Raw genomic sequence first — 115,343 nt, forward strand, 5'->3', positions numbered from 1 at the left:
TGGTTAAAACAGGTTGATTGGAGTGAAAGGTGCGAGACTCCTGTGGGATTAGCGGGACAGGTGAGATCCCGCAGGGCGCAGCCTGAGGATGCTCACCACCCGCCCCACGGAAAGCGAGCATCCCTTCACTGCAATCACCCTACGCCTTTAAAAATAACAAAGTTTACGAAAACAGCCTTTTCTAAAAAGAGAGGAGTTTATAGATGAATGATTACTTTTTAACCTATCCGTATCCATCCAAGCGAGTATGTTCTATTGCAAAAAAAGGCATGGTTGCGACAAGTCAGCCTCTTGCCGCACAAGCTGGAATGGAAATATTAAAAATGGGAGGCAATGCTGTTGATGCAGCGATTGCAACTGCAGCTTGTTTAACAGTGGTAGAACCTTCTTCGAACGGAATTGGCGGCGATGCATTTGCCCTTGTATGGATGAATAACTCTCTTTATGGTTTAAATGCAAGTGGTACTGCTCCAATGGAAACAACCGTTGATTATGTAAAATCAGAAGGCTATGATTCCATTCCTGAAAGAGGATTTATTCCTGTAACCGTTCCAGGTGCTCCTAGTGCATGGGCAGCTCTTTCTAAGCGATTTGGAAAGCTAAGTTTAAAAGAAGTGCTAAAGCCAGCGATTAACTATGCTAGAGAAGGATTTCCTCTTTCGCCAACTGGAGGAAGAAACTGGCGAAATGGAGTAAATAAATTAAAGGAAATGCTAAAAGGCGAAGAATATGGAGCATTTTTCGATACATTTGCTCCAAATGGGAAAATTCCGAAAATTGGGGAGATATGGAAGTCTGAAAATTTTGCAACCACTTTAGAAAGTATTGCCGAGACGAATGCAGAATCTTTTTATAGAGGAGAACTTGCTGATAAAATTGATGCATTTTCTAAAAAATATGGCGGGAAAATTCGAAAAGAAGATTTAGCGAATTTTTATCCAGAATGGGTTACACCGATTTCTACTCATTATAAAGGCTATGATATTTGGGAAATCCCTCCTAATGGTCAAGGGATTGTCGTATTAATGGCTTTAAATATGTTAAAAGCATATAAGTTTCATGAAAAAGAGCAAATCCATACATATCATACACAGTTAGAAGCAATGAAATTAGCTTTCACTGATGGAAAAGCGTTTGTTACAGAAGCAGAAGATATGCGAGTGAAAGTGGATGAGCTTTTATCAGAAGAATATGCGAATGAGCGGAAAAAGCTAATTACAGATATAGCAAGGCCTCCAAAAGCTGGAAAACCGGAGCATAGTGGAACAGTCTATATGGCAACAGCTGATGAGGAAGGCAATATGGTTTCCTTTATCCAAAGTAATTATCGTGATTTTGGATCAGGCTTAGTTGTGCCGGAAACAGGAATTCTTCTGCAGAATAGAGGGCATAATTTCTCTCTTGATCCAGAACATGTTAATTGTTTAAAACCAGGAAAAAGAACCTATCATACAATTATTCCTGGATTTATCACAAAAGGGAACACACCGATTGGACCTTTTGGTGTTATTGGAGCATTTATGCAGCCACAAGGACAAGTGCAAGTACTAATGAACATGATTGAATTTGGCTTAAATCCGCAAGCTGCCATTGATGCACCTCGCTGGCAATGGTTTGGAGATAATCGAATTATGCTTGAAACAAATGTCCCTCGCCATATTATAGAAGGATTAGGAAGAAAAGGACATGAAATAAGCATGTCTATTGATTCAAATGAATTTGGCAGAGCTCAGATTATTTGGCGAGATCCAGATACAGGAGTTTATTATGGAGGCACAGAATCGCGGACAGATGGCAGTGTAGCTGTTTGGTAACATTATTTTTTATATAAAAAAGGGAGATGCCATTTTGCGAGCATCTCCCTTTTTTTAGCTATTTTCCTGTTTTTCTATTAATGTGATTTGTTTTTTTGCAGGCCAAAAGGCTTTTTTTCCTAATATTGCTGTAATGCTTGGTACCAAAAACGGCCGGACTACAAATGTATCAAGCAAAACGCCAATAGCTGTAATTGTTCCAAAATGGACGAGTATTTGAATAGGCAATGTTGTTAATACCATAAAGGTTGCTGCTAAAATAATCCCTGCGGACGTAATAACACTGCCTGATTCTGAAACTCCTTCTTTAATGGCTTGAAGCAAAGGCACTTCTTTGCTCTTTTTCCAAATGCTTGAGATCATAAAAATATTGTAATCTTCTCCTAAGGCAACAATAAATACAAACGCGTAAAGGGGAATTAGCCCTTGTATCGCATCTACATGAAAGAAATAATGTAGAATTGCCCATCCTATTCCAAGTGCACTAAAGTAAGATAAAAGCACAGTAGCAATTAAATAGACAGTAGCTGTGATAGAGCGCAGGTAAATAAATAGTAAAACAGCAATCATACTAATTACAACAGGAATAATAATACCAGCATCGTCTGTAGTTATATTTTTTGTATCGAGCTGTTCCGCGGTGATGCCGCCAATCCAAACTTTTTCCTTGCTGTTTTGTATACCGCTATCTTCTAAAGACTTCACAACTGCTTTTTCTAACAATGGCAGTTCTTCCATTGCCTTATTAGAATATGGATTTGTATTTAACTCTACTGTATATTTTTGAAGATTTTTATCATTCTTCGCTGGCTCACTATCTGAAACAGTAGAAACAAAAGCGAGTTGTTCTAGTTCTTCTTTTACATTTATTTCTTCTCCATCTGTCTGTATAATAACTTGAACAGGTGCAAGTTCTCCTGCTGTAAAATGTTCTTCAATTAATGTGAAGCCTTCACGAGAAGGCATATCTTTTGGAAAAGATGATAACGTATCATAGGTATATTCTATTTTGGTAGAATATAGTGCGAATACGGATAAAAATAACAAGGTAACAATAGTCACTTTCCAAGGGTGTTTCGTCACTAATGTTCCAATAAAGTTTCCGAATCTCTTGTTCGTTTTTTTGGTTTTTTTATTTCGTTTTTGCTGCATCTCTTCTGTGCGTGGAATAAACGGATAAAAAGAAATTCTTCCTAGTATGCTTAGTAGTGCTGGAACAAGAGTCAGGCTTGCAATCATCATAATCAGAATAGCGATACTAAAAGGAACTGCAAACCGCTGAATGGAACCATATTTGGCTAACAATAAAACGAAAAGAGAAACAACAACTGTCAAACCGCTCATCGCGATTGCTCCAGAAGCACGAGATAGAGACTTTTGCATAGCAATACGGCTATCTGATTCAATGGTCAATAAAGAACGATACTTCGCAATTAAAAATAGACAGTAGTCTGTGCCGGCTCCGAATAAAAGGACCGTCATAATGGAGATGCCTTGGGAATCAAATACAATCCAATCAGCTTTGCCTAAAGCACCAAGAATGGGACTGATTACACCATATGCGATTGCTACTCCAATCAATGGAATAAGTGCAAGAATAGGAGAACGATAGATAACAAGCAAACAAATTAAAACAATGGCAACTGTTGCAAACAATAAGGAAAGATCTCCTTGACTAAATAATGCTGTTGCATCAATGGATATGCCAACAGGACCTGTTATACGTGCATGAAGAACATCGTCTTTATTTAAATTTGTATCAAACGGATCGGAAGAAAAAATATCTTTGCTTGCTTTTTTTAGTTCCTGGATGCCTGTTTCTAATTCAGCTGTTTCTGTTTGTTTATCAAAAAGGACTGGAAAGACAAATGAAGTTCCATCTTTTGAAATATTTTTTAATAAAGCTTGGGTAGGCAGCTGATGGATAGGCATAATACTTTGTTGGTGAGCAACAGGATTTTTGGAAATTTCTGCTGCTAATTGCTGAAAGTTTGCTAAATCTTTTTCTGTTATGCCATCTTTTCTATAAAAAGTAATTAATGCTGGTGTACCTTGCTCATTTGGAAACTCTTTTTCAGCAATTTTTGCAGCTTCTTGTGAAGGAGCATCTGCTGATAGGTTTTTCGCCATTTCATTTTTTTGCTCACTTGCTTGCGGTAAAAAAATGCTTAAAAGAGCAACAAGGCAAATCCAGCTAACGATGGTTATCCATCTCCCTTTGGCACTTGCTACAAAGGTGAAATAATTAGAAATGATTTTTTTCATGTTTTATTCTCCTTATTATTATTATTATTTATCACGCATTAACGGGCTTTTGACCCCTACCTCAAGATGAGAAGAGAAAACGAGAAACCTAGTGGGTAGAAACTTGCCCGTAAAAGCCGGATTCGTTCAACTAACAATCAGTGAAGGCTGAAGAAAACCGCCACTGATTGAAGTTTCACTTTATCCCATATTAATTGGGAAGGAAAGCACCTATTTAAGTGAAACATACGTTAACCATTTCTTTCAGCTTATCAAATGATAAGCTGAAAGAAAAAGGATTGCACGCCATGTAAATAAAAATGGGATGACATGCAATGATTCTATTAGAATGATTAATAAAACTTACTTAATGCCGGATAAAAAGATATGTACAATTAAGCGAGCTTTATTATTTATATAGATTTGTTGTTCTAAGACAGACATCTTTTTTAAATAATCAGGTTGAATAGCTGATTTTATAATACTTAATAGAAGAAGAGAAATTTCATGACTTGTTGTATGAATTTTTTCCAAGGCAGCAATTTCACCTTTAGCTATAGCCTCATCCAGCATATTAATAATAGGAAGAAGAAATCCTTTTTTCCATTTTTCTTCTATGTTTTTTTGAATTTCTAAAGGCATTTCATGCTGAAGATCGTGAAACATTTGCATCAAGTCCACTTGATAATTCTGCATAAAATAACAGGTAACCCCATATAACCGTTCCTTAATTTCTGTATGTTTTTTCTTAATAGCAAAAAGAGCAGCTTCTATTTGATCAATGGCATCAATCAGGACTTCTATATATATTTCTTGTTTATTTTTAAAATGATGATAGAGAGCAGGTTGAGTGATGCCGCAAGTTTGCGCTATTTTTCTCGTGCTGACGGCTCTATAGCCCAGTTCCATAAATAAGGAATAAGCGACTTGGATAATAAGTTTAGGCGTATCAAGTTCTGGAGATTGTTTTCCTGATAATGAATCCATTAATAGTATGCTTCCTTTCTTACGTGTGCTTATCACTTGATAAGTATAAGGGGATTAGGAAAAAAAAGCAATTGTGACTGAATTGTGAAAAAGTTTGTGAATAGTTGAACAATTTTATTTGAAACTATTGATGGTTGTTATAAAACAGTTTATTATAAGGGTGTAAAGAAAAACAAAGATAAATTTGGATTTTAAGTAAAAATTATCCAATATTCTTTAGCTATCACTTGATTGAAATTCATCTATTTTATCATTCGAGATTTATAAAAGGATGTGGTCATTCTAGATAATCAAAATTAGCTGCTGAATAAGTAGTTTTTCTTTAAAGTAATTTTGTGAAAGATTTCACAAAAAAGTTTTGGAAAAAGATTCTCTAATAAAGTGGAGGGATTTAAAGATGTCTGTTGTAGAAAAGGATGTAAAAGCAAAAAAAGATGTGAATGCAATAATTGATGAAATAGCTGCTAAAGGAAAAAAAGCTTTGGAAGAGTTTTATGATTTAAATCAAGAACAAGTTGATAATATTGTTAAAGAAATGGCGTTAGCCGGTTTAAATAAGCATATGTACTTAGCAAAGCTTGCTGTTGAAGAAACAGGAAGAGGCGTTTATGAAGATAAGATTATCAAAAATATCTTCTCTACGGAGTATATCTACCATAATGTTAAATATGACCGTACAGTTGGTGTTATAAATGATGATGAGGTAAACGGCATTGTAGAAATAGCTGATCCAGTGGGGGTTATTGCAGGTGTTACACCGGTTACAAATCCAACATCAACAACGATGTTCAAAGCAATTATTGCCATTAAAACAAGAAATCCAATTGTATTTGCATTTCATCCATCTGCACAAAAATGCAGCAGTGAAGCAGCAAGGATTTTGCGAGATGCAGCAATCAAAGCTGGAGCACCTGAAAATTGCATTCAGTGGGTAGAACAGCCATCTATTGAAACAACACAAGCCTTGATGAACCATCCTGGAATTGCTTTAATTCTAGCTACTGGCGGTCCTGGAATGGTAAAATCCGCTTACAGCTGCGGCAAGCCAGCGCTTGGTGTGGGAGCAGGAAATGTTCCTTGCTATATTGAAAAAACGGCGAAATTAAAAAGAGCAGTAAACGATCTAATTCTTTCTAAAACATTTGATAATGGAATGATTTGTGCATCTGAACAAGCAGTTATCATCGATAAAGAAATTTATGATGAAGTGAAAGATCAACTTCAGCGCAATAATTGCTATTTCTTAAATGAAGAAGAGAAAAAGAAAGTTGAAAGTCTGGTAATCAATGAAAATACTTGTGCAGTAAATCCGAATATTGTAGGGAAATCAGCATATTTTATTGCAAATTTGGCAGGAGTAAAAGTTCCAGAGGATACAAAAATCTTAATAGCAGAATTAGAAGGGGTTGGACCGCAATATCCACTTTCTAGAGAAAAATTAAGTCCAGTACTTGCCTGCTATAAAGTACATTCAACAGAAGAAGGAATTAAATGTGCAGAAGAAATGCTTGAGTTTGGCGGATTAGGACACTCTGCTGTTATTCATTCTGAAAATGAAGAGGTAACAAAAGAATTTGCCCTGCGAATGAAAGCATGCCGCATCATTAATAATGCTCCGTCTTCTCAAGGGGCAATTGGCGATATTTATAATGCGTTTATGCCATCCTTAACACTTGGCTGTGGATCATATGGAAGAAACTCTGTATCTACAAATGTTACAGACATACATTTATTGAATGTAAAAAAACTGGCTAAAAGGAATAATAATATGCAATGGTTTAAAGTACCACCAAAAATTTATTTCGAAAAAAATTCTGTGCAATATTTACAAAAAATGAAAGATATTTCTCGTGTATTCATCGTAACAGATCCATATATGGTGCAATTTGGGTATGTGGATAAATTATTATACCATTTAAGAAAAAGAGAAAACTTAGTTCAAGTAGAAGTATTCTCTGATGTAGAGCCGGATCCATCATTAGATACAGTTGTTAAAGGAACAGAAATGATGGCTAAGTTCAAACCAGACTGCATCATTGCACTTGGCGGCGGTTCTCCAATGGATGCTGCAAAAGGCATGTGGCTGTTCTATGAGCATCCAGATGAAGATTTCTTCGGATTAAAACAAAAATTCCTAGATATAAGAAAAAGAGTCTATAAATATCCTAGCTTAGGGGGCAATGCAAAATTTGTTGCTATTCCAACTACTTCTGGAACAGGATCTGAAGTGACTTCATTTGCAGTTATTACAGATAAAGAACAAAATGTAAAATACCCATTAGCTGATTATGAATTAACGCCAGATGTAGCGATTATTGATCCGCAGTTTGTTATGACAGTTCCACCAGTAGTTACAGCTGATACTGGTATGGATGTATTGACACATGCGGTGGAAGCATATGTATCCAATATGGCCAATGACTATACAGATGCACTTGCAGTAAAAGCAGTTCAGTTAATATTTGAATATTTGCCAAGAGCGTATAGAAATGGTGCAATAGATGAGGAAGCGCGTGAAAAAGTGCATAATGCTTCTACGATTGCAGGGATGGCATTTGCAAATGCATTTTTAGGCATTAATCATAGTTTAGCACATAAATTGGGAGCAGAATTCCATATTGCTCATGGGCGCTCCAATGCAATATTAATGCCTCATGTTATTCGCTATAATGCAGAAAAACCAAAAAAATTCACTGCATTCCCGAAATACGAATATTTTAAAGCAGATGAACGTTATGCTGAATTGGCAAGAATTTTAGGATTGCCTGCAAATACAGTGGAACAAGGGGTAGAAAGCTTTATCCGTGCTGTCATTCGTCTTGGCAAAGAATTAAATATTCCGATGAGCATTGAAGCAAATGGCGTAAATGCAAAAGATTTTGAAGCAAAAGTAGATTACTTGGCAGACCGTGCATTTGAAGATCAATGTACGACAGCAAATCCTAAATTGCCATTGGTTTCTGAACTGGCAGATATTTATCGCAAAGCATTTAAAGGCGTATAAATAGAAGTATATGGTTAACGTTAGTTACTCTTACTGCTTTACACGCATTAACGGGTTTTTGACCCCCACTGATTGAAGTTTCACATTATCTGGCATTAACGGGCAGTAGAACCCCCACCTCAAGATGGTGAGAAGAAACGAGAAATCTAGGTGGGGAATAACTGCCCGTAAAGGCCCGATTGGTTCAACTAACAATCACTGAGGGATGGAGAACCCCCCAAGAATTGAAGTTTCACTTTATTTGGTTTGAAGCGAATAAAGCAGTATGTTGATATTGCTATACATGAAAAAAAACGAGGAATGATATCCTCGTTTTTTTTGTATATATTCTATTAGGCTGAACCAGATATTTTGATTGGGGAAGCCAGTCGTAAATCGAGATATTCATTTTCTACTCGGACTATTGGCAGATGGGGATCATTTTGATGAATAAAGATAATTTCAGCAATTTTATTGTTTGTTAATTTCACTTTTTTAAATAGTTGTTTATTCATGATAAATTGAGCAAAAGGAATAACAATGGCGGGGTTTAAAATATTGCTTTGCGCGCTATTAATTAACTCATTTATCACTTCGTAATATGATTTCTTTTGTGTATAACTATTTGTACACATGCTATTAAATGTATCTGCAATCGTAATAATTTGTATAAGAATAGGAATATCTTTTTCTGTACGTTTATTCGGATAACCTTTTCCATTGATTGTTTCATGATGTAATAGAGCGGTTCTTGACACTAAAATATCTAACTGAGTGATGGAAAACAGCAAGCTTTTTCCAATAAAAGTATGTTGTTGAATTTCTTTATATTCGGTTTGAGTTAAACGTTCTTCTTTTTGCAGAATGTCAGGATTGACTGCTAACATGCCAACGTCATGGAATAAGCCCATTTGTCCTAGTAAATGACATTCTTTTTTTGAAAGTCCGAGTATCTTGCCAATGATTGCTGAAATAATTCCGACATTGATGCTATGCTGATAAATATAATTGGAGGAATCAATATCTTGATGGATGATATCTAAGATAGAAAGATCCTTTAAAGATAATTCTAGTACTTGAGCAAAATGGGCCAGTAATTCTTCTATTCCATCTTCCTTTTTTTGTAGTATGTTACAGAATACCTCTTTTACTTCCATTAATAAAGAGGTATATGATTTATTAATGGAAACTGGGCTTTTTTTTATTAATGAAACAGCAAAAGCGGGTTCGACATGATGTTTTTGTAGTAGTTCAATATGAGTAGCGTTTATTTTTATGCCCTTTTTAAGTAATAAAAGATCGTCTATGGAATTGGAAAAAATATCTTCTGTTAACTCATTTCCAATGATATCTAGTAAAATATTTTTATCTCCCATATAAACGTCTCCCTAATAAAGAATTTTTTTGAAAATAAAAACAAATGTTTATAGTGAATTTTACCTTATAAAGATAAATGATAAAACCTACTATATTACTAGTAGACATCGGTCATTTATCCTAATTTTACAAGGGGGAATGATTAGCAGACAGAGTAACTTCTGATGAATGAAGCTGCTCTTTAGTTTGTTTTAGTCTATATGATGGAAGCATATTAAAAGCTTTTTTTGCAGCGGCTAAATAATGGTGAGAATCATCCTCTTATATATGCTGGCCTATACTAGATATCTGACTTGTTAGAAAAAAAATACAACTATATAATAGAGTAAAAAACTGTCTAAAAGAAATATTCGGTAATTTAATGGAGGAAAACAGGCTTAAATCCTATGTTATTTAGGGGCTTTGTTAAAAAAAATTAATAAAAAGAAACATAGCATACAGCAGGATAAATACATATTTGCATCGGAATCTTCTTTGATAACTTCCTTTTTTTACTGAATGCTAAAAAAAGAAGGTGCTTTCTGCTTGTCAAATGTGCAGTAGTTTATCTAGGGGGAGAATTTATGATAGAGTGTAGAAAAGATTTATATACATATTTAAAAAATCATATTAATGATATGACGGAGGATTGGCTAAAAACAATAGAAAATAGTCCCTCAACTTATTATACTTCGAATACTTCTACTGCAGCTTTCGCAAAATTAAAAGAAAGTCATCGCATTTTAATTGAAAATGTTTTAACGGTATTTATAGAAGAAAAAGATATGTATACACAAAATTTAAACGATTGGGCTGTAGTCATTGCTGAAAAAAGATCAAAGGATTTAGTGCCGATTCTAGAGTCTATTCAGCAATTAAATCAGGTTAAATTAATATTGATTTCTTATATTCGAAATTTTGCTGAAAGTAATCCTAACAAATTAACAGTGCCGATTGTATTCAACTGGATTGGTTTAACAAATTTTGCATTTGAATTATTTACTAATATTTTTATTGAACACTATGATAAGTTTAAGCAGCAGCAATTGTCTGTTCAACAAGAAATAATTAATGATCTGAGCAACCCCGTTATACCAATCTCTGAGGGCATCGGTGTAATGCCATTAATCGGTATACTTGATATGCAAAGAACACATTTTATTATAGAGACAACTTTAGAGCAATGTTCAGAGAAAAAGATTAATCATTTATTTATTGATTTATCAGGAGTGCCTATTATTGATATGGTGGTGGCAAATCAGCTTTATCAGGTTATTTATACATTAAAATTAATTGGTGTTAAAGCTCATTTTTCAGGTATAAGACCGAAAGTTGCTCAAACTGCTATTCAATTAGGAATAGATTTTAGCAAAGTTTCAACTTTTAATAATTTGGCAAGTGCTTTATCTTCATTAGGATTGCCGTCGTTAAAATAATGATAACGTAACAAAGAGGTGTGTCTTTTGTGATTAAATATTTATCGGCCCTTTTTTTTCCTGGACTTTTAGTTTTATTATTTACAAGAGTGACATACAATCGGGTAATTGCCCTCATTTTAACAGTAGCTTTGATTGCCGCTTCTGTTTATAAAGGGTATACAGATTCTTTTTTGCTAATTGTGATAGATTCCTTTTCTTTGACTGTTGGTTTTTGGTATAGCAAGTGGCTAAAGGATCGCCGAGAGTCCCGCATATAACTTTGTTAGCGAAATGTGCTCTAGTTAACCCGCAAGTGACCCATTGTTTGGAAACTATTTGGGAGTTCTACATTAATTGAATAAGATTTAACAGTAAGAATAACTGATAAGGATAGCAGACTATCTATTTTGTAAAAGAAGGAGCTGTAATTCGAATCTTTGTTATTCTTTTTCTTTTATTTAGGCTATTTTCTAAAAGATGGTTGTTTTTCGGCTCATTTTTATGAGTAAATCCATGGATAAAACAGGTGGATTGGAGGGAAAGGTGCGAGACTCCTGTGGAATTAGCGGGACAGGTGAGATCCCGCATACGCAGCCTGAGGATGCTCACCGCCCGCCCCACGGAAAGCGAGCATCCCTTCACTGCAATCAACCGACTCCTTTAAAAGCAATAAAGTTTACGAAAATAGCTTCTTTAAAACAAAAAAACGAATGTTCGTTCGTATTTTTCTGGTTTGAAATAGCGTGTTTGTGGTAGAATGTTAATATATTGAGAAAAAATAGAAGATCAATTTTTACATATAGTATAGAAAAGAAATGATCAAAAAGTGCAGCCAGCCAAACATCGGAAATGAGTTCCTTATAAAAATGGCTTATTTAAAAAAGTAGTTAATTGTTATTTTACGTAATAAAAAGGAAATAATCCTGCTTGTACAAGGATTAATTGGGAGGATTTTAGGTGAATCAGGAGTTTGATTTAGTTTCTAAGTATACCCCTCAAGGTGATCAACCAGCGGCTATAAAAGAATTGGTCGAGGGGATAAAATCAGGAAAAAAAATACAGACATTGCTGGGAGCAACAGGTACAGGGAAAACTTTTACAGTGAGTAATGTGATTAAAGAAGTGAAAAAGCCAACTTTAATTATCGCACATAATAAAACGCTGGCTGGACAGTTATACAGCGAATTTAAAGATTTTTTTCCAAATAATGCTGTTGAATATTTTGTTAGTTATTATGACTACTATCAACCAGAGGCATATGTCCCACAAACAGATACATTTATTGAAAAAGATGCAAGTATCAATGATGAAATCGATAAATTAAGGCATTCGGCTACTTCTTCTCTTTTTGAACGAGAAGACGTTATTATTGTGGCAAGTGTATCCTGCATTTACGGATTAGGATCACCAGAAGAATATAGGGAAATGGTTGTTTCTCTTAGAAAGGGTATGGAAATAGAGAGAAATCAGCTTCTTCGCAAGTTGGTGGACATTCAATATAACCGCAACGATATCGATTTTAAAAGGGGAACTTTTCGAGTTAGAGGAGATGTTGTGGAGATTTTTCCAGCTTCACGTGATGAGCATTGCGTACGGATTGAGTTTTTTGGTGATGAAATTGACCGAATTAGAGAAGTGGATGCTTTAACTGGGGAAATCCTCGGAGAAAGAAATCATATTGCCATTTTTCCAGCTTCCCACTTCGTTACAAGAGAAGAAAAAATGCGATTGGCAATTGAAAATATTGAAGAAGAACTAGAAGAACAATTAGAAAAGTTAAGAGAAGATAATAAATTATTAGAAGCACAGAGATTAGAACAGCGTTGCCGCTATGATCTAGAAATGATGCGGGAAATGGGATTTTGCTCCGGTATTGAAAACTATTCTAGACATTTAACATTACGTCCGTCAGGTTCTACACCATATACGCTATTAGATTATTTTCCAGAAGATTTTCTTATCGTAATTGATGAATCACATGTTACCCTTCCACAAATTAGAGGAATGTACAACGGGGACCAAGCAAGGAAAAATGTATTAGTAGAACATGGATTCCGTTTGCCTTCCGCTTTAGATAATCGTCCACTGACTTTTAATGAATTTGAAAAACATATCAATAAAATGATCTGTGTATCTGCAACGCCTGGACCTTATGAATTAGAGCATACACCTGAAATGGTAGAGCAGATTATTCGTCCAACAGGCCTGCTTGATCCAACTATTGATATTCGACCAATTGAGGGGCAAATAGACGACTTGATTGGAGAGATTCAGGAAAGAACGAAACGGAATGAAAGAGTTCTTATTACTACGTTGACGAAGAAAATGTCAGAGGATTTAACCGATTATTTAAAGGAGATTGGGATAAAGGTTCAATATTTGCATTCAGAAATAAAAACATTAGAGCGTATTGAAATTATTAGAGAATTGCGTATGGGAAAATACGATGTGCTTGTCGGCATCAATTTATTACGAGAAGGATTGGATATTCCAGAGGTTGCCTTAGTAACTATTCTAGATGCGGATAAAGAGGGATTCTTACGGTCTGATCGGTCTCTTATCCAAACTATTGGACGGGCTGCAAGGAATGAAAACGGACATGTAATTATGTACGCAGATAAAATAACAAAATCTATGGAGCTCGCTATATCAGAAACAAAACGGCGGAGACAAATACAGGAAGAATACAATCAAAAACATGGCATTATCCCACAAACGATTCAAAAAGAAATTAGAGAAACTATTCGCGCTACAAAAGCAGCTGAGTCTCCTGAAGAATATCAAACTTCTGTAAAATTAGAGAAGCTAACGAAAAAAGAAAAAGAATCAATGATAGTGCAAATGGAGGCAGAGATGAAAGAAGCAGCAAAAGCGCTGAATTTCGAAAGAGCTGCAGAGCTGCGTGATTTACTTTTAGAATTAAAAGCAGAGGGATGAAAATATGGCAAAAGATAAAATAATAGTGAAAGGTGCAAGAGCACATAATCTAAAAAATATTGATATTACAATTCCAAGAGATAAGTTGGTCGTTATAACTGGTTTATCTGGTTCAGGAAAATCGTCCCTAGCTTTTGATACTATTTATGCAGAAGGCCAAAGAAGATATGTGGAATCATTATCTGCATATGCTCGTCAGTTTTTAGGGCAAATGGATAAGCCGGATGTTGATTCTATTGAAGGGCTTTCTCCGGCCATTTCTATTGACCAAAAAACAACAAGCAGAAATCCACGATCAACAGTTGGAACTGTAACTGAGATTTACGATTATTTGCGTCTCTTGTTTGCACGAGTTGGCAGACCGACATGTCCAGACCACGGAATAGAAATCAGTTCTCAAACGATTGAACAAATGGTAGATCGAATTTTGGAATATCCCGAAAAAACTCGACTGCAAATTTTGGCACCTATTATTTCAGGAAGAAAAGGCACCCATATAAAAGTGCTCGAGGATATAAAAAAACAAGGATATGTTCGGGTCCGTATTGATGGAGACATGTTTGAAATTGGGGAAGAAATTTCCTTAGAAAAGAATAAAAAGCATAATATCGAAGTAGTTATAGATAGGCTTGTTGTAAAAGAGGGGATTGCTGCAAGGCTGGCTGATTCTTTAGAATCTGCTTTGCGATTTGGGGAAGGAAAAGTGATTATTGATGTGATCGGACAGGAAGAGCTTCTGTTTAGCGAGCATCATGCCTGTCCAATTTGCGGCTTTTCTATAGGAGAATTAGAGCCAAGATTATTTTCCTTTAACAGTCCTTTTGGGGCATGTCCTGATTGTGATGGATTAGGAACCAAACTGGAAGTAGATATTGATTTAGTTATTCCCAATCCTCATTTAACCTTAAAAGAAAATGCGATTGCGCCATGGGAATCAATCAGTTCACAATATTACCCACAATTATTGGAAAGTGTGTGCAATCATTATGGAATTGATATGAATATTCCTGTTAAAGAGTTGCCAAAAAATCTTTTGGATAAAATTCTATATGGATCTGGAAAAGAAAAAATACATTTTCGTTATGAAAATGATTTTGGACTGTTGAGGGAGAATGATATTCAATTTGAGGGCGTCTTAAAAAATGTAGAAAGACGCTATAAAGAAACAAGCTCAGATTATATTCGGGAACAAATGGAAAAATATATGGCCACTCAGCATTGTCCAACATGTAAGGGATATCGCTTAAAACGAGAAGCGCTAGCAGTACTTGTAAATGGATTGCATATTGGAAAAATAACCGAAAAATCAATTGTAGAAGTGAATGATTTATTTAAGAGCCTTACTTTAACAGAAAAAGAACAGCAAATTGCTAATCTTATTCTAAAAGAAATAACAGAGCGAATAGGCTTTTTAATAAATGTTGGCTTGGATTATCTAACATTAAGCAGAGCGGCAGGAACTCTTTCCGGCGGTGAAGCGCAAAGAATCAGATTAGCGACGCAAATTGGTTCTCGTTTAACAGGTGTTTTGTACATATTAGACGAGCCTTCTATTGGATTACATCAGAGGGATAATGATAAATTAATTGAAACATTAAAACATATGAGAGATATTGGCAATACTCTGATTGTGGTCGAACATGATGAAGATACAATGATGGAAGCAGACTATCTAATTGATGTTGGTCCAGGAGCAGGAGTTCATGGGGGACAGATTATTTCGACAGGAACGCCGAAACAAGTGATGCGAGATAAAAAGTCGATAACAGGGCAATATTTATCTGGAAAAAAATTCATTCCTCTTCCTTTAGAAAGAAAACAAAGTGATGGCAGATTTATAGAAATCATTGGTGCAAACGAAAATAATCTAAAAAATGTTGATGTAGAGCTTCCATTAGGTTTATTTATAGCTGTAACTGGTGTCTCTGGATCTGGAAAGAGTACGTTAATTAATGAAATTCTTCATAAATCTTTAGCCCAACGGTTAAATCGTGCAAAAGCAAAACCGGGAGAGCATAAAGAAATTAAAGGCATTGAATATTTGGAAAAAGTCATTGATATCGATCAGTCTCCGATAGGGAGAACTCCAAGATCCAATCCTGCAACATACACGGGCGTTTTTGATGATATTCGTGATGTATTTGCGACAACAAATGAAGCAAAAGTGCGAGGTTATAAAAAGGGCAGATTCAGCTTTAATGTGAAAGGCGGAAGATGTGAGGCATGCAGAGGAGATGGCATTATAAAAATTGAAATGCACTTTCTTCCGGATGTTTATGTTCCATGTGAAGTTTGCCATGGGAAACGATATAATAGGGAAACACTAGAAGTTCAATATAAAGGCAAAAATATTTCCGATGTATTAGAAATGACAGTGGAAGATGGGGTATCTTTTTTCGAAAATATACCGAAAATCCATCGTAAGCTGCAAACAATTGTAGATGTTGGATTAGGATATATAAAACTTGGCCAACCTGCAACTACTCTTTCTGGTGGAGAAGCGCAGAGGGTAAAGCTTGCTTCTGAATTACATCGCCGGTCCACAGGAAAATCTTTTTATATTTTAGATGAACCAACAACAGGCCTTCATGTTGATGACATATCCAGGCTTTTAATTGTATTGCAGCGTCTGGTGGAAAATGGCGATACCGTATTAGTAATTGAACATAATTTAGATGTGATAAAAGCAGCAGATTATATTATTGATTTAGGTCCTGAAGGCGGAGATAAAGGTGGGACAATATTAGGATTTGGTACACCTGAAGAAATAGCCGAATTAGAAGGGTCCTACACGGGCAAATATTTAAAGCCTATTTTAGAGCGAGACCGACTTCGAATGCAGCAGCAAATAGAGGAGCTGGAAAAGGTATAAATGACAACTGCAAAACATTTTATTCGAGCTGGTAACTAGAGAGTGGATGATTTTTAAGAAATGCATTTATGCATTTCTTTTTTTTAAAAACTAATTCTTAAAGAAGGAAGGAAAACATAAACTAAATACGAAGCATGTTGACTGATGGCCATCAGGATAAACATTCTCTTCATAGAGATTTGCATTTGGAATGAAACTTTGTTAGAACTGATTCGTATGTAAAGAAAGAAAAAAAGCAGCCTGCAAAAAAATATCTTTTCTCACAAGTACTTTTGCTTTTGCCAATTTTCTTTCTGGTTATGATGATAATAAATACTATGAAAAATATACTGATTATAGGATGTATTAGTTTGATTATTTGTTTGCATGCAGATGTTTTTAGTTGAGACTTTATAAAAGAAAGATAGTTGTTGATAGAAAGGCAAGTGGCATGTTTCGTCAGTTTTTTTATGAACAGAACGGGGGCTAAACAAAATGGCAGATGAGAAAAAAAGAATTTTAAAGTTAGTAGAGAGCGGGAAATTATCAGTTGATGAAGCAATTGCTTTAATGGAAATGGCGGATAATGAGGAAAGCAAAAAAGAAAAAGATATATGGCAAGGGGATTTTGAAGAATCTAAATTCCAAGAAAAGAAAAAAGAAACGGCTTCTTCTTTTAATTTTCAAACTGCAAAGGGAAAAATTTTTGACTTTGTTGACTCGACTATTAAAAAAGTAAAAGAAGTAGATTTAGATTTAAATTTCGGTCATTATGAAGAAGTTTTTCATATCTTTCAATATACAGATATTATTCCAGAAACGATCGATATTGATATTCCCAATGGAGATGTGGAGCTTATTCCTTGGGAAAACCAAGAAATCCGCATAGAATGTAAGGCAAAAGTTTATCGTGTTGATTCATTAGAAGATGCAAAACGGGTATTCTTAAAAGAAGTAGATGTGACTGCAGATAAAGAAAGACTAGAAGTAAAAGTGCATCATAAATGGATGAAGCTGCAAACAACTATCTATGTACCAACAGAAGAATATAAAGTAACTAAGATACGCCTTTTTAATGGCCCGATAAAAAGCAATAATCTCCATTCCGATCAGATATATGCAAAAACAGCAAATGGAAAAATTCATTTAACAGCCATTCAATCAAAAAAACTGGAAGTAGATGCAGCAAATGGAAGTATAGAGGTGGAAAAAAGCAGTGCAACTGCTATGGATGCAGAAACGATTAATGGAGCTGTACATGTAGATGGCTATTTTGAAAGAGTAGATTTGCAATCATTTAATGGAGATATAATCTGCACCAACCATTCGGAGGATTGTGAATATATCGAATTAAAAGGAACTACAGGAAATATGGATGTAAATGTTATGGAAAATCTGGCGATAAATGGGAATTTGAAAACGAATTTTGGTGGATTTAATGTAGAGTTAGAGGGTATACAAATAATAGAAGAAAAAAAGGATGTGCTTCAAAAAACACTGCAATTTCAATCGATTCAATCGAAGGAAAAGCGCACGTCCATTGATGCAAATACAAAAACCGGAACAATCAAAATAAAAAAAATTGGGAATCAAGAGGTAAGTTAGAAGGAGAGAATAAAAGATGAAAGAAATAAAACGATCAAAAGGCAATAGAAAACTAGCAGGGGTGATAGGGGGATTAGCAGAAAGATTTAATATAAATGCTAATCTGTTGCGGGTGATTTTTATTATTGGAATCATTTCAACTGGATTTTTTCCATTAGCAATCATATACCTTTTGTTAGTATATATATTGCCAAATGAGGTGTAAGACAAATGCGTTGGATTGTAAGTATTGTTATAAACGCTATATTTTTTATTGCATTAGCTGGTCTATTTCGTGATTCCTTTTATTTATCAGGGATAGGTGCTGCACTAGGTGCAAGCATTATCCTATCCTTGTTAAATGTAATTGTTAAGCCAATATTAGTACTATTGACATTGCCTGTAACAATACTTTCTTTAGGTTTATTTTTATTTATCATTAATGCTGTTACATTATCCCTAACTGCTCAATTAATGGGAGATAGTTTTGAAATTTCTAGTTTTGGAATGAGTATATTTTTTAGTATTCTCTTATCTTTATTTAATCTTATTATTCAAAATACAATATTGGGAAGAAAAAAAGCATAGTTGTCTGTTTATCACTTATTTTTATACATAATAGGGAATAAAGGGGTATCCAATAAGTCAATTTGGCTATTGGATGCCTTTTTTATATTCAAGAATGCTGATATATCAATGGTCTAGACTTTAAAATTGGGTTGATTTCTCAAAGTTTTTAAAAAGTGAGAGAAAAAAAGGTGTAGCAGCCTGAATACACTTCGCTTAACAGAAAGCGAAGTATATTCAGGCTGCGTTTTTAAGAGCAACAATCTATACGAAAACAGCCTGCAATTTTAATGAATCAGTTCTTTGAAAAAAGCTCACTTTTCGTTTTGTTTTCATGAATGAGGTTTTATCTAAGAAACTTATCTAGGTTTAGGTTATTTTCGACATGGAATCTAGCATAAATTTAGCGAATAATGCTAAAATAAAGTGAATGTTTAAAGAAACTAAAAAATGGTGTATGGTGATAAACAGCAATGAACCTTTTGAAGGAGGAGCTCCAGTGGCGAAAGTATTGATAAAAGAAGTGATGAAAGAATTTGATTTAGAATTAATAAGTGGTGAAGAAGGAATAAATAGACCAATTACGGTAAGTGATATATCCCGTCCTGGTTTAGAAATGGCTGGTTACTTTGATTATTATCCAGCAGAACGTATTCAATTATTAGGGAAAACAGAATTAACATTTGCAAATAAACTAAGTGATGAAGAAAAAATATTTAGGCTAGGAAGGCTTTGCAGTGATATTACTCCAGGAATTATTATCACAAGAAATAAAGAAGTGCCTGCAGAATTAATAGAAGCTTCGGAACAAAATTCTGTGCCAATTATGCGCTCTAAACAAAAAACATCATTATTTTCTAGCCGTTTGACTAATTTTCTAGAAAAAAAACTTGCTCCGACAACAGCTGTTCATGGAGTGCTTGTTGATATATATGGTGTTGGAGTATTAATTACAGGGAAAAGTGGAGTAGGGAAAAGTGAAACAGCGTTAGAGTTAGTAAAGCGTGGACATCGTTTAGTAGCAGATGATTGTGTAGAAATCCGCCAAGAAGATGAAAATACAATCGTTGGAAGTTCACCAGAGCTGATAGAGCATTTATTAGAGATTCGTGGACTAGGCATTATTAATGTAATGACATTATTTGGGGCAGGTGCTGTCAGAAGCTATAAAAAAATATCCATGGTAATGTCTTTAGAACTTTGGGAGCAAAATAAACAATATGATCGTTTAGGTTTAGATGAAGAAAAAATGAAAATTATCGATACCGATGTTACTAAAATAACCATTCCAGTTCGACCAGGACGAAATTTAGCCGTTATTATTGAAGTAGCTGCTATGAATTTCCGTTTAAAAAGAATGGGTGTAAATGCAGCAGAGCAATTTACAAGTAAGTTGGCCAATGTTATTTCGGATGATAATGGCAAATAGTTAAAGTTTATAAACTTTTACAGGTAAAGGGATGAGAGACAATTAAAGGAGGAAAGAAATTGGGAGAAATTCAACCAATAGATCCTATTGCTTTTTCTTTAGGTGGACTTGATGTCAGATGGTATGGAATTATTATTGGAACAGGATTAGTTTTAGCTCTTATATTAGCTATTAGAGAAGGAAATAGAAGAGGTTTGAACAATGATGACTTTCCTGATTTAATGCTTTGGGCTATTCCTATCGCAATTATCTCTGCAAGAATTTATTATGTGATTTTTGAATGGGAGTATTATAGCAATCATCTAAGCGATATTCCGAAAATATGGCATGGAGGCATAGCCATACATGGAGCGTTGATTGGATCTGTTATTACTACCTACATATTTACGAAGAAAAAAAATATTTCCTTTTGGAAGATGGCAGATATAGCTGCACCAAGCATTATACTGGGACAAGCAATAGGCCGATGGGGAAACTTTATGAATCAGGAAGCACATGGTAGAGAAGTGAGCCGAGCTTTTCTGGAAAATTTGCATTTGCCTGAGTTTATTATTAATCAAATGTATATTGACGGTGTTTATTATCATCCAACCTTTTTATATGAGTCCCTCTGGAATCTATTAGGATTTGTTTTATTGTTGTTGCTTCGTAAAGTAAACTTGCGATCTGGGGAAATCTTTTTATCTTATGTTGCCTGGTATTCTATTGGAAGATTTTTTATTGAGGGAATGAGAACAGACAGCCTAATGATTGGGGATTTAAGAATGGCGCAATTAATATCTCTCGGATTGATAGTATTTGCTGTGATTGCCATTTTTTATAGAAGAAAAACAAGCCTTGCCAATAAGCGCTACTTAGACTAACCATTGCATATATAAATGGATAGAAGGGAAAGTAAAATTTTGAGTAAAAAAATAAATGCAATATTATTTGATTTAGATGGAACCCTTATTAATACAAATGAATTAATTATTTCTTCTTTTTTACATACATTAGAGCAATACTATCCAACCCAATATAAAAGAGAAGATGTATTGCCATTTATGGGACCTTCCCTTAAGGAAACATTTGAATCCCTAGATGCAGAAAAAGCGGAAGAAATGATTAAAGTATATCGGGAATATAATTTAGCCAATCATGACAACATCGTAACAATATTTGATGGTGTGTATGAGACAGTTAAAGAATTAAAGAATCGTGGATTTAAACTCGCTATCGTAACAACAAAGTTATCAGATGTAGTAGCGATGGGATTAAAACTAACTAGATTAGATGAATTTTTTGAAGTAATTGTTGCAATGGATCATGTGAAAGCAGCTAAACCGGATCCAGAGCCAGTTCTTTTAGCATTAAAAAAACTGCAGGCTAAACCAGAAGAAGCAATGATGATTGGCGATAACCATCATGATATTTTGGCAGGAAAAAATGCTGGAACGATGACAGCAGGAGTTGCTTGGTCATTAAAAGGAAAGCAGCATCTAGCGGAATATAAGCCAGATTATATTTTTGATACTATGGAGGAGTTGCTTTCTATTAAAGAAGTGAAAGCAGAATGAGAAAAACAACACGTTATCCTGTAAGTGGAGCGAACTCGCTGTGGCATGTTTATAAAACAGTTCCTTTTATAAAAGTAATAAAAAATTTCATCATTATTCAATTAGCAAGATATACTCCTTTTCTTGCATGTAAAAATTGGATGTATCGAACTTTTTTGCGAATGAATATTGGAGAGCAGACATCATTCGCTTTAATGGTGATGCTTGACATTATGTATCCTGAAAAAATAAAAGTAGGGAAAAATACCATTATTGGATACAATACAACAATTCTCACCCATGAATATTTAATAGATGAATATAGAATCGGAGATATTGAAATTGGTGATGAGGTAATGATTGGAGCAAACTCTACTATTTTGCCTGGAGTAACAATTGGTGATGGAGCAATCGTTTCTGCAGGTACACTTGTTCATCAAGATGTGCCTGTTGGAAGTTTTGTCGGCGGAAATCCCATGCAGATCATTTATACAGCGGAAGAAATGAAAGAACGTAATAAAAATAATGCCGTTTATATTGTAGAATAATCAAAAGAAGCGACTGCTATTGAAAACTTATTCCAAAAAACACCATGTTACATCCCCTAGAAACTTTTGTAATGGAATGAGATTTCCTTTAAGCAGTCGTCTTTTTTTAACTTTATTTTTGCATTCTTCTGATATTAACTAATAGCATGGAAAAAATAAAAAAGAAACAAATGTGACTAATTTTTTCTTTAATTAACTGAATGTTTAAATAGTATGCTCCGTTTTTTAAGTTCAGAATTGTATAAAAATGAAAGGGGATTTTGTATTTTTTTCTTGACCTCTTGTTAGAGGAGGAGTAAACTACAAATAACTCTTTAATTTGTTAGTATATTAGCGAACTAAAGTATTCGGAATATTCGACAAGAGGTGTAATGATGAGCAGCTTATTTATGTTTGAAAAGCCATTAGGCATGAGAGATACATTACCAGAAACGTATGAAACAAAAAATAAAATAAAAAGAAAAATGGAAAAAGACATAAAAAAATGGGGATATCAATTTATTGAAACACCTACATTAGAATATTATGAAACAGTTGGTAGTGCTTCTGCGATTTTGGATCAACAGTTATTTAAATTATTGGACCAACAAGGACATACACTTGTGCTTCGACCTGATATGACAGCACCAATTGCCCGTGTTGCTGCATCTAAATTATTAACGGAACAATTGCCGCTGCGATTAGCTTATAATGCTTCTGTATTTCGTGCACAGCAAAGAGAAGGTGGACGCCCGGCGGAATTTGAGCAAATTGGTGTGGAGTATATTGGGGATAAAACAATTAGTGCAGACGGTGAAGGAATTGCCTTGATGATTTCTTCTTTAAAAGAAGCAGGATTAGAAAACTTTCAATTATCGATCGGACATATTGGATTTGTGCAGACTTTCTTTTTGCAAATATTGGGCACAAAGGACAGAGCAGATGCTTTAACTAAATATTTATATGAAAAAAATTATGTTGGTTATCGTCAGCATGTAGATAAATTGTCTTTATCTAGTATTGATAAACAGAGATTGCATCAATTTTTAAAATTAAGAGGCGGAGAAGAAGTAATTAATTTTGCCTATGATTTAATTGAAGATAATAAAGGAAAAAGTGCCATAGATGAATTAAAACAATTGTGGGAAATTCTTGTGGATTATGAAGAAGCAGGAAGAGTGAAACTGGACTTAACATTAGTCAGTCATATGAGCTATTACACTGGCATTTTATATGAAGTATATGCAGAGGGAGTAGGTTTTCCAATCGGCAGTGGAGGAAGATACGACCTTTTGCTTGAAAAATTCGGCAAATCAACCGGGGCAACAGGTTTTGCTATCCGTATGGATCATTTGTTGGAAGCCCTGGGCGAAATAGAACAAACAAAAGATATTCACTGTATTTTATTTAGTGGAGATCGCAGAAAAGAAGCTTTTGAGCTGGCAAAGGAAAAAAGAGCAGCGGGCATTAAAGTGATTACACAGGATATTAATGGAGTTGGCAATGTCGACGCATGTACCAAACAATATAATGAAATATCATTATTAGTAGGAAAAGCAGGAATGGAGGTTGTGAAATGAGTGATGTATTGACAATTGCCATGCCAAAAGGAAGAATCTTTGAAGAAGCAGCAAACCTATTGCGTGAAGCAGGATTTAAATTGCCTCCAGAGTTTGATGATTCTAGAAAGCTGATTATTGATGTAGAAGAAGAGAATTTTCGGTTTATCTTGGCAAAGCCAATGGATGTGCCGACCTATGTGGAACATGGAGTAGCTGATTTAGGAATAGCTGGAAAAGATGTGATGTTAGAAGAAGAGCGGGATGTTTATGAACTTTTAGATTTAAAAATTAGTGCATGCTATCTTGCTGTAGCAGGATTGCCTAATACAAAACTAAATGAAATTGCGCCTCGGGTTGCAACAAAATATCCAAAGGTTGCAGCAGCATATTTTAGGGAGCAAGGTTCACAAGTAGAAATTATTAAACTGAACGGGTCGATTGAACTTGCGCCAATAATTGGCCTATCAGATAGAATTGTTGATATTGTTTCAACAGGTAAAACGCTTGTAGAAAATGGGTTAATCGAATATGAACGAATTGTGGATATTACATCACGCCTAATCGTCAATCCAGCGAGTTACCGAATGAAAGATGAACGAATCAGCGACTTAGTGGAACGGCTAAATCATGTTGTTAAAGGCAATGCATTAACAAGATAACACCTACATGGAACGAAAGGAGGACTTATCATGAAGATTGTCTATGGCGGAGATAATATTACTATCAAACGTTCTGTAGATTCAGGGACAGAAGAACAGAGAAATATTGTTAAAGAGATTATTGAAAATGTACGGGTAAATGGAGATAGTGCATTACAGGAGTATACGCAAAAATTTGATCGTACAGAGATTAAAAATTTTTTTGTAACGGAACAAGAAATCGAAGAAGCATATAGCGATATAGAGCAAGACATGGTAGAAATTATTAAAGAAGCAGCAGAAAATATTCGCAGTTATCATAAAAATCAGCTAAAGTCATCCTGGATGGTAACAAAAGAAAATGGATCCATTCTTGGCCAAAAGGTAACGCCATTAGATTCTGTAGGGGTGTATGTGCCAGGTGGAACAGCAGCATACCCTTCATCGGTTCTAATGAATGTTATGCCAGCACATGTTGCTGGTGTTAAAAGAATTGTTATGGTGTCCCCTCCAGGAGAAAACGGGAAAATCCCAAGTGCTGTTTTAGTTGCTGCACATATTGCAGGAGTGAAAGAAATATATAAAGTCGGTGGAGCACAAGGAGTTGCTGCATTGGCATATGGCACAAAAACCATTGCACCTGTGGATAAAATCGTGGGACCAGGCAATATTTATGTTGCACTTGCTAAACGAGAAGTATTTGGCGATGTAGATATTGATATGATTGCAGGACCGAGTGAAATTGCCATTTTAGCAGATGATACAGCAAAAGCAAAAGAAGTAGCAGCTGATTTATTATCACAAGCAGAACATGATATAAGAGCAAGTGCTGTTTTAGTTACTACATCAGAAAATCTTGCTGTTGCTGTTGCAAAAGAGGTAGAACAGCAGCTAAGCAATTTGCCCCGTAAGGAAATTGCTCAAAAGTCTATTGAGGATTTTGGTTTAATCCTTGTTAAGGAAACAATGGAAGAAGCTGTTGAAACGATCAATGAATTAGCACCAGAGCATTTAGAAATTATAACAGAAGATGCTTTTGAACGAATTGGCGCCATTCGCCATGCAGGTGCAATCTTTGTAGGGCGTTATAGTTCAGAACCAGTTGGAGATTATTTTGCAGGGACTAATCATGTTCTTCCGACAAATGGAACAGCGAGGTTCTCAAGCCCATTAAATGTCGAAGATTTTCAAAAAAAATCAAGTGTTATTTATTATAGCAAAAATGCTTTTTTTGAAAATGCAGAGAAAATTGCTGCTTTTGCACGATTAGAAGGCTTAGAAGCACATGCAAGAGCGATTGAGTCAAGATATAAATAATATATATGTTTATTGTAATAGATTAGTAGATGTTTTTGGAGGGATTAGGATGGGAAGAACAGCAGCCATAAACAGAAAAACAGGTGAAACAAATATTCAGCTATCATTTAATATTGACGGAGAAGGCATTTCGGAAATTGATACTGGAGTACCATTTATGAATCATATGCTCGATCTTTTTACAAAACATGGCCAATTTAATTTAACGGTACAGGCAAATGGTGATATTGAAGTAGATGATCATCATACAACAGAGGATATTGGAATTTGCCTTGGTCAAGCCTTGCAGAATGCTGTCGGCGATAAAAAAGGCATTAAAAGATATGGAAACAGTTTTGTGCCAATGGACGAAACATTAGCGCAAGTAGTAGTGGATTTGAGCAATCGTCCTCATTTAGAATTTCGTGCAGAATTCCCAAGCCAAAAGGTAGGAACTTTTGATACAGAGTTAGTGCATGAGTTTTTATGGAAGTTTGCATTAGAAGCAAGAATGAATTTGCATGTTATTTTGCATTATGGAAGCAATACTCATCATATGATTGAAGCAATCTTCAAAGCAATGGCAAGAGCTCTTGATGAAGCAACAACCATTGACCCAAGAATCAAAGGGGTACCTTCTACGAAAGGAATGCTGTAATATGCTAGGCATTATTGATTATGGAATGGGGAATTTATTTAGCGTCAGCAAGGCGCTTGAGCGATTAGATGTTCCTTATTTTATTTCAGATGACAAAGAAGAATTAATGGAAGCTGATGCACTAATTCTTCCAGGAGTGGGTGCATTTAAAGATGCGATGAGCTGTTTAAATGATACAGGATTATCTGCGATGATTTGTTCCTATGTAGAAAGTGGACGCCCTCTTTTAGGCATTTGCCTTGGCATGCAGCTTCTATTTGAAGAAAGCGAAGAACATGGTCTTACAAAAGGATTGAGTTTGCTTCCAGGAAGAGTCGTTCGTTTTTCAGGAAAAACGGCTAATGGAGAAGCGTATAAGGTTCCGCATATGGGATGGAATTTATTATCTTTTCAGAAAAACGGTTTGTTAACAGAAAACTTGCAGGATGACTATGCTTATTTTGTTCACTCTTATTATGCACAAACAGAGGAAGACGTGATAATTGCAAAAAGCATCTATGATAAAGAAGTACCTGCTGTTGTTGGAAAAGACAATGTGTATGGCATGCAATTCCATCCTGAAAAAAGCAGTAAGCTAGGAATGCAATTATTAAATAACTTTACACAGCTGATAAAGAAAGGATGAAATAAATGAGCTTCACAGTATATCCTGCAATTGATATGCGCGGTGGGAAATGTGTACGCCTGCTGCAAGGGGACTATGATAAAGAAACAGTCTATGGAGATTCTCCTTTTGAAATGGCAAAAAATTTCGCTGAGCAAGGCAGCAAATGGATACATATGGTAGACCTTGATGGAGCAAAAGATGGAAAAAGAGTAAATGACTCCTTTGTTATTGATGCGGCTCAAAAATTAGGCGTTAATGTGCAAATTGGTGGAGGCATACGTACAGAAGAGGACATCGTGCATTATTTAGATAAAGGAATAACACGAGTAATCATCGGAAGCATTGCTGTGTCTAATCCGGAATTTGCTATTGAAATGATTCGTAAATATGGCTCAAAAATAGCAGTAGGCATCGATGCAAAAAATGGCTTTGTGGCTACACATGGATGGATTACTACATCAGAGGCACGGGCAGTTGATTTAGGAAAAAGATTTGCTGATGCAGGAGCGGAAACTTTTATTTTTACAGATATAGCAACAGATGGGATGCTTAGCGGGCCAAATCTTCAAGCGGTAAAAGAAATGGCAATAGAAACAGGGAAAGAAGTAATTGCTTCAGGTGGCGTCAGTCAATTAGAAGATCTAGTGGCATTAAAGGAATTAAGCAATGCGGGCGTTCGTGGCGTCATTGTTGGGAAAGCATTGTATGAAGGGCGATTTTCTGTACAAGAAGCATTAGAGGTGAGTAGTTCATGTTAACGAAAAGGATTATTCCATGTTTAGATGTAAAGGATGGCCGTGTTGTTAAGGGAGTGCAGTTTGTTCAATTAAGAGATGCTGGAGATCCAGTAGAGCTGGCAAGATTTTATGATGAACAAGGTGCAGATGAACTCGTATTTTTAGATATTTCCGCATCCCATGAGGGCAGAAAAACAATGGTAGATGTAGTGAAAGAAGTTGCATCAGAACTAGCCATTCCTTTTACAGTTGGCGGTGGCATCAATACCTTAGACGATATGAAAAAAACTCTTCGTGCTGGTGCTGACAAAGTGTCTTTAAATACTGCAGCAGTAACAAATCCGAATCTAATTGCTGAAGGCGCAAATTTTTTTGGTTCTCAGTGTATTGTAGTTGCGATTGATGCCAAATTTGATCAGGAGATAAATACTTGGCGCGTTTTCACACATGGAGGAAGAAAAGCGACAGACAGGGATGTTATTTCTTGGGCGAAAGAAGCGGTAACACTTGGTGCAGGGGAGATTCTTTTAACAAGCATGGACTCAGATGGCGAAAAAAAAGGGTTTGATTTAGCTTTAACAAAAGCGGTAAGTGAGGCAGTTACTGTACCTGTTATTGCATCTGGTGGTGCAGGAAATGCAGAACATTTTGCAGATGTTTTTTTCGAAGAGGGAAAAGCAGATGCTGCACTTGCTGCATCGATCTTTCATTATAAAGAAACATCAGTACATGAGGTAAAGGAATATTTGAAAGAAAGAGGAGTGCTTGTTAGATGAATATGGAAGAATTAGCATTTGACGATAAAGGACTTATCCCAGCAATCGTTCAAGATGCTGCTACAAAAGAAGTATTAACTTTAGCATATATGAATAAAGAATCGTTAGGAAAATCAATAGAAACGGGAGAAACTTGGTTTTTTAGCAGATCAAGACAAGAACTGTGGCATAAGGGAGCTACTAGCGGCAACACGCAGAAAATTGTAGACATAAAATTTGACTGTGATTCAGATGCTTTAGTTGTATTAGTAAATCCTAAGGGAGCAGCTTGTCATAATGGCACAACGAGCTGCTTTGTAGAAAGTTTTTATCAAAATCGTGATGCAGGAGGCGGAGATTTTGATTCCGCTCCGTACAAAATTTTATATAATCTTGAACAAGTGATTAAAGAACGGGAAGCTAATCGTCCAGAAGGTGCTTATACAACCTATTTATTTGAAAAAGGGGTAGATAAAATCCTTAAAAAGGTTGGGGAAGAAGCATCCGAAGTAATTATTGCAGCGAAAAATCGCGATGCCGAAGAATTAAAATGGGAAGCAGCTGACCTATTATATCATTTGCTTGTATTATTAAGAGAGCAAGATTTGCCTTTTGCGGAAATTTTAACGGTATTGGAAAAACGTCACCAAGAAAAAGGATAAGGGATATGGAGAGTCTACCTGAAGTTGTTGCAGCTTTTTAGGGGACTCTTTTTTTGGGAGTTTCGTTTGAGTAACAGCAATATCTTTTAAGAGAATGTTGAAATCAACACAAAACTTCCAACAATGCTTCTTCTCTGAATGCTTTATCATATGGTATACTACATTAGTTATCGTTAATTATAGGTTATGTTCTAAGAGGGACTTTCATTAATATTGGAGGATTTTATGCATAAAAACTCAAAAATTTTACAACCGATGGGTAAAATTATTACATTTAATCCTACAGGCGAATATTATTTTTCAAAAGGCATTAAAGCATATCATCGAAGAGATTATTATAAATCATTAAAGTATCTGCAAAGAGCGCAAGCGTTAGAGCCAGGAGAACCAATGATTCTATGCCAGCTTGCTATTGTTTATGCAGATACTGGAGAATACAAAAAATCAAATGAGCTTCTTCATCTTATTATTGAAGAGTTGGATGAAGAGATGGTGGAATGTTATTATTTCCTTGCAAATAATTATGCGCATTTAGGATTTTTTAAGGATGCATACTATCATGCAAATCTTTATTTGAAATTAGATCCAGATGGGGAGTTTGTGGAGGATACAGAAGATCTCCTAGAAGTATTGACACTTGAGTCAGATAATTTGCATGAGGAAGATGCATATGAAGAGGAAGATTTAATAACTAGACAGGAAGAAGCAAGAGAATTGCTTGAAACAGGACATTTTCCTAAAGCTGTTGAGGTATTAAATAAGGTAATAGGCGATTATCCAGAGTATTGGTCAGCTTATAACAATCTTGCATTAGCATATTTTTATCTTGGAGATGTAAAAAAAGCAAATAGTATCTTGGATGAAGTACTAGAAAAAAACATGGGGAACTTGCATGCACTATGCAATAAGTTAGTATTTGCTTTTTATGAAGATGAAAAGGAAAATGTACAGCAATTAACGGAAATGCTAAAAAAAATCAATCCGATGTCCGTTGATCATCAATATAAGCTTGGGACAACATTTGCATTAGTAGGAGAATATACTCCAGCTTTCTTTTGGCTGCGGAAACTTTATAAACAGGGGTTTTCAGGAGATGCTTCTTTCCATTATTGGTTAGCCTATGCGGCTTTTTTTACAGGAAGAGAGAATTTTGCTACATCCATTTGGGAGAAAGTGTTGCAAGAAAATCCTGAGAAAAAAGGGCATGAACCATGGAATAAAATGACAAATAATGTTGTTGGATTTGAAGATCATGTAGATTCTATTCGCAAAAGATTAGAAAGCGATCATTTGGAAGAGCGATTATTTGCATGGTTTTTAACAAGCGTTTCTTCTTATAAAGACGAAATAATTTCCTCTATCAAAATGCCAGAATATCTTGGTCTATCGCCGCTGGAAGAACAATATTATTCTTACATTAAAACGGGTCTTCAAATGAAAGAGCCGACACTTATGCATGCACATAATACAGCATTATTGATGTATAAAAAACATCACCCAATTGGAACTTCTGAGGCAGGGTTATATTTAATGTGGTTTTCTGTTTTTATTGGATTGCACAAAGACGGAATTTCTATGAAAAATAATCTGGCTTTTGCTGCTGCCATGGAATATATATGGCATAAGTACAGAAATGAAAAAATTTCACAACAAGAAGCAGCAGCTTATTACGATCTTTCTACTTCCACACTGCAAAAATACGTTAAATTAGTAACAGATTATTTAGGATAAGCAAATAGTATCCATTATTCATTTAACAGGTTCTGCAGTGAGCAGATTTTTGGACTATTAGCAGTTTGTTTTATAGGATAGTAATAGATGGTCATACTTATAGTAGAAATAGCACATACTTTATTATGGCATTAGAAGGTATTTTTCTTATAGGAAAAATATAATGTTAACGTACTAAACATACTATAGATGATATAAAGGAAAAAATACTTGATAAAATATATGGACATTTATGTTCATAAACATTGGTAATTTTGAATGAGAAAAAGCCTTTGCTTTAGCTGAAAGGCTTATAACTATAGATTTCATAATACAGAACCGACATGTTTTATCAAAAAACTATTTAACAAAGCCTATTAAAAAGGAGGAGAATAGGATGACAGATGAAAAAATTTATGATGTTATAATTATTGGTGCAGGTCCTGCAGGAATGACAGCAGCAGTTTACACTTCACGCGCTAATTTATCGACACTTATGATTGAAAGAGGCATACCTGGAGGACAAATGGCAAACACAGAGGATGTTGAAAACTTCCCAGGTTTTGAAAGCATCCTAGGTCCAGATTTATCGAATAAGATGTTTAATCATGCGAAGAAATTTGGAGCAGAATATGCATATGGCGATATTAAAGAAGTTGTGGATGGAAAAGAATATAAAACAGTAAAAGCAGGTTCTAAAGAATATAAGGCAAGAGCTGTTATTCTATCAACAGGAGCAGAATATAAAAAAGTAGGCGTACCAGGTGAAAAAGAACTTGGCGGCCGTGGAGTATCTTACTGTGCTGTTTGTGATGGAGCATTCTTTAAAAATAAACGCCTATTTGTCATTGGTGGAGGAGACTCAGCTGTTGAAGAAGGAGTATATTTAACTCGTTTTGCATCACAAGTTACCATCGTCCATCGCCGTGATGAACTGCGTGCACAAAAAATACTTCAACAAAGAGCATTCGATAATGAGAAAGTTGATTTTATTTGGAATCATACGATTAAATCCATTAATGAAAAAGATGGAAAAGTTGGCAGTGTGACACTTGTTTCAACAGTAGATGATACAGAACAGGAATTAGATGCAGATGGTGTATTTATTTATATCGGCATGGTTCCTTTATCAAAACCTTTTGAAAATCTTGGTGTTACTAATGAAAATGGCTATATTGAGACAAATGAACGAATGGAAACGAAAGTTCCAGGCATTTTTGCAGCAGGAGATATTCGTGAAAAATCATTGCGTCAAATTGTGACAGCTACAGGTGATGGAAGCATTGCCGCACAAAGTGTTCAGCACTATGTAGAAGAATTGCTGGAGACATTAAAAGAAAAAGCTAAGTAATTAGGTTTGTAAGAGGGAGATGCGAAAAAGTGTCACCCTCTTTTAATTCTGCTGTAATAAAAGTGAAACATTTTTTGGGTAATATACAAGTAGAATTAACCCCCTTTAAGATATATATTTTTTGCATAGGTGATCAGCCTATGCTTTTTTTGTGCCTGAAAATCATCTCCTTCTTTTAATGTTCGCGAAACCCATTTTCTTTATTACTAATGAAAAAAATAGAAAAGTGAAGAGTTATAGAAACAAAATAACGATTATTATTTGGAAAGATAGATGATTTATTTTATATATATAAGTATATACATTGTAATAGAAGCGATAACATGCATGGAGGTCTTCTTTATGAAAAAGGAGAAAGTGGTTAGCGGATATAGCAGCTATAAAGGGTCTGGAAAAATGCTTAACGCAATCGCTATGGATTTATTTCCAATAATATTCATCCTCAAACGAAAACAATCAAAAAATCTGGCTACTGGATGAAAGAAGTCAGTCGAAATAATGGAATTTAGTAAATTTTAGTCTGTTTGATCAAAACAGCGGGAAAAAGACTAAACAGAAATAGTGAGTAAGCAGAAAGACCACTGTATGTCCTCTCAGCAAGTGGTCTTTTTAGCTCGCCTTCAATCTGTTAATGGAGACTTACCGCCTGTCAAATAGGAATAAACTTTTATTCAAAAGCAATGCTAATGAATAGATTAATCAAATATTGTCCAATTGGAAAAGCAGGGGCATTAAAAAGATGTATTTAGAGTTAGATTTGCAATACTCTCCTCTATTTTCTTTTTCTACCTACAATTTTAGATGATTGATGCAAAAACTAGATTGCTGCCCTTTAAATACAAATGTCATTTTATTGTGGGTGTGTCACATTAATAGTATAATGAAGGGAATGGAGTGTGTTTGCCTACATAAGTTACTTATAAAAGTTTGAGGTGAATAAAATGCAGCGAGTGACAAATTGTTTATTATTAAAGGATAATAAAGTACTTTTATTACAAAAACCTAGGCGTGGTTGGTGGGTTGCTCCTGGAGGGAAAATGGAGCCAGGAGAATCAGTAAGAGACTCATGTATTCGTGAATTTAGGGAAGAAACTGGTATCTATTTAAGAAATCCTAATATTAAAGGGATTTTTACTTTTATTATAAAAGATGGCGATAAGATAGTATCTGAATGGATGATGTTTACCTTTTTTTCTACCAATTCTGATGGCATTCATGTAGAAGAATCAGAAGAAGGAAAAATTGTATGGCATGACTTAGAAGAAATAAAAAATTTGCCAATGGCTGAGGGCGATTATCATATTTTAGATTATATGATCCATGGCAATGGGCTTATTTATGGCACCTTTACGTATACGCCTGATTTTAAATTGATTAGTTATCGATTAGATCCAAGCTGAATTTATAGGGGGAATAAACATGAGTGCGAGTGGATTGAATGAAACACAACTTGTCATTATTACTGGAATGTCTGGTGCTGGGAAAACAGTTGCGATACAAAGCTTTGAAGATCTAGGCTTTTTTTGCGTTGATAATTTGCCGCCAACTCTTTTACAAAAATTTCTAGAACTAATGAAGGATTCCAAGAATAAGATGAATAAAGTCGCATTAGTTATGGATTTAAGAGGAAGAGAGTTCTTTGACCATTTATTCAGTGCTCTTGATGAAATGGCAAAATCATGGGTGGCGCCCCGTGTATTATTTTTAGATGCGGAGGACAGCACCCTTGTAAGAAGATATAAAGAAACAAGAAGATCTCATCCTCTCGCACCATCGGGTCTCCCTTTAGAAGGCATAAAATTGGAACGAGAATTGCTAGAAGAATTAAAAGGCCGGGCTCAAATAATTTATAATACATCACAAAGTTCTCCGAGGGAATTAAGAGAAAAAATCTTAAAGGAATTCTCTAGCAATAAAGATTCTATCTTCACTGTGAATGTTATGAGTTTTGGATTTAAACATGGTCTTCCAATTGATGCAGACTTAGTATTTGATGTGCGTTTTTTACCAAATCCTCATTACGTTGAGCATATGCGCCCGAAAACAGGTCTTGATGTAGAAGTGTCAAGTTATGTATTAAAATGGACTGAAACAAATCAATTTCTTGAGAAAGTAATTGATTTATTGACGTTTATGCTTCCGCATTATAAAAAAGAAGGGAAATCCCAGCTAGTTGTCGCAATAGGGTGTACGGGCGGACAGCATCGATCTGTTGCTTTATCAGAACACATCGGGCATCATTTTGAAAAAGATTATCATGTATCAATAACTCATCGTGATATGAAGAGGAGAAAGGATTAATATGCATGAGTGAAAATGAACAGCCTAGAATAGTAATCATCGGTGGCGGTACAGGTCTATCGGTTTTACTAAGAGGCTTAAAAAAGTATCCTGTTGATATTACAGCAATTGTAACAGTTGCCGATGATGGAGGGAGTTCTGGAAGATTAAGAGATGATCTTGATATCCCAGCACCTGGTGATATAAGAAATGTATTGGCAGCTTTATCGGATGTGGAGCCTTTAGTAGAAGAAATGTTTCAGCATCGATTTTCAAACAGCAAAGATTTAGATGGGCATTCATTAGGAAATTTGATTATTGCAGCGATGACTTCTATAACAGGGAATTTTACGTATGCTATACAAGAAATGAGCAAGGTATTAAATGTTCGTGGGAAAGTATTGCCAGCAACCAATCATAGTGTTGTATTAAATGCTTTAATGGAGGATGGCACAATCATCAGTGGCGAATCAAGAATTCCCCAAAGTGATAAGAAAATTCAAGAAGTATTTTTAACTCCAAAAGATTCTTCACCGCTGCCAGAAGCTTTGCAGGCGATACGTCATGCAGATTTAATTGTAATTGGACCTGGCAGTTTATATACAAGTATTTTGCCTAACTTAATTGTTCCAGAAATTGCAGAGGAACTAGTAAAAGCATCGGCTAAAAAAATATATATCTGCAATATTATGACACAAGCAGGTGAAACATTAAATTATTCCGCCAGCGATCATGTCAAAGCAATCTATAGACATATGAAGAATTCCTTTCTTGATACGATTCTTGTGAATAAAGAAAACATCCCTGAGATTGTACAGGAAAGATACAATGAAGAAAAAGCGAAACCTGTATTTTTTGATACAGATCAGTTGAAATATCTTGGCTTAAATGTCATTGTGGGAGATATTATTAGCTTAGATGAGGGAGCAATACGTCACAATACATTAGAAGTAGCAAAAATACTCTATTCTCTTTTAGACAAGGACGCTTTAAGCGAATAGGAGTATCAACCATAATTTGTAGTCTATTGATTAAGCGGATTACAGCTTATAATGAAAATGCAGGAATATTTTAAAAACCTAAAAATAAAAAAAGAGTATACTAGGTACTGCTCTTTAAATAATTTTGAACGCTATATTAATAATCTACGTGGATTACATAATATTGCGTTTTTTAATGGAGGTGAAGGAAATGTCTTTCGCTTCAGAGACAAAAAAGGAACTAACTACAATTGAAGTCAAAAATTGCTGCGGAAAAGCGGAGCTGTCTGCGTTAATCCAAATGAACGGTACTTTATCTTTTTCTAATCAAAAATTAGTGGTGGATATACAAACCGAAAATGCAGCAATTGCGAGAAGAATCTATACGCTGATTAAAAGGTATTTTGATATTCCAGTAGAACTTCTTGTACGAAAAAAAATGCGGCTAAAGAAGAATAATGTTTATATGGTGCGACTTTCAACTAAAGCAAAAGAGATATTGGAAGAATTGAAAATATTAACAGAAAATTTTATGTTTACACATGAAATATCAGCAGAACTTGTCAAGAAAAAATGCTGTAAACGATCTTATTTAAGAGGGGCTTTTTTAGCTGGCGGTTCTGTTAATAATCCTGAAACATCTTCTTATCACTTGGAAATCTTTTCATTATATAAAGAACATGTTGACGCATTATGTGAGTTAATGAATACCTTTGATTTAAACAGTAAAACGTTAGAAAGAAAAAAAGGCTGTATCACTTATTTAAAAGAAGCTGAAAAAATTACCGAATTTTTAAATATTATTGGTGCGCATGGTGCACTTCTTCGTTTTGAGGATATTCGCATTGTGCGTGATATGAGAAATTCAGTGAATAGGCTGGTTAATTGTGAAACAGCTAATTTAAATAAAACAATTGGGGCCGCATTAAGACAAGTCGAAAATATCCGTTTTATAGATAGGACAGTTGGTTTGCAAATATTGCCAGAAAAACTTCGTGAAATCGCTGAATTACGAGTAGCATATCAGGATGTTACATTAAAGGAACTAGGAGAGATGGTCACTTCTGGAAATATAAGCAAATCAGGCATTAATCATCGTCTAAGAAAAATTGATGAAATTGCCGAAGCTTTGCGAAGGGGAGAAAGTGTAGTTTAATCTTTTTTCATACTATATAAACAGGCAAGTTGCCCTATTAGAGGATTGCTCATTAAAAGGAGGAGTCATAAAGGTGACTTGCCTTTAAAAATAGACTAGATTAACAAAAAATCAGTTTCAGAAAGACAAGGAATATTTTATCTAGGGCGACAAATCACTTTATGCCTTTTAGCGATGTCTAAAAGGAGGTGAACTTTTGCATGGATAATAATAATTAAATGGCATCTATATTAATAGATGATGTTTTGATTGATTACTTGTATAATATAGAATAATAACGTTTTCAGGAGGGATTGTGAAAAGATGGTGGAAAAAGAAATAGTTGTTACGTTAAAAACAGGCCTGCAAGCTCGCCCAGCCGCAATATTTGTGCAAGAAGCATCCAATTATTTATCGGAAGTATTTATTGAGAAGGATGGAAGAAAAGTAAACGCAAAAAGTATAATGGGCATTATGGGGCTAGCGATTAATTCAGGTGCTACTATTAAGTTAATTATTGAAGGCAGCGATGAGATGGAAGCGCTTAAAGAACTTAGTGAGCTATTGTAAAAGAACACCTCGCTTTTAAAAGCGAGGTGTTCTTTTGCAATAAAGTTTATTTATCGTTTTCTTTTTTCTCTGTTAATGTGCTGCGTGTAATGATATGGTCTACAAGGCCGTATTCTTTTGCTCTTTCTGCAGTCATAAAGTTATCGCGTTCTGTATCACGTCCAATTGTTTCAAGTGGTTGACCAGTACGCTCAGAAAGGATACCGTTTAATTTATCACGCAAGAATAGAATTCGTTTTGCGGCAATATCGATTTCTGTTGCTTGCCCTTGAGCTCCACCAAGGGGCTGATGAATCATTACTTCACTATTTGGAAGACAGTAGCGTTTGCCTTTTTCACCTGCTGCAAGCAAAAATGCACCCATAGAAGCAGCCATTCCGATGCAGATAGTCTGCACTTTTGGTCTGATGAATTGCATTGTATCAAAAATAGCCATACCAGCAGTGATGCTTCCACCTGGACTATTGATATAAATAGAAATATCTTTTTCAGGGTTTTCCGCTTCTAAAAATAATAGCTGAGATACAATTGAGTTTGCTACATTATCATCAATTGCGCTTCCTAACATAATAATGCGATCTTTTAATAGACGAGAATAAATATCATAAGCACGTTCTCCTCTATTTGTTTGTTCAATAACTGTAGGAATTAAATTCATTGCAAATCCTCCTTTGAAATCATTTCACGTTATAAGTATTTGTTTCTGTCAGTATAGAATGAAATTTCTATGCTGTATGTAATCATAATGATACACGGATGGTCAATTAAGGTCAAACGATTACTACTATAAGTTAAGAATAATCATTCGAAGCCCATCTATTAGTACAATTATATGCTGAAAAAGTGAAAGTATATAGTTTCTGATAAATTATATTGTCTTTATCAGCATACCCACTCACAATAATTTTAAACAATTCAAACCTTGCAAACAGAGGGGATTTAGCATATAATAGGAAGGTAAAACCTATATGTGGATCATTTTATGTTGCCCTCGTGGTGTAACGGATAGCACGTAAGATTCCGGTTCTTGAAATGGGGGTTCGATTCCCTCCGAGGGCGCTACTATAAAAAACACCTTTTTGCCATCATAGCAAAAAGGTGTTTTTTATTATTTTGATGCTAGCTATAAGTGAGAAGAGAATTGCCGATGATAAAAAGATAAGATTGCATATAGGGCTTGCATCAAAGAGAAAACTTCACTTTTTCGCCAAATTTCACTAAAAATAGACTCATTTAAGTTGAATATCTCTAACACTGGTGTTAGAATAATTTTGTAGCAGGAATGTTTTTTTTTGCATCCACTGGGACATAATATGTCTATGTGGGACTTTCGATGACCACTGTAAGTGAAGGAGCTACATCAATGTTGTCATTTATTGAGATTCAAAAAAGATTATTACCTGATTTGCTTACAGTTATGCAAAAAAGATATTACATACTTCAATACATGAATAATATGCAGCCTGTTGGAAGAAGAAGTTTGGCAGGAAGTTTAGGTCTGACTGAAAGAGTTTTGCGAGGAGAAGTGGAGTTTTTAAAAGAACAGAAACTCATACAGATTTCTACTATTGGAATGTCACTCACTTCAATCGGCAAAGAAACTTTGGAAAGTCTTTCTAGTGTAATGAGAGAAGTAACGGGTATTAATGAAATGGAGAAATTACTGCATAAAAAACTTAACATCAGCAAAGTAATAATTGTTGCTGGTGACAGTGATCATTCTCCATGGGTGAAAAAAGAGATAGGTCTTGCTGCAGCAAATTGTATGAAAACTCTTCTAAGAGGAGATAATATCATCGCGGTTACCGGTGGCACTACGATGGCTTCCGTTGCAGAAATGCTAACCCCTGATGTTGCGGATGGAGACTTACTATTTGTTCCTGCCCGGGGTGGTATAGGGGAAGATGTAAAAAACCAAGCCAATACTATCTGCGCAATGATGGCGGATCATACAGACAGTAAACATCGTGTCTTATATGTTCCCGATGAGGTAAGCGAAGAAATGTACAAAAGCATCATAAAAGACCCTCATATCAGTGAAGTGCTAAGGCTGATAAAATCGGCTGATTTATTAGTGCATGGCATTGGTGAGGCTATTACCATGGCACAGCGCAGAAAGACTAGTGCTAGTAATATGGACATAATTAAAGGAGCTAAAGCAGTTGGCGAAGCGTTTGGTTATTATTTTAACGAAGATGGTCAAGTCGTCCATAAAGTAGAAACAATAGGCATTCGACTTGAAAATTTATCAGAAGTGCCAAATGTAATAGCTGTTGCTGGAGGTTCATCAAAATCAAAGGCTATACGTGCATATTTAAAAAAAGCACCCCCTTCTACTATATTAATTACAGATGAAGGAGCCGCAAAAAGTTTGATATAACGGGAATTCCCTTTATATATTAATATCCTTAAAATTCGAGGAGGAAATAATAATGACAGTAAAAGTTGGTATTAATGGATTTGGACGTATCGGACGTTTAGCATTTAGAAAAATTATGGAAAACCCTGAATTGGAAGTTGTTGCAATCAACGATTTGACTGACACTAAAATGTTAGCACATCTTTTAAAATATGATTCATCTCAAGGAACTTTCCAAGGAGATATCGAAGTTCATGAAGGCTACTTCCTAGTAAACGGTAAAAAAGTAGTAACAACTGCTGAAAGAAACCCTGCAGATCTTAAATGGGGAGAACTTGAAGTAGATACAGTTATCGAATCTACAGGTTTCTTCACTACAAAAGAAAGCGCAGAAGCTCATTTAACAGCAGGAGCTAAAAACGTTGTAATTTCAGCTCCAGCTACTGGCGAAATGAAAACTATTGTTTACAATGTTAACCATGAGATTCTTGACGGATCTGAAACAGTTATTTCTGGTGCTTCTTGTACTACTAACTGTCTTGCTCCAATGGCACAAGTTCTTCAAAATCAATTTGGTATCGTTGAAGGTTTAATGACTACAATTCACGCTTACACTGGCGACCAAAACACTTTAGATGCTCCACATCCAAAAGGTGACTTCCGTCGTGCTCGTGCAGCAGCTGAAAACATCATTCCAAACTCAACTGGTGCTGCTAAAGCAATCGGTCTAGTATTACCAGAACTTCAAGGTAAATTAGATGGAGCTGCACAACGTGTTCCTGTTAAAACTGGTTCATTAACTGAACTTGTAGTAGTTCTTGAGAAAAACGTAACAGTTGAAGAAATAAATGCAGCTATGAAAGAAGCAGCTAACGAATCTTTTGGCTACACTGAAGATGAAATCGTTTCTTCTGATATTATCGGAATTAGCTATGGTTCATTATTTGATGCTACTCAAACAAAAGTAATTACTGTTGGCGACAAACAACTTGTTAAAGCTGTTGCTTGGTATGACAACGAAATGTCTTATACTAACCAACTTGTTAGAACAGTTAAACATTTTGCACAACTTACAAAATAATTTTAGGCCTTACTAAAATTAAGAGTGTAGTGCACTACACTCTTAATCAAACAGCGGAAACATCTTGTTTCCGCTATTTTAAAAAAATAGTAAGTGGAGGGTATCTATAATGAACAAGAAAACAATCCGCGATATCGAATTAAAAGGAAAAAAAGTATTTGTCCGTGTAGATTTCAACGTACCGATGAAAGATCAAACAATTACGGATGAAACAAGAATCCAAGCTGCACTTCCTACAATTAATGAATTAGTAGAAAAAGGTGCAATTGTTATCTTAGCTAGCCACTTAGGACGTCCAAAAGGTGAAGTAGTAGAAGAGTTACGTTTAACTCCAGTTGCTAACCGCCTTTCAGAGCTTTTAGGTAAAGAAGTTGTGAAAACAGACGAGTCTTACGGGGATACAGTTAAAGCAGAAATCAGCAAACTTTCTGAAGGAGATGTTCTTCTTCTTGAAAATGTTCGTTTCAATGCTGGCGAAGAAAAAAATGATGCAGAATTAGCAAAAAACTATGCAGAACTTGCTGACGTTTTCGTAAATGATGCATTTGGGGCAGCACACCGTGCGCATGCTTCAACAGAAGGTATTGCACATCATATTCCTGCAGTATCAGGTTTATTAATGCAAAAAGAATTAGATGTTCTTGGAAAAGCTTTATCTAATCCAGAGCGTCCATTTACTGCTATCATTGGTGGAGCAAAAGTTAAAGATAAAATCGGTGTTATCGAAAATTTACTTGAAAAAGTAGATAACCTAATTATTGGCGGCGGTTTAGCTTATACTTTTGTGAAAGCACTAGGACATGAAGTTGGTTTGTCTCTTTTAGAAAAAGATAAAATTGAACTTGCTAAATCATACATGGAAAAAGCAAAAGAAAAAGGCGTGAAATTCTATATGCCTGTAGATGTTACAATTGCAGACGATTTTTCAGAATCTGCAAACATCAAACAAGTTTCTATTGAAGAAATTCCATCTGATTGGGAAGCTTTAGATATCGGTCCTAAAACAGCAGCAATTTATGCTGATGTAATTAAAAGCTCTAAATTAGTAATTTGGAATGGACCTATGGGTGTATTCGAAATGGATACATTTGCTAAAGGTACAAAAGCAGTAGCAGAAGCACTTGCTGAATCTCAAGATACATACTCTGTAATTGGTGGGGGAGATTCTGCGGCGGCAGTTGAAAAATTTGATTTAGCTGATAAAATGAGTCATATTTCCACTGGTGGCGGTGCATCATTAGAATTTATGGAAGGCAAAGAACTTCCAGGCGTTGTAGCATTAAACGATAAGTAAGCAATAATAAACATAGCATGAAAGGATGTATGAAACATGCGTAAACCTATAATTGCAGGTAACTGGAAAATGAATAAAACGCTTCCTGAAGCAGTTGAATTCATTCAAGAAATAAAAGGTTCTATTCCTTCAAGTGAAAATGTAGACGCGGTAGTATGTGCTCCTGCATTATTTCTTGGACAATTAGTAGAACTTACTGACGGTACTGATGTGAAAATCGGTGCACAAAATATGCATTTTGAAAAAAATGGTGCATTTACTGGCGAAATCAGCCCAGTAGCACTTGAAAATATTGGTGTAAAATATGTTGTGCTTGGGCATTCAGAACGTCGTGAATTCTTTAATGAAACAGACGAAAATGTAAACCTAAAAACAATTGCTGCATTTGAAAATGGCTTAACACCAATCGTTTGTTGTGGAGAAACTTTAGAACAAAGAGAAAATGGCGAAACAAATGATTTCGTTGCGACTCAAGTAACTAAAGCTCTACAAGGTTTAACACCGGATCAATTAAAATCTACAGTTGTAGCATATGAACCAATCTGGGCTATCGGAACTGGGAAATCTTCTACTTCAGCTGACGCTAACGAAGTATGTGCACATATTCGTAAAGTAGTAAGTGAACAGTTTTCTAAAGAAGTTGCTGAAAGCATTCGCATTCAGTACGGCGGCAGTGTAAAACCTGAAAATATTAAAGAATACATGGCTCAATCTGATATTGATGGAGCATTAGTAGGCGGAGCTAGTTTAGAAGCTCAAAGTTTCCTTCAATTATTGGAGGCAGGTAAAGCATGAGTAAATCGCCAGTAGCATTAATCATATTGGATGGCTTTGCTTTAAGAAGCGAACGTATGGGAAATGCCGTTGCTCAAGCAAAAAAGCCTAACTTTGATAAATATTGGAATGAATATCCACATGCAACTTTAGTTGCTAGTGGTGAAGAAGTAGGTCTTCCTGAGGGACAAATGGGTAACTCTGAAGTTGGTCATTTAAATATTGGGGCAGGTCGTATTGTTTATCAAAGTTTAACTAGAGTGAATGTTGCAATCAGAGAAGGAAGTTTTGAGAAAAATGAAACCTTCGTAAATGCAATGAAAAATGCAAAAGAAAAAGGCAAAAATCTTCATCTTTTTGGTTTACTGTCAGATGGAGGAGTACACAGCCATATTGATCATATGTTTGCTCTTCTGCGTCTTGCAAAAGAAGAGGGTATCGAAAATGTATATATTCATGGAATTCTTGATGGGCGAGACGTCGGCCAAAAGACTGCTGAAAAATACATTAAAGAAACTCAAGAAAAAATTAAAGAATATGGCGTAGGCGAATTTGCTACCATCTCAGGGCGTTATTATTCCATGGATAGAGATAAACGCTGGGATCGTGTAGAAAAATCTTATCGTGCAATGGCATATGGAGAAGGACCTAGCTACTCCAATCCTCTTGATGTTGTAGAAGATAATTATCGCAACGGTATATTTGATGAATTTGTATTGCCTTCTGTAATCACAAAAGAAAATGGAGAACCAGTTGCAACGATTGAAGACGAAGATTCAGTGATTTTTTATAATTTCCGTCCAGACCGTGCAATTCAAATCTCTAATACATTTACAAACGAAGACTTCCGTTCATTTGATCGTGGAGAAAATCATCCAAAGAATCTTTATTTTGTATGTTTGACTCACTTTAGTGAAACAGTAAAAGGGTATGTGGCATTTAAGCCAACAAATCTTGATAATACTTTAGGTGAAGTATTATCGCAAAATGGATTAACACAACTTCGTATTGCAGAAACGGAAAAATATCCTCATGTTACTTTCTTTATGAGTGGTGGCCGTGAAGCAGAATTTCCAGGAGAAAAACGTATTTTGATCAACTCACCTAAAGTTGCAACATACGATTTACAACCTGAAATGAGCGCATATGAAGTAACAGATGCATTACTAAAAGAAATCGAAGCAGATAATTTTGACGCTATCATCTTGAATTTTGCAAATCCTGATATGGTTGGGCACTCCGGAATGCTTGAACCAACGATTAAAGCAATTGAAACAGTTGATGAATGTCTAGGGAAAATTATCACATTGATTGAGCAAAAAGGTGGTAAAGCTATCATTACAGCAGATCATGGTAATTCGGATGAAGTTGTAACATTAGATGGCACACCGATGACAGCTCACACTACTAATCCTGTACCAGTTATTGTCACTCAAAAAGATGCAGAATTGCGTACAGATGGTATTCTTGGAGATTTAGCTCCAACTATGTTAGATTTATTAGGGTTAGAAAAACCAGCAGAAATGACTGGAACATCTATTATTAAAAAATAATTTATTTTAAAGGAGAGAATTAATATGCCATATATTCAACATGTATACGCTCGTGAAGTACTAGATTCACGCGGTAACCCAACAGTAGAAGTAGAAATTTTAACAGAATCAGGTTTCTTTGGACGTGCACTTGTGCCATCAGGTGCTTCAACTGGTGAATACGAAGCTGTAGAATTACGTGATGGTGACAAATCTCGTTACCTTGGAAAAGGTGTTCTTAAAGCTGTAGAAAATGTAAATGAAGTAATTGCTGAAGCAATTATCGGTATGGACGTTACAGATCAAGCTGGAATCGATAAAGCAATGATCGAACTTGATGGAACAGAAAATAAAGGTAAATTAGGTGCTAACGCAATCCTTGGTGTTTCCATGGCTGCTGCACATGCTGCTTCTGAAGTAGTAGGTTTACCATTATACCGCTACCTAGGTGGTTTTAATGCAAAACAATTGCCAACTCCAATGATGAACATTATCAATGGTGGTTCACATGCTGATAACAACGTAGATTTCCAAGAATTTATGATTTTACCTGTAGGTGCTCCATCATTTAAAGAAGCTTTACGTACTGGTGCTGAAGTATTCCATGCATTAAAATCAGTATTATCTGCAAAAGGTTTAAATACTGCTGTAGGTGATGAAGGTGGATTCGCTCCAAACCTTGGTTCTAACCGTGAAGCATTAGAAGTAATCATCGAAGCAATCAAAAAAGCAGGATACGAGCCTGGTAAAGATGTATTCTTAGGAATGGATGTTGCTTCTTCTGAATTCTTCAACAAAGAAACTGGCAAATACGATCTTGCAGGAGAAGGCCGTACTGGTTTAACTTCTGAAGAATTAGTGACTTTCTATGAAGAGCTAGTAAACGAATTCCCAATCATCTCTATTGAAGATGGATTAGATGAAAATGACTGGGAAGGTCACAAACTATTAACAGACCGCATCGGTTCTAAAGTTCAATTAGTTGGTGATGATTTATTTGTTACAAACACAAAAAAATTAGCTGAAGGTATTGAAAAAGGAATTGCTAACTCAATCCTTATCAAAGTTAACCAAATTGGTACGTTAACTGAAACTTTCGAAGCTATCGAAATGGCTAAACGTGCTGGTTATACAGCAGTAGTTTCTCACCGTTCTGGTGAAACAGAAGATGCAACAATCGCTGATATTGCTGTTGCTACAAACGCTGGCCAAATCAAAACTGGTTCATTATCTCGTACAGACCGTATCGCTAAATACAACCAACTTCTTCGCATCGAAGACGAGCTTGGCGATTTAGCAGTATATGGCGGTTTAAAATCTTTCTACAACCTTAAAAAATAATAAATTTAAAGGATTGTTTCTTTGAATTTAGTTATACAATATAGGGTCAAAAAAACCTCTTACTTATATATATTTTATATAAGTAAGAGGTTTTTATTTGTTTATAATTATCTATGTGCATTTTGGGGGAGAACAAGTAATTGCATTTGTTGCAGATTAATAAAAGTAATTTAATAAAGAGATGTAAGCAGCGATTACTTATTATTAGTGTCAGAATATACATCAAATAAGTAAAAATAATAGTCCTTATGTTTTTTTAGTGAACTTTGTTTTGTATAGTGTTTTTTTGGGTAAAGAGCTATCGGTAATGATGATAAAATAAGTATGGAACTGCATAAGAAAATTAAGCATAGTATACCTGAAATTATTTCCATCTAACATTCCTCCCTTTAAAATAAGCGTAAATGGTGAAACCCGTTTCAGAGCAAGGGAAAGTTTTATTAGAAGGTGAGTCTATGACAAATATTAAAGATATAGCGAAGATGGCGGGAGTGTCGGTAACAACAGTCTCACGTGTATTAAATAATCATCCATATGTAAGTACTGAAAAAAAAGCTGCAGTGAGACTGGCAATAGAGAAATGCAATTATCAGCGTAATATCAATGCTGTACATTTAAGCAGAGGGCAAACATTTTTAATCGGTGTGGTTATTCCCTTCACTAATCATCCTTATTTCGGTTTATTAGTAGAGGGCATTTCTAATGAAGCAGTAAAGAACAACTATAAATTAGTTTTGTTTCAAACCAACTATAAGGAAGACAGAGAAGTGGAAGCTTTAAAAATGTTGCAGCATAAGCAAATAGATGCTTTAATTATCTGTTCTAGAATTTGTAATTGGGATATTATCGAGGAGTACGTAGCTTATGGACCGATTATTTTATGTGAAGATACACTGGGGAAAAATATATCTTCGACTTATATCGATCATTATAAAAGTTTTTCGAAAGCTTTAGAATATCTTCATAATAAGGGCCATCATAAAATTGGTTATTGTGTAGGCAGAAAAACGGGTACTAACAGTAAACAAAGAGAATCTGCTTATAAAGACTTTCTTTATAAATGGAAGGAAGAATTGAAACAAAATTATATTTTCTATGAGTGTTTTAACTTTGAAGATGGAGAAGAGATAATGCAGCGTTTAATAAAGATGAACGATCCACCATCAGCATTATTAGTTGCAAGCGATCAGGTAGCAGCTGGCATTTTAACTTGCTGCAAGGAACACAATATTCATGTACCAAATGAACTTGCATTAATGGGATTTGACAATCAGCCAATAGCAAAAGTGATGAATATAACTACGCTGGAAATCCCATTAACGGCAGTTGGAAGAAAATTATTTCTCCAGGCAATTAACAGTTCAATCATTTCTCATGAAGAGATAGCTGTCAAATTGATTGAACGACAAACTGTATAGAATAGGTTCTTTTTGGCAATTGAATGGAATATGGAGAATAGACAATCATTATACACCATGGGATTGACTGGCTTATTTTTGAAGACTCTACTTTTAGAAGGAAAGAATAATAAAAAACGATTCTCTTTAATAGGACCTGCTATTGTTCCCTTTTCTAAAATATGTTACATTAATACTAATGTAATGTTCGTCTTAATGGAGGTGTTAATATGCTACACACTGTTTTAATTATTTTATTAATGATAGTTGCTATAGCGCTTATTGCTGTTGTACTTCTTCAATCAGGAAAAAGCTCAGGTTTATCTGGTGCTATTTCTGGTGGAGCAGAGCAGCTTTTTGGGAAACAGAAAGCTAGAGGCTTAGATTTAATTCTTCACAATACTACAATTGTTTTATCTATTTTGTTTTTTGTATTAACGATTGCGGTAAGTTATTTTGATTTATAAAAAATAGTCTGGTATAGAGTAAAAAACCTGACCTGATAAAGGTCAGGTTTTTTTTCGAAGTTCATTTAATGGTAAAACAAGGAAAATGATAATCAGTTTTATGGAAGAAAACATAATACTGGATTGTTTGTTCCGTCTCTGACTAAAATAAAGAGTACCTAATATTTTTGAATAGATTTAGCAGTATTTTCATTATTTGTTTTCTATATAAATTTGCTTAATGAAAATGTAGTGAATAAAAAGACTTAGGGCACGATAAGTATAAGAAAAGGAGAGTATAGATAATGAAAGTAGTTCAGCAAAAACCATTAACATTCAAAGGTGATAATAAAAGAGCAGTATTATTATTGCATGGATTTACTGGCAATACATCAGATGTACGAATGTTAGGGCGTTTTTTAAATACGAAAGGATATACTTGCCATATTCCTTTATATAAAGGACATGGGGTTCCACCAGAAGACTTAGTGCAATATGGCCCAAAAGATTGGTGGCAAGATGTGATGGAAGGATACGAATTTTTAAAAAACGAAGGATATGAAGAAATAGCAGTTGGCGGTTTGTCCCTTGGCGGCGTATTTTCCTTGAAATTAGGTTACACTGTACCTGTAAAGGGTATTGTAACGATGTGTTCACCGATGTATCTGAAAAGTGAAGAAGTGATGTATGAAGGCGTATTAGAATATGCTCGGAATTATAAAGTTCGGGAAGGCAAATCAAAGGATATAGTCGAAAAGGAAATGGATGAGTTTGCCCCTATGAATACATTAAAAGAATTGCGAGATTTAATTGCAGATGTGCGTCAATCGGTTGATTTAATTTATTCGCCAGTGTTTGTTATTCAGGGGCGGCATGACCATATGATCAATACCGACAGCGCTAATATTATCTATCAAGAAGTAGAATCTGAATTAAAAGAAATAAAGTGGTATGAAAATTCTGGTCATGTTATTACACATGATAAAGAAAAAGATGCTGTTTTTAGCGATTTTTATGCGTTTTTAAAGAAACTAGATTGGACAGAATAATAGAAAAGAATCTAAAGGGGGTTTATAATTTGGAAGAAATAATTCAGCAACATATTGATAAGCTGTTAACATATATGAAAGATGAAGCATATAAGCCATTAACAGTACAAGAATTGGAAGATGCCTTTGGAATTGAAGATTCTATCGGATTTAAAGATTTTGTCAAAGCATTGGTCCAAATGGAAGAAAAAGGGTTAGTTGTGCGAACTAGAAGCAATAGGTACGGACTGCCTGAGAAAATGAATTTAGTCAGAGGGAAATTAGCAGGACATGCTAAAGGTTTTGCTTTTGTTATTCCAGAAGAACAAGGAATGGACGATGTATTTATTCCGCCAAATGAAGTAAATACAGCAATGAATGGAGATATTGTTCTCGCTCGTGTTACTTCAGAAAGTTCTGGTCAACGAAGAGAAGGAACGATTGTCCGTATTATTGAAAGAGGGATACAGCAAATTGTCGGAACCTATTCTGAGAGTAAACATTTTGGTTTTGTTATTCCAGATGATAAGAAAATAGCGACAGATGTATTTATCCCAAAAGGAAGCACTAAAGGAGCGATTGAAGGACATAAAGTGGTTGTTAAATTAACCGCATATCCTGAAGGAAGAAAAAATGCAGAAGGTGCTGTCGTTAAAATATTAGGCCATAAAAATGATCCTGGTGTCGATATTTTATCTGTTATACATAAACACGGTTTGCCGTTAGCTTTCCCGGAAGAAGTGCTAGATCAGGCAAATCAAACACCTGAAGTAATTGATGAGAAAGAAATCCAGAATCGTCGTGATTTAAGGAATGAAACGATAGTTACAATTGATGGCGCAGATGCAAAAGACTTGGATGATGCTGTTACAGTAACAAAATTGGATAACGGCAATTATAAACTAGGCGTCCATATTGCAGACGTTTCCTATTATGTGACAGAATCTTCCCCAATTGATGTGGAAGCAGCAGACAGAGGGACAAGTGTTTATTTAGTTGATCGAGTTATTCCAATGATACCACATCGTCTTTCAAATGGGATTTGTTCTTTAAATCCTAAAGTAGACAGATTAACCTTATCATGCGAGATGGAAATCAGTTCAACAGGGGAAGTCGTTTCTCATGAGATTTTTCAAAGTGTGATTAAAACAACGGAACGTATGACGTATTCGGATGTTAAAGCTATCCTTCAAGACAAAGATGAAGAACTAATTAATAAATATGAGAATCTTGTACCAATGTTTGAATTAATGGGAGAGCTTGCTGAAATTCTTCGTAAAAAAAGAATGATTCGGGGTGCCATCGATTTTGATTTTAAAGAATCGAAAGTGCTTGTAGATGAAAATGGAAAACCAGAAGATGTGGTATTAAGAGAACGGTCTGTTGCGGAAAGATTAATTGAAGAATTTATGTTAATTGCAAATGAAACTGTTGCAGAACATTTTCATTGGATGCAAGTTCCTTTTATTTATCGAATACATGAAAATCCAAAAGAAGAGAAATTAAGAAGGTTTTTTGAATTTATTACGAATTTTGGCTATGTTGTAAAAGGAACGGCGAATGAAGTGCATCCACGAGCACTTCAAGAAATCATTGAAGCAGTTCAAGGAACGCCAGAAGAAATGGTGATTTCGACGGTTATGCTTCGTTCTATGCAGCAAGCGAAATATAACCCAGATAGTTTAGGCCATTTTGGATTGTCGACAGAGTTTTATACCCATTTTACATCACCAATTAGACGATATCCTGATTTAATTGTTCACCGTCTAATTCGCACCTATTTAATCGAAGGGGATATTACTGCTCCAACACAAGAGAAATGGAATAGCAAACTAACAGATATTGCGGAGCATTCTTCGAATATGGAAAGAAGGTCTGTGGAAGCAGAACGGGAAACAGATGAATTGAAAAAATCAGAATATATGCTTGATAAAATTGGCGAAGAATATGATGGCATTATTAGTTCAGTTACAAACTTTGGAATGTTTGTTGAGCTGACTAATACAATCGAAGGATTAGTGCATGTAAGTTATATGACAGATGATTATTATCGTTACGATGAGCGTCATTTTGCGATGATTGGTGAAAGAACAGGTAAAGTATTCCGCATCGGGGATGAAATTACGGTTCGTGTTGTTAATGTCAATAAAGATGAGCGGGCTATCGACTTTGAAATTGTTGGCATGAAGGGAACTCGCCGGAAAGATCCGAAAAAAGAAGGCAGAGTATTTTCTACAGGAAGCACTGCCCGTTCTCCACGTAAAGGCAAATCTGAAAGTACAGATAAAGACCGAAAAGGTACAAAAGGCAATGGAGATGGGAAACGTAGAGGGAAAAAAGAAAGAAAGTTTTTTGAAAATGCACCAAAAGCGAAAAGGAAAAAGAAGCGCCGCTAAAAGAGGGGGGGAATAGCTTCCCCCAAGTGGCTTCTCATTTTCGATTATTTGTTTGCAATCGTTTTTTTTGCTACAATAGTGCTATAGTAAGGGGGAAGAGAAATGCCTAAAGGTCAAGGCAAGGTAGTTGCCCAAAATAAAAAAGCAAATCATGATTATTTTATAGAGGAAACATACGAAGCTGGCATTGTTCTTCAAGGAACAGAAATTAAAGCCATTCGTGCTGGAAGAATTAATTTAAAAGAATCGTATGCCCGCATTCATAATGGAGAAGTATTTTTATATGGCATGCATATTAGTCCCTATGAGCAAGGGAACCGATATAACCATGATCCGTTGCGAACAAGAAAACTGCTGCTTCATAAAAAGCAAATTGCCAAATTAATTGGAGAAACAAAAGAAGCTGGTTATGCCCTTGTTCCATTAAAATTATATTTAAAAGATGGGTTTGCAAAGGTTTTAATTGGACTTGGTAAGGGTAAAAAGAATTATGACAAACGAGAAACATTAAAAAAGAAAGAAGCAAACCGGAATATCGAACGAGCATTGCGTGAAAGACAAAAAATGTAATCCAAAAACTTACAATTGATATTTGCTGAGTTTATGCTATAATAAATTATGTCGATAAGACATGCAAACTTTTAAGCTCCTATTTTTGAGCTTCCTAACGTGAACGCATATTGCGTGAATCGTGCAATGTAACAATTGCAAGATTTTATCCTAATGGGGACGTTACGGATTCGACAGGGATAGTTCGAGCTTAAGTTGCGAGTCGAGGGGATCGGCCTCGTTAAAACGTCAAAGCCTATAACTGGCAAACAACAAAACAACTTCGCTTTAGCTGCTTAATAGCGCTTAGCGGTTCCTCCCTCCATTGCCCATGTGGTAGGGTAAGGGACTCACTCTAAGTGGGCTACGCCGGATTCCACCGTCTGAGGATGAAGGAAGAGAACAATCAGACTAGCTCATCGGACGCCAGTCAACAGGCAGAAGAATGAGCGAAATGCGAATATGTTGACTACACTCGTAGAAGCTTAAGTGACGATGTTTCTGGACGAGGGTTCGACTCCCTCCGTCTCCACCAAATACATATTTGGTGGTTTTTTGCTTTTTTATGACTTAAAGCAAAAAATTGTATGTCAATTAATTGGCCATGTATTTTTCCTAAATGGAGAGGATGCTTCGCCAAACGAAATCGGTATTTGGTCAATGTAAATAGGCAAACACTAGGAAAACATATTGGTGAGCAGCCAAGAGCGCAGCCTATTCAAAAACCCTTGATGTCCAATGCTAGACAAATCAAGGGCTAAAGAGTCTATTTAATCGATATCAAACAATGCGTTGAACTTAGATAAAACCGCCGTATACGGAACTTGTACGTAGGTGGTGGGAGAGTCATACTCTCCTACTCGATATTCTGCAAGCTAGCAACCCTAGCCTAGTATCATCGAATAAAATTAGCCTAATTTAATTCCTGCATCAGTCAAAGCCTCTTCTGCAATTTCCATCACAAGTTGGCTCTGTTCTAACATTTGATTTGCTTTAGAGAAATCACTTTCTTTGATAATTCTTGCAAACTCGCAAAATTCTTCATACATTCTGTGAGGGTGCACTTTGTTATCAATTATACGGCTATCCTGGCCATTTATGTTCACTTCAAAAGAATCACAAGCGTTAGCTGGTCCGTTTAAAACAATGGATCCTTGATCGCCTTGAATTAGTGTTTTTATAGGTGCTGTCGAGTCTTTTGCGCCAATACAAACTACTTTGCAGTTCGGATAGTTTAATAATAGAATACCAGATGTATCAATGTTCCTCTCAACATTTGCGAGATAAGCTACCGAATTTGGTTTACCTAAAATTCCAACAACAAAGTGAATATTGTATATATTTATGTCCATTAATGCTCCTCCACCTGCTTTAGGATTAAAAGCTGGCAAGATTTCTCCATTTTTGAAAGCATTATATCGAGAAGAATATTGAGAATAATTACACTCTATTATTTTCAAATCTCCTAAAGTATTAACAGATTCTTTAATTGATAAGTAATTTGATAGATACTGTGTTGTTATCGCTTCTATTAAGATCAGATTATTGATTTTAGCAATATCTTTTAGCTCAGTAAGCTCAGAAAGTTTTATGGTAAATGGTTTTTCACAAATAACATTCTTTCCACTTAATAATGCTTCTTTTGTAAAAGAATAATGAAGATGATTTGGTAATCCAATATACACTGTATCAATATCTGTATCTTTTAAACATTCTTCATATGTTGTATATATTTTTCTAATTCTATATTCATTTTTCATTTTTTCTATTTTTTGTATGCTTTTTTCAGTGCCAAAGATGGCTACCAATTCTGTATCTGGTAAATCTCCAGCCATAGTTAAGAAATCAGCGACTATTTTTCCAGAACCTATTATTGCAAGTTTCACATGAATGACCTCTTTCTTTAGTACAAACAAATTATTTTTATACTTCTACAGCACTAATATTCGAATTTTCTTCATTTTTCATTTCTTCCTTAACCGCAAGATTATCTGCTACTTTAAAGAATGGGAAATACACAAGAGCGGAAATAACTATTTGTACAACATTAAGAACAGCTCCCCTCCATCCAGAGGCTAAGAAACCGGCTATAATTGGTGGAGTAGTCCAAGGAATATTGATCCCATTAGTATATGGTACTAACCCAGTACTCATAGCAACATAAGCGATAATGCATAATAGAACAGGCGTAAGAATAAATGGAACTAGCATAATCGGGTTTAAAACAATAGGTAACCCAAAAATAATAGACTCATTTATTGTAAAGATTTCTGGAGCAATAGACAATTTACCAAGCGCCTTGAATTGTTTTGATTTCGCTAGGAATAGAAGTAGTAAACACAAGCCGAAAGTAGCTCCTGATCCGCCAATTTTAATAAAATTGCTATAAAATTGATAATTTACAATGTTTGGTATTTCTTGTCCTGCTGCCACTGCTGTAGCATTTTCAGCAGTTAATGTTAACCAAATCGGTTGCATAACACTACCAACAATGTTAGCTCCATGCAGTCCAAACGCCCATAGAATTCCTTCAATTAGAATTACAATTATAGTGGCTGTTAATGAACTACCTAAAGCCGTTAATGGAGTTTGTAGGTTATCAAAAATAAATGCTTGTAAGCTTCCATAATTAGTTTGTTCAAATCCAATTCTAATCAAGTGGAATACTAAAATAATAATTAATATAGGAATCAATGCTGAAAAAGAATTTGAAACATTTTGAGGAACGGCATCAGGCATTTTAATTTTCCATCCTTTTTTATCCGTAAATCGTAAAATTTCAATTGAAAGAATAGAAATTAGGATCCCTACAAATAGTCCTGCTGCACCTAAGTTACCTAATGGTATACCTAAACCTAAGCTCTCATCAGAAAAGCCATACATTGGAGTAACTACGAAAAAGGATGCTAGAGCTGCGAAAATTCCTGCCATTCTGTCCAACTTATACGATTGAGCCAGTTCGCTTGCCATTCCAATAACAACGTAAATAGTCATCATACTCATAGAAATGTCATTTGGAATAGTTAAAATGCGTTGCCAATTATCCCCAAAAGTATTTTGCATAAACTCTGTATACGCATCAATTGGCAAATAAGCGAACAAGACAAAAAACGACCCGATGATTAGAAGTGGCATTGCCGACATAAAACTATTTTTTATGGCTTTTAGATATCGATTGTTATCCAATTTTAACGCTATTGGGCTTAATTTATCTTCAAGAAGTTCCGTCATTTTACGCATGATGATTCCTCCTAAATATTATTCTTTGATTTGCATCATTCCTTCTTCTAAAATCTCAATTTGTCGTATAGTTTCTTCATCCTTAACAATTTTTTCTTTTCCATTAATAATGGATTCATAAATACCATCATAAATTCGCCCATAGTCACCAACTTCAGAAATGACTTGCTCTTCGTGATATTTTCCATCATCATCCACATAAGTTAGAACGCCGTAGTGCTCTGGTAAATCAATTCCGAAATCCTTATTAGTAGGCATATAAAATAGTTTCAAGTGTTCTTCTTGTCTATCTTTTTTCTGCTTAACAAAAACACCTTTTTTGCCATATACGACAAAGCTAGGACGTTCTTTCAAACGGAAATAGCTAGATTTAATAGAAACCTTTTTGAAGTCATAAAAGAAGTCTAAATCAAAATAGTCACTCATACGTCCTTTTCCAAGAAGTTGTCTAACGTCATAAGTAATCCTATTTGGATTACCAAATAAAGACAAAACTTGATCTATTGTATGGCATCCGTGTCCATACAAATAGCTGAATTCTTTAGAAAAACCTTTTACAGACATAGGTATTTCAGGTCTGAAATAATCATAATGCATTTCAACTTCTAAAATATCCCCTAAAACTCCACTATTAATAACCTTTTGTGCTGTTAAGAAATCTGAATCAAATCGGCGATTCTGATAACATTGAATAAATAGATTCTTTTCTTTTGCATATGCAAATAACTCTTTCGCTTGGTCAGAAGTCTGTGTAAATGGCTTTTCGACTAATACATGTTTACCTTTATCTAGAGCCAATTTAGCATATTCATAGTGATTTGCTAATGGAGTACAAATGCTGACCAGTTGAATCTCTTCATCATTCCAGATTTTATCTAAATCATTCACATAATTTACACCTGGTACCTTCTCCCAAACACTGTTATTTCGCGGGGAGTAAATTGTTTTCACACGAATTTTTTCATTTTTTAATGAAAAAGGTAAGTGATAACGGTTGGTGCTTTTTCCGTTTCCGATATAGGCAATAGTTAACATAAAAAATTCCTCCAATTCTCTTTTAGTAGCTTGATTATATTAAAGGTGCTAAGGATTAAAAACGCTTTTATGTTAAATAGGATCTTATTATCACCAATACTTAGAATTGGTAATAATACACTGAACATAATGTTTAAAGAGGTGCTCATTTTAATGATCTGACAATTAAAAAACTTTTGCTTCCTAGGCTTTATCACACAAGTTGTCATTTCAGTTTGAATGGAATGAGGAGATCTTACTTTATTGACTAAAGAAGGTTTATATATTTCATGTTTTATCTGAGAGTTTTTGCAACATTGTTTTCTTGATGTGAACTTCTGGTTTAATTATGATATATATTTGATAGAGTAATCATTTTGTGCAGGGAGTGTCTTACCTTATTTGATAAATAAAAATAATTGCTTATCGTCAAAACAAATGGAGGAAAAAATGACATTATTAAAGAAACTGGAACAAAAGCAGGGCTTTACGGACACTGAAAAAAGAATTGCTGATTTCATTTTAATAAATTTAGAAGATGTTCCGAATATGTATATTCAAGAGCTTGCAGAAAACACATTTACATCCCACTCTGCAATTATTAGGCTGAGTCAGAAATTAGGTTTCTCAGGTTATAGAAATTTCAAAGTAGCATTAATCCATGAAATTCAAAGCAATAAACATACTATTGTACATGTTGATCCTAATTTTCCTTTTCTACCAACTGATAGTTCTATAAATATTGCAAAAAAAATGGCTGATTTAATGATTGGAACTATTAGAGAAACTTTAGTGAAACTGGATAAGGACCAATTAAATAAAGCTGTAGAATTTGTTAGAAATGCCAAACAAATTTATCTTTTTGGCACCGGGGACTCTCAGATTCGTGCTCGTAGCTATCAAAACAAATTTATTAAAATTAACAAGCACCTTATTATCGCTGATGAATATGGAGAAGCAACATGGAATGCACTGAGTATGGACAAAATGGATTGTGCAATCTTTATTAGTTATGCTGGTAATTCGGTTTCTCACATAAAAATTTTAAAATATCTAGCTTCCATGAAGATTCCTACAATAATGTTAACTGGTAATTCTGAATCGATTATGTCTAAATTATGCGAGCTGACAATTGAGGTCCCACATGATGAATATGACTTCTTCAAAGTTGGGACATTTTCTTCACAAATATCGTTTGAGTATATCCTAGATACACTATTTTCAATTATCTATGCAAAGGATTACACAAGAAACCTCAATAATCTTAAGAAAAAGGAAAAGGATTTAAAAAAGTGGGGACTGCTTTAAGTATTTTGTCCTATATATTGTGAAAATCAGTAAAACAGTGTTATAAACATCGCAATAAATAAAGCTTCAAATATTATTTTTAAAGATTTTTTGTTTTAGATAAGGGTATATAAATGAATCAGCAGCGAAAAGAGGATGGGTATGGAAATTATTAAACATTCTTATAAAAAACGAGGAACGATGGAATTTATCTATAATAAATTTCCTCAATCTAAAGTCATTCTTTATCCCATTAAAAATTATTATTTTGTTCGAACAGTAAAATGGCATCCAGAAGATCCAGTGGTCACAAGAGCTGATCTTGAAAAAATGGAATTGCTTTCTAATGAATTATTAGGAACTATTGAATTTTATAAACAACGGAAGAGTTATAAAGAAGATAGTGAGGAAACAAGTTTCTATTAATCCGTAGACAATTTTGATTGGACTCATAACATTTTGATTAATGATTTTCTGCAAATTTTTATTGTAAGCTTATTTCAGATAAGAAGAAACTTTAATTAGTGGGGATTTCTGCATCCCCACCTAGATATTTATATCACCTCTTATCATCTCAAGATAGAGGACAAAAGCCCGTTGAAGTTTATAGGAAATTACTGTTATTTATTTTTTGATTTAATCGCTCAACTTATTTTTAATAGAGTCACTATAAAAATAGTCTAAATATTATGTCATTTATTCACTGAGGGTGTTTCCCCATGTTATACTACAGAGGAAATTGAATATTTTAATCAGTGAACGAATGGGAGGAAAAGAGAATGTCTGAAGCAATGAAGACCAGTGTGGAAGGAAAAAATCTTATAATAGAGCGAGTTTTTCATGCACCAAGGGAGGTTGTATTTGCAGCATTTTCAGAATCGGAAAGTTTAGCTAGCTGGTGGGGGCCACTTGGGTGGGAAACGAAGAATAAGCAATTTGAATTTGTGCCTGGCGGGGTATGGCATTACTGTATGACATGTAGCGATGAAAACCAAGGCGATTTTTTCGGTATGGAATCTTGGGGGAAATCGGTGTTTCAAGAGATTATTGTGCCAGAGAAGATTGTAGCTTTAGACTATTTTTCTGATCAGGATGGCGATATTAATCCAGAGGCGCCAAGCACTCAAATGACAATCCTTTTTATGGATGAAGAGGAGAAAACAAAGTTAATTATACGTTCTCAATTTCAAACTCCAGAGGATTTGCAGCAAGTAATGGAGATGGGAGTTGTTGAGGGGATGTCCTCTCAATTTGTTTGTTTAGATGAATATTTAGAAAAATAGCAAGGAAGAGAGGAGTTTTGAAAAGATAAACTCCTTTTTATATTATATTCCTCCATATTTTTAAAGGTGGGAGAACTTCTTTTTTTGCCATCCCTGAAACAAATGGGTTTCCTTTTACATAATAACGTAATGGAGCAAGTGTCCAATCTCCTTTATTAGGTATTCCAATGCGAGGTGCTGTAATAATTTCATTTGGGATTTTGCTTTTTTCTTGATTTATATATAATGCTCCTTCATTTATCATCCTTCCATCTAATTCTTTTGTAATAGCCATTGCTTTTGTTAATTTTCCTGGACCATTGCTGATGAGGATACCGGTTTGCTGTCTGTTTGCAGCCATTTGTTCTATTCCCTCTATAGGCTCTATTGCTCGTATAAGAACAGCCTGAGGATTATTTGGCTCTTTTGTTGTAATGTTGAGCATATGATGGGTGTGCATCGTATAAACGTAAATGGTTCCGCCTATTTTGTACATAGACTGCAGACGAGGCGTATTTTTTCCAGCATAGCTATGGCAAGCCATGTCCTCAATGCCTAGGTATGCTTCTGTCTCTACGATAAAGCCGCTATAGATGCAAGTGTTAGTCTTATGTACAAGCAGTTTTCCTAATAGATTTTGAGCAATCTCTTTAGTAGTTGGATGAATGAAATCCATTATTTAAGCATCTCCCTTCTTAATTTCCCTTTAATAATATTATTCCTCTTAATAATGCGCTATTAAAAGAAGCATTTTTAGTAAAAGAAGAAACCACTCAAAAGTTTGAGCGGTCTTAATAACTTCTATAAGCATAAGGATCCTCGGGTTGTGCTATCTTTTTCCAAGAAGTAACTTTAAGTACAGGAATGGTTTTTTTGAACGGCTGATAATAAATCGTTTCTAGTTTACCGCTAACTTGCAGCCATTCATCATTTTTAGTTTTTAAATCTTTAGGTAAATCTAGAAGCATTCCATATACTCCTGAATCAGCAATGCAATGAATAATCCCAAAGCGCAGTAGAAAAATTTGATTTTCGCTCAGTTCTTTTTCTCTGTAAGAGAAGCCAGTTATTGTTACTTGTTTGTCTATAAACTGGCCTGGATAGTTGTAAATGGTTTCTAAATCATTTAGAAGGTTATTTTCTCCTAATGTAATGGTTTCCTGTTTTTGCAGCTTTTTTACCCCTTTATCCATTAGTTCGGAATAGTCATCTTTTCCATAATAACTCGTTGTATCTGGCTGCAGAAACTGACGCTGGCTATATGCATCTCCTTCTTTATAAGCGGAAAAAAACAGTCCCTTTTTAGCAACGATATTAGAATCCAGTGTAGCAGTAGGAAGAAATAGGCCAGTTGCTACAGGAAGTATCAGCACGAAAAAGGTAAATCCCCTCTTCCACCAAGTATTATCTTCATTGTCATGATTATGTCCACAATCTGGACCGCAATGGTTATGATCATGCTCATTATCTTTTTTTACATAAAAGTAAATGCAGATTAGTGTAAAGAAGATAAAAATATAGATGGCCGACTCTGATATATAGGAATACTTCATATTAATATATTTAGAGATATTTCCAGAGGCATGAAGATGCATAAATAAATAAGTAAATCCGATAAGCACTAATATCCGAAACATGTTCAAACCTCCATTAAAAAACTAGTGTAACCACTAGCACAGTGATTGTAATGATTGTACATAAAAAAAGAACAAATTTACTTTTAAAGGTGCTTAGCAGCATAAAAGTATTTTTAATATCAAGCATTGGTCCGAATACTAAAAATGCGAGTAATGAACTTGTAGAAAAGCTGCTTCTGAAACTTGCAGCAACAAATGCATCTGCTTGAGAACATAAGCTCAAAACGTAAGCCAGCCCCATCATTACGACATGGGAAGAAATTGGGCCATTGCCAATTGCAACAAGCGTAGATGTTTTAACATATGTTTGCACGATTGCTGCTAATAATGACCCTATAACTAAATATTTGCTCACAGAAAAAAATTCATTAATAGAATGCTCTAGCATGGCACTGATTCGCTCTTTTATGGAGCGATAGTGAACAGGGTGGTGATGATTATTTTTTAATGGAGAATCTTTGATGGTTAATTTTAAGATAAACCCAACAATCATGGAGACAATTAAAGCTAATCCTCCTCGATAGAAAACCATCGACCAGCTGTTCCCAAAAGCAAGAAAAGTAGAAAAAAGCACAACTGGATTAATGATTGGTCCTGTCATCATAAAGGCAACCGCAGCTGGCAGCGGTACCCCTTTTAAGATAAGCCTTCTAGTAATTGGCACAATTCCACATTCGCATGCAGGGATAATGCTTCCTAAAAAAGAGGCTAATAAGATAGATAAAAAGGTGTTTTTTGGAATGAATTTTGCAATCATTTCATCTGATACAAATATTTGGATGATTCCAGAAATGATAACCCCTATTAAGATAAAAGGCAGGGCTTCTATCACAATGCTTATAAAGATAGTGTTCATTTGCAATAATGTTTGAGTATTCATATGCAACCCCTAATTAATTTGTAGACGAATAAAAATTCATTGTCACTATATCATGTGAAAATGAAGGTTTTATGAAAAAATGATTTTTTGTACTGAAATTTATAACTATATAAAAGATATAAGTCGAATTACAGTTTATTATCTAATCTATCTTTTATAATATGCAACCAACCTAGTGAATTTTTTTTGGAATTATCGTTTTACCAGTATTTAATCATTAATGATTGGTTCGGATGTTCTCTTGAGCTGCAAAAGAGCTAGAACTAGAAGTTGGTGTAAGTGCAACCACTTTAATTAAGGTAACTTTCGTATTATTAATAACATAGTGAGAATAAGAAAATCTTTTTATGAGACTTGCTTTGTGCTAAGTGAAGTGCTTGCTTTTTATTGCAGCTAGTTTAGTGCTTTCATCTAATTTGCGCTTGGAGAATATAGTAAAAGAAACAATCGTAATGAAGGAGGAGTATATGGTGAAAAATCCTAAAAATTCTTATTATGGAACTGAGAAAAAATGTGAATAAATTCCACTGAATTTGCCTCTACAACAGCAATATTGGCAGAGTAGGCTTGGATATCTTATGACTCCACTTCCTATCTATAACAATCCAAATTATATTGGAACTGGAAAATTAAAAGATAAAGTTGCATTAGTATATGTACTGTTGGCATCTTAGGATGGAGCCTATATTACAAGACAAACAATTCATGTAAATGGCGGGTTGATGGTAGCAACTAAGGCAGGAAAGGTTTTCATTTTGCAAAAAAGAGACATTTTATAATGTCTCTTTTTTTTATTTTAAAAGTTTATATTAATTTTTATAAAAGTATAGACAAATAAATGCAAACTTTTTATAATAAGATTGTAAGCGATTTTTGAAAGCGATTTATTAATTTATATACTTTTATAAAGGAGTTTGATTATTATGAAAAAAATATTATTAGCTTGCAGTTCAGGTATGTCTACTAGTCTTTTGGTGACGAAGATGGAAGAATATGCGAAATCAATTGGCGAAGATGCAAAAATTTGGGCGGTTGGACAAGATCAAGCAAAAAAAGAAATGGAAAATGCTGATGTAGTATTGATAGGACCACAAATGAGCTTCCTTAAAGGAGAATTTCAAAAAGAAGCGCAGAAGTATAATATAAATGTGGATGTTATCGATATGATGGCGTATGGCATGGCAGATGGAAAAAAAGCATATGAACAAGCAAATAAATTAATAGGTGATAAATAATGGAAAATATAGATCTTAATACATTATCAGCAGAACAAATTAATTTTATGTTAATACTTCATAGCGGAAACGCGCGCAGTAAGATTATTGAGGCATTGCGTGAATACAGAGCAGGCAGGGAGGAAGAGGCAGATCAGTTGATAGAACAGGCAGAATCTGATTTACATGCTGCTCATCAGATACATTTTAAGATGGTTCAGGAGGAAGCATCAGGAAATAAGGTGGAATTTGCATTGCTCCTCATGCATGCAGAAGATCATCTAATGTCTACTTTATCCATGAAGGAACTTGTAAAAGAACTATTAGAGATATTTAAAGAAAAAAAATTATAGTTTAATAGGTCGGGAGGAAAACCGAGTGTTTGATAAATTAAGCAGATATTTAATACCTATTGCAGGAAAATTGAATAATAATCGCTATTTAACTGTTTTGCGGGATGCATTTATGCTATCGTTCCCTTTAACCATTTTTGGTTCGATTTTTGTTGTATTAACTAATTTGCCGTTTCTGAACAAGCTAATGAGCGATAGTGCAATTAGTTCTTTTCAATCCATGTTTGGAATCGCTTCATCTGCAACAATGGGAATCATGTCCATATTTGTCGTATTTGGCATAGGATATTACTTATCCAGAAGTTATGAGGTAGAAGCAGTATTTGGTGGTGCTATTGCCCTTGTTTCCTTTTTATTGCTTACACCATTTGTATTGCAGCCTGAACAAGGAGACATGGTAACGGGTGTTATTCCAGTTGATAGGCTGGGAGCAAAGGGTATGTTCTTAGGAATGATTACAGCATTTATTGCTGCTGAAATATACCGAAAAGTTATTCAAAAAAATATAACGATTAAAATGCCTCCAGGTGTTCCGCCAGCTGTGGCGAAATCATTTGCAGCATTGATTCCTGCATTAATTACTTTAACATTCTTTTTATTAGTAAATGTAATCGTTACTCAAGTGTTTAATACCAATATGCATGATGTTATTTATAAAGCAATCCAAGCTCCGCTAGTTGGACTGGGAAGCGGGATTATTCCAACATTAATCGCTATTTTCTTTATCCAAATCTTGTGGTTCTTTGGTCTTCATGGCCAAATTATTATTAACTCAGTAATGGACCCAATTTGGAATACATTGCAAGTGGAAAATTTGAATGCGTATACAAATGGAGAGCCAATTCCGCATATTATTTCAAAACCATTTATGGAAATCTATACAGTCGGTATGGGTGGAACAGGCATGACATTAGCTGTTGTACTGGCAATCTTAGTTTTTATGAAGAGTAAGCAAATGAAGCAAGTAGCTAAACTTGGATTAGGACCTGGTTTGTTTAATGTAAATGAGCCGATTATTTTTGGATTGCCAATTGTAATGAATCCATTAATTGCTGTTCCTTGGATTATTTCTCCAATGATTGTTACTTTGGTTTCTTATTTCTCCATGGCTTCAGGTTTAGTGCCGCCTCCAACTGGAGTAACGGTTCCATGGACAGTTCCGGTATTTATTAATGGGATGATGGCAACAAATTCAATTGCAGGAGGAATTTTACAACTTGTAAATATGGCTATTGTATTTGTTATTTGGTTCCCATTCTTAAAAATTATTGATCGAGTTAATATGAAAAAAGAAGAAGAAGAAGAAGTAAACAAAGCTTCTTAAATGAGTATGGAGCGGGTAAACCATGTGTTTATTCTTAGTACATGTTGCCTGCTTGTTTTTTGTAAATGAATATGCTTTTTAGATGGAAAGGAGAAATAAAATGAGTGAATTACACTATAAATTTCCAAAAGGATTTTGGTGGGGATCAGCAGCCTCCGCTACACAAACAGAAGGAGCGGCAAATATAGATGGAAAAGGGGAAAATATTTGGGATTACTGGTATGAGCTACAACCAGAGCGTTTCTTTGACGGTGTGGGGCCAAAAAATACCTCTCAATTTTATTATAAATATAAAGAAGATATTAAATTAATGAAAGAAATAGGTCATAATTCATTCCGTATGTCTATTTCTTGGTCCCGATTACTACCGAACGGCAGTGGCGAAATAAATGAAAAAGCTGTGCAATTTTATAATAATGTCATAGATGAATTTATTAAAAACGGAGTAGAGCCTTTTGTTGGTCTTTTTCATTTTGATATGCCAATGGAATTGCAAAAAATTGGCGGATGGGAAAACCGTAAAGTCGTATATGCATATGAAGCTTATGCAAAAGTTTGCTTTGAATTATTTGGAGATCGTGTTCAAAAATGGTTTACTCATAATGAACCGATTGTGCCTGTTGAAGGAGGATATTTGTATGATTTCCATTATCCTAATGAAGTAGATTTCAAAAAAGCTGTTCAAGTAGGCTACCATACGATATTAGCGAGCGCTAAAGCAATTAAAGCATATAAAGAACAAAAACAAAAAGGCAAAATTGGAATCGTCCTTAACTTGACGCCTTCATATCCAAGAAGCCAAAACCCTGCCGATGTTAAAGCTTCTGTACTGGCAGATGCTTTCTTTAACCGATCATTTTTAGATCCTTCTGTAAAAGGAGAATTTCCAAAGGAATTAGTCGAGATTTTACAAGAAGAGGGATATATGCCAACAATAGAAGATGGCGATTTAACGATTATTAAAAATAATACGGTAGATATTCTAGGTGTAAACTATTATCAGCCAAGACGAGTAAAAGCAAAAGAACATTTGCCAAATCCTGAAAGTCCATTTATGCCAGACCGCTATTTTGATAATTATATTATGCCTGGACGGAAAATGAACCCACATAGAGGCTGGGAAATTTACGAAAAAGGAATATATGATATTCTCGTAAATCTAAAAGAAAACTATGGGAATATAGAATGTTTTATTTCTGAAAATGGAATGGGTGTTGAGGGAGAAGAAAAATTTCGAGATGTAAATGGAATAATTCAAGACGATTATCGCATTGAGTTTATTCAAGATCATTTGAAATGGGTGCATCAAGCAATTCAAGAAGGCTCTAATGTGAAGGGCTATCATTTATGGACATTTATGGATAATTGGTCTTGGACAAATGCCTATAAAAACAGATATGGTTTTGTATCGGTTAATCTAAATCAAGATGGTGAACGCACAATTAAAAAAAGCGGACATTGGTTTAAGACGGTTGCCGAGAGTAATGGATTTTAATCAACTAAATAAAATAAATTAGAAAGCGGCCTATTTAAAGCCGTTTTTTTTTCTAGATTACTTAGGCAGATGTGAACCAATAGGCATTTTTTTGGAATAATTATTATTTCACTGTCTGTTCCTTCTGTGATAACAGTAGCACTATTAAATTTTAAAAATGAGAGTAGCAGTTATATAAAATACATACATAGAAAAGCATTTAGCCTAATAAGATTATTTAGTGCATTTTAAAAAAGGAGGTGTTCATTCCATAATAAATTGTTGATTCCTTAAAGTGTATTTACTGTGAAAGTTCACTGCACGTAGAAAGGAGTGTGTTTCTTTTGCAAAGTTTACGATGGATTTGGGGATATTTATATCACTATTGGAGAAGATTATGTGTTGGATTAATAATGGCATTAATCGTTTCTGCTTTAAATATGGTTAATCCTTATTTAGCAGGAAAGATAATTGATAAAGTCATTTTGGGAGATCAAAACCATCTATTATGGATATTTCTAGGTATTATGATAGCAGGTACACTTATTAGAACGATAGTTCGTTATAGCTATCAATTGGTTTTTGAAGGTTTATCCCAAAATGTAATTTTTAAGATGCGGGAACATATGTATGAACGGCTGCATCATCTTGATTTTAGTTTTTATGATCGAACGAAAACAGGCGATATCATGGCAAAAATGACAGGTGATTTAGAAGCGGTTCGGCACTTTACCGCATGGACTGTCTACATGATTTTTGAAAACGTCGCCATTCTTCTTTTTGCTATTGGTTTTATGTTCTATATTCACCCGCCGCTTGCTTTTACATTATTGATTGTCACCCCAGTTATAGGTTATTTCGCTTTTCGATTAACTTCAGATGTTAAACCAACTTTTACAGAAATTAGAAACCAATTTGCTAAATTAAATTCAGTTGTACAAGAAAATATTAGCGGAAATCGAATTGTAAAGGCATTTGCAAAAGAAAATTATGAGATAAAAAAATTTTCCATCGAAAATGATGGATTTAAGGAAAAAAACCTGCAGTCTTCTAAAATATGGGAAAAGTATTTACCTATACTTGATTCACTTGGTGGAGTACTAACTGTATTAATGATTTTTGGTGGAGGACTTATGGTAATTAAAGGAACCCTGACATTTGGGGAATTGGTTATGTTTAATTCGCTGATATGGGCTATCAGCAATCCAATGAAAATGGCCGGATGGCTTCTTAATGATGTCCAACGTTTTATTGCTTCTGCTGAAAAAATAGAAGATTTATTAAAAACGAAATCAAAAATAATTAATATAAACCAGCCAGTTGCAGCAAAAATGACTGGGATGGTAGAGTTTCAACATGTTTCATTCAGCTATGGAGAGGAAGCAGTCTTAAAAGATATTCACTTCTCTGTAAAAGCAGGGGAAACGGTTGGAATTATTGGTCCAACTGGTGCTGGAAAATCATCATTAGTGAATCTTATTAGCCGTTTTTATGATGCAGATGCTGGCGAGGTGTTAATAGGTGGCGTAAATGTGAAAAAATGGGATATACAAAGACTCCGCAATGGCATGGCTACTGTTATGCAAGATATATTTTTATTCTCTGATACCATTGAAGGGAATATTGCATACGGCAATCCAGAGGCCTCGCTTGTGGCTGTGCAAAATGCTGCAAAAATGGCAGATGCACATAACTTTATTTCTAAATTGCCTGAAGGGTATGACACAGTGGTAGGAGAACGAGGGGTTGGTTTATCCGGCGGACAAAGGCAGAGAATTGCTTTAGCGAGAGCTTTATTAAAAGACCCTGCGATTCTTATATTAGATGATACAACATCCAGTTTAGATATGGAAACGGAATATAAAATTCAAAATACGCTAAAATCACTGCAAAAAAGAAAAACAAGTTTTATCATTGCCCATCGAATTTCTTCTGTTAAAGATGCAGATATCATTTTAGTCATGAATAATGGAAAGATTATGGAAAGGGGAACACATAAAGAATTATTAAAGAAAAAAGGCTATTATTTTGACGTGTACATGAATCAATATGGGAATTTTGAGAATAAGCAAATTGGTGAGGAAGTGATATAAATGGCTCGGAATAAATTTGATGTTGATGAGGAATTAGAAACTCCTTTCAGCTATAGCCATTTAAAAAGGCTCATGCAATATATTAAACCATATAAAAGAAAAATACTATTTACTATTTTCATTATGCTTTTGGCTAGTGCAGCTGGATTAACAGGTCCATATTTAATTAAACATGCTATTGACTCAGCTATACCAAAAAAAGATATTGGAGAACTTTCTTTATTAGCAGGAATATATGTCATTGCACTGTTTTTAATTGCTGTTTGCATGAAGTATCGAATTAGGATGATGTCTGAAATTGGGCAAAGTGTGATACAGAATATCCGCAAAGATTTATTTACTCATATTCAGTCGCTATCTTTTTCCTTTTATGATAATAGGCCGCATGGAAAGATACTTGTAAGAATTGTCAATTATGTTAATTCACTCAGTGATCTTTTATCAAATGGAATGATTAATTTAATTACAGATATATTTAGTCTTATTGTTATTATTGGATTTATGTTTGCTATTAATGCAAAGCTTGCTATTCTTGCAATGATTGGATTCCCAGTGCTTGCGGCAATCATTTTCTTGATTAAAAATGCTCAGCGAAAGGCATGGCAAGATTTAAGCAATAAGCAATCCAATATGAATGCCTATATACATGAAAGTATTAATGGCATAAAGGTAACACAGGCGTTTGCTCGAGAAGATGAAAATAAAAAGATTTTTATGGAAGTTTCAAAAGGATATAAAAACTCTTGGATGAAAGCTGTCCGTATCCAATTTTTGCTTTGGCCTTCGATTGAGAATATCTCTGTTCTTACTGTTTCTTTCATTTATATAGTAGGAATTTCGATGATAGGCCAAGGTGTTACAGTTGGGGCTTTAGTAGCGTTTATCGGGTATATTTGGATGTTTTGGACTCCCTTATCTAATATAGGGAATTTTTATAATGCCATCATTAACGCAATGGCATACTTGGAAAGAATTTTTGAAATGATGGATGAAAAACCAACAGTCATAAATAATCCTAATAGCCGTAAATTGCCCCTTGTTGATGGAAAGGTAGAATTTGAGCATGTTGATTTTGGCTATGAAGGAGCAGATAGAGTTTTAAAGGATATCGATTTTCAAGTAAATCCAGGGGAGACGATTGCTTTAGTCGGCGCTACTGGTTCTGGAAAAACATCTATCGTTAATTTGATTAGCCGTTTTTATGATTTAAACAGCGGCTATATAAAAATAGATGGGGTAGATATTCAATCTGTAACAATTCCATCTTTAAGAAAACAAATGGGAATTATGCTGCAAGATCCATTTATTTTTTCTGGATCTATTATGGATAATATTCGGTATGGACGCTTGGATGCTACAGATAAGGAAGTGATGAATGCAGCAAAAGCTGTCCAGGCAGATTCCTTTATTGGAAGATTAAAAGAAGGGTATCAAACAGAAGTGAATGAGAGAGGAACAAGGTTATCGGCTGGGCAAAGACAATTAATTTCATTTGCCAGAACATTATTAGCAGATCCTCGCATACTCATCCTAGATGAAGCGACATCTTCTATTGATACGGAAACAGAAATAGCGCTGCAAAAAGGGCTTGAATCTTTGCTTGCAGGCAGAACATCCTTTATTATTGCTCATCGGTTATCGACGATTCAAAATGCATCACGGATTTTTTATATTGAAAAAGGAAGGATTATAGAAGAAGGCACTCATGAGGAATTGGTGAAAAGAAAAGGAGCTTATTGGAAATTATATAAATCTCAATATGCAGCGCATGCGGCAGGTTAAATATGATAATAAACCTTTTATATGTATTTTCTTTTTAAGTAAAAAGTATAGACATATAAAAGGTTTGCTTTATAATAAATGTAAGCGATTAAAAAAAGAGAGGCGGTAATTAAGACGGAAAAGAAAAAGACTACTATTATTCCAAAAAATTTTTTATGGGGAGGGGCAGTAACATCTTTTCAAACGGAAGGTGCTTGGAATGAAGGGGGAAAGGGGCTATCGTTAGTAGATGCTCGTCCTATTAAGGAAGGACATTCTGATTGGAAAGTTGCTGTAGATTTTTATCATCGTTATAAAGAAGACATTCTTTTATTTAAAGAGATGGGGTTTAATGCATATCGTACAAGCATCTCTTGGTCAAGAATTTTCCCCGATGGAGAAGGAGAAGCAAATGAAGAAGGGCTAAAATTTTATGATGATTTATTTGATGAAATGATTACGAATGGCATTCAGCCTGTTATTACGTTATATCATTTTGATCTGCCCCTTGCTTTGGCAAAAAAATATAATGGGTTTGCATCAAGAAAAGTGGTAGATTTATTCGATCACTATGCACGTACTGTATTTAAACGTTATAGTCATAAAGTAAAATACTGGCTGACTTTTAATGAACAAAATTTAGTGCTGACAAAGCCTGAATATTGGGGTGTAAATTTAGAACAGGCGGAAAATAAAGAAGCTCTTCTTTATCAAGTGGCACATAATGCTTTTATTGCACATGCTAAGGCTGTACAGTCATTGCATGAGATTGTGCCAGAAGGAAAAATGGCTGGTATGGTTACTTATCTGACAACCTATCCAAACACTTGCAAGCCAAAAGATGCCATTGCTAATATGAAAGCAAAAGAATGGTTGGTAGATTTCTATTTTGATGTATTTGCACATGGAGAATATCCAACTTATATAACAAGCGATTTAAAGAAAAAAGGCATCATGCCAATCTTTGAAGAAGAAGACGCTAAACTCCTTAAAGAGAATACGGTAGATTATTTAAGCATTAGCTACTATCAAAGCCAAACAGTAAGCAGCGATAAACAAAATAATGAATCCATTATTTCTGGAGTAACACCTAATCCACATTTAAAAACAAATGAATGGGGATGGGCAATTGATCCAATTGGTTTAAGAGTCTGCTTAAAGGATATGTATGCACGCTATCGCCTTCCTATTTTTATTACTGAAAATGGAATTGGTGTAAAAGAAACATTAAATGAACAAGGTACTGTAGAAGATGATTATCGAATTTCTTATTTGCATGAACATATTAAACAAATGAAGTTAGCGATAGAGGAAGGGGTAGATATTATTGGCTATCTGACGTGGGGATCAACAGATTTATTAAGTTCTGGTGGACAGTTTGAAAAGCGTTATGGATTTGTTTTTGTCGATAGAGGAGAAAAAGATTTAAAAGATTTAAAAAGATATAAGAAAAAGAGCTTTAATTGGTACAAAGAGGTTATTGCCTCGAATGGAGAAATTGTAGAGTAATTACATAGTATGGTAGAAAGATGGCTCTTTAAAGGCCATCTTTTTTATCGCGCATGCCCACCTTGACTTAAGGGATGATAAGCGAAAACGAGAAATCTAGGTGGATAGAAATTTGTTGAGTAAAAGCCTGATTGAAGTTTCACTTTATTATCAAAGTTATTATTTCTGCGATTTTATTGAAAAGTCTTATCACGCTCTTTTGATTTCCTAAAAGGTGATTTTTTCCTTTATAATAATAGTATGCTAGAAACTAGGATACAGCAGTTAGTGTCAATATCTATGATGCAAAGGAGTGGTACAGGTGAAGCCGAAAGTATTTATCACAAGAAAATTGCCTAAGGAGATTATTTTGCAAATAGAAAGTCTATGCAGTATTAAAATGTGGCAGGAAGAGGATGTCCCAGTTCCTTATGAAGTATTAGAAAAGGAAATTAAAGAAGTGGATGGACTTTTCTGCCTGCTGACAGAAAGTATTGATAGAGCTTTAATGGAAAAAGCAAAAAATTTAAAAGTAATCAGCAATATGGCAGTTGGCTATAATAATATTGATATACAGGCAGCTGAGGATCTTGGGATTACCATAACGAACACACCAGGCGTTTTAACAGAAACTACTGCAGATTTAACATTCGCGCTGCTTATGTCAACAGCACGAAGACTAGTAGAAGCAAGGGATTATTTGAAAAATGGAGAGTGGCAAACATGGTCCCCTATGCAATTGACTGGACAAGATGTTTTTGGAGCAACAATTGGCATTATTGGTATGGGGAGAATTGGCGCTTCATTGGCAAAAAGAGCCAAAGGTTTTGATATGAATATTTTATATTATAATCGCAGCCAAAAGTTAAATTTGGAGAAAGAGTTTGATATGCAATATGTAGAATTAGAATACTTAATGAAGCAATCAGACTTTGTTTGCGTTATGACTCCATATACTAAAGAAACAGAAAATTTAATAACAGCAAAAGAACTAAAAATGATGAAAGAAACAGCGATACTTATTAATACAGCTAGAGGCGGTATTGTCAACGAAGCAGATTTATATCAGGCTTTATTAAAAAAACAAATCTGGGCAGCAGGTTTAGATGTTTTTGAAGAAGAGCCACTTTCATTAAATCATCCACTTTTATCCCTTAACAATGTAGTAGCTCTTCCTCATATTGGAAGTGCCAGTATCAATACCCGCTTAAAAATGGCAACATTAGCTGCAGAAAATTTACTTGCAGCATTAAATAATCAAACGCCAAAGCATGTTGTAGTATAAAAACAAGGAAAAGGAAAATCTGATTTTACCTAGTTAAATTTCCTTTTCCTCCTCTATTTCTTCTTCCGTTTGAAGTTTTGTATGCCATCCATACATTTCATTAATCTCTTTTGCAATCTTATCTAAAAACTCATCTGAAATGATTTCATTTTTTTCTGGATACATTATATTCTCCCTTCTTTTTCTTTTTATTATGGAAACATTGACTATTTTTATACGATGAAAATGATTGTATAAGCTATAGAAATAAAGCTTGGTTTAAAAATGGCTGCATCAATAAATACGACCGGTGGAATGATGTTCGAGAAGCCAACTGAATGAAGCCTAAACATTTTTGGACATGTGATGTGGAAGGATTTTACTAATGAGGTTAGGGGAAAATAAAAGTTTTTTCTACTTCTATTATACACAATTATATTTGAAGTTATCCTAAATTTTCGGAATTATCTAATAAGAAATGCTAGAAAGATAACTATTTCCTAATATAGAGAAAATTAGAATCTTTATAGAAAAAACTATTTACATGCACGTTGCGTCAACCTTTATCATGTAGTTATAAGGAGGTGAGGCAGTGGAATATACTGTTCAAAGTCTTGCTAAATTAGCGGGAGTAAGCTCAAGAACATTACGGTACTACGATGAAATCGGTATTCTTAAGCCAGCCAGAGTCAATTCATCTGGATATCGAATATATGGAGAAGAGGAAGTAGACCGATTGCAGCAAATTCTCTTTTATAGAGAGTTAGGTGTTAGTCTTGAAATGATAAAAAGTATTATCTTGTCTCCATCCTTTAATGTGAAGGAAGCGCTTCTGGATCATCGAGTGAAACTTTTAGAAAAACGTAAGCAATTAGATGCATTAATACAGAATGTAGAGAAAACTATTGCAAAATCAGAAGGGAGAAGAAATATGAGCAATAAACAGAAGTTTGAAGGATTTAAACAAAATAAAATAGAAGAAAATGAAAAAAAATATGGAAAAGAGATTCGCGAAAAATATGGAGATGAGACCATTGATCAAGCGAATGCAAAATTTAGGAATATGTCAGAGAAAGATTATAAAAAGATGATAGATCTAGAAAAAGAAGTGCTGGCTGCATTGGCAGAAGCATATAAAACAAGGGATCCTGCTAGTGATATCGCTCAAAAGGCAGCAGATTTGCATAAACAATGGCTCCTGTTCTCTTGGAGCAAATACAGTAAGGAAGCGCATGCGAATTTGGCGCAAATGTACGTGGATGATGCAAGGTTTGCAGCATATTATGATAAAAAACAGCCAGGCAGTGCAGAATTTTTACGAGATGCTATTCATATTTACACAGGGATGAAGAAATAATATATGGCAGCAATTCAAAGGGGAAATCAGTTAGCTTAACTGATTCCTTTTTTCCTGTTAGCTATTGCAAGTGATTTAAGAATCTAATCGGTAGATATCTGTTTTAACAATATATGATTTGGATAATAGCTGAAGTATTGCTGTATGATTATCGTATGCAACGTATAGAAAGGGAAGAAGGTAATTTAGTTGAAACTTAGTGTACTTGATCAGTCCGTTATTAGCAACGGGTCTACTGCAAGAACCACATTGCAAAACACGGTGAAATTAGCACAGTTAGCAGAGGAAATGGGATTTACTCGTTTTTGGGTAGCAGAGCATCATAATTCGAATGGAATGGCAGGATCATCTCCAGAAGTTTTGCTTGCTCATATCGCATCACATACAAAAACAATAAAAGTAGGATCTGGTGGAGTGCTGCTTCCCCAATATAGCCCATATAAAGTAGCAGAAAATTTTAAAGTGCTAGAAGCTCTTTTTCCAAATCGGATTGATCTTGGAATAGGCAGATCTCCAGGGGGGTCTCTAGAAACAAGATTAGCATTAACAGATGGAATACGCAAAAGTATGAATGAATTTCCTCGGCAATTGCAGAATCTGCAAAGATATTTACATAATAATAAAGAAACAGAGCAAGTAATTGCCTACCCTATTTCTGAAAGTATTCCAAAAATATGGGTGCTCGGAATTACACATAGGGGAGCGCGACTCGCAGCTGAAAATGGGCTTGCTTTTACATACGGACATTTTATATCGCCGGTAAATGGGAAAAGAGCATTGCAGCATTATTACGAAAACTTTGCACCTTCTAGTGCCCAAAAGAAGCCGACAGCAAATGTGTGTATTTTTGTTGTTTGTGCTTCTACACAAGAAAAAGCAGAACAACTTGCTTTCAGTCAAGATTTATGGCTGCTTTCTGTCAGCAAAGGGAAAGATACAAAAATTCCATCGTATTTAGAAGCTAAACAGCAAATATTAACGAATGAAGATAAAAGATTCATAAAAGAAAATCGAAAGCGAATGATTATTGGAACAAAGGAAAAGGTGCGGGAAGAATTGCTTCGTTTACAAGAACAGTATCAAACAGAAGAATTTATGATTCTTTGCAATCTATATCATTTTGAAGATAAAGTTAATTCCTATTCTTTAATGGCAGAATCATTTCTTTAAAGGATGGAATTTGTCACAAAGTATTCAATATTAAAATCTTGATATACCCCAATGGGGTATTGTATTATTTTGTTAAAGGAGAGTGGTTTAATGGAGAAAAAGCAAAGAGCGGCTGTTGAGGAAGAAGCACATTGCCACACTGTTTCTGAAAGGAAAAGCCATCATTCTGATTTAGTCAAAAAAAACTTAGTTACTCGTTTAAATAGAGTGGAAGGTCAAATAAGGGGCATTAAGGGGCTAATTGAAAAAGACACGTATTGTGATGATGTCATCACACAAATAGCTGCTACGCAATCTGCTTTAAATAGTGTGGCTAAAATCTTATTAGAGGGGCACTTGCGAAATTGTGTAGTGGATCGCATTCAAGAAGGCGACATGGAAGTAGTCGATGAAGTACTCACAACCATTCAAAGATTAATGAAAAAATAAGAGGTGTTAAATATGGAACAAATAACATTAAAAGTAGAAGGAATGTCATGCGGGCATTGCGTAAAAGCAGTAGAGAGCAGTGTAGGAGAACTTGCAGGCATTAAAGCAGTAAAAGTTGATTTAGAAAATGGGCTTGTTGATATAGCGTTTAATGAAAAAGAAGTAAGTGTAGAAGCAATCAAGGAAACTATTGATGATCAAGGCTATGATATAAAGTAAATAAAGCGAGTATAGTGAATGAAAAAGGCAGGGGGCTTTTGGTGCATACGATGATATGGAGTCCTCTTTCTTTTTAGCTGTTTTCAAAAAGTTTGGTGCTTTTTTGAATAAGGTGATAAACCTTTTAGAATTACTGAGCAGGATGAATATACGTAGACTCCTGCGGGATTAGCGAGACAGGCGAGACCAAACGACGAAGCGGCTCGAAGATCGCCCCGCGGAAAGCGAAGTGTATTCATCCTACGGGTTAAATAAAAACAATCTATACGAAAACAGCTTTTTTTTTAAATGAATATATACCCCATATAGGTATAAGGAGTGTTAGAAATGAGTGAAAAAGATCATACATCCGCTCAAATGGAACTATCAGTAAAAGAAAGCCAATTTGAAATCACTGGGATGACTTGTGCAGCCTGCGCAAATCGAATTGAAAAAGGATTAAAAAAAATGGACGGAGTAACAAATGCCAATGTAAATTTAGCTTTAGAAAAAGCAACTGTTCACTATAGAGAAAATTTGTTAACGCCTTTGGATATTCAATCAAAAGTAGAGGGTTTAGGTTATGGTGTACGGCAGGAAAAGGTAGAACTTTCCATAACGGGAATGAGTTGTGCTGCTTGTGCAAGCCGTATTGAAAAAGGATTAAAAAAAGTAGCAGGAGTTAATGGCGCCTCAGTTAACTTAGCACTTGAGAAAGCCGCGATTGATTATATTCCGTCCATCACCTCACCAAAAGAGATGGTAGAAAAGATAGAAAAACTTGGGTTCGGTGCGAACATTAGCAACGAGAAAAATAATAAGGAAACAGATGATTATCGTGAGAAAGAATTTAGAAAACAGAGGAAAAGATTTATCCTTTCTTCTATTTTATCCTTGCCACTGTTATGGACAATGGTTGGTCATTTTCAGCTTACATCCTTTCTATATGTTCCAGATATTTTGATGAATCCATGGTTTCAATTTCTCCTTGCGACACCTGTTCAATTTATGATTGGAAAACAATTTTATATTGGTGCATATAAAGCATTAAAAAACTTTAGTGCTAATATGGATGTACTTGTTGCATTAGGAACATCAGCAGCCTATTTTTATAGTCTATTTTTAGCTATTCAATCGATAGGTCACCATGGACATATAGAAGGACTTTATTTTGAAACAAGTGCAGTACTGATTACATTAATTATTTTAGGGAAATTATTAGAAGCAAAAGCGAAAGGGAAATCTTCGGAGGCCATTAAAAAATTAATCGGATTGCAAGCAAAAACAGCGACAGTATGGCGAGATGGAAGAGAAGTTGTCATTCCGCTAGAAGAAGTCAAAGTGCAAGATATCGTACTAGTTAAACCTGGCGAAAAAATACCGGTTGATGGTGAAATAATAGAGGGAATATCGGCAGTAGATGAATCAATGATTACAGGGGAAAGTATACCTGTTGACAAAAAAGCTTTTGATTTAGTGATTGGCTCTACCATTAATAAAAATGGATTCTTAAAAGTAAAAGCAACAAAGGTTGGAAAAGAAACGGCGCTTGCACAAATTATTAAAGTAGTAGAAGAAGCTCAAGGTTCAAAAGCGCCCATACAGCGGCTCGCTGATAAAATTTCTGGGGTTTTTGTACCAGTTGTTGTTGCTTTAGCCATTCTTACTTTCGGCATATGGTATTTTGCAGTAGATCTATTTGATTTTGCTGCTGCATTAGAAAAGTTAATAGCTGTATTAGTTATTGCTTGTCCTTGTGCACTCGGACTTGCAACTCCAACATCTATAATGGCTGGTTCTGGACGCGGGGCAGAGTATGGCATCCTTTTTAAAGGCGGCGAATATTTGGAAATAACGCATAAGGTTCAAACTGTTTTATTAGATAAAACAGGCACTGTTACAAATGGTCAGCCAGTTTTAACCGATATTAGAACCGATTATGAAGAAAAACGATTTTTGGCATTAGTCGCATCGGCAGAAAATCAATCAGAGCATCCACTTGCAAGGGCGATTGTCAACGGTATGATAGAGAAAAATATCTCTATGTTAGATGTATCTTTGTTCGAGTCTATTCCTGGATTTGGAATCAAAGCAACAGTGGATCATCAATTAGTGCTAGTTGGTACACGTAAGTTAATGGAGTCAAATAATATTAATATTTCAATGATCCAAACGGATATGGAAGTATTAGAGGAGCAAGGGAAAACAGTGATGCTTGCCGCTTTTGATGGGGAGTATGCAGGGATGCTTGCTGTTGCAGATACGATAAAAGAAACGTCGAAAGAAAGCATCCATAGATTAAAGAAACTTGGACTGGAAGTAATTATGATTACGGGCGATAATCAACGAACAGCAAAAGCTATCGCAAACGAAGCGGGGATTGATCATGTGATTGCAGGAGTGCTTCCAGAAGCAAAAGCAAATGAAGTGAAAAAACTGCAAAAGCAAGGAAAGATAGTTGCAATGGTTGGGGATGGCATTAACGATGCTCCTGCACTTGCATTAGCCGATATTGGCATGGCAATTGGAACAGGAACAGATATTGCAATGGAAGCTAGCGATATTACCTTGATGAAAGGAGATTTAAATAGCGTTGCAGACAGTATTGCTTTAAGTAAAAAAACGATGACGAATATTAAACAAAATTTATTTTGGGCATTTGCTTATAATGTGATTGGCATTCCATTTGCAGCGTTCGGTTTTTTAGCACCCTGGCTTGCAGGAGCGGCAATGGCATTCAGTTCAGTTTCCGTTGTATTAAACGCGCTGCGACTGCAAAAAATAAAATTGTAGGTTATCAAGAGGAATATTATTTAGAAACAGAGGACGCTGAGCCAAAAAATAGCCATTTAAAAAATTTTGAACAAAAGTAAGGAGAAATTGAAGAAAAAATGAGAAAAAGGAAGCAACAAGGCAACTTTTCTTCTTAGAAGATATGCAGAAGGAGCAATATATTAAATGCCAAAAAAGGTTGAAATCAAAATATTGTTTCATAATTTTAAGGAGTTACATCCATACTATCTTTGTAAGTCTGTAGGGAGTTTTCACTATAAAGATAAATGGAGGGAATTAAGATGACAAAAGCAAAAAAATCGCAAAATGATAATCAATGGGCAGGGGCAAATGTAGATGTAACAGAAAAATCCAAAACAAATCATAAAAGCGAAACAAATAATCAATGGGCATCTACCAATAAAAAGTCAATCGAAGAATAAATGATGAAGTTAAAATGAAAAAACCTAAAAGTCTAAAGCGTAGACTTTTAGGTTTTTTCATTTGAAAATTTTTATTTTACTGTTTCAGGTACGGATAATCCTAAACCTTCTGCAATACGAGTACCGTATTCAGGGTCTGCTTTGTAGAAGTGGCCAATTTGGCGCAATTTGATTTCTTCTAATTCAACAGGTGTCATAGCACCAACGATATTTTCTACTAATCTAGTACGTTCTTCTTCTGATAATAAACGGTATAAATCTCCTGCTTGTGTATAATGATCATAATGATCGTAAGCTACGCTATCTGCGACACCTGATACAGCAAATGGAGTCGCTTTATCTGCAGGAGATTCTGTTGGTCCTCCAAAACTATTTGGTTCGTAGTAGACAGAACCGCCGCCATTTCCATCAAAGCGCATTTGGCCATCACGCTGATTATTGTGAACTGGACATTTCGGACGGTTGATTGGCAATGCATTATGGTTAGCGCCAACACGGTAACGATGCGCATCACTATATGCGAATAAACGTCCTTGCAGCATTTTATCTGGAGAAACTTCAATTCCAGGCACTAGTGTTCCAGGAGAGAATGTTGCTTGCTCTACTTCTGCAAAATAGTTTTCTGGGTTGCGGTCTAACACCATACGTCCAACTTCAATTAATGGATAGTCTTTTTGAGACCATACTTTTGTTACATCAAATGGATCGAATTTGTACGTATCTGCATCTTCTAATGGCATAATTTGAACATATAGAGTCCATGCAGGATAGTCTCCGTTTTGAATAGCATTAAATAAGTCTTCTGTGTGATAATCAGGATTTTCCCCAGCAATTTGTGCTGCAGCATCAACAGCTAAGTTTTTAACACCTTGTTCTGTTTTGAAGTGATATTTAATCCAGACACCTTCACCCTCTTTATTTACCCATTTAAATGTATGGCTTCCAAAGCCATGCATATGTCTTAATGTAGCTGGAATTCCACGATCTGACATAAGAATGGATACTTGATGCAATGATTCTGGAGAATGTGACCAGAAATCCCAAACTGCTGTTGGATTTTTTAAATGTGTTTTTGGATCTCTTTTTTGTGTATGGATGAAATCAGGGAATTTGATTGCATCGCGAATAAAGAATACAGGTGTATTATTTCCCACGATATCATAGTTTCCTTCTTCTGTATAAAACTTTACAGCAAATCCACGAGGGTCACGTACTGTATCAGCAGATCCTAGTTCCCCAGCAACTGTTGAGAAACGGATAAACATTGGAGTTCTTTTTCCAACTTCTGAAAAAAGATTAGCTTTTGTATATTTTGATACATCATTAGTTACCTCAAAGTAGCCATGAGCTCCCGCACCTTTAGCATGTACCACACGTTCTGGAACACGTTCTCTATTAAAATGAGCTAATTTTTCTAGCAAATGAACATCTTGAATTAAAGTTGGACCACGGTGTCCTGCTGTCATGGAATTTTGATTGTCTCCAACTGGAGCTCCCCAGCTTGTCGTTAATTTATTATTGGACATGAAAATCACCTCGTAATTTATTCTAATAACATAATAATATCATCTATAATAAAAAAATCAATACTATTTTATAATTATTATAAATAAAGAGTTTTTTATTGCTATAAAACCATTAATAGCGGCGATTATTTACTAAAAAAGGAGAAAATGGTGAAAATAAAGGAAAGAAACTAATAATGGAATAAGGAAAAATTAGTGTTTAATTAGAATTTAAATGAGAAGGTAAGGAAACGTAAGGTAAAAAGAGATAGTGCAAAGTTTTAGAAATCTTTTGGTTTGAGTGCACCATCCTTTTTATCCATATGCATAACATGATGGAGTTATTCTTCATTTAAGTTCTATGATAAAGTGTCTATTTGACTTATAATAGGGAAAGAAAAATTGGGATAATTATATTTCAGATAAAGATATAGGAGGCTTTCCTTTTGGCTAATCGAAACGATTCATTAAGAGAAAAAAGCATTGTATTTATTGGCTTTATGGGAGTAGGAAAAACAAGCATTGGCAAAGCAGTTGCAAAAAAATTATATCGGGATTTTATTGACGCAGACCAAGAAATCGAAAAAGAATATGAGATGCCTGTGTCTAAAATTTTTGCACAGCTTGGGGAAAAAACTTTCCGCGAAAAGGAAAAAGAATTAATTATTAATCTATGCAAAAGAAAGCTGCACATTATTTCATTAGGTGGAGGATCTTTTTTACAAGAAGAGATAAAAAAAGCTTGTTTAGAAAATTGTATCGTGATTTATTTAGATTTAACTTGGGAAAGTTGGAAAGAAAGACTTCATATGATTATAGACAGCAGGCCGGTTTTACAAGGGAAATCAATAGAAGAAATGGAAGCATTATTTTATGAAAGAAAACAAATTTATGCTGATCATCATTCTAAAGTGCTGACAGATCAGCAAGAAATAGAGGAAGTAGCAAATTATATTGTAGAGTCATTAAAGTTAGCTTGGGATTTAAATGATGAAAAATAAGTGGAGGAAAATGATATTCCATGCAAAAAGATTATAAACTACCTTTTTGACAGATAATTCTATGAATTTCTTCTATCAATCTCTGAAAGTGGAGTGAATAAGAATGGGAAAATTAGTAAAAGTTAAGGATATTGTCATTGGAGAAGGGATGCCGAAAATCTGCGTATCGCTGATTGGACAAACCATGGAGCAATTAAAGGAAGAAGCAGCCCTTTTAAAAACATCAAATGTAGATATAATTGAGTGGCGTGTTGATTTTTTTGAGCATATAGATAGTGAAATGGTTATACAGGCACTGTATGAAATTCGAAAAGTAATTCCAGATAAACCGCTTATTTTTACTTTTAGAAGCGCAAAAGAAGGAGGAGAAAGAGAATTAGAAACAGCTTCTTATTTTGCATTAAATGGAGCAATAGTTGAAACTGGTATGGCTGATATAATTGATATAGAGCTATTACAGGAAGAAGCATCTATAAAAGAACTTGTAGAATTTGCCCATAATAAAAAGGTAGCTGTTATTATATCCAATCATGAATTTAAGCAGACCCCTCCAAAAGAAGAAATAATAAAAAGGCTTATCAAAGCTCAAAGTTTAGGTGCAGATTTGCCGAAAATGGCAGTTATGCCAAAAAATGCAGAAGACGTCATTACATTATTGGATGCGACCAATACGATGAAAAAACAGTATGCAAATGGCCCTATTATCACTATGGCGATGGCAGGGACAGGTTCCATTAGTCGCATGGCAGGAGAGTTGTTCGGATCTGACGTAACATTTGCTGCAGCAAAAAAAGCTTCGGCACCTGGGCAAATCCCTGTAGATCAGCTGAAAAAAGTATTGGAAATATTGCATCATTCTTTATAGAGTGAAACTTCAATAAGTGTGGGGTTTCATCCCCACTTATTGTTAGTTGAACCAATCGGGCTTTTAGGAGCAGTTAGCCCACACCTAGATTTCTCCTGCCCCCTTATAATTTTGAGATGGGGGCTTCGTTAATGCGGGATAAAAGAGGAAAGGCCAGAACAGGCATAAGGTAGTCGGTTCTGGTTTTTCTCTATTTAACATTTCGGAAAGGAGTGAATGAATTGCAGAATAAATTAACAAATGCTGATGTTGAACAACTAGTAAAAGAGCATCAGCAATTTTTTTATACAAAAGCAACGAGGTCACTTGATTTTCGTTTGCAGCAATTACTTAAACTAAAGGGAAAAATCAAAGAGTATGAGGAACAAATAATCGCTGCATTACAAAAAGATTTAGGAAAACATCCATTTGAAAGCTATACAACGGAAATTGGTTTTGTTTTAAGCAGTATTACATATACAATGAAGCATTTAAAAAAATGGACAAAACAAAAAAAGGTAAAAACTCCTTTTACTTTGTTTCCAGCCAAAAGCTATATACGTTATGAACCATTAGGAACAATTCTGATTATAGGCCCATTTAATTATCCTTTTCAGCTAGTAGTTGAACCATTAATTGGAGCCATTGCTGCGGGAAATGGGGCTGTCATTAAACCATCAGAAATGACTCCATCTGTTTCCGCAGTTATTACAAAAATTATTCAGGCTACTTTTGATTCTGCATATATTCGGTCGATAGAAGGTGGAGTTTCTGCTACTGCTGCACTTCTTGAAGGGAAATTTGATTATATCTTTTTTACAGGCAGTGAGAGGGTTGGAAAAATAGTGATGGAAGCAGCTGCGAAAAACCTTACTCCCATCACGCTTGAATTGGGAGGGAAAAGTCCTGCAATAGTAGATGAGACAGCGGATATTGCTATCGCTGCTCAAAGAATTATTTGGGGGAAAACGGTAAACGCTGGGCAAACTTGTGTTGCACCAGATTATGTAGTAGTGCATGAAACAGTAAAAGATCAGCTCATTCAAGAAATGAAATTAACATTGCACTCTTTTTATGGAGATTCTTTAAAAACAAAAGAAGACTTTGGACGGATTGTGAATGATAAACATTTTTTAAGATTGCAAAATATATTGCAGAGGGAACAAGAAAATAAAACGATTATTCATGGGGGAATAACTCATGAGAATAGCCGTTTTATTGGACCAACCTTGATTCATGGGAAATGGGATTCTCCTTCAATGGAAGAAGAAATATTTGGACCAATCTTGCCGATTATTACTTATACAGATATACATAAAGTGCCTGCTTCCATAAATGAATTTTCTAAACCATTAGCTTTATATCTATTTACTGCAGATGCAAAAGTAGAAGAAACGATCCTAGATGAAATATCATCTGGCGGTGTAAGCATCAATGATACAATTACTCATTTGGCAAATCCAGAACTGCCTTTTGGCGGTGTCGGACATTCTGGAATGGGAGCATATCATGGCAAGTATAGCTTTTTTACTTTTTCTCATCAAAGAAGTGTATTGAAAAAAAGCAATAGAATAAATACGACAATACTGCAGCCTCCTTATACGGAAAAGAAGTTAAACATTATACGAAAACTATTAAAGTGAACGTCTATTATTTTTCCTTCAAATAAGCTTATGATAGGATAATTCTATCTCAATAGGGAGGATTTTTTTTGAATAGCAAACAAGGTATCATTCATGAAGCGACAGCATTTATTAAGGAATGCTACAAAGAATTAAATAAAAAGGAACAGCAAATAGAAGAGCGTTTAAAAGAAATTGAAAAAGAAATAAAAAATCAAGGACACTATGTCCATACAAAAGAAGAGCTGGCATATGGAGCGAAAATGGCTTGGCGCAATAATAATCGCTGTATTGGAAGATTGTTTTGGGATACGCTGCATGTAATAGATAAACGGGAAGTAGCTACAATTGCAGATATTAAAGAGGCTTTGTTAGAACATATTGAATATGCAACAAATGGCGGGAAAATTAAACCAACCATTACCATCTTTCCTCCATCAACAGAGCAAACAAACATTCGAATTTTAAATCATCAATTAATCAGATATGCGGGATATGAAACAAAAAATGGCATAGTTGGAGATCCAGATTCGCTAAACTTTACTAAGTATTGTCAAGAGTTAGGCTGGAGGGGGCAAGGCACTTATTTTGATGTACTCCCATTAGTAGTCCAAATAAATGAGGATAAACCACAATGGTTTGCTATTCCAGAAAAGTTAATCTTAGAAATTCCTATCCGTCATCCGGAAATTCCAGCATTCCAAGATTTACAGCTGAAATGGTATGCTGTTCCAATTATTTCAAATATGCGCCTAGAGATAGGGGGCATTCATTATACGGCAGCTCCATTTAATGGCTGGTATATGGGAACGGAAATTGGGGCGAGAAATTTTGCAGATGATAATCGTTATAATATGCTTCCTAAGATAGCTTCGATGATGGAATTGAATCAGCGGAAAAATGCATCACTTTGGAAGGATAAAGCATTAGTAGAATTAAATATTGCTGTATTGCACTCTTTTCAAGAGGATGGTGTAGCAATAGTAGATCATCACACTGCAGCACAGCAGTTTAAAATATTTAAGCAAAAAGAAGAAAGTAAGGGGAGAGATATTACCGGGAATTGGGCCTGGCTTATTCCGCCAATGTCTCCAGCTGCTACACATATTTTTCATAAACGATACAATAATGAAACAAAATGGCCTAATTTTTTTAATCAGAACCCCCTTTTTTAAATGAAATTAGCACTATTTCAAAAATTATTGGAATAGTGCTGGAAAATATGTAAGGAGATAAACGGTGAATTATCCTCAAATTAATACTATAATGCCAAAGACCTCTTTATAGAAATCCCCATTACCATGCATGTCTAAATCAGGAAAGATCCTGAATGTTATTTTTGCTTGTTCTTAATCTGTTCCAACTCCTTTTCTTAGTCATATATATCATAATTTTTATTGGAGAAGGAGAAATCTATCCCTTCCATGCTTATCGGAATTCATCCTCTCTTCTTATAGAAAATGAGAATAAAATATATAATAAAGGAAAAATTAAGAGGAAAAAAAGGCAGGTGTTTTTGGTGGAAATCAGTAAGGTGGAACTGCCGGAAGCAATAAGAGACATGTTGAAAATCCAGGTAAATCAATTATTAGAGCGAATGCTTGCATTAGAAAAAATGATAGAAGAGTCTAGCTGTTGTATATTAAATGATTTTGAAGAGATAAATGTTATTTTTGGAATAATTCATGCAACGGCAGCAAGCCATTATTTAAAAACATACCTTCGCACTTTTACAAATGAAGTTGACATATTAACGGTAGCGGTACAGCATTTATCAAATCGGCGGCATGGTGCGTTAATTGCTATTAAAAGACAAGCTAATGTCGAAGCTTTTATCCATTCAGGTGTTCCCATTTATGCAAAACTATCATATTCACTGATAGAAGCCATTTTTTACAATGGAAATCCCCTTCATGATGGGGGTGTATTAATTGACCAAAATACGATTGTTTCAGCAGGAAATATTTTTCCAACATCCAAGCAATATAGAGGGGAACAAAAATTAGGAACACGACATCGGGCGGCGATTGGGTTAAGTGAACAAACAGATGCACTTGTGCTTGTTGTCTCAGAAGAAACTGGACGAATTTCTTTTGCAGTTAATGGAAAGTTATATCCAGTTCATCCACATGGGTTAGTTTAATTCCTTCTATAATAAAAGAGCAGTTTCTCTTTTATGTGGTAAAACTGGATATAGCCTTTATTTAAAATGGTATCTATATATAATAGAAAGAAACAAAAAAATGTTAGTCAGAGGAAGTTTGTAAAGATGCCTCCAACAGAAGATCGGCAATATGAACAGCACGAACTTTATCTGTTAATCCTTCCCGTTCAATTCCCAATTTCATTTGCAGCAAACAGCCAGGATTTGCTGTTACTATTGTCTTCGCTTCCGTTTGTTTCGTTGCTTTCATTTTACTATCTAGAATCTTCATGGACATTTCTGATTCTACAATATTATATATCCCGGCAGAACCGCAGCAGCTGTCTGCATTTTTCATTTCGCGATACTCTATGTTACCTATTGCCTTTATTAATGTTCGAGGATCAGAGGATGTTTTCATCACATTGCGCAAATGACAAGAATCTTGATAGGTAATTACTTGATGAGGCAGGTGCAAATGTACTTTTTTATGGAACTGCAAGTCCACTAAAATACTGGATATATCTTTTAATTTAGCAGTGAATTTTTTTGCTCGTTCCACCCATTCGGGTTCGTCTTTTAAAAGATGGTCATAATCAATTAAAAAGGCACCGCAGCCACCGGCATTTGTAATAATATAATCTGCTTCAAGAGATTCAAATGCCGTAATGTTTTGTTTTGCTAATTTTTTTGCAGTGTTTTTTTCCCCGCTATGTCCATGAAGAGCCCCGCAGCATGCTTGTTCTGATGGAATAATGATTTCACATCCAGCAAGTTGTAGCAACTTTAATGTTGCATCATTTGTTTTCATAAACATCGTATCCATTAAGCAGCCTGAAAAGAAGGCTACCCGTTTTTTCGTTTCAACATGTGCTAAAAGGTGGGTTGGGCGATTTTTCATTTCTTTTTTTGTTGGAATGGCTGGAAGAACTTTTTCCATAGAAGAGAGACTATCTGGCAAAAGCTTTAGCATTCCTGTTGTATGAACAATAGTCTGAAGTCCTGATCGCTGATAAAAGCCAATTAGTCCTGTTAATGACTGCATTCGGTTTTTATATGGGAATAGTCCATCAAATACCACTTTGCGAACCGTTCTTACTGGAAGAGAATGTTTTTTGTTTTGATTAATAATATCACGAACATCTTCCAAAAGATGACCATAATTGACTCCAGATGGACAAACTGGTTCGCAAGCTCTACAGCCTAAACACATATTAAGAGAACGCTCTACATCTTCATCCGGTTCTATCAGACCATCTGCTACCGCCTTCATAATAGCCAATCTTCCACGAGGAGAATGGGCTTCCTGGTAACCAGATTCAATATATGTAGGGCAAGTAGGGAGACAAAAACCACAACGCATACAGTTGAGAAGATCATCTTCACTAAGCCGTTCTTTAAACTGCTCTTGAATCACTTTTTGTTCTTTTATCGTTATCATTTTTCCACCACCACCCGTTTTCTGGTATCTTTCGCAAAAATTTTTCCAGGGTTCATAATGTTATTTGGATCAAATGCCTGCTTCATTGCTTTCATTGCCGCAATTCCCGCTTCTCCAAGTTTCAAATGAAGATAAGGTGCTTTCATCATGCCAACACCATGTTCCCCTGTAATGGTTCCACCTAATTCCACTGCTTTTTGAAAAATTTCCGCAAAAGCTTGTTCGACCCTCTCAATTTCCTCATGATTACGTACATCTGTTGTACATGTTGGATGAAGATTACCATCTCCTGCATGACCAAATGTGCATATATCCAGGCTGTATTTTTCAGCGATTTCATTTATTGCTGTAACCATTTGGGCGATTTCAGAACGAGGCACGGTGGCATCTTCTAAAATAGTAGTAGGCTTTAATCTTGCTAAAGCTGACAAAGCGGAACGGCGTGCTGTGCGCAGATTTTCTGCTTCCTCTTCAGATTGTGCTACTTGGACGGAGATAGCTTTCTCTGCTTTACAAATTTCTGCCATTTTCTTCATATCTTGTTCCACTACTTCTAGCGGACCATCTTGTTCAATAAGGAGGACTGCTTTCACATCTGTCGGCAGACCGATTTGTGCAAAATCTTCTACTACTTTTAATGTTGGCTGATCTAAAAATTCTAGTGTGGTTGGAATGATTTTATTGGCAATAATTTTGGAAACACTTCTTGCAGCTGCCTCTAAGTCTTGGTAAAGTGCAAGCATGGTTTTTTTTGTTTCTGGCATTGGGATAAGCTTTAATATTGCTTTTGTTATAATGCCAAGGGTCCCTTCAGAGCCAACAAATAGGCGTGTTAAATCATAGCCAGCTACATCTTTAGCAAGTTTTCCTCCAGTTTGAATGATATCTCCATTTGGAAGAACAATTTCTAATGCAATAACATAATCTCGAGTGACACCGTATTTAAGGCCTCTTAAGCCTCCGGAATTTTCATTAATATTGCCGCCAATTGTTGATATTTTCATAGAACTTGGATCAGGAGGATAAAACAGCCTCTTCTTTTCCACTGCTGCAATCATATCCAATGTAATAACGCCAGGTTCGACTGTTACTGTTAAATTTTCTTCATCAATTTCTAAAATAGAATTCATATGTTTAAAAAGAAGGACAATTCCCCCTTCTGTTGGACATGTCCCTGCACAAAGGTTTGTTCCAGAGCCTCTTGGCACAATCGGAATTTTATAGTTATTGCATATTTTTATAATTTCCGATATTTCTGCTGTATTTTTTGGTGCAATAACCGCGTCTGGCATCGATTGATATTGTGGTGTTGCATCATATGAATAAACAAGGCGGCCAACTTTTGAGTCATCATAATTTTCAGCATCAACTATATTACAAAATAATGCTTTTATTTCCTTAGTTATCAATGTATCATCCCCCCATTTATTAGGATGAAAAACAAAATCCGTAATCTTTCCCACCCATTTGTATTAATAATAAAAAACAGAAGGGTGTTTGACTATAGATAAACAACTGAAATTTAAACGGTTTCATTTAGTCTTTTTTAGATAATCATCCAAAAATTGAATAGCAAGATAAAGAGTAGTCAAATCTTGAAAGTCTTTTGGATTCAGTTTTGTCAGTTCTTCTATACGTTTTAGGCGATAATGGAGGGTATTGATATGAATATGCAGTTTTCGTGCTGTTTGTTTAAAAGATTGATTTTTCGATAAAAATGTCTGCAATGTAGAAAGCAGTTCAGCATCTTTTATTATATTTTTAATTGTGCGGTTAACGAATTCTATACGTGTTTCTTTTTTGATCTCTTGCAAACACATTTCAAGAAGCAATTGATCATCAAATATAATAGAAGTTGTCTTTTGTGCGACAATTAAAGCACGCTCAGCTTGCTTAAAAGATGGACAAACCTGTTTGGGGGAACAGGTTTGTCCAATCCCAAATGATGTATGTAAGGCGTATTTCTCTTGCAGATATGTTTGCAGCTGCTCTAGGAAATGCAATATACGCTCCTTGTTATCCTTTTTATTTATTGCATGAAGCAAAACAAAATGTTGATTTCCCCAGCGAACAAAAATATCGTTAGCAGTCATTTTGAATGTTTGTTGTATATCTTGCAAAATATTAGTTTGCATTAAATCCTTTTTACTGCTTAAATAATGGCAAATAATTACTTGTCTGTTTATATGTAAATCAATGCCTAATAATTCAGCTTGATTTTGAAAAGTTTCGGACCAGTCTTTCGGTTGAATCCAATCAAAAACGAAGGCCTCTAATGTACGGGCTTCTCTTTCTAATTGTTCTGAGTAGTAACTTTCTTTAACAAGCAATTCGGTCATTTTTTGGATGATTTCTCCATATGGAGACACATTTCTAGGATCTCCTGTTATGCCAATTACACCAATAATTTGCTGCCTAAAAAAAACAGGCAGGTTAATCCCTGATTTAACTCCTTTTAATATCTTCTGATCTTCCTTTGTAATGGTAATTTTTGTTTGTTTATGTGAACAAATAAGGGCTCCTTCATGGAAAGCACCAACTCGACTGTCGTTGGTGCTTGCAATGATTATCCCATTTACATCTGTAATAATGAGATCTTCATTTAAGCATTTTTTAACTTCTAAAATAATGTTTTTTGCTAAAAGTGATTGCAACATTATCCATACTTCCTTTCCTGATCGCTTCCGTGTTTTGCAAATGGTTCTTTAAAAGCATCTATTACTATATCGACATTTGCTTCATCATTAGAATGCCACAGTATAAGATATGTTTTTTATTTGCTTCAATAGGCTCTATATTATATATAGAATAAACATAGATTATCTTTTATTATATAGTTAAAAAGGCGGAGGCAAAGAAAAAAGATAAATAGAGTGAATATTGATATTTTTTATTTTGATATTTCTTTTTCATTTATTAATATTGTGGAAAGATAGAAAAGCTTTATCGAAAATATTAGTAGACAAATCCCTTTACAGTGCGTGTTTTCTGTATAATGGCAACGAAGGTAATGGGATAAAAAAATGATATAAAAATAATAATTTTAATGGAAAAATAAAGAAAATAAATAGTTATTATACCCATATTTTACTGATTATATAGTTTGAATTTTCTGTAAATATAGTAATTTTAAGCTAAATGACTTAGTAATTTAATAGAATTGTAATATACACCCTCTTTACTTGTGTTATAAAGGATACAGAAAGGGGTTTTTAGATGCGTTCCTTAAAAAAAATAATAGTCATTTCTCTGACAAGTATTTTATTTTTGTCAACTTCTATGATGGCTCATGCAGAAACGAATCAAGAAACACTAGAGAAAAAACAAAACAAACTTGAGGAAAACGAAGCGTTGATTCAAGAAAAAGAAGCAGAAAAACAAGAGGTTTCGAAAGAGCTTGAGGCTGTACATAACGATTTAGCAGATCTTAAGAACGAAACAGAAAAAAATAAAGAAAACATAGCTGCTTTGGAAAAAGAAATTAAAGAAACTCAAAACTTAATAGATAAAAAGAAAAAAGAAATTGTTGTATTAGAAGATAAAGTACTTGCACGGAAAGCGGTAATGAAAGAGCGACTTGTTACACTTCAGCATAATGACCAAACAAACGTCTTTTTGGAGGTCTTGCTGAATGCAGAAGATTTATCTGATTTCTTAGATCGTGCAACAGCTGTTTCTGTTATATTTAATACAGATCGAGATATTTTGGAACAGCAGCAAAAGGATTTAGAAACAATTGAAAAAGAAAAGCAGGAGGTTGCTGAGCAAGAGAAAGTATTGCAAACTCAGTATGAAACGTTGGCTGTCAATCAAGCAGAATTAGAAAAAAATCTGCAAAAGGGCCAACAAACACTTGCTAGTGTACAATCAAAATACAATGATATTTCCAAAGAGATTACACTTGCTGAAAATGAAAAATCAGCTATCCAAGATCAAATTAAACAAGAGCAAATTAATTTGAAAAAACAAGAACAAGCTGCTGAGGCAAGAAAAAAAGCACTTGCTAAAGCGAAGAAGGAATCAGAAGAAGAAGCAGTAAGTGCAACAACAAATGTGGCAGCTGTGTCTACTGAAAAAGAAAGCAGCAAGCCAAACAATAATCAAATAAATAACAACAGCAACAATAATGGCAGCAATAGCAACAGCACAGCTAGCAGCAAACAGAACAGTGACAGCAGCAAAACATTATACGTTACTGCAACGGCCTATAGCCATGAAAGTACAAAGTCAGATTTTACAGCACTTGGCTATAATATAAAAAAGAACAATAATATGAAGCTGATTGCAGTTGATCCTTCTGTTATTCCATTGGGCACAAGAGTCTGGGTAGAAGGATATGGTCAGGCTATTGCCGGGGATACTGGCGGAGCTATTAAAGGACATAAAATTGATGTATTGATGCCAAATAACAGCAAATCAATAGCATGGGGAAGAAAAACAGTTAAAGTTACTATTTTAAAATAAATTTATCCCCCAAAAAACTCTCACAAAACTATTTGTGGGAGTTTTTTGAGGAAAAAAGTAGATACATTAAAAAAAGAAAGCATTATTTTGGTTCTTATTTTTGTGAAACCGATAAAGAAAAATAATTGACAGAAAGAAAAGCAAATGATAAATTATTTATGAAAACGATATCATTTAAAAGGCTATCATTTTCATAGTGGTTTATTATCATAGTTTCTAAAAAAATGAAAACGTTTTATATTATATATGTATTAGAAGATACTTCCTTATTTACAGTCAAAAATGGAATCGGTACCAATGAGGTATTTAGAAATCTTTATTCCTATTTTAGTGTTTTTAACCTTCACTGATTGAAGTTTTGTTTACTATGAAATGTTTGAAAGCTGAAGATAGATTTTACTATCAATAGATAAATACACTCTAGCAAATATTTATTAATCTATTTTGGAGGAGTACACATGTTCAAGCTGGATGGAAAAATTGAGTTTTCAGACAAAAATAATGATATTTTAACGGTAGGAGAACTTCTTATCGATATGATATCTGAAGATTATGCTGAAAATTTTGAGAGTACTGCTTATCATAAATTTTTTGGAGGGTCTCCTTCCAATATTGCAATGAATGTGAAGAATTTAGGCATCAACTCTATAGTGGCATCTGCTGTTGGGGAGGATGGTTTAGGAGACTTTTTAATAAATCATTTGCAAAAGGCCGGCATTGATACAAACTGTGTGCAAAGAGTCGATTATTCCACAAGTATAGTTGTAGTAACTAAAAGTAAATCCACTCCTATTCCAATTTTTTATAGAGGGGCAGACTATAGAATAGCTTATACTTCTAAGTTGGAAGAGGCATTATTACAGTCTAAAATTATTCACTTTTCTTGCTGGCCTATTTCTATGCTGCCTGTTCGCCATACAATTGAAAAGGTAATCGAAGCAGCAAACAAGAATAATATATTGGTGTGCTTTGATCCTAACTATCATCCAATGATATGGAAAAAGGGAGAAAATGGTGTCGAGTATGTGAAAAGCATTATCAGCAAAGTAGATATTATCAAACCATCCGAAGATGATGCAGAAAGATTGTTTGGGAAAGATACTCCAGAAAATCAACTAGAGAAATTTCTGAAACTCGGTGCAAAACTTGTTATTATGACATTAGGAAAAGATGGCGCCATTGTTTCAAATGGTGAAGAAATCATTAGATTTCATACATTGGCAACAGAAATTGTAGATACAACAGGCGCAGGAGATGCTTTCTGGTCTGGATTTTATACAGCAGTGGTAAAAGGATATTCGATAAGAGAAGCATTAAATCTAGGTTTTGCAGTTAGTGCCTATAAGTTAAAATACACTGGTGCGGTAGTAGATTTGCCAAAATTAGAAGCAATTCAAGAAATGTATGGATATTAGGAGGAATTAATAATGGCAGTGAAAAATCAAGTGCAGCTTATCACATACCCAGATTCATTAGGAGGGGATTTAAAGACTCTTAATCAAGTGCTTTTAAAACACTTTTCTGATATTTTTGAAGGCGGAGTTCATATTCTTCCTCCTTTTCCATCTTCAGGAGATAGGGGATTTGCTCCACTAACCTATCTGGAGATTGAACCGAGTTTCGGCACTTGGGAGGATATCAGACAAATTGGAGAAAATTTTGATGTATTAGTCGATTTAATGGTTAACCATATTTCTAGACAATCAGCTTATTTTCAAGATTTTCTTCAAAAAGGACGAAAATCTGAATATGCAGATTTATTTATCACATTAGATAAACTGTGGGAAGATGGACAACCTGTTCAAGAAGATATTGATAAAATGTTTTTGCGCAGACCTTTGCCATATTCTACTTTTACTATTGAAGAAACTGGAGAAGAAGAGAAGGTTTGGACAACATTTGGAAAAACAAATCCTTCTGAACAAATTGATTTAGATATTAAATCAGAAAAAGTAAAACAGCTGCTTACAGACTTTTTTGTTAATTTTAAAAAACAAAATGTTAAAATAGTCAGACTAGATGCGGTAGGTTATGTTATTAAAAAACTAGGAACAAGCTGCTTTTTTGTAGAGCCGGAAATATATGAATTCCTTGACTGGGTGATGGAGCTAGCTAATTCACTAGATATTGAATTGCTTCCTGAAGTTCATTCCCATTATTCAATTCAATATAAATTAGCAGAACATGGCTGTTGGATTTATGATTTTATTTTGCCATATAGAATTCTTGATACCTTAATCAATAAGACCAGCAATGAATTGCTTGATTATTTAAAAAACCGCCCACATAAACAGTTTACAATGCTTGATTGTCATGATGGCATTCCAGTTAAACCAGATATGGATGATCTTATTGATACGAAAGAGGCGAGAGCATTAGTAGATGTTTGCTTAGAAAGGGGCTCCAACCTTAGTCTTATATTATCAGATGAGCATAAAGCAGAAGATGGATTTGATGTGCATCAAATTAGATGTTCTTATTATTCGGTCCTTAATTGCGACGATGATGCCTATTTAGCAGCAAGAGCAATCCAATTTTTTGCACCAGGTGTTCCTCAAGTATATTATGTAGGACTTCTTGCAGGAGAAAATGATGTGGAAAATGTCCAAAAAACAGGAGAAGGCCGTGAAATTAATCGCCATAACTTTAGTTTCAAGGAAATTGAAGAGTCCCTAGACAAAAAAGTAGTACAAAGATTGCTAACACTTATCCGTTTTAGAAATGAATATGCTGCATTTAATGGAGAATTTGAAGTATTAGAATCTGCTGCAGATGAAATTCTCCTATCTTGGAAAAAGGAAGAAAAGCATTGTACATTATATATTAATCTTCAAACAAATAAGTCTGTGATTGATTATGTGAATGAATCAGGAGATATTGTTCAATATACGGTGTAACAATCCATTTTGAAACTTAATATTCCTGTATGAATTTAGAAGAGTCGTTTCCACTATTTCTTTTGGAAATAACATGCTAAAAAAGTAACCTCTCAGAATGAGAGATTACTTTTTTTATTTAAGGATTTGTTGACCACATGCCAGCTGTTTTAATAAATACGCGAGAGTTTAACTTTAACTGAGATACCATAAATTCTGCAAGATCTTCAGGCTGCATTACTTTTTCTGGATTGCCGTCTGTTAAATTTGTATCAATTGCCAAATCTGTAGCGACAGTACTTGGTGTAAGTGCTGTTACACGAATATTATGTTTTCTTACTTCAAGCATCAGTGATTCTGTTAATCCTAATACAGCAAATTTAGAGGCACTGTATGCACTTGTAACAGGAGCTCCCTTTTGTCCAGCTGAAGAAGAAATATTAATAATATCTCCTGCTTTTCTTTCGATCATGCCTGGAAGAACCGCTTTTGTTACATAGTATGTACCAAGAAGATTTACTTGGATAATTTTTTCCCAATCTTCTGTAGAAAGGTCAAGAAATCCGCCGAACTTGGCAGTACCAGCATTGTTAATTAGAATATCTATTTGCTTTAATTCGCTTGTAATAAGGTTGACTGCCTCGATAACAGATTCATTATTTGCAACATCTGCAGTTGCAATTGATACATTTACACCATATTTTTTTACTTCGTCAGCCACCTTTTCTAAATTTGTTGACGTTAATCCAATCAACCCAAGGTGGACGCCTTCTTGTGCAAGGGCGATGGCAGTTGCACGGCCAATTCCTCTGCCAGCACCTGTTATTAATGCTACTTTTCCTTTAATTGATGCCATTTAAAACACTCCTTTATCAATATTAAACTTTAATATATAAGAAATTCTATTATAAATCTACCAAAGTGCATGAAAAACAGGAGAAGAAATGACCTAATCTTTAAGGCATTTCTTCTCCTTGTTATTATTCTAAGTTTGCATGCTTTCCATACATTGTATTAGAATCCAGCCCTTTTTTCTCCATAAACTTTAAAATGACGCTGTCTAACACAAGCAATAAAAGCTGTTCAAATAAAGAACCCATTGGCTGAATGGTAGAAAAGTCGCTGTCTGTATTATCTTTTGGCGAACCTGGAAGCTTAACCGCATAATCGGCTAGGTTTCCAACTGTTGACTCAGGAAAGATGGTTACAACAATTACTTTTCCGCCAATGCTTTTTGCTTTTTCTGCAATGGAAATAAGCCCTTTTGTTTCTCCAGATCCTGTACCGATGATCAGCAAATCTTCTTTTTCAAAATTAGCCGTTACGGTTTCACCGACAACATATGCATCAATGCCCATATGCATCATTCGCATTGCAAATGACTTTAGCATAAATCCAGATCTTCCAGCACCGGCAACCAGTACTTTTTTTGCAGAGAGGATACTGGTTACTAATTCTTCTAAATCATGATCGGATACAAGTTTGGAGGCTCGGTCCAGCTCTTTTAGCACTTCTTGTAAATAGTCAGTTGACTTCATAGATATTAACCTTGCGCGATAAGTTCTTTGAATTGAGATGCTGTTTCTTTTAAGTTTTCTTTACCAGTAATTCCGCCGCCAACGATAACTAAATCAGGTTGAGCTGCAATAACTTCTGGTAATGTTTCCAGTTTAATTCCACCTGCAACAGCAGTTTTTGCGTTTTTCACAACACTTTTAATTGCTTTTAAATCATCAAAAGAATTTTTTCCTACTGCTTGCAGATCATAGCCTGTATGAACACAAATATAGTCTACACCGAACTCATCTAGTTCTTTCGCACGTGTTTTAATATCTTTCACTGCAATCATATCTACAAGGATTTCTTTTCCTTGTTTTTTTGCTTCTGCTACTGCACCTTTAATAGATTCGTCTTCTGCAACAGCAAGGATAGTTACAATATCTGCACCATGTGAAACAGCTTGACTTACTTCGTAGCCAGCAGCATCCATAATTTTCAAATCAGCTAATACAGTCGTATTAGGAAATGCCTCTTTTAATTGTTTAACAGCATTTAATCCTTCATTTATAACCACAGGTGTACCAATTTCTACAACATCTACATATTCCTGTACTTGAGATACTACCTCTATTGCTTGTGGGATATTAACTAAGTCTAAAGCTAATTGTAATTTCATTATTAGCACACTCCTTTTTTATATTAAGTATTTTAAAAATGCTGATTTCATTTTCTGTACAAAATTGATTATACGACTTATAATTTTTTTAAGTAAGTACGCACTTTTTTTTTATATAGTGTCAAAAAGTATACTATGTGTTATAAAAGGAATGGAGGTTTAATAATGGGAAGAATGGAAAACAAAGAATTCAACTGTGAAAAAGAATTAACATTGAGTATTATTGGAGGGAAATGGAAAATGTTAATTCTTTGGCACTTAGGTTTAGAAGGAACAAAAAGATTTGGAGAGCTAAAAGCTTTAATTCCAGGAATTACACAAAGAATGCTTGTTAATCAGTTGAGGGAATTAGAAGAAGATCAGATTGTAAAAAGAGTAGTCTATCCAGTTGTTCCTCCAAAAGTCGAATATTCTTTAACGAAAGAAGGAGAAAGTTTGATGCCAATTCTTGATAGCATGTATAAATGGGGAAGAAATTATATGGATACGGTGTTAGATACTCCGCCTGCTATTAAAGAAATAAAATAATAGATAAAAGGGCTTTAGTGAACTTTGGCTAAAGCCTTATGAATACAAAATTGGATGATTGGTTTTTTAGGGAACTGCCATGATTTATCACGCATTAACTTGCCTCACACCGATTGAATTTTCACTTTATTGCATCATTCAGTTTGTTATGTTATATTTTCGATAGTGAATGCAAGCGTTTGCATATGATCAGGATGCATTTTTTGAAACTTATATAAAAAACAAAGCAATATAATTAAAATTTTGAAAATATTCCTATATATAAATCTTCTAGATGATAAATTTTAAAAGGGGGGGATAAATGGTGGCTGTTACGATTAAAGATGTTGGAAAAGTGGCGAATGTCTCTCCATCAACTGTTTCTCGCGTGCTTGCAAACCATCCAAAAATAAGTGAAGCAACAAAAAGAAAAGTTCGTGAAGCAATGGAAAAATTGGGCTATCATCCAAATTTGCAGGCAAGAAGTCTTGTCGTAAAATCAACTAATACAATCGGAATAGTTATGCCAAACTCTGCTGAATTAGCACTTGAAAACCCTTTTTTTCCTGAAGTGCTGCGGGGCATCAGTTTAAAAGCGAGAGAAAGTCATTATGGAATATACTTAACAACAGGAGCATCAGCTGACGAAATCTATCAGGAAGTAGTTCAAATGGTTCAAGGAAAAAGGGTAGATGGCATCATTCTTTTATATAGTAAAACAAACGATTATATTATGGATTACTTACTGAAAGAGCAATTTCCCTTTACTGTCATAGGAAGACCTTTTATTAATGCAGAGCGAATTACACATGTAGACAATGATAATATTTATATAACAAAACAAATTACAGATTATTTATTGCAGCTTGGACATACTCGAATAGCTTTTGTTGGGGCAAATATGGAAATGGTGTATACAATTGACCGTTTACAAGGATTGCAGCAGTCGCTAGAACAAGCAGGAGTTTCTTTTGATGAATGTTTAGTTATATACGATGCTCAACTAAAAAATAGGATGAAGGAGCAATTTTCTAAACTTTTGCAAGATCCGCATCCACCAACAGCTATTGTGGCGGCCGATGACTTTGTCGCAATTGAACTAATCAGTTATGCAGAGGATTTAAATATTGCTGTTCCAGATGATATTTCGATTGTAGGATTTAATAATATTATAATAGGAAAGTATATAAAGCCTTCCTTAACAACAGTTGAGATTAATATCTATCAGCTGGGAGTAGAAGCTGCAAAATACTTGCTTGAATTATTGAAAGAAGATGACTTTTTGCCCAGAAGAATTACAGTACCAGCAAAAATGATTGAAAGAAAATCCTGTTGCAGAAAAATACAATGATCAGTAAAAAAGGATGAAGCTAGCATGTTAGTTTCATCCTTTTTTATTATTTTTTTTTAGCTACAACCGCAATTGTGCAACGAGAAATGCTTATTAATTGTTCTTGCTCGTCGAAGATTTTTGTTTCATAGACCATACTTGTTCTGCCTTTATGGATTACTGTTGCAATAGCAGTAACAATTCCATCTTTTTTAGAGCGAATATGATTAGCGTTTATTTCTTGCCCAAATACTGCTTTTGCTTGCAGATCAACTAAGCTTGCTGCTCCTAAACTGGCCACTGTTTCGGCGAGTGCGACAGATGCTCCACCATGCAAGTAGCCAAATGGCTGTCTAGTGCGGTGATCGACTGGCATAGTAGCGATGCAAGTTCCATCTGCTTTTACCTCTTTTATTTCTATTCCTAATGCTTCCATCAATGTATTATTTATTTGAAACATTCAATTAGGCCTCCAAAGAATCCACTATATTTGCGATACATTATAGCATAAAGAACAGGCATAAGGTATGTATATGTAGTTAAAAATATAAGAAAGTTATTGACATAAAAATATTTGATTAGTTAAACTGTTTAATAGTTAAGAGTTTTAACTAATTGACGGGAAGGTGGGTTCTTATTAGTAAACATAATATTAAAGAAGTAGTAGATCGTTATGTGGATATTAACTTTTCTGTAAACCGAAAACTTGATTATCTTATTCGCATGGAAATAGGAGATACCCTAACATGTGAACAGCATTATACAATGCGTTATATTAATCAAGCTACTTTATGTACATCATCTGAATTGGCACAGGTTTTTGGAGTGAATAAAAGTGCCGTTACTTCTATTATTAATCGTCTCTTTGAAAGAGAATTAATTAATCGTACGAGAGATGAAAAGGACAGAAGAGTCATCTATTTAACGCTTACAGAAAAGGGAGAAACGGTGTTTTTTAAAATGGAAGAGCGTATTCAACGTCTAGTCGAATCGATTATCAATCAATTTAATGATGAGGAAATCCAAACATTTTTGAAAACCTTTGAAAAATTAAATCGCTTAATTGATGGAAGCAAAGAAATCCATAAGGAGGAGGAGCTGTGAGGACTATATTAAGAGGCAAATGGTTTATACCAATTGTTTGGGTTATTATAATTGTCGGCTTATTTATGACAGCACCTAATATAGCTGATCTTGTGAGAGAAAAAGGGCAAGTTAGTGCACCTAGCACTTATAGTTCTTCTGAGGCAAGCAGACTAATAAATGAAATTCAAAATCAAAAAAACATAGGAGACCAGTCTACGGTTGCGCTTGTGTTCCATGATGATAAAAAACTGACAGACAAAGAAATAGCAGAAGCCAAAAAGGCAGTAGAAAAATTAGAAAAAAATAAAAAACAAATAGGAATCACAGACATATTAACACATTTTAAAGATGGAAATTTAAAAGACCAACTTGTGGCAAAAGATGGAAAAACGATTCTGGTTTCTCTCTCTGTCAGCTGGAATGACAGAGAAGCAGAAGAATTAAATAATCTTTTATATAAGGAAATTAAAGAGTTTAATGTAGAGCATTATTATACGAGCAATTGGATGATTGATCTTGATCTAACGAAAAGTTCAGAAGAGGGGCTAAAGAAAACAGAAGGAATTACAGTTGTTTTTATTTTGGCAGTTTTATTAATCGTTTTTCGTTCCATCGTAGCTCCTCTAATTCCCCTTATAACAGTTGGAGTTTCTTATTTGGCTTCTCAATCGATTGTAGCAATATTGGTAGATCAATTTAATTTTCCGATTTCTAATTATACACAAATATTTTTAGTCGCTGTATTATTTGGGATAGGCACAGATTATTGCATTCTTTTAATATCACGTTTTAAAGAAGAGATGCAGCATGAAGAAAGTATTGTGGAAGCCATAATAAAAACATATAAAAATGCGGGACGAACAGTGTTCTTTAGTGGTGTTGCTGTTATGATTGGATTTGCAGCCATTGGTTTTTCTCAATTTAAATTATACCAATCTGCATCAGCAGTAGCTGTTGGTGTTGCTTTATTGCTAATTGCTCTGTTTACGGTTGTTCCATTTTTTATGCTTGTATTAGGGCATAAGATTTTTTGGCCATCAAAAGGTGCAGCCGGTCATAATGATAGTAAATTATGGGAGTTTGCAGGAAGATTTTCATTAAAACGTCCGGTTATTGCTTTGGCAATTGTAGCGATTGTATGTGTACCATTTCTTGTTACATATGATGGAAAGCTTTCATTTAATTCATTAGATGAAGTAGGGGGGGATGTAGCCTCCATTAAAGCATTTAATGCAATTGCTGATAGCTTTGGACCTGGAGAAGCAATGTCAACAACTGTTGTTATAAAAAATGATGAAAAAATGAATTCGGCAGAATATATGGCTTTAGCAGAAAATATTAGTAAAGAATTAGAAAAGATTAAGCTTGTGGATAAAGTTCGATCGGTTACACGCCCAACAGGAGAGCCGATTGAAGATTTATATTTAGCGAAACAAGCAAAAGAGCTAGAAAAGGGACTTGGAGAAGGAAAAGAGGGGATTGATAAGATTAAGGAAGGGCTCGATGATGCAGGAAATGAGCTTTCTAAATCAGAACCACAGTTAAACAGTGCATCAGATGGAATTAATGATTTAATTAGAGGCACGTCTGATATACAAACAGGATTATCGCAAATACAGACAAATTTAGCAAAAATAGAAGATGGAATTCGTCAAGGCACGGCTGGCTCTGATCAAATTATTAAAGGACTAGAAGATGCAGAATCCGGTGCAGATCAGTTATTGGCAGCACATCAAAAGATAAAACCAGGTTATGAGAAAATAGAGAACAATTTAACGGCAATTGTGTCCCAGTATCAAAAATTAGGAGAAGGTGTTGAGCAGTTATCAAAAGGGCTTAATCAAATTCCTAAAGAATCATTCACTTATTTAGAACAAAAATATGCTGGATTAGGTGAAGAAGCTGCATATCTTGGGGTTAAACAGGGGGTTTTGACCACACAAGAGCAGCTGCCAACAATAGCAGCAAGCGTTAATAAATTAAATGACGGATTAAAGCAGGTTCAGTCAGGGATGACAGAAGCAAATAATGGCTATAGCGAAGTGCTAAAAAATCAGGCATCTCTTGGTACAGGTTTGGAACAGTTAATTGCTGGAATACAAAAACAAAAAGCAGCTTTTAATCAATTAGCAGATGGACAAGGAACCATTGTTTCGAATATGCCGAAGTTAACAAAGGGTTTGAATGATGTAAATGATGGACAGAAACAATTATTAGAAGGTTTTGGCAGCATTGGCAGCCAAATTGGTGAATTATCAGATGGTCTTAATCAGAGTGCAGAAGGTTTAGATAAAGTTTCAGAAGGGATAGGATCAGCAACAGATTATTTATCTGGTTTATCGGAAAGTGACGAAGATAACTTTTATTTGCCAGAAGAAGTATTAGAAAGCAAAGATTTTGCACAGTCAATTGATACGTATTTATCAAAGAACCGCAAATTAATGACAATTGACGTAATATTTGCTGCAAATCCTTATTCAAATGAAGCAATGAATCAAGTCGATGATATAAAAAGTACAGTAGAGCGTGTGACAAAAGGAACAAAATTGGAAAATGCAAAAGTGGCAGTAGGTGGGATTACAAGCACCAATGCAGATTTGCGCACAATGTCTAATCAAGATTATTCTAGAACAGTTGTATTAATGCTGGTCGGCATTTCCATTATTTTAATCTTTTTATTCCGTTCCATTATTATGCCAGCTTATATTATTGGATCATTAATTTTAGCTTTTTATACAGCGATGGGAATAAATGAAGCAATTTATGTAAATTTAATCGAATACACAGGCATTAGTTGGGCTGTACCATTTTTTGGATTTGTTATTTTAATAGCACTAGGTGTTGATTATAGCATCTTTTTAATGGATCGATTTAATGAATATCGTGATCTGTCTATAAAAGAAGCGATGCTAGAAGCGATGAAAAAAATGGGAACCGTCATTCTTTCTGCAGCGTTAATCTTAGGTGGAACATTTGCTGCAATGATGCCTTCGGGAATGCTTTCCCTGCTGCAAATTGCAAGCATTGTTTTAATTGGCTTAGCTTTATATGCATGCTTGATTTTACCGCTGTTTATACCAGTTATGGTCAAAAACTTTGGAGAAGCAAACTGGTGGCCTTTTAAGAGACCGAATAATTAAAGAGAAGAATAGTGTAATGAGTAGAAGAAAAAGCATCGGTATCCGTAATTGGCCGATGCTTTTTTTATTAGTTTTTAGTATTCAGCTTACTATGTCTGTATCCATATAGGAAATAAATAATTAATCCAATTACTAACCAGACGCCAAAGCCTTGCCATGTGAATTTACTAAGCTGCATCATTAGATAGACGCAGAAAATAATAGCTAATGCTGGAATAAAAGGAACAAGGGGTGTTTTGAATCCACGCTTTAAATCTGGCTGTTTTGCTCGAAGTACAAGTATCCCAAGAGAAACTGCTGAAAAGGCAAAAAGTGTACCAATATTTGTTAATTCTGCTAGTTGATTTAGTGGTACAAATCCTGCAAAGATGGCAACTAAAGCAGCTGTAACCCATGTACTTACAATTGGAACTTGTCTTTTAGGGCTAACTTTTTGCAGTGCTTTTGGAAGTAGTCCATCTTTGCTGATCGCATAAAATAAACGGGTTTGTCCAAACATCATTACCATTAGTACAGTTGTTATCCCGATAATTGCACCTAATGAAACAAAACCAGCGGCCCAGTTTTGGTTAATGAAATTTAAGGCAAAAGCAACTGGATCTTTAACATTTAATTCTGTGTACGGAACGATGCCAGTTAATATTAATGAAACAATAATATAAAGAATAGTACAGATTGCTAATGCAGAGATAATCCCAATTGGCAAATTTCGCTGCGGGTTTTTTACCTCTTCGGCAGCAGTTGAAACGGCGTCAAAACCGAAATAAGCAAAAACAACAACCGCAGCACCAGTTGTTACCCCAGAGAAACCATATGGTGTAAATGGCAACCAATTATCTGGCTTTATATACCAGACTCCAACAGCGATAAATAATAAAACAACAGCAAGTTTAATAATAACCATTATAATATTTAATTTGGAGGATTCTTGAATACCACGAGTTAATACTAATGTAATGATAAAAACAATAAGAATAGCAGGTACATCAACAAAGGTTCCTGCTTCCGGATTAAAAGCACTAGTCATAAAAGTAGGAAGATGAATGCCAAATCCACTTAATAATCCTTGGAAATAGCCAGACCATCCGCTTGCAACAGCAGCAGAAGCTAATCCATATTCTAACACTAGATCCCAGCCTAATATCCAAGCAATAATTTCGCCAAATGCAACATAACTATATGTGTAGGCACTCCCTGACTCTGGAATCATAGAGGCAAATTCTGAATAGCATAAAGCAGCAAATGTACAGGCTAATCCTGCTATGATAAAGGAAAGAATAAGCGCAGGTCCAGCATATTCAGCAGCAGCTACTCCTGTTAAAACAAATATACCCGTTCCTACAATAGCACCGACACCAAGCATAGTTAAATCAAAAGCGCCTAGCACTCGATTTAAAGGGGTTGAAGTGCTTGTAGTAACAGTTTTTTTACGAAATAAATTCATACAATCCTCCTGTTGTAGATAAATGTTGAAAATTATCAAATAATGTCGAAAAAAGAAATAACTTTGTTAGTTTACTAACTTTTAGATAACTTGTAAAGAAGCTATTTGTTATAGTGGGAAAATTTTTTCTATAGCATTATTCATTTGTATTCAAGGGAGAGATTATTCATATTTATGCCTTTTTTTCCAAGAAAGCATAAAGTTAAAAGTCAATGAACGAGTTTCTTCTTTTTGCAAATTTTGTCGTATTTTAAGGAGATATATCTTGTTATTTTTATGGAATTCGTAAATAATGAGGGAAAAGGAATAAATATCATAAATGAAGGGTTACTACATATTGTATATAGTATCCAACAATTGTCAGGGGTCTTTTAAATGGATTATTTGTCAAAACTTGTCCTTAACAAGGATTTAAAACGATTTTTTATTCTTCTGCTTCTTATTGGTATTATTTTTGCCGTTAGAAGCATGATTAATCTTATTTTATTTACGTTTATTATTTCCTTTTTAATGGATCGTTTTGTTTGTGTATTTGAAAAAAGAATACCGATAAGACGAAATATCATGGTGGTATTTTTATATGTATTGGTTATTGGAATATTGGTATATGGAATCAGCACGTATTTGCCTATCATTATTGTGGAGGTTACGCAGTTAATTAGGAGTATTATGGGGGTTTATATGAAACCTCATGATAATGTTGTGTTTAATTATATAGTAGATATTATTAAACATTATAAAATTTCCTCTTATTTGCAGCAAGGAGTTGCTTTTTTATTAAAGTACTTTTCGAATATTGGGCAAATTAGTCTACAGTTATTTATGGCAATAGTATTAAGTTTCTTCTACTTATTAGAAAAAGATAAATTAAAGTTGTTTTCACAACGCCTAAAGAATAGTAAAATTTCAGCCATTTATTTAGAATTTCAATATTTTGGAGAGAGATTTGCTGGTACATTTGGGAAAGTAATTGAAGCCCAATTTATGATTGCATCATTTAATACGACATTAACAACATTGGTTTTATATTTTTTAGGTTTTCCTCAATTATTTGGCCTAGCGATAATGATTTTTATTTTGAGTCTTATCCCAGTTGCAGGTGTGATTATTTCTTTTATACCGCTGGCCACAATTGCGTATACTTTAGGCGGAATTTCTCAAGTAATAACAATTATAATATTAATTATTGTTATCCATGCAATGGAAGCATACATCTTGAATCCAAAATTAATGTCTTCTAAAACGGATTTACCGGTATTTTTTACTTTTATTGTCCTTATTTTTTCAGAGCACTTTTTTGGCGTATGGGGACTAATTGTAGGTATTCCAATTTTTATCTTTCTTTTAGATATCTTAGAAGTGAAAAATTCACGTCCAAAAAAGAGTAAGCTCAAAAAGTAGATAAAGTTGTTAACGGCATATATCGAAAAGTAGTAGTCCATATGAAGGCAGGAACATAAGAAGTGAACCCTTTGAAGATTAGTCATGGACTCTTTAAAACGTGTAATGCAGTTAACAGCTTTTTTTAATTTCTGTATGCAGATTTTTTTCGCAGGTTAAAACCATTTTTTGATATAACACGATATAAGTATCTAACTTTTGACTTATTTGAATCGTATTGGTGCTTTGAAAACCCTCTTGCAGTCCCATTTCAATTAACTCTTTTCTTAAACTTTGAATATGGACTAACAAATTGTTAGCTTCCCTGTTATCTAGTAGAACAGTCATCAAAATTAACTCCCTTATAAAGTGAAACTTCAGTCAGTAAGAGGTTTTTCTTCGCCGTTAATATAAAGTCTTAAGGCCAAATAACGTAGACGTTGCTGCAAATTGTGGGTGCGTTCGTTTATGTTTTATAATCCTGGCTTTTGTATCTCTGACTTAGACTTCCTTATTATCCTTTTTCATCTTAAAGCTTGAAGATCTTTTTGCCCTTGTTAATAGGGGTACTTTTAGGATGTTACCAAAAAACTGTAAAAAACTAAAGATTTTTATTTGATTTTTCTTACATTTTACGAAAATAGTTCTTTATGACTAAACAAAAGAACGATGTGATTGTGGAAAAATTTAAAAGTGGTATTATATATGAAGAAAATAACGAAAATCTTTTTAGTGAGGTTTTGGAAGATGGGATGTATCTTTGCTTATCACGTATTAACGGGCTTTTGCCCTCATCTAAGGGAGTATAAGAGAAGACGAGAAATCTAGGCGGGCAGAAACTTGCTGAGTAAAGGCCTGATAAAAAAGAACACAGACTATAGTACCCACGTCCTGTGGCAACGACTGTTTGCCCTATATCCTATCTTGCCTCATTTAACAATCATTAGGAGACGTGGAAAACCCCCAATGATTGAAGTTTCACTTTATACTAATTGTGGTTATTGACAGAAGGAGAAATGCATGATCGTTGGTATATTTATATTTATGATTGGTTTAATTCCTATTGTATTAGCTATTGGCACGTTTAGACTTTTTAATGGTTCTAAATTTTCTATTCTTTTATTGATTTATATGTTATTTATTAGCATCTGGCAGTTTTCTGTTAGTGTATTATATTTTCCAACTATCCTATCAGAGGAAACGGCTTTATTTTTATTTCGTCTATTCCGTATGGGATCTACATTTTCAATAGCTATAATTTTTTATATCGTTATCATTATATTGGATAATAATAAGTTTGATTCAAATGTTCATTACTTTTCTAATAAATTACGGCGTTTCGTATTTAATAAAAAGGTTTTTTATCTTTATATCATTTGGAGTATTTTTATATATTTTATAAATTGGACATCCCTTGGAATTAAAGGTTTGTCTATAGTTAATCAAGAAACATTGGGACTTCATTTTTATTTTCCAGTATATGGTTCTTTTAATAGTGTCTATCTTTTTCATATGAGTACACTGCTTATATTTCTAGCTTGTTTAATTATTATAGCAAAGCGAGTTGAAAATCGGTATGTACAAAGATTCTTAAGAGCTTATGCCATGTATTCCTTTTTATTGTTTTTTTCTGGTTTTCTTAATTTTATCCCGCAAACGGGAATCTTATTTAGCAGTCTTGGAATTGTATTATTTGCGAGCATGATTATTTTTGAATTTATTAAAATGAATGTAGATAAAACAAATCAATATAACGGCTTATTGGAAAGGCAAAAAAAATTAGATTATGCAGGCAGTTTATCAAGCAGCCTTATACATGAAGTTAAAAATAATGTGCAAGTCATTAGAGGCTTCCACAAACTAATAAAAGAAAATACAGTTCTTGATCAAAAAAATGAAGAGTTTTTTGATCTGGTGGATAAAGCATCCTACCAGCTTAAAGAAATTGTAGAGAATTATTCGCTTTATATGAAACAAGCACAGCTGACTTTTGCGATGGAAGATGTTAACTCACTGTTAGAAGAAGTAGTGGAAATGGTGAATAAAAGTGCTAAAGAATCTAGAGCTGCGATTAAACTCTATTGCCTGCAAAAAAATATAAAGGCGTATATAAACAAGCCAAATATTCAGCAAGCGTTTATTAACCTTATAAAAAATAGTATTGAGGCCATTCCTCCTGAAAGAACAACAAGAATGATTTTGATTACGGTAGGTGAGCTGCAGGAAAATGTTGTGATAACATTGCGTGATAGTGGAACAGGCATTGAAATTAATGATTTGGAAGAGGTTTTTAATCCATTTACGACAACAAAGGAAAAAGGCATGGGAATGGGGCTTGCTTTTGTGAAGAAAATTATCTTAGAACATCGAGGAGATATTTGCATTAAGGAAAGTTCTTCAAAGGGGACAGAATTTGAAATAGTGATTCCTTTATATGCTTTGGCAGAATAAAAAAACGATTCTTATTTTTGGTAAGAATCGTTTTTTTATTATAGGAAAACTAAAATAATAATAACCGCTAACACAATACGGTAAATTGCAAATGGCAATAGTTTAATCTTATCAATCAACTTTAAGAAGAAACGAATCGATATAATCGCAAAAACAAAGGCGCTGATAAAACCTGCAATAAAGAAAGGCATTGTATCCATTGTGATATATTGCCAGTTTTTTAATAAGGAGATAAAGCTCGCACCAGCCATAATTGGCACAGCCATAATAAAGGTAAAGTCAGCTGCGGTACGGTGGCTTAACCCAAGCAATACTCCTCCGGAAATAGTAGATCCAGAACGGGAAAAACCTGGCCATAAGGCAATACATTGGAAAAGACCGATTAAAAAGGCTTGTGTATTCGTAATTTTGTCTACTGTGTCAATTGCTGCATTTTTTCTTCGTCTTTGCACAAAGTCAGCAACAATCATTAAAATGGCTCCAACAATCAATGCATACACTACAGTATGAATGGTAAATAGATGCTCATCGATATAATCCTCGAATAACACACCCAATATCCCCGCAGGAAGCAATCCAATAATAATCTGTACTAAACTTAATCTGTGTCCTTTTTTCCGAACGCCATTAATTTCTTTTTTTAAACCTAAAATATTTAAAAAACGATCTTTAAATAAGATGACAACGGCTAAAATCGAGCCTAGTTGGATAACAACTTTGAAAGTATTCGCTACTTCAGGTCGGAAAATTTCCTTTGATTTTAATAATAAATCATCGACAATAATCATATGTCCTGTAGATGAAACAGGTGCAAATTCTGTCAATCCTTCTACTAGTCCCAATATAACCGCGACAATAATATTCCATAATTCGTTCAAACCATTCACTCCTATTAAATCTTGTAGTTTCTATATGTATATTTGTTAATTTCGGCATTATGTCCTACCATATCATAACAAATTTCTGGTGAAAGAAAAACTCCCAATTTCAGAGAATAGATTCTTTCCTTTTCCACTTAATATAAAACGAAAAGATTCATTAAGAAGTTTCACATTTTCAAAATATCGTTTTAAAAGTGTTTTGGAAATAGAGATTCATTTTGTATGATTAAGGTATAAATAAACTTTTAAAAAGGAAGATGATTTTGAAAAAACAAGGAATTATTACTATTGGAGATGCTTTTATTGATTTTTTTTCTACAACCAGCGAAAACGATACATTTGAAAAGAAGCTTGGAGGAGCAACTGTAAATGTTGCTGTACATATTAGCCGGTTTCAAATACCTAGCTATTATCTGACAAAGCTAGGAACAAAAGAAGATAGTCTGTTTGTAAGAGGAGAAATAGAAAAAGAAGGAGTTCGTTTAAAATATAGCGTAATGGATTGTAATAAGGAATTAAGTGCTGTTCATGTTCATACAGGCATTAATGGGGAAAGGCAGTTTCATTCTTATAGCAATAACACACCAGACCTTGTTTTAAAGGAACAAGACATTACGTTAGATGCTTTCCATAATAAAAAAATATTTTATTTTGGATCTGGTACACTTTTTCATCCGGAAGCAAAAAAAACGACAGAAAAAGCATTAAATATTTCTAAAAAAATGAATTTGCTAGTGAGTTTTGATGCTAATATCAGGCTGCAAAGATGGTCAAGTGAAAAAGAATGCAGAAACGTCATTAAAAGATTATTCCATACTATAGATATATTGAAATTATCGGAAGAAGAAGTGCTATTTCTTTTTGAGGTAGATACTCTTGAAGAAGGTTTAAAGAGATTAGCAGAATATCGAATTCCTGTGGTTTTTATTACGATGGGAGAAAAAGGTGCTTATGGTTTGCTGCCTAATTCATTGGTTCATAAAAAAGGGGAAGCAATTGTAGCAATCGACACAAATGGAGCGGGGGATGCTTTTATGGCGGCTATTCTTTATTGTATCCATGAAGAAGGAATGCCAACTACAGCAGAAACTTTAAGTGAGTGTCTGATAAGCGGAAATATTTTAGGGGGGAAGGTAGCTGAACATGTTGGATCATTGCCTTTATTAAAAGATTATCGCCAAATAATATCTTCTAACATGAAATAATGGATTTTTCATTTAGAGAATTTATGAGAATAAAATACTGAAAAAGTAATAGATGGAGAGAGGAACATAAACAATATGACAAAGGTTTTATTATCATTAAGTGAAGTTTTTAAAAAACAAGAGAAACAACTTTGCGCTGAATTAGCAGAATTAGGTGCGGAAGTTATATCGATTGTAACAAAAAAGGAATCTATATTTGATTATGTACAGGATGCAGAAGTGATTATCACTGGGGTAGAAAAAATTGATCAAGAGGTCATGAATGTTGCGCCTAATTTGCAGTATATTGCAAAATTTGGTACAGGTGTAGACAATATTGACTTAAAAGAAGCGGAAAAGAGAGGGATTAAGGTCACTAATACACCAGGACAAAATGCTTCTTCTGTAGCAGATTTAGTATTTGGCTTAATGCTTGCTGCAAGCAGACACTTGGCAGAATCAAACAATATAGTAAAAAGCGGGAGCTGGAAACTATTAATGGGGAATGAAATAGAAGGAAAACGCTTAGGTATCATCGGTTTTGGCGAAATTGGAAAAAAGGTAGCAAAAAGGGCAATAGGGTTTGATATGGATATTATTGCATATGGAAATCATAAAGATTATGCTGCTGCTCAAAAGTTAGGTGTTCAATTTACTGAGCTAGAAGATTTGCTGCAAACATCTGATTATGTGGTGATTTGCACCAATTTGAAAAAATCCACTTATCATTTACTTAATAAGGAACGTTTTTATTTAATGAAAAAAAGTGCTTATTTAATTAATATCTCAAGAGGGGATATTATCGATGAATCAGCTCTTATCACTTGTCTCAAGGAAAACAGAATAAAGGGAGCAGCGCTAGATGTGTTTAGCAGTGAACCACCTAATTTAGAATTAGCACAATTAAAAAATGTGCTCTGCTCCAATCATATTGGTGGAGCTACGGAGGAATGTGCTGATCGAATTAAGGAAGTAATTATCGGAAACATGAAAAATTATTTAGCCAATAAATCATTAGATTATATTGTAATATAGGGCTATTCGTATAGGAAAACAATAAGTAAAACATATCATAAGTGTTTATTTGTGTTTTTTTCAGAAAAATGGCTATTTTCCTATAATAATCTGCTCGATATTGTCGATAAACTTAATATCACTTGTTTTTAAAAGGGGCAATATTTAATATGAGGAGAAAAAATAGTATAAAAAAAAGAAAGGAGAAAATATACTATCTATTAAATTTAACCAAATTTTAAATTTCTCGCTACGCAAAAAGTTGCTTATCTCATTTTTGATTATTTTATTGGTTCCAAGCATTATTATTGGTGCAGTTTCTTTTTATAGTGCCAAACAAAAACTTGAAAATAGTATGCTTCTTTCTGCACAGCAAAGTGTTGCCTTCATTCATACTGAAATAAATAACATTCTGGAGACAAAAGAGCAGGACGCCACTTTTTTGGCGAATAATATTAATGCCAGTATGCTAGATGAAAATGAAGAAGAAATCCAAAGAATCTTCACTCAATACTTAGGACAAAATCAAAATGTTTTTGGGGTGTATTTCGCAAGAGAAGATGGGAAGATGTTCCTGAATGCAAATCAAAATGCACCGGAAGACTTAGATCCACTAAAGGAAAACTGGTATCAGCAAGCAATGAAGGCAGATGGGGAAATTATTATGCTGCAGCCTCGTGAAGATGGTCGAACAGGAAACTCTATTGTGACATTTGCAAAAACTACATATGATAAAAAAGGTGTTATTGGGATAGATCTTAAACTAAGTTCATTAAAAGATATGATTCGTGGCTCTAAAATTGGGAATGAAGGATATTTAACTTTATTAGATCAATCGGGAAAATATATGTACCATCCACAAGTAACTTCGGGGGTGAAACCAAAAGAAGCTGCATGGTATAAAGAAATATACAATAAAGAAAAAGGGTCCATAAGTTTCAGTGAAAAAGGCAAAGATAAAGTAATGTTATTTGAAACAGATAAAGATACAGGATGGAAAATCGCAGGGGTTATGTACAATGCTGAAATTACTCAGGCTTCTTCCAGCATATTTATCATGACTGTTATTGTGATAGCGGCATCTATTATTATTGGTGGGGCACTTATTTTCATTATAATTAAATCAATTATAACTCCATTAAAAAAAGTAACGAACAGTGCTAAAAAAATCTGCAGCGGTGATTTAACAGAAACAATTGTTTATGCTGGGAATGATGAAATTGGTGAGCTTTCAAAGAGCTTTGCAGAGATGCAGAACTATTTGAAATTACTTATTGGACAATTAAACTCAAGCATGGAACAGGTAACATCATCTTCGGAACAACTTTTGGCAAGTGCAGAGCAAACGTCAGCAGCATCTAATCAAGTAAGTACCGCTGTGCAGCAAATAGCTAGTGATGCAGAAGGAATAACGGATAAAATGGAGAGTTCCAATCATTCTTTAGAAGAAATTTTAAAAGGTGCTCTTCAAATTGCAGATAGGTCTGTTAATGTTGCTGCTTTATCGAAAGAAACAGCAACATTAGCTGAAGACGGCGGAGAATTTGTCGCTCAAAATCTTGAGCAAATGAAATTTATTAATAAATCAGTAAAGCAATCCAATGAAGTAATCCATTCTCTTTCTAATCGTTCAAAGGAAATCGGCAAGATAATAGAAGTGATCCAATCTATCTCCAATCAAACGAATCTACTGGCATTAAATGCAGCAATTGAATCTGCCAGAGCAGGGGAACATGGAAAAGGATTTTCAGTAGTGGCAAATGAAGTGAGAAAACTAGCAGAACAGTCTCAAGAATCCGCGAAGCTAATATCTACTTTAATTGCAGAAATTCAACAAGATACAGAGCATTCTGTCCAAATAATGAGTAAAGTTTTAATACATGCAGAAGATGGTCTATCTATTTCGGAAGCTACTTCGAATAAATTTGCACAAATTATTAGCAGCACAAAAGTGATTGGTCCACAAATTGAGGAGGTATCTGCGACTGTACAGCAAATGTCAGCAGGTCTTCAAGAGGTGACATCACAAACGGGTGACATTGTGTCCATTGCTTCGTTTAATGCAGAAGGTGCAGAAGAAGTGGCAGCAGCATCCCAAGAACAACTTGCATCAATGGACGAGATTTCGCATTCGGCTAAAGCACTAACCGTACTGGCAGAAGAGCTGCTGACTACTGTTAATATGTTTAAAAAATAATGTTTAAATCATGTTATCAAGGATATTCTTAATAAATGCTTCGCTGTCTTGTTTTATGTGTTAAAATATGTAAAAAAACTCGCCTTTTGAAAAAGAAAAAATTATTTTATCCACAAATCCTAATAAAAAAAGCAAAATCAAAAATAATGAATTAGTGATTTGCTTTCAGAGTGTAGACAAAGCTTATTTTGCTAACTTTTCAGGCTGATCGAAAACGGTTGTCTTTGGAGGCGTGAAGCCTTGGGAGGAGCGGAGTTACCCAGGTAGGTAATGAGTATCCGAACAAGGCGAACAACGAAGAAAGCGAGCGTTTGTCGACAGCCTCAAAGCAAAATCAAAAATAATGAATTAGTGATTTTGCTTTTTTTATTAGGTGCAGTTCATTTGCATACTTTAATAATTGACAATCGATATGTTCAATATATAATTAGGTTACTTACCTAATTAATAGGAGGAGAAATTATTTAAATGGAAGAAAAAGCGCAGCAATTATTACATTCATTAAGGAAATTTCGAAAACTTGCCGATATTAACCTCTCTTTTAATGGGTATAAAAGAAGCGAGATCATTATGCTGTTTATTATTCATCAAGAAAATAATAAAAATGAAAAAGAGATAACCATCTCGCAACTTAGTTCGGCATTAAAAATTACTTCGCCATCAGTTACACAAGTAATTAATGTTTTAGAAAAAGATGGAGTGGTTAAAAGGATCAATGATAAAGAGGATGGCCGTATTGTGCGAATAGCTCTAACAGAAAAAGGAGCAAGTTTAACAAAAGAAATCCTTCAGAAGATAGAAGAAAAATATATTCATCTTGTGCAATATTTGGGGGACAAAAAAAGTGATCAGCTTATTAGCTTATTACAGGAAGTAAGCGACTATTTTGTTCGTAATAAGTGGGATGAAACAAATTAAAAAGGACTGGAGCATTTAAAATGAATAAGCTGTTGCGAGAATTAACTAAGTATCGTATAGGAATTATTATTGTTCTTGTATTAACATTGTTTAGAGCTTTTTCAGAACTTTATTTGCCAAACTTGATGTCAGATATCGTGGATGTTGGCATTATGGAAAACAATAGAAGCTACATGCTGCAACTCGGTGGCTGGATGATTGCTATAGCAGCATTTGGAACTGTTTGTGCCATCTTTTCCAGCTATTATTCAGCACGTATCGCAGCAGGATTTGGCCGTGATATTCGGGGAAATATGTTCCAAAAGGTGGAGAGTTTTGCACTGGAAGAGGTAAACAGCTTAGGAACATCTTCTTTAATTAATAGAACAACAAATGATATTAACCAAGTGCAGCAAGTAACGCTTATGATATTAAGAATGGTAGCCTTTGCTCCAATGATGTGTATTGGAGGCATTATTATGGCTGTAAGCAAAAATGCAAAATTATCGTTGGTATTTGTTGTAGCCATACCAGTACTGGCGCTTGTCATTTTTTCCATTATGAAAAAAGGAATTCCATTATTTAAATCCTTGCAGAAAAAGCTTGATCAATTAAATAGTGTGCTAAGAGAAAATTTAACAGGACTTCGAGTAATTCGTTCTTTTAATAAAGAAAAATATGAACAGAAGCGATTTTTGCAGGCAAATAAGGATTTAACAGAAACAGCACTCTATGTCAATAAAATTATGGCAGTTACGATGCCAATCATGATCGTTGTCATAAATATATCAACGGTTGCAATCGTATGGTTTGGTGGCATCCAAGTAGACCAAGGTGTGATGCAAGTAGGTGATATTATGGCATTTATTCAGTATGGCATGCAAATTATGTTTTCTTTAATGATGGTAAGCATGATATTTGTTATGATGCCTCGTGCCTCTGCCTCTGCAGATAGAATTAATGAAGTACTGCAAATGCCTGCAAGCATAACAGATGAAGATAGTGGAGAGCAAAAGCCAATAAAAGGAGAAATTGAATTTAAAAATGTTGTGTTCTCCTATCCACAAGCAGAAAAGCCAGTGCTTGAAAATCTATCTTTTCAAATAAAACCAGGTCAAACGACAGCTATTATCGGTGGAACTGGCTCAGGAAAATCCACTATATTAAATTTGATTGCACGATTTTATGATATACAAGCAGGAGAAATCCTGATTGACGGCATTAATATTAGGAAATTTAAACAAGATGCACTCAGACAAACATTAGGTTTTGTTCCTCAAAAAGCTGTCTTATTTTCAGGGACGATTGCAGATAATATTCGTTTCGGCAAAGAAGATGCAACAGATGAAGAAGTAGACAAAGCATTGGAGGTTGCCCAGGCAAAAGAATTTGTAGAGAATTTCAATAAAGGAATAAATGCGCCAATTTCACAAGGAGGAACTAATGTTTCTGGTGGACAAAAGCAGCGTTTATCGATTGCGAGAGCACTTGTAAGAAAACCATTGATTTATCTTTTTGATGATAGTTTCTCTGCATTAGATTATCGCACGGATGCTGCACTGCGAAACGCCTTACACAAAGAAATTGACCATGCAACAATGGTTATCGTAGCTCAAAGGGTATCAACCATTAAAGATGCTGATCATATTATCGTACTAGAAGATGGAAAGATTGCAGGAGTCGGCACTCATCATCAACTTGTGGAAACTTGCAATGTGTATAGGGAGATT

Annotated in this window: 99 protein-coding genes, 1 tRNA gene and 1 other RNA gene (1 of these 101 running past the window's edge); 79 read left to right on the forward strand and 22 right to left on the reverse strand. The window is 34.7% G+C overall.

Features of this window, described 5'->3' with window-relative positions:
- The first annotated feature begins 203 nt into the window (after positions 1–203).
- Positions 204–1,814, forward strand: coding sequence for a gamma-glutamyltransferase (ggt, locus tag CWS01_RS10800; protein ID WP_101177212.1), 1,611 nt, complete (start codon positions 204–206; stop codon positions 1,812–1,814).
- A 54-nt stretch (positions 1,815–1,868) separates the two neighbouring features.
- Here the strand turns inward: ggt and CWS01_RS10805 are convergent, their stop codons facing one another.
- On the reverse strand, positions 1,869–4,079 hold the full coding sequence (locus CWS01_RS10805) for an MMPL family transporter (protein ID WP_101177213.1): 2,211 nt from the start codon (positions 4,077–4,079) through the stop codon (positions 1,869–1,871).
- Between the two features lie 342 nt (positions 4,080–4,421).
- Positions 4,422–5,045: a TetR/AcrR family transcriptional regulator gene (locus CWS01_RS10810; protein ID WP_101177214.1), complete on the reverse strand. Its 624-nt coding sequence runs from the start codon at positions 5,043–5,045 to the stop codon at positions 4,422–4,424.
- Positions 5,046–5,442: 397 nt separating this feature from the next.
- Here CWS01_RS10810 and adhE point away from each other — a divergent pair, with 397 nt between their 5' ends.
- Positions 5,443–8,049, forward strand: coding sequence for a bifunctional acetaldehyde-CoA/alcohol dehydrogenase (adhE, locus tag CWS01_RS10815; RefSeq protein ID WP_101177215.1), 2,607 nt, complete (start codon positions 5,443–5,445; stop codon positions 8,047–8,049).
- Positions 8,050–8,381: 332 nt separating this feature from the next.
- On the opposite strand, the gene CWS01_RS10820 is transcribed toward adhE, so the two are convergent.
- Entirely contained in the window at positions 8,382–9,404 is a 1,023-nt protein-coding gene (locus tag CWS01_RS10820) for an HD-GYP domain-containing protein (RefSeq protein ID WP_101177216.1), read from the reverse strand.
- 564 nt (positions 9,405–9,968) lie between these two features.
- On the opposite strand from CWS01_RS10820, the gene CWS01_RS10825 reads away from it, so the two are divergent.
- The 27 genes from CWS01_RS10825 to CWS01_RS10955 all read left to right on the forward strand — a co-directional run bounded on the left by CWS01_RS10825 (position 9,969) and on the right by CWS01_RS10955 (position 37,173).
- Positions 9,969–10,820: an STAS domain-containing protein gene (locus CWS01_RS10825; RefSeq protein WP_101177217.1), complete on the forward strand. Its 852-nt coding sequence runs from the start codon at positions 9,969–9,971 to the stop codon at positions 10,818–10,820.
- Between the two features lie 29 nt (positions 10,821–10,849).
- A complete protein-coding gene (locus CWS01_RS10830; RefSeq protein WP_101177218.1) occupies positions 10,850–11,080 on the forward strand; it encodes a CsbA family protein in 231 nt (76 codons plus the stop codon).
- A gap of 679 nt (positions 11,081–11,759) precedes the next feature.
- Complete coding sequence (uvrB, locus tag CWS01_RS10840; RefSeq protein WP_101177220.1) at positions 11,760–13,739, forward strand: excinuclease ABC subunit UvrB; 1,980 nt, start codon at positions 11,760–11,762, stop codon at positions 13,737–13,739.
- A gap of 4 nt (positions 13,740–13,743) precedes the next feature.
- Complete coding sequence (gene uvrA / locus CWS01_RS10845) at positions 13,744–16,611, forward strand: excinuclease ABC subunit UvrA (protein ID WP_101177221.1); 2,868 nt, start codon at positions 13,744–13,746, stop codon at positions 16,609–16,611.
- Positions 16,612–17,085: 474 nt separating this feature from the next.
- Complete coding sequence (locus CWS01_RS10850; RefSeq protein ID WP_101177222.1) at positions 17,086–18,195, forward strand: DUF4097 family beta strand repeat-containing protein; 1,110 nt, start codon at positions 17,086–17,088, stop codon at positions 18,193–18,195.
- Positions 18,196–18,211: 16 nt separating this feature from the next.
- A complete protein-coding gene (locus tag CWS01_RS10855; protein ID WP_101177223.1) occupies positions 18,212–18,400 on the forward strand; it encodes a PspC domain-containing protein in 189 nt (62 codons plus the stop codon).
- A 5-nt stretch (positions 18,401–18,405) separates the two neighbouring features.
- On the forward strand, positions 18,406–18,762 hold the full coding sequence (locus CWS01_RS10860) for a phage holin family protein (protein WP_101177224.1): 357 nt from the start codon (positions 18,406–18,408) through the stop codon (positions 18,760–18,762).
- 478 nt (positions 18,763–19,240) lie between these two features.
- Positions 19,241–20,170: an HPr(Ser) kinase/phosphatase gene (gene hprK, locus CWS01_RS10865; protein WP_101177225.1), complete on the forward strand. Its 930-nt coding sequence runs from the start codon at positions 19,241–19,243 to the stop codon at positions 20,168–20,170.
- Between the two features lie 59 nt (positions 20,171–20,229).
- Entirely contained in the window at positions 20,230–21,033 is an 804-nt protein-coding gene (lgt, locus tag CWS01_RS10870) for a prolipoprotein diacylglyceryl transferase (protein WP_101177226.1), read from the forward strand.
- Positions 21,034–21,048: 15 nt separating this feature from the next.
- A complete protein-coding gene (ppaX, locus tag CWS01_RS10875) occupies positions 21,049–21,726 on the forward strand; it encodes a pyrophosphatase PpaX (protein WP_101177227.1) in 678 nt (225 codons plus the stop codon).
- Positions 21,723–22,253, forward strand: a complete 531-nt coding sequence (locus CWS01_RS10880; RefSeq protein ID WP_101177228.1) for an acyltransferase — start codon at positions 21,723–21,725, stop codon at positions 22,251–22,253. The genes ppaX and CWS01_RS10880 overlap by 4 nt, the downstream gene beginning before the upstream one ends.
- A 374-nt stretch (positions 22,254–22,627) precedes the next feature.
- Positions 22,628–23,812, forward strand: coding sequence for an ATP phosphoribosyltransferase regulatory subunit (locus CWS01_RS10885; RefSeq protein WP_101177229.1), 1,185 nt, complete (start codon positions 22,628–22,630; stop codon positions 23,810–23,812).
- The gene (hisG, locus tag CWS01_RS10890; RefSeq protein WP_101177230.1) at positions 23,809–24,453 is read left to right on the forward strand and encodes an ATP phosphoribosyltransferase; all 645 of its coding nucleotides are present in this window, start codon (positions 23,809–23,811) and stop codon (positions 24,451–24,453) included. Before CWS01_RS10885 ends, hisG begins: the two co-directional genes overlap by 4 nt.
- 30 nt (positions 24,454–24,483) lie before the next feature.
- Positions 24,484–25,749: a histidinol dehydrogenase gene (gene hisD / locus CWS01_RS10895; RefSeq protein ID WP_101177231.1), complete on the forward strand. Its 1,266-nt coding sequence runs from the start codon at positions 24,484–24,486 to the stop codon at positions 25,747–25,749.
- 49 nt (positions 25,750–25,798) lie between these two features.
- Positions 25,799–26,386, forward strand: a complete 588-nt coding sequence (gene hisB, locus CWS01_RS10900) for an imidazoleglycerol-phosphate dehydratase HisB (protein ID WP_101177232.1) — start codon at positions 25,799–25,801, stop codon at positions 26,384–26,386.
- Between the two features lies 1 nt (position 26,387).
- Positions 26,388–27,011, forward strand: coding sequence for an imidazole glycerol phosphate synthase subunit HisH (gene hisH, locus CWS01_RS10905; RefSeq protein WP_101177233.1), 624 nt, complete (start codon positions 26,388–26,390; stop codon positions 27,009–27,011).
- A gap of 5 nt (positions 27,012–27,016) precedes the next feature.
- Positions 27,017–27,751, forward strand: coding sequence for a 1-(5-phosphoribosyl)-5-[(5-phosphoribosylamino)methylideneamino]imidazole-4-carboxamide isomerase (hisA, locus tag CWS01_RS10910; protein WP_101177234.1), 735 nt, complete (start codon positions 27,017–27,019; stop codon positions 27,749–27,751).
- Positions 27,745–28,506, forward strand: coding sequence for an imidazole glycerol phosphate synthase subunit HisF (hisF, locus tag CWS01_RS10915; protein WP_101177235.1), 762 nt, complete (start codon positions 27,745–27,747; stop codon positions 28,504–28,506). Before hisA ends, hisF begins: the two co-directional genes overlap by 7 nt.
- The gene (gene hisIE, locus CWS01_RS10920; protein ID WP_101177236.1) at positions 28,503–29,147 is read left to right on the forward strand and encodes a bifunctional phosphoribosyl-AMP cyclohydrolase/phosphoribosyl-ATP diphosphatase HisIE; all 645 of its coding nucleotides are present in this window, start codon (positions 28,503–28,505) and stop codon (positions 29,145–29,147) included. Before hisF ends, hisIE begins: the two co-directional genes overlap by 4 nt.
- A gap of 225 nt (positions 29,148–29,372) precedes the next feature.
- On the forward strand, positions 29,373–30,878 hold the full coding sequence (locus tag CWS01_RS10925; protein ID WP_101177237.1) for a tetratricopeptide repeat protein: 1,506 nt from the start codon (positions 29,373–29,375) through the stop codon (positions 30,876–30,878).
- Positions 30,879–31,254: 376 nt separating this feature from the next.
- Positions 31,255–32,208: a thioredoxin-disulfide reductase gene (trxB, locus tag CWS01_RS10930; protein WP_101177238.1), complete on the forward strand. Its 954-nt coding sequence runs from the start codon at positions 31,255–31,257 to the stop codon at positions 32,206–32,208.
- A gap of 342 nt (positions 32,209–32,550) precedes the next feature.
- Positions 32,551–32,688, forward strand: a complete 138-nt coding sequence (locus tag CWS01_RS22660) for a hypothetical protein (RefSeq protein WP_168714388.1) — start codon at positions 32,551–32,553, stop codon at positions 32,686–32,688.
- A 461-nt stretch (positions 32,689–33,149) separates the two neighbouring features.
- Positions 33,150–33,608 carry an NUDIX hydrolase gene (locus tag CWS01_RS10935; RefSeq protein WP_101177239.1) on the forward strand — a complete coding sequence of 153 codons (459 nt, stop codon included), beginning with the start codon at positions 33,150–33,152 and terminating at the stop codon, positions 33,606–33,608.
- Between the two features lie 19 nt (positions 33,609–33,627).
- The gene (rapZ, locus tag CWS01_RS10940; protein WP_101177240.1) at positions 33,628–34,509 is read left to right on the forward strand and encodes an RNase adapter RapZ; all 882 of its coding nucleotides are present in this window, start codon (positions 33,628–33,630) and stop codon (positions 34,507–34,509) included.
- Positions 34,510–34,514: 5 nt separating this feature from the next.
- Positions 34,515–35,489 carry a gluconeogenesis factor YvcK family protein gene (locus CWS01_RS10945; RefSeq protein ID WP_101177241.1) on the forward strand — a complete coding sequence of 325 codons (975 nt, stop codon included), beginning with the start codon at positions 34,515–34,517 and terminating at the stop codon, positions 35,487–35,489.
- 190 nt (positions 35,490–35,679) lie between these two features.
- Complete coding sequence (whiA, locus tag CWS01_RS10950; protein WP_101177242.1) at positions 35,680–36,624, forward strand: DNA-binding protein WhiA; 945 nt, start codon at positions 35,680–35,682, stop codon at positions 36,622–36,624.
- A 303-nt stretch (positions 36,625–36,927) separates the two neighbouring features.
- Entirely contained in the window at positions 36,928–37,173 is a 246-nt protein-coding gene (locus tag CWS01_RS10955) for an HPr family phosphocarrier protein (protein ID WP_101177243.1), read from the forward strand.
- A gap of 46 nt (positions 37,174–37,219) precedes the next feature.
- Here the strand turns inward: CWS01_RS10955 and clpP are convergent, their stop codons facing one another.
- Positions 37,220–37,831 (reverse strand): ATP-dependent Clp endopeptidase proteolytic subunit ClpP, encoded by a 612-nt coding sequence (gene clpP / locus CWS01_RS10960; RefSeq protein WP_101177244.1) that lies wholly within the window; start codon positions 37,829–37,831, stop codon positions 37,220–37,222.
- 329 nt (positions 37,832–38,160) lie between these two features.
- On the opposite strand from clpP, the gene CWS01_RS10965 reads away from it, so the two are divergent.
- The 14 genes from CWS01_RS10965 (at position 38,161) to CWS01_RS22360 (ending at position 52,036) form a co-directional block, all read left to right on the forward strand.
- A tRNA-Arg gene (locus CWS01_RS10965) sits at positions 38,161–38,232 on the forward strand.
- A 304-nt stretch (positions 38,233–38,536) separates the two neighbouring features.
- Positions 38,537–39,553 carry a sugar-binding transcriptional regulator gene (locus CWS01_RS10970; RefSeq protein WP_101177245.1) on the forward strand — a complete coding sequence of 339 codons (1,017 nt, stop codon included), beginning with the start codon at positions 38,537–38,539 and terminating at the stop codon, positions 39,551–39,553.
- A gap of 52 nt (positions 39,554–39,605) precedes the next feature.
- Entirely contained in the window at positions 39,606–40,613 is a 1,008-nt protein-coding gene (gene gap / locus CWS01_RS10975) for a type I glyceraldehyde-3-phosphate dehydrogenase (protein ID WP_101177246.1), read from the forward strand.
- 109 nt (positions 40,614–40,722) lie between these two features.
- Complete coding sequence (locus CWS01_RS10980; RefSeq protein ID WP_101177247.1) at positions 40,723–41,907, forward strand: phosphoglycerate kinase; 1,185 nt, start codon at positions 40,723–40,725, stop codon at positions 41,905–41,907.
- Between the two features lie 36 nt (positions 41,908–41,943).
- A complete protein-coding gene (gene tpiA, locus CWS01_RS10985) occupies positions 41,944–42,702 on the forward strand; it encodes a triose-phosphate isomerase (protein WP_101177248.1) in 759 nt (252 codons plus the stop codon).
- Entirely contained in the window at positions 42,699–44,234 is a 1,536-nt protein-coding gene (gene gpmI / locus CWS01_RS10990) for a 2,3-bisphosphoglycerate-independent phosphoglycerate mutase (RefSeq protein ID WP_101177249.1), read from the forward strand. The genes tpiA and gpmI overlap by 4 nt, the downstream gene beginning before the upstream one ends.
- Positions 44,235–44,258: 24 nt before the next feature.
- A complete protein-coding gene (eno, locus tag CWS01_RS10995; protein WP_101177250.1) occupies positions 44,259–45,554 on the forward strand; it encodes a phosphopyruvate hydratase in 1,296 nt (431 codons plus the stop codon).
- A gap of 455 nt (positions 45,555–46,009) precedes the next feature.
- Positions 46,010–46,972 carry a LacI family DNA-binding transcriptional regulator gene (locus CWS01_RS11000; protein WP_101177251.1) on the forward strand — a complete coding sequence of 321 codons (963 nt, stop codon included), beginning with the start codon at positions 46,010–46,012 and terminating at the stop codon, positions 46,970–46,972.
- Between the two features lie 209 nt (positions 46,973–47,181).
- Positions 47,182–47,418 carry a preprotein translocase subunit SecG gene (gene secG, locus CWS01_RS11005; protein ID WP_101177252.1) on the forward strand — a complete coding sequence of 79 codons (237 nt, stop codon included), beginning with the start codon at positions 47,182–47,184 and terminating at the stop codon, positions 47,416–47,418.
- A gap of 284 nt (positions 47,419–47,702) precedes the next feature.
- Positions 47,703–48,446, forward strand: a complete 744-nt coding sequence (locus CWS01_RS11010; RefSeq protein WP_101177253.1) for an alpha/beta hydrolase — start codon at positions 47,703–47,705, stop codon at positions 48,444–48,446.
- A gap of 29 nt (positions 48,447–48,475) precedes the next feature.
- Positions 48,476–50,821: a ribonuclease R gene (rnr, locus tag CWS01_RS11015; RefSeq protein ID WP_101177254.1), complete on the forward strand. Its 2,346-nt coding sequence runs from the start codon at positions 48,476–48,478 to the stop codon at positions 50,819–50,821.
- A gap of 102 nt (positions 50,822–50,923) precedes the next feature.
- Positions 50,924–51,391 (forward strand): SsrA-binding protein SmpB, encoded by a 468-nt coding sequence (gene smpB, locus CWS01_RS11020; RefSeq protein ID WP_101177255.1) that lies wholly within the window; start codon positions 50,924–50,926, stop codon positions 51,389–51,391.
- Positions 51,392–51,546: 155 nt separating this feature from the next.
- Positions 51,547–51,905: a transfer-messenger RNA gene (ssrA, locus tag CWS01_RS11025) on the forward strand.
- A complete protein-coding gene (locus CWS01_RS22360; RefSeq protein ID WP_157827629.1) occupies positions 51,866–52,036 on the forward strand; it encodes a hypothetical protein in 171 nt (56 codons plus the stop codon). The genes ssrA and CWS01_RS22360 overlap by 40 nt, the downstream gene beginning before the upstream one ends.
- 242 nt (positions 52,037–52,278) lie before the next feature.
- Here CWS01_RS22360 and CWS01_RS11030 read toward each other — a convergent pair whose 3' ends face one another.
- From CWS01_RS11030 to CWS01_RS11040, 3 genes are read right to left on the reverse strand one after another with little or no spacing between them, the layout of a single operon-like run.
- On the reverse strand, positions 52,279–53,256 hold the full coding sequence (locus CWS01_RS11030) for a Gfo/Idh/MocA family protein (RefSeq protein WP_101177256.1): 978 nt from the start codon (positions 53,254–53,256) through the stop codon (positions 52,279–52,281).
- A 37-nt stretch (positions 53,257–53,293) separates the two neighbouring features.
- Positions 53,294–54,610, reverse strand: a complete 1,317-nt coding sequence (locus CWS01_RS11035; RefSeq protein WP_101177257.1) for a PTS sugar transporter subunit IIC — start codon at positions 54,608–54,610, stop codon at positions 53,294–53,296.
- Positions 54,611–54,628: 18 nt separating this feature from the next.
- Positions 54,629–55,645, reverse strand: coding sequence for a Gfo/Idh/MocA family oxidoreductase (locus tag CWS01_RS11040; RefSeq protein ID WP_101177258.1), 1,017 nt, complete (start codon positions 55,643–55,645; stop codon positions 54,629–54,631).
- A gap of 429 nt (positions 55,646–56,074) precedes the next feature.
- Here CWS01_RS11040 and CWS01_RS11045 point away from each other — a divergent pair, with 429 nt between their 5' ends.
- From CWS01_RS11045 to CWS01_RS11055, 3 genes are all read left to right on the forward strand, one after another.
- Positions 56,075–56,932 (forward strand): MurR/RpiR family transcriptional regulator, encoded by an 858-nt coding sequence (locus tag CWS01_RS11045; RefSeq protein WP_101177259.1) that lies wholly within the window; start codon positions 56,075–56,077, stop codon positions 56,930–56,932.
- 141 nt (positions 56,933–57,073) lie between these two features.
- Positions 57,074–57,337 (forward strand): hypothetical protein, encoded by a 264-nt coding sequence (locus tag CWS01_RS11050; RefSeq protein WP_101177260.1) that lies wholly within the window; start codon positions 57,074–57,076, stop codon positions 57,335–57,337.
- 353 nt (positions 57,338–57,690) lie between these two features.
- Entirely contained in the window at positions 57,691–58,194 is a 504-nt protein-coding gene (locus tag CWS01_RS11055) for an SRPBCC family protein (RefSeq protein WP_101177261.1), read from the forward strand.
- Between the two features lie 37 nt (positions 58,195–58,231).
- On the opposite strand, the gene CWS01_RS11060 is transcribed toward CWS01_RS11055, so the two are convergent.
- From CWS01_RS11060 to CWS01_RS11070, 3 genes are all read right to left on the reverse strand, one after another.
- Complete coding sequence (locus tag CWS01_RS11060) at positions 58,232–58,849, reverse strand: DNA-3-methyladenine glycosylase (protein WP_101177262.1); 618 nt, start codon at positions 58,847–58,849, stop codon at positions 58,232–58,234.
- Positions 58,850–58,964: 115 nt separating this feature from the next.
- A complete protein-coding gene (locus CWS01_RS11065) occupies positions 58,965–59,810 on the reverse strand; it encodes a TIGR03943 family putative permease subunit (protein WP_101177263.1) in 846 nt (281 codons plus the stop codon).
- A 13-nt stretch (positions 59,811–59,823) separates the two neighbouring features.
- Positions 59,824–60,690, reverse strand: a complete 867-nt coding sequence (locus tag CWS01_RS11070) for a permease (protein WP_101177264.1) — start codon at positions 60,688–60,690, stop codon at positions 59,824–59,826.
- Between the two features lie 923 nt (positions 60,691–61,613).
- On the opposite strand from CWS01_RS11070, the gene CWS01_RS11080 reads away from it, so the two are divergent.
- The 8 genes from CWS01_RS11080 to CWS01_RS11115 all read left to right on the forward strand — a co-directional run bounded on the left by CWS01_RS11080 (position 61,614) and on the right by CWS01_RS11115 (position 71,682).
- Positions 61,614–61,925: a PTS sugar transporter subunit IIB gene (locus tag CWS01_RS11080; RefSeq protein WP_101177265.1), complete on the forward strand. Its 312-nt coding sequence runs from the start codon at positions 61,614–61,616 to the stop codon at positions 61,923–61,925.
- Complete coding sequence (locus tag CWS01_RS11085; protein ID WP_101177266.1) at positions 61,925–62,257, forward strand: PTS lactose/cellobiose transporter subunit IIA; 333 nt, start codon at positions 61,925–61,927, stop codon at positions 62,255–62,257. The genes CWS01_RS11080 and CWS01_RS11085 overlap by 1 nt, the downstream gene beginning before the upstream one ends.
- A 25-nt stretch (positions 62,258–62,282) precedes the next feature.
- On the forward strand, positions 62,283–63,581 hold the full coding sequence (celB, locus tag CWS01_RS11090) for a PTS cellobiose transporter subunit IIC (RefSeq protein WP_101177267.1): 1,299 nt from the start codon (positions 62,283–62,285) through the stop codon (positions 63,579–63,581).
- A 100-nt stretch (positions 63,582–63,681) separates the two neighbouring features.
- Positions 63,682–65,076, forward strand: a complete 1,395-nt coding sequence (locus CWS01_RS11095) for a glycoside hydrolase family 1 protein (protein ID WP_101177268.1) — start codon at positions 63,682–63,684, stop codon at positions 65,074–65,076.
- Positions 65,077–65,399: 323 nt separating this feature from the next.
- Positions 65,400–67,148, forward strand: coding sequence for an ABC transporter ATP-binding protein (locus tag CWS01_RS11100; RefSeq protein ID WP_101177269.1), 1,749 nt, complete (start codon positions 65,400–65,402; stop codon positions 67,146–67,148).
- On the forward strand, positions 67,149–68,930 hold the full coding sequence (locus tag CWS01_RS11105; RefSeq protein ID WP_101177270.1) for an ABC transporter ATP-binding protein: 1,782 nt from the start codon (positions 67,149–67,151) through the stop codon (positions 68,928–68,930).
- Between the two features lie 108 nt (positions 68,931–69,038).
- Complete coding sequence (locus CWS01_RS11110) at positions 69,039–70,418, forward strand: glycoside hydrolase family 1 protein (protein ID WP_101177271.1); 1,380 nt, start codon at positions 69,039–69,041, stop codon at positions 70,416–70,418.
- Positions 70,419–70,719: 301 nt separating this feature from the next.
- Positions 70,720–71,682, forward strand: a complete 963-nt coding sequence (locus CWS01_RS11115; RefSeq protein ID WP_101177272.1) for a 2-hydroxyacid dehydrogenase — start codon at positions 70,720–70,722, stop codon at positions 71,680–71,682.
- 33 nt (positions 71,683–71,715) lie between these two features.
- Here CWS01_RS11115 and CWS01_RS11120 read toward each other — a convergent pair whose 3' ends face one another.
- Positions 71,716–71,847 (reverse strand): hypothetical protein, encoded by a 132-nt coding sequence (locus CWS01_RS11120; protein ID WP_101177273.1) that lies wholly within the window; start codon positions 71,845–71,847, stop codon positions 71,716–71,718.
- 406 nt (positions 71,848–72,253) lie between these two features.
- Here CWS01_RS11120 and CWS01_RS11125 point away from each other — a divergent pair, with 406 nt between their 5' ends.
- The 6 genes from CWS01_RS11125 (at position 72,254) to CWS01_RS22365 (ending at position 78,030) form a co-directional block, all read left to right on the forward strand.
- Complete coding sequence (locus CWS01_RS11125) at positions 72,254–73,018, forward strand: MerR family transcriptional regulator (RefSeq protein WP_101177274.1); 765 nt, start codon at positions 72,254–72,256, stop codon at positions 73,016–73,018.
- Between the two features lie 189 nt (positions 73,019–73,207).
- A complete protein-coding gene (locus CWS01_RS11130; RefSeq protein WP_101177275.1) occupies positions 73,208–74,188 on the forward strand; it encodes an LLM class flavin-dependent oxidoreductase in 981 nt (326 codons plus the stop codon).
- A gap of 90 nt (positions 74,189–74,278) precedes the next feature.
- Positions 74,279–74,617, forward strand: coding sequence for a metal-sensitive transcriptional regulator (locus tag CWS01_RS11135; RefSeq protein ID WP_101177276.1), 339 nt, complete (start codon positions 74,279–74,281; stop codon positions 74,615–74,617).
- Between the two features lie 12 nt (positions 74,618–74,629).
- Positions 74,630–74,836, forward strand: a complete 207-nt coding sequence (gene copZ, locus CWS01_RS11140) for a copper chaperone CopZ (RefSeq protein ID WP_101177277.1) — start codon at positions 74,630–74,632, stop codon at positions 74,834–74,836.
- A gap of 357 nt (positions 74,837–75,193) precedes the next feature.
- A complete protein-coding gene (locus CWS01_RS11145; protein ID WP_101177377.1) occupies positions 75,194–77,608 on the forward strand; it encodes a heavy metal translocating P-type ATPase in 2,415 nt (804 codons plus the stop codon).
- Positions 77,609–77,889: 281 nt separating this feature from the next.
- Positions 77,890–78,030, forward strand: a complete 141-nt coding sequence (locus CWS01_RS22365; RefSeq protein ID WP_157827630.1) for a hypothetical protein — start codon at positions 77,890–77,892, stop codon at positions 78,028–78,030.
- 71 nt (positions 78,031–78,101) lie between these two features.
- Here the strand turns inward: CWS01_RS22365 and katA are convergent, their stop codons facing one another.
- Positions 78,102–79,556, reverse strand: a complete 1,455-nt coding sequence (gene katA / locus CWS01_RS11150; RefSeq protein WP_101177278.1) for a catalase KatA — start codon at positions 79,554–79,556, stop codon at positions 78,102–78,104.
- A 479-nt stretch (positions 79,557–80,035) separates the two neighbouring features.
- On the opposite strand from katA, the gene CWS01_RS11155 reads away from it, so the two are divergent.
- The 5 genes from CWS01_RS11155 (at position 80,036) to cdaS (ending at position 85,145) form a co-directional block, all read left to right on the forward strand.
- On the forward strand, positions 80,036–80,536 hold the full coding sequence (locus tag CWS01_RS11155) for a shikimate kinase (protein WP_101177378.1): 501 nt from the start codon (positions 80,036–80,038) through the stop codon (positions 80,534–80,536).
- A gap of 103 nt (positions 80,537–80,639) precedes the next feature.
- The gene (aroD, locus tag CWS01_RS11160; RefSeq protein ID WP_101177279.1) at positions 80,640–81,401 is read left to right on the forward strand and encodes a type I 3-dehydroquinate dehydratase; all 762 of its coding nucleotides are present in this window, start codon (positions 80,640–80,642) and stop codon (positions 81,399–81,401) included.
- A 221-nt stretch (positions 81,402–81,622) separates the two neighbouring features.
- Positions 81,623–83,023: an aldehyde dehydrogenase gene (locus tag CWS01_RS11165; RefSeq protein WP_101177280.1), complete on the forward strand. Its 1,401-nt coding sequence runs from the start codon at positions 81,623–81,625 to the stop codon at positions 83,021–83,023.
- Positions 83,024–83,091: 68 nt separating this feature from the next.
- Positions 83,092–84,177 (forward strand): nitric oxide synthase oxygenase, encoded by a 1,086-nt coding sequence (locus CWS01_RS11170; protein WP_101177281.1) that lies wholly within the window; start codon positions 83,092–83,094, stop codon positions 84,175–84,177.
- A 344-nt stretch (positions 84,178–84,521) separates the two neighbouring features.
- Positions 84,522–85,145, forward strand: a complete 624-nt coding sequence (cdaS, locus tag CWS01_RS11175; RefSeq protein WP_235852031.1) for a sporulation-specific diadenylate cyclase CdaS — start codon at positions 84,522–84,524, stop codon at positions 85,143–85,145.
- Between the two features lie 103 nt (positions 85,146–85,248).
- Here cdaS and CWS01_RS11180 read toward each other — a convergent pair whose 3' ends face one another.
- The 3 genes from CWS01_RS11180 to CWS01_RS11190 all read right to left on the reverse strand — a co-directional run bounded on the left by CWS01_RS11180 (position 85,249) and on the right by CWS01_RS11190 (position 89,243).
- Positions 85,249–86,586 carry a (Fe-S)-binding protein gene (locus CWS01_RS11180; RefSeq protein WP_101177282.1) on the reverse strand — a complete coding sequence of 446 codons (1,338 nt, stop codon included), beginning with the start codon at positions 86,584–86,586 and terminating at the stop codon, positions 85,249–85,251.
- Complete coding sequence (glcD, locus tag CWS01_RS11185) at positions 86,583–87,995, reverse strand: glycolate oxidase subunit GlcD (RefSeq protein ID WP_101177283.1); 1,413 nt, start codon at positions 87,993–87,995, stop codon at positions 86,583–86,585. The genes CWS01_RS11180 and glcD overlap by 4 nt, the downstream gene beginning before the upstream one ends.
- A gap of 123 nt (positions 87,996–88,118) precedes the next feature.
- Positions 88,119–89,243: a CdaR family transcriptional regulator gene (locus CWS01_RS11190; RefSeq protein ID WP_101177284.1), complete on the reverse strand. Its 1,125-nt coding sequence runs from the start codon at positions 89,241–89,243 to the stop codon at positions 88,119–88,121.
- A gap of 559 nt (positions 89,244–89,802) precedes the next feature.
- On the opposite strand from CWS01_RS11190, the gene CWS01_RS11195 reads away from it, so the two are divergent.
- The 3 genes from CWS01_RS11195 to gtfA all read left to right on the forward strand — a co-directional run bounded on the left by CWS01_RS11195 (position 89,803) and on the right by gtfA (position 93,947).
- Positions 89,803–91,050: a 3D domain-containing protein gene (locus CWS01_RS11195; RefSeq protein WP_101177285.1), complete on the forward strand. Its 1,248-nt coding sequence runs from the start codon at positions 89,803–89,805 to the stop codon at positions 91,048–91,050.
- A gap of 458 nt (positions 91,051–91,508) precedes the next feature.
- Positions 91,509–92,465, forward strand: coding sequence for a carbohydrate kinase family protein (locus tag CWS01_RS11200; RefSeq protein ID WP_101177286.1), 957 nt, complete (start codon positions 91,509–91,511; stop codon positions 92,463–92,465).
- Between the two features lie 12 nt (positions 92,466–92,477).
- Complete coding sequence (gene gtfA, locus CWS01_RS11205; protein WP_101177287.1) at positions 92,478–93,947, forward strand: sucrose phosphorylase; 1,470 nt, start codon at positions 92,478–92,480, stop codon at positions 93,945–93,947.
- Between the two features lie 118 nt (positions 93,948–94,065).
- Here the strand turns inward: gtfA and CWS01_RS11210 are convergent, their stop codons facing one another.
- The 3 genes from CWS01_RS11210 to hxlA all read right to left on the reverse strand — a co-directional run bounded on the left by CWS01_RS11210 (position 94,066) and on the right by hxlA (position 96,102).
- On the reverse strand, positions 94,066–94,782 hold the full coding sequence (locus tag CWS01_RS11210) for a 3-ketoacyl-ACP reductase (RefSeq protein ID WP_101177288.1): 717 nt from the start codon (positions 94,780–94,782) through the stop codon (positions 94,066–94,068).
- Between the two features lie 124 nt (positions 94,783–94,906).
- Entirely contained in the window at positions 94,907–95,464 is a 558-nt protein-coding gene (hxlB, locus tag CWS01_RS11215) for a 6-phospho-3-hexuloisomerase (protein WP_101177289.1), read from the reverse strand.
- Positions 95,465–95,469: 5 nt separating this feature from the next.
- Positions 95,470–96,102: a 3-hexulose-6-phosphate synthase gene (hxlA, locus tag CWS01_RS11220; protein WP_101177290.1), complete on the reverse strand. Its 633-nt coding sequence runs from the start codon at positions 96,100–96,102 to the stop codon at positions 95,470–95,472.
- 165 nt (positions 96,103–96,267) lie between these two features.
- Between hxlA and CWS01_RS11225 the strand changes: the two genes are divergently transcribed.
- Both CWS01_RS11225 and CWS01_RS11230 read left to right on the forward strand, forming a co-directional pair.
- Positions 96,268–96,630 (forward strand): winged helix-turn-helix transcriptional regulator, encoded by a 363-nt coding sequence (locus tag CWS01_RS11225; RefSeq protein WP_101177291.1) that lies wholly within the window; start codon positions 96,268–96,270, stop codon positions 96,628–96,630.
- A gap of 301 nt (positions 96,631–96,931) precedes the next feature.
- Positions 96,932–97,960: a LacI family DNA-binding transcriptional regulator gene (locus CWS01_RS11230; protein ID WP_328588908.1), complete on the forward strand. Its 1,029-nt coding sequence runs from the start codon at positions 96,932–96,934 to the stop codon at positions 97,958–97,960.
- A gap of 46 nt (positions 97,961–98,006) precedes the next feature.
- On the opposite strand, the gene CWS01_RS11235 is transcribed toward CWS01_RS11230, so the two are convergent.
- Entirely contained in the window at positions 98,007–98,399 is a 393-nt protein-coding gene (locus CWS01_RS11235) for a hotdog fold thioesterase (protein WP_101177292.1), read from the reverse strand.
- Between the two features lie 155 nt (positions 98,400–98,554).
- On the opposite strand from CWS01_RS11235, the gene CWS01_RS11240 reads away from it, so the two are divergent.
- Together CWS01_RS11240 and CWS01_RS11245 are read left to right on the forward strand one after the other, a co-directional pair.
- Positions 98,555–99,043 carry a MarR family winged helix-turn-helix transcriptional regulator gene (locus tag CWS01_RS11240; RefSeq protein ID WP_235852032.1) on the forward strand — a complete coding sequence of 163 codons (489 nt, stop codon included), beginning with the start codon at positions 98,555–98,557 and terminating at the stop codon, positions 99,041–99,043.
- Positions 99,040–102,165, forward strand: coding sequence for an MMPL family transporter (locus CWS01_RS11245; RefSeq protein WP_101177293.1), 3,126 nt, complete (start codon positions 99,040–99,042; stop codon positions 102,163–102,165). Before CWS01_RS11240 ends, CWS01_RS11245 begins: the two co-directional genes overlap by 4 nt.
- A 67-nt stretch (positions 102,166–102,232) precedes the next feature.
- Here CWS01_RS11245 and CWS01_RS11250 read toward each other — a convergent pair whose 3' ends face one another.
- Positions 102,233–103,609, reverse strand: coding sequence for an amino acid permease (locus CWS01_RS11250; protein ID WP_101177294.1), 1,377 nt, complete (start codon positions 103,607–103,609; stop codon positions 102,233–102,235).
- A 375-nt stretch (positions 103,610–103,984) separates the two neighbouring features.
- Here CWS01_RS11250 and CWS01_RS11255 point away from each other — a divergent pair, with 375 nt between their 5' ends.
- Positions 103,985–105,010 carry an AI-2E family transporter gene (locus tag CWS01_RS11255; protein WP_101177295.1) on the forward strand — a complete coding sequence of 342 codons (1,026 nt, stop codon included), beginning with the start codon at positions 103,985–103,987 and terminating at the stop codon, positions 105,008–105,010.
- Between the two features lie 111 nt (positions 105,011–105,121).
- On the opposite strand, the gene CWS01_RS11260 is transcribed toward CWS01_RS11255, so the two are convergent.
- A complete protein-coding gene (locus tag CWS01_RS11260) occupies positions 105,122–105,337 on the reverse strand; it encodes an aspartyl-phosphate phosphatase Spo0E family protein (RefSeq protein WP_101177296.1) in 216 nt (71 codons plus the stop codon).
- Positions 105,338–106,009: 672 nt separating this feature from the next.
- On the opposite strand from CWS01_RS11260, the gene CWS01_RS11265 reads away from it, so the two are divergent.
- Positions 106,010–107,440 (forward strand): sensor histidine kinase, encoded by a 1,431-nt coding sequence (locus tag CWS01_RS11265; RefSeq protein WP_101177297.1) that lies wholly within the window; start codon positions 106,010–106,012, stop codon positions 107,438–107,440.
- A gap of 38 nt (positions 107,441–107,478) precedes the next feature.
- On the opposite strand, the gene CWS01_RS11270 is transcribed toward CWS01_RS11265, so the two are convergent.
- Positions 107,479–108,318 (reverse strand): undecaprenyl-diphosphate phosphatase, encoded by an 840-nt coding sequence (locus CWS01_RS11270; RefSeq protein ID WP_101177298.1) that lies wholly within the window; start codon positions 108,316–108,318, stop codon positions 107,479–107,481.
- Positions 108,319–108,584: 266 nt separating this feature from the next.
- Here CWS01_RS11270 and CWS01_RS11275 point away from each other — a divergent pair, with 266 nt between their 5' ends.
- The 5 genes from CWS01_RS11275 to CWS01_RS11295 form a co-directional block, all read left to right on the forward strand.
- Positions 108,585–109,526 (forward strand): carbohydrate kinase family protein, encoded by a 942-nt coding sequence (locus CWS01_RS11275; RefSeq protein WP_157827631.1) that lies wholly within the window; start codon positions 108,585–108,587, stop codon positions 109,524–109,526.
- A gap of 75 nt (positions 109,527–109,601) precedes the next feature.
- The gene (locus tag CWS01_RS11280; protein WP_101177300.1) at positions 109,602–110,540 is read left to right on the forward strand and encodes a phosphoglycerate dehydrogenase; all 939 of its coding nucleotides are present in this window, start codon (positions 109,602–109,604) and stop codon (positions 110,538–110,540) included.
- 256 nt (positions 110,541–110,796) lie between these two features.
- Complete coding sequence (locus tag CWS01_RS11285) at positions 110,797–112,716, forward strand: methyl-accepting chemotaxis protein (RefSeq protein WP_101177301.1); 1,920 nt, start codon at positions 110,797–110,799, stop codon at positions 112,714–112,716.
- A 468-nt stretch (positions 112,717–113,184) separates the two neighbouring features.
- The gene (locus CWS01_RS11290) at positions 113,185–113,634 is read left to right on the forward strand and encodes a MarR family winged helix-turn-helix transcriptional regulator (RefSeq protein WP_101177302.1); all 450 of its coding nucleotides are present in this window, start codon (positions 113,185–113,187) and stop codon (positions 113,632–113,634) included.
- 20 nt (positions 113,635–113,654) lie between these two features.
- Positions 113,655–115,343, forward strand: partial view of an ABC transporter ATP-binding protein gene (locus tag CWS01_RS11295; protein ID WP_101177303.1) — the 5' portion only. 36 nt of this gene lie beyond the right edge of the window; only the first 1,689 of its 1,725 coding nucleotides appear in the window; it begins with the start codon at positions 113,655–113,657; its stop codon lies beyond the right edge, outside the window.

It is taken from the genome of Niallia nealsonii (assembly GCF_002835805.1).
In the GTDB taxonomy this organism is placed as follows: Bacteria; Bacillota; Bacilli; order Bacillales; family Cytobacillaceae; genus Niallia; species Niallia nealsonii.

What these genes read in the sequence shown, in the direction of transcription:
- CWS01_RS11085 (WP_101177266.1), top strand. Translation starts at nt 61,925, where the DNA reads ATGGAAAATATAGATCTTAATACATTATCAGCAGAACAAATTAATTTT.
- tpiA (WP_101177248.1), top strand. Translation starts at nt 41,944, where the DNA reads ATGCGTAAACCTATAATTGCAGGTAACTGGAAAATGAATAAAACGCTT.
- ggt (WP_101177212.1), top strand. Translation starts at nt 204, where the DNA reads ATGAATGATTACTTTTTAACCTATCCGTATCCATCCAAGCGAGTATGT.
- CWS01_RS11190 (WP_101177284.1), bottom strand. Translation starts at nt 89,243, where the DNA reads ATGTTGCAATCACTTTTAGCAAAAAACATTATTTTAGAAGTTAAAAAA.
- ppaX (WP_101177227.1), top strand. Translation starts at nt 21,049, where the DNA reads ATGGATAGAAGGGAAAGTAAAATTTTGAGTAAAAAAATAAATGCAATA.
- CWS01_RS11050 (WP_101177260.1), top strand. Translation starts at nt 57,074, where the DNA reads ATGGAAATTATTAAACATTCTTATAAAAAACGAGGAACGATGGAATTT.
- CWS01_RS10825 (WP_101177217.1), top strand. Translation starts at nt 9,969, where the DNA reads ATGATAGAGTGTAGAAAAGATTTATATACATATTTAAAAAATCATATT.
- hisH (WP_101177233.1), top strand. Translation starts at nt 26,388, where the DNA reads ATGCTAGGCATTATTGATTATGGAATGGGGAATTTATTTAGCGTCAGC.
- hisB (WP_101177232.1), top strand. Translation starts at nt 25,799, where the DNA reads ATGGGAAGAACAGCAGCCATAAACAGAAAAACAGGTGAAACAAATATT.
- eno (WP_101177250.1), top strand. Translation starts at nt 44,259, where the DNA reads ATGCCATATATTCAACATGTATACGCTCGTGAAGTACTAGATTCACGC.
- secG (WP_101177252.1), top strand. Translation starts at nt 47,182, where the DNA reads ATGCTACACACTGTTTTAATTATTTTATTAATGATAGTTGCTATAGCG.
- CWS01_RS11230 (WP_328588908.1), top strand. Translation starts at nt 96,932, where the DNA reads ATGGTGGCTGTTACGATTAAAGATGTTGGAAAAGTGGCGAATGTCTCT.
- CWS01_RS10980 (WP_101177247.1), top strand. Translation starts at nt 40,723, where the DNA reads ATGAACAAGAAAACAATCCGCGATATCGAATTAAAAGGAAAAAAAGTA.
- CWS01_RS10810 (WP_101177214.1), bottom strand. Translation starts at nt 5,045, where the DNA reads ATGGATTCATTATCAGGAAAACAATCTCCAGAACTTGATACGCCTAAA.
- hisIE (WP_101177236.1), top strand. Translation starts at nt 28,503, where the DNA reads ATGAATATGGAAGAATTAGCATTTGACGATAAAGGACTTATCCCAGCA.
- gtfA (WP_101177287.1), top strand. Translation starts at nt 92,478, where the DNA reads ATGGCAGTGAAAAATCAAGTGCAGCTTATCACATACCCAGATTCATTA.
- CWS01_RS11135 (WP_101177276.1), top strand. Translation starts at nt 74,279, where the DNA reads ATGGAGAAAAAGCAAAGAGCGGCTGTTGAGGAAGAAGCACATTGCCAC.
- gap (WP_101177246.1), top strand. Translation starts at nt 39,606, where the DNA reads ATGACAGTAAAAGTTGGTATTAATGGATTTGGACGTATCGGACGTTTA.
- smpB (WP_101177255.1), top strand. Translation starts at nt 50,924, where the DNA reads ATGCCTAAAGGTCAAGGCAAGGTAGTTGCCCAAAATAAAAAAGCAAAT.
- CWS01_RS10935 (WP_101177239.1), top strand. Translation starts at nt 33,150, where the DNA reads ATGCAGCGAGTGACAAATTGTTTATTATTAAAGGATAATAAAGTACTT.
- rapZ (WP_101177240.1), top strand. Translation starts at nt 33,628, where the DNA reads ATGAGTGCGAGTGGATTGAATGAAACACAACTTGTCATTATTACTGGA.
- gpmI (WP_101177249.1), top strand. Translation starts at nt 42,699, where the DNA reads ATGAGTAAATCGCCAGTAGCATTAATCATATTGGATGGCTTTGCTTTA.
- CWS01_RS11260 (WP_101177296.1), bottom strand. Translation starts at nt 105,337, where the DNA reads ATGACTGTTCTACTAGATAACAGGGAAGCTAACAATTTGTTAGTCCAT.
- hisF (WP_101177235.1), top strand. Translation starts at nt 27,745, where the DNA reads ATGTTAACGAAAAGGATTATTCCATGTTTAGATGTAAAGGATGGCCGT.
- hisD (WP_101177231.1), top strand. Translation starts at nt 24,484, where the DNA reads ATGAAGATTGTCTATGGCGGAGATAATATTACTATCAAACGTTCTGTA.
- CWS01_RS11155 (WP_101177378.1), top strand. Translation starts at nt 80,036, where the DNA reads ATGGGAGTAGGAAAAACAAGCATTGGCAAAGCAGTTGCAAAAAAATTA.
- CWS01_RS11055 (WP_101177261.1), top strand. Translation starts at nt 57,691, where the DNA reads ATGTCTGAAGCAATGAAGACCAGTGTGGAAGGAAAAAATCTTATAATA.
- CWS01_RS10820 (WP_101177216.1), bottom strand. Translation starts at nt 9,404, where the DNA reads ATGGGAGATAAAAATATTTTACTAGATATCATTGGAAATGAGTTAACA.
- CWS01_RS11000 (WP_101177251.1), top strand. Translation starts at nt 46,010, where the DNA reads ATGACAAATATTAAAGATATAGCGAAGATGGCGGGAGTGTCGGTAACA.
- CWS01_RS11145 (WP_101177377.1), top strand. Translation starts at nt 75,194, where the DNA reads ATGGAACTATCAGTAAAAGAAAGCCAATTTGAAATCACTGGGATGACT.
- CWS01_RS11210 (WP_101177288.1), bottom strand. Translation starts at nt 94,782, where the DNA reads ATGGCATCAATTAAAGGAAAAGTAGCATTAATAACAGGTGCTGGCAGA.
- CWS01_RS11010 (WP_101177253.1), top strand. Translation starts at nt 47,703, where the DNA reads ATGAAAGTAGTTCAGCAAAAACCATTAACATTCAAAGGTGATAATAAA.
- CWS01_RS10805 (WP_101177213.1), bottom strand. Translation starts at nt 4,079, where the DNA reads ATGAAAAAAATCATTTCTAATTATTTCACCTTTGTAGCAAGTGCCAAA.
- CWS01_RS10855 (WP_101177223.1), top strand. Translation starts at nt 18,212, where the DNA reads ATGAAAGAAATAAAACGATCAAAAGGCAATAGAAAACTAGCAGGGGTG.
- hisA (WP_101177234.1), top strand. Translation starts at nt 27,017, where the DNA reads ATGAGCTTCACAGTATATCCTGCAATTGATATGCGCGGTGGGAAATGT.
- copZ (WP_101177277.1), top strand. Translation starts at nt 74,630, where the DNA reads ATGGAACAAATAACATTAAAAGTAGAAGGAATGTCATGCGGGCATTGC.
- trxB (WP_101177238.1), top strand. Translation starts at nt 31,255, where the DNA reads ATGACAGATGAAAAAATTTATGATGTTATAATTATTGGTGCAGGTCCT.
- CWS01_RS22365 (WP_157827630.1), top strand. Translation starts at nt 77,890, where the DNA reads ATGACAAAAGCAAAAAAATCGCAAAATGATAATCAATGGGCAGGGGCA.
- CWS01_RS10970 (WP_101177245.1), top strand. Translation starts at nt 38,537, where the DNA reads ATGTTGTCATTTATTGAGATTCAAAAAAGATTATTACCTGATTTGCTT.
- CWS01_RS11040 (WP_101177258.1), bottom strand. Translation starts at nt 55,645, where the DNA reads ATGTTAACTATTGCCTATATCGGAAACGGAAAAAGCACCAACCGTTAT.
- whiA (WP_101177242.1), top strand. Translation starts at nt 35,680, where the DNA reads ATGTCTTTCGCTTCAGAGACAAAAAAGGAACTAACTACAATTGAAGTC.
- CWS01_RS10860 (WP_101177224.1), top strand. Translation starts at nt 18,406, where the DNA reads ATGCGTTGGATTGTAAGTATTGTTATAAACGCTATATTTTTTATTGCA.
- hisG (WP_101177230.1), top strand. Translation starts at nt 23,809, where the DNA reads ATGAGTGATGTATTGACAATTGCCATGCCAAAAGGAAGAATCTTTGAA.
- CWS01_RS11235 (WP_101177292.1), bottom strand. Translation starts at nt 98,399, where the DNA reads ATGTTTCAAATAAATAATACATTGATGGAAGCATTAGGAATAGAAATA.
- CWS01_RS10885 (WP_101177229.1), top strand. Translation starts at nt 22,628, where the DNA reads ATGAGCAGCTTATTTATGTTTGAAAAGCCATTAGGCATGAGAGATACA.
- CWS01_RS11225 (WP_101177291.1), top strand. Translation starts at nt 96,268, where the DNA reads ATGGGAAGAATGGAAAACAAAGAATTCAACTGTGAAAAAGAATTAACA.
- CWS01_RS10945 (WP_101177241.1), top strand. Translation starts at nt 34,515, where the DNA reads ATGAGTGAAAATGAACAGCCTAGAATAGTAATCATCGGTGGCGGTACA.
- uvrA (WP_101177221.1), top strand. Translation starts at nt 13,744, where the DNA reads ATGGCAAAAGATAAAATAATAGTGAAAGGTGCAAGAGCACATAATCTA.
- katA (WP_101177278.1), bottom strand. Translation starts at nt 79,556, where the DNA reads ATGTCCAATAATAAATTAACGACAAGCTGGGGAGCTCCAGTTGGAGAC.
- CWS01_RS11065 (WP_101177263.1), bottom strand. Translation starts at nt 59,810, where the DNA reads ATGTTTCGGATATTAGTGCTTATCGGATTTACTTATTTATTTATGCAT.
- CWS01_RS11290 (WP_101177302.1), top strand. Translation starts at nt 113,185, where the DNA reads ATGGAAGAAAAAGCGCAGCAATTATTACATTCATTAAGGAAATTTCGA.
- CWS01_RS22360 (WP_157827629.1), top strand. Translation starts at nt 51,866, where the DNA reads ATGTTTCTGGACGAGGGTTCGACTCCCTCCGTCTCCACCAAATACATA.
- CWS01_RS11280 (WP_101177300.1), top strand. Translation starts at nt 109,602, where the DNA reads ATGACAAAGGTTTTATTATCATTAAGTGAAGTTTTTAAAAAACAAGAG.
- CWS01_RS10925 (WP_101177237.1), top strand. Translation starts at nt 29,373, where the DNA reads ATGCATAAAAACTCAAAAATTTTACAACCGATGGGTAAAATTATTACA.
- CWS01_RS11045 (WP_101177259.1), top strand. Translation starts at nt 56,075, where the DNA reads ATGACATTATTAAAGAAACTGGAACAAAAGCAGGGCTTTACGGACACT.
- CWS01_RS11060 (WP_101177262.1), bottom strand. Translation starts at nt 58,849, where the DNA reads ATGGATTTCATTCATCCAACTACTAAAGAGATTGCTCAAAATCTATTA.
- CWS01_RS11120 (WP_101177273.1), bottom strand. Translation starts at nt 71,847, where the DNA reads ATGTATCCAGAAAAAAATGAAATCATTTCAGATGAGTTTTTAGATAAG.
- CWS01_RS11035 (WP_101177257.1), bottom strand. Translation starts at nt 54,610, where the DNA reads ATGCGTAAAATGACGGAACTTCTTGAAGATAAATTAAGCCCAATAGCG.
- CWS01_RS10880 (WP_101177228.1), top strand. Translation starts at nt 21,723, where the DNA reads ATGAGAAAAACAACACGTTATCCTGTAAGTGGAGCGAACTCGCTGTGG.
- CWS01_RS11070 (WP_101177264.1), bottom strand. Translation starts at nt 60,690, where the DNA reads ATGAATACTCAAACATTATTGCAAATGAACACTATCTTTATAAGCATT.
- CWS01_RS10955 (WP_101177243.1), top strand. Translation starts at nt 36,928, where the DNA reads ATGGTGGAAAAAGAAATAGTTGTTACGTTAAAAACAGGCCTGCAAGCT.
- adhE (WP_101177215.1), top strand. Translation starts at nt 5,443, where the DNA reads ATGTCTGTTGTAGAAAAGGATGTAAAAGCAAAAAAAGATGTGAATGCA.
- CWS01_RS11105 (WP_101177270.1), top strand. Translation starts at nt 67,149, where the DNA reads ATGGCTCGGAATAAATTTGATGTTGATGAGGAATTAGAAACTCCTTTC.
- CWS01_RS22660 (WP_168714388.1), top strand. Translation starts at nt 32,551, where the DNA reads ATGAAAAAGGAGAAAGTGGTTAGCGGATATAGCAGCTATAAAGGGTCT.
- clpP (WP_101177244.1), bottom strand. Translation starts at nt 37,831, where the DNA reads ATGAATTTAATTCCTACAGTTATTGAACAAACAAATAGAGGAGAACGT.
- hxlB (WP_101177289.1), bottom strand. Translation starts at nt 95,464, where the DNA reads ATGAAGTCAACTGACTATTTACAAGAAGTGCTAAAAGAGCTGGACCGA.
- CWS01_RS11250 (WP_101177294.1), bottom strand. Translation starts at nt 103,609, where the DNA reads ATGAATTTATTTCGTAAAAAAACTGTTACTACAAGCACTTCAACCCCT.
- CWS01_RS11255 (WP_101177295.1), top strand. Translation starts at nt 103,985, where the DNA reads ATGGATTATTTGTCAAAACTTGTCCTTAACAAGGATTTAAAACGATTT.
- hxlA (WP_101177290.1), bottom strand. Translation starts at nt 96,102, where the DNA reads ATGAAATTACAATTAGCTTTAGACTTAGTTAATATCCCACAAGCAATA.
- CWS01_RS11200 (WP_101177286.1), top strand. Translation starts at nt 91,509, where the DNA reads ATGTTCAAGCTGGATGGAAAAATTGAGTTTTCAGACAAAAATAATGAT.
- CWS01_RS11180 (WP_101177282.1), bottom strand. Translation starts at nt 86,586, where the DNA reads ATGATAACGATAAAAGAACAAAAAGTGATTCAAGAGCAGTTTAAAGAA.
- aroD (WP_101177279.1), top strand. Translation starts at nt 80,640, where the DNA reads ATGGGAAAATTAGTAAAAGTTAAGGATATTGTCATTGGAGAAGGGATG.
- CWS01_RS11265 (WP_101177297.1), top strand. Translation starts at nt 106,010, where the DNA reads ATGATCGTTGGTATATTTATATTTATGATTGGTTTAATTCCTATTGTA.
- CWS01_RS10850 (WP_101177222.1), top strand. Translation starts at nt 17,086, where the DNA reads ATGGCAGATGAGAAAAAAAGAATTTTAAAGTTAGTAGAGAGCGGGAAA.
- CWS01_RS11095 (WP_101177268.1), top strand. Translation starts at nt 63,682, where the DNA reads ATGAGTGAATTACACTATAAATTTCCAAAAGGATTTTGGTGGGGATCA.
- CWS01_RS11195 (WP_101177285.1), top strand. Translation starts at nt 89,803, where the DNA reads ATGCGTTCCTTAAAAAAAATAATAGTCATTTCTCTGACAAGTATTTTA.
- CWS01_RS11080 (WP_101177265.1), top strand. Translation starts at nt 61,614, where the DNA reads ATGAAAAAAATATTATTAGCTTGCAGTTCAGGTATGTCTACTAGTCTT.